A 115343-nucleotide genomic window follows, 5' to 3' on the forward strand; every position below is an offset into this window, starting at 1 on the left:
TTATTTTAGGGTTTATACCTGTTGTCATTGCCGCCTTTTTATATCCATTAGGCAATCGTAAAATGATGGAGATGTGTCAAGGAAGAATCGATACTTTCCAACGTACATTAGGAATGGCCATTAGTAGTTTACCAGTTGCTATTATATTTGGTATTTATGGAACTGTTACAGTTGGATTACCGACCGGCTCACAATTTGGACAAGCACTACTATTAGCTTTATCTTCCGGTGTGATTGCAAGTCTTCTTTTCTTCTTAGCTACAGATATGGCAAAAAACAATATGGGTCTACTTGCAGCTGTTGAATCAACGCAGGCTGGTGCAATGATTTTCACTGTTATAGGTGAAGTGATATTACTAAATGGATCTTTTCCGAAAGGTCTTTCATTGTTCGGCATGATTCTTGTAATAGTCGGAATGGTTGTAAATAGTTTAGCCAATGGCAAACAGAGAAGTATAAGTAAAAGAAAAATAGGATAGTGATTGAATCTCCTCTTCCATTATTTCAGTCTATCTATATTGATGTTTAATAGATTCAGTTATTAATGTTCAAGTTGGGTGCAGTTATTGGAAGAAAATAATACTAGTATTAGCGAGCGACTCTATTTAGAGTTGGTCGCTTTCTTTATGTTATCCATTCCAATCTCATTTGATAATAATGTTTACTTAAATCTAAAATGGGAAACGGAATTGAAATAAGGAACTATCTCACTTTCGAACACGTCCTATTAATTACATGCTCTATGGAAAGATATCTTTGCTTTCCTTTATCTAATTGCTTTACAATAGTTAGGAATAGTAAGACTTTAATATTTTTCGATAATATATGGAAGGAGGAAGGTTTTGCAGATTTGCAATACCATTAAATGAATGAAACTACTAGCAAAATTACTAACAGGTATGATCGTATTTTTCGCAATTATCGGCATAGGGATTTATGTACTAGTGCAGCAATTTGAAAATTCGCGTAACGAAGCCAATACTTCTGAACAAGAATACGTTGAAGAAACAAAAAGTGTCGAAGAGTTTATCGGTTCCATTTCGGAAACTGCTCGGACACTTGCAGCAGAAAATGACCTATACGCTTCTGTAATGATTGCTCAAGCAACTTTAGAGAGCCAGTATGGACAAAGCGGCCTCGGTTCCTCGCCTAACAATAATTTATTTGGCATTAAGGGAAAATATAAAAACGACTCAGTGAAACTTGAAACGTCTGAAGATGATGGCAAAGGTAATATGACAACAGTAATGGCTGATTTCCGCAAATACCCTTCCTACGAAGAATCTTTGGAGGATTATGTACGTTTACTACGTAATGGTCTTTCTTGGAATAAAAAGTTTTACACAGGTGTTTTCAAAAGTAATACAAAATCCTTTAAAGATGCCACAAAGCATTTAACAGGATCTTACGCGACCGATTCAAAATATAACAAAAAACTAAACAAACTCATCGCTGAATATGACCTCACTCAATATGACAAACCAGTAAAAAATAAAACTACCATTAAAGTAGGAGACGGCGACTCACTGAATCATATTGCAGAAACCTATAATGTTAAAGTTACTTCCATAAAGCAATGGAATAAATTAAACACAGAAACTATTGAAGCTGGACAAAAGTTAGAAATTTTCCAATATTAAAAGAAGATGATCCCGAATTATGTGGATCATCTTCTTTTTTCTTTACCCTATAAATTATTTAAGAAGACTTATTTTTAAAAATAACTCCATCTCATTATACTCTCTTGTAGAATTTACAATTATAAGCTCCTCTTCATAAGATTTGATTTCACCTAATTCCTTTAATAAAGCTAAACGCAAACTAATTACACTTTCAATATTCTCTATAGAAACCTTATAAATCTTGTAATCTCGCTTATTAATCAACATTAAATCACTTCATTTTATTTTTTAAAATTATCATATCCTCGTAATAGATGGTATATTCCATATGAGTAGTTACAATAGTTCGGGTAAAAAGATTCATAAACCGAAATAAATTAGGTGAAATTTATATCAATATTCCTTATAATATGTAAAGAGATGTAAGTTAAAAGTATTATAGTCAATTGTTTTCACTAAATACAATAGAAAGTAGTGATATTATTGAAGATAGGGAAAAAAATATTATTAGGATTTACGTTGATGGTTATTCTCATAGGTATCTCCTCGATTTTTACGGTAAAACATACTCGTGAAATTGATAAAAGTTTCGATGAATTGGTAGATAGACGATTTGTTCAAATTAGATTAGTGGATGATATTCAATATGAAATGGCTCTACAAGGGTCTTATTTACGTGGATATTTATTGCAAAAACATAGTAAATCTTTGGAATCATTACGAGATCATCAAGCCATTTTTGATGAAAAATTAGCCGAACTAGAAACAATGGTCCGATCTGATACGATGAAAGAATTAGTTGCAGATTCAATCGCTGCTAAACAAGAGTTTGATCGTTATACAAAAGAAACAATTTATGTACATCAAACCGGTAATGTCACTAAAGCAACCCAATTGATGAATGAACAAATACAGCCTATAAATGACAGAGTTTTAACCAATGCTGAAGATATGCTTACATACCAAAACGAACAATTAGAGAAAATTCAACTTGATGCAAAAGATAAAACAAGTTACGCAACTCTTTCGGCTATTATTAATTTCATAGTAAATCTAGTTGTTGCGACAATCATCTGTATCACTATTACACGAATGATTTCTACCCCTGTTCGTAGGTTAAATGAAGGAGTTAAGCTAATAGCAAAAGGCGATTTATCACAGCCTGAGATCACAATTCGCACTAAGGATGAACTTCGTGAACTAGCAGATTCCTTTAACGAAATGAAGCAGAATTTACGTAATTTAATACTTGCAACGAATAATAGTGCAGAACATTTATCTACTTCTGCAGCAGAATTATCGGCAAGTACAGAAGAAGTATCACAATCTTCAGAGAATGTTTCGACTAGCATTGAAACAACCTCTTTAAATGCTTCTATGTCATCGGCAGCTGCTAAAGAAAGTGTTATTGCTATGGACGAAACAGCTTCTGGAGTTCTACGTATTACTGAATCAACGCAAACTTTACACACAACCGCAATTGATACTCTGACTGTTGCAGAAGAAGGTCAGAATAAACTAATTGATGCAAAAGAACAAATGCAAAATATTTACGATGCAACTGTACTGGTAACAGAATTAACAAAACAACTCGGATTACAAACTGTGGAAATTGAAAATATTACAAAAGTAATAACAGGAATAACTGAGCAAACGAATTTACTAGCTTTAAACGCAGCGATTGAAGCCGCACGTGCTGGAGAACATGGTAAAGGCTTTGCTGTTGTAGCAGATGAGGTTCGAAAACTGGCAGAGGAATCAAAATTATCAGCCAACAAGATCGTTAACTTAACAGCCACTATTCAACGAGATACAAAAAATGTTGAAAATGGTGTCTCACAAGGATTGATGACTGTTGAAGAAGGTGTCAAGATTATTGAGCAAGCTGATGTTTCATTCCGCTCCATCACAGGTGCTGTACGTTCAATGACATCCCAAATTGAAGAAATTTCTGCCGCTTCTGAAGAAATTTCCGCAAGCGCCGAAGAAGTTGCAGCTTCAATATCAGAAATAGCAAACCATTCAGATGGTACTTCAGTTCAAATTGAGGCGGTATCTAGCTCAATCGAAGAGCAAGTAGCTTCAATGCAAGAAGTCCATAGCATTGCACAAGATTTAAATGCAAAATCGATATCACTTCAAAAAGAAATTCAGCAATTTAAGTTGTGATATTAGAGCCCATGGAAATCAAAATTTCCCATGGGCTTTTTTGATATTTGCTAATACTACATTAATAGCTTAAAGCCTTATACTCAAGCCCACTTTATTGTAATTTACATGAATACATACGTCTTAGTAGGCAAATTAAATGGTCCTATAACTCCCCTAATTCTTTAGCATCAATCTTTTCCTTTTACATTTTCTCTCAATCTATTTACACTTAATATAAACTACATATATTGGAGGCGAGTCTGATGGAAAAGATTGAACAGATTAGCGAAGGGTTATTTTGCATCGATACGTATGATTTAGGACGACCAAATCGGACGAGTTCTTATTTGTTAAAGGATAAAAAAATTGCATTAATCGAAACATCTGCAAGTCCTTCTGTACCTTATATCATGCAAGGACTTCAGGCGCTAGGCGTGGCTCCTGAAGATGTAGACTATTTGATATTGACACATATCCATTTAGATCATGCAGGTGGTGCTGGGTTATTTATGGAGAAATGCAAAAATGCAGAACTGATTGTGCATCCAAAAGGAGTACGTCATTTAGTAGATCCTAGTCGCCTCATTGCCAGTGCACAATCTGTTTACGGTGATCAATTTGATACTCTATTTGACCCTATTTTACCTGTAGAAGAAGCACGAATGCGGTCTGTTGAAGATGGAGATCAACTAGTACTCGGTGAAACAACTTTGACTTTCTATCATACAAAAGGTCATGCTAATCACCATATCTCTATCCATGATAGTAAGAGCAAGGGGATTTTTGTTGGAGATACTACTGGAGTATATTATCCGGAACTTTTGGAAGAAGACTTCGACTTAATCCTTCCTTCTACGTCACCAAATCAATTCGACCCTGATGCAATGGAGCAGTCAATTCAGTTATATGAAAAGCTTGCGCCAAGTCAGCTATACTTTGGCCATTATGGTGTTTACTATGAGCCTAATATGGCATATGAACAAGTTCGTTACTGGTTACCGATTTTCTTAGAAGAAGGTAAAAAAGCAATGGCGGCAAAAGAGGAGTTTTATGCGAGATCACGAGATTTAGAAAAACGTTTGAATGCAGTTGTAAATGATTATGTGTTACAACATGGTTTAATGCTTAATCACCCTGTTTTCAAAGTGATACCGCTAGATACGGCAGTTTCTGCTATGGGAATCATTGATTATTTGGTGAAATTAGAGGGATAAGATTATAAAAAGCAGGTTTGCAATTTTAGTTGCAGCCCTGCTTCTTTATTAGTTTATATTTGTTTACTTTTAGGCAGATGTTTTCTAGTATACTAATCTTCATTATTAAATATCTTTTGCTTAAGCTATTCATCTAAAACTCTACTTTATATTTCGCTATTTGTCTGCTTAATTCATCGAACCACTTTTTGTCATTAGTATCTAACGCTAATTCTTGTAGCGCTAGTAAATCTTGTAGTTGCAATTTGTCTTCGTCATTTAGTTTTAAATTTTCGAATTGAACAATGCGATCTTTTTGTTGTACACCATCAAAAAATTTAACAACTGCAGCTTTTCCCTCTGCATCAATAGATAAAATATAACCATCAAGATTTTGAGAAATCACCCATTTACCAATATCCTTTTTCATTAATTCCATCTGCATCATTCCTTTCACTAGCTCGAATTTGTGTAGATTCATTTGCTGGCTTCTAGAAAATACAAAAAAATCCGCTTGCATGTACATGACTTCATATTCAGAATTTTTATCTTCTAAAATGATTTCAATAAGGCTAGCGGATAATTTTAGTTTTTAATATTACTATATTCTATCACTTAATTTCTGAATAGTAAATTAATTAATAGGAAATATAATTTTATATTTATGATGAATAAGAAAGAAATATACCTTTAAATTTTCTAAGAAGTTGTAGCTTTGAAACATAGAAAGAGCATGATTTAAAAAAAGAAGAATCAAAACATACCCTATCCTATTTACTAGGATTGTTCTTTTATAAAAAATATTGATCATTTTGTATTCGCTAATCAACTAATTCACCAGTTTTTGAAAGTTCAAATCAAAAAAACAAACGTTTTAATATTTTCTGTTGTTCAACAAAAGAAGGAGTTCTTCATGTTTATAGAGATTCTCAGTTTCTGAAATAATTTGAGAAAGAAGCATATCAAGTGACTCTGTTAATGAGTTCAGAGTTTGTTGGACAAATCCATCTTCAAATTGATTTAACGGCTCAGGTAACTCATCTTCATCTAAAATAAAATAGTCTCCATTCGGAAGTACCAAAATATCAATAATCAAGTCTTCAAACGATACCAAATTATCTATCATATATGTATTTTTTACGATATTAAAATAGGAACCTATATAATTCCCTTTATTATCTCTCCATATATATAGATTATACGGACGATTTTTCCAGTAATATGCAATTGTATAACTACCTTTAGAAATGGTTAACTTTGTTTGGTTTGCTATCATCGTGAAGGAATTCATTATTTCATGAAAAAGTACAAAATTTTGATTTTGAGCTTTTAACAGGATACAACTATACTCTACAACTGTAGAGTCATACCGTATTTTTCTTTCATTTACTTTATCCCCTCGTTGAATAGGTGACATAATTTTAGTTTTCCCTCTCAATAAATACTCTATTCCGCACCTACAGTTATCGAAATACGTTTAGTATGAACCTCTAATGCTTCGATTTGATCTCTCCCTTTTTCCTTTGCGATATACAAGTTCTGATCTGCTCGTTTCACTGCTTCTTGTAAATTCATACCTTTCTTCAATTCCGCAATACCAATAGAGACCGTTACATATGTTGATAAATCCTCATCAATATAAAATGGGGTAGTACGTATCTCTTTTTGAATTGCCTCAAGGTACTGAACAGCCTGATCAAAATTAGTATGTCCTTGGTATATGATAAATTCTTCGCCACCATATCTCCCAACCTTTACATACTCATTTTCATAGTTTTTAAATATGCTTCCAATCTCACTTAAAATTTGATCACCTACTACATGACCATATGTATCATTTAACTTCTTAAAATAATCAAGATCAACCATCGCTAAATAGTGATTTTCATTTGTTGCTTTTCTCTTTTCTTCTACAATTTCAAAGAACTTATTTCGATTTAATAACTTCGTTAATGAGTCATGCCAAGCTATAAATTCTAGTTGATTATTCAAATTGTATCGTTTTCGTTCCATCAAAACAAAATAATACAAAACAGATGCTGCTCCTAGCAATGAAGTATATCGTAAAAAAAATATGCTTTTAAATATTTCTAGGCCGTTTGGAATAATAAAAATAATAGGAAAATCTGAGATAAACCAACATGACGTAAAAAGAAGAATCTTATCTAAATAACTACTAGAAAATTTGTTGTTTTTATAGACAGCTAATGTTAATAAGGTAGGACCAATCATACCAAATAAGATACCCGGTATAGTACCCACCCCCCCTATCAAAACACGCCAAACACATACAATCAATAAGATGGGAAGTGTCAATCTCCAATTACCAAAATAAGCTAAAAAAATTAACGGAATCATTCTTAAATCTACTCGATACCCCTCAAATTCGATTGGTAAATAAAACATTGTGATAACTGATGCTGAAACTGTCATAACGAGTAAAAAAAGATATAGCATATTCGGTAAGTGTTTTTTGTAATTATTAAGTGCCTGGATGATTAAATGCATTAATAAAATAATCGATAGATTCGATAAAATCGATTGAAGCATATTTACTACCCCTTTTATAAATAACTGCAAAAAAACGAATGCACAAATATTATTTTTAGCTAAATTAGGTGTTTATACGACACCATTATTCATATAAAAAATACTGATTCTTCAATAACAAAGCAATAATTTATTTGCATTTCGTTTCACTTTATTAATTAATTGATTTATTAAATACTCTTTTAAATAATTGATTTAACTTTTCAATCAACATTATTATGATACCATAAACCCCCTTCTAGCACACTATAAAATTAGTACCTTTGAACTATAATTAATTTAAGAACAATTATCACCTTTTTAACTAAAAATAAACTATAAACTTGTCTTCAATCCATAATCGTCGTAAAATTGATTATATAAGCCCATAAGCACTCGAAGTATCAAAAATATTCTTTCGTATAGGAGATATAGATATGATTAACGTTTTATTTGTCTGCCTCGGGAACATTTGCCGCTCACCTATGGCCGAAGCATTATTCCGAGACTTATTAAAGAAAGAAAACTTAGATGACAAAGTGACAGTTGATTCTGCAGCTACAGGATCATGGCATATTGGAGAACCTCCGCACGAAGGTACGCTTGCAATTTTAGAGAAAAATAATATTTCTTCTGCTGGTATGGCTGGTCGTCAATTGAAAAAAGAAGATTTTGAGCAATTTGAATATATAGTAGGTATGGATAATAGTAATATCATGAATATTTACGAAATGACGGGTCAACCTAATCATCCGAAAATCCTGCGTCTACTCGATCTAACAGATCATAAAAAAGATGTCCCTGACCCATATTTTACTGGCGACTTCCAGGAGACATATGACCTTGTTACTGAAGGTTGCCACGCATTACTTGAAAAGATTCGTAGTGAACATAATTTAACTTATTCATAAGAAAATCCCGCCAATATAGTAGTTGGCGGGATTTCATTTTCATTGCAATTTAACGAGAAAGATCATCCAGTATTATTACTGCACAGTACCCATTTTTTAAAAAATAATTGTTATAATAGATTAATATTTTTTCAACTTAGGAGGATTTCATATGGATTTTGTAGCCATTGATATTGAAACAGCCAACCAATGGCGCGATAGTATTTGTTCGATCGGATTAGTAAAAGTGGTGAACGGAGAAATCCAAGACACCCTATATACATATATCAATCCAGAACAACCATTTGATGAGTATCATACACATCAACATGGTTTAACAACTGAAATGGTACAACTTGCGCCGACCTTTAAAGAATTCTATCCAACATTATGTCGTTGGCTAAACAATCAATATGTTGTTGCGCATTATGTCAAATATGATGAAAATGTCATTCAAGAATCATGCGAGAGTATTCAACAACTTCCCCCTTATTGTCAATACGGATGTTCATTCGAATTAGCTCAAAAATCTTTTCCAGATTTACCAAATTATAAATTAACCTCTGTTGCATCTAATTTATCAATCCCATTATCTATGGAGAATGCTGACTTGATTGCTAGCATTGTACTTACAATTAGTAAGATGAAAAATATTCAACATATAAATAGCTTATTCAATCTTTCTATCGAGAATAGTCAAAATGTAACTTCAAGTATAAAGGGGCCTTTTTTCAAAGGAAAAACGGTTGTCTTTACTGGTGGCTTACAAGGCATGACTCGTTCCTCTGCTGCGCAAAAATTACGGCAAGTAGGGGGTATCTTTAGCAATGTAGTATCTAAACAGACCGATTATTTAGTCATTAGTCGCAATAGTATTGAACGCTCTGAGTCCGGTCATAAAAGTAGTAAATTTCTGAAAGCTGAACAACTAATTGCTACAGGACACTCGATTCAGCTTATGCATGAAGAACTTTTTATTGATAAATTGAAATAGAGTTTGGAATAAGCACTACTGTACAAATCCAATCTAACGAACGAGATATATGTTATTTTCCAGACATAAAAGAGCCAACATTAAAATGCTGGCTCTTAGCTTTTTGATTTTGTAAAATATTTCAGAAAAATCTCCAGAAGTAGCAGTATTCCGTTTCCTTATAGATTTCTGCTCCTGATTTTTCTAACACCCTATGCGATGCAATATTGTTTTTATCAGTATCTGCTATAACAAACTTAACCTCAGGCTGATTTAACAACCAACTTTTAATATTATTAACGGCTTCAGTCATATAGCCTTTTCCCTGATATTGAGGAAGAGTGTAATAACCAATAATTACTTCACCATCTTCATTTGGGCGACCTTTTAACATGATACCACCAACTGTACAGTTTTTATCTCTCGATATAATTAGCCAATTGGTGCACCATATATAATCTTGCTGATTCTCCCTTACTTTTGATAGCCTGAATTTCAGAGCTAGTTTAAGCTCTTCATTCAAGAATTCATCTGATGCATTTAAAGATAACTTTATTTCTACTTCTCTTTGATTATGAATTAGTAACTTCAAGTTTTCTAGATTTAATGGTATTAGTTTTAGTCTTTCTGTATTTAATTCAACCATTCTTCCACTCCTATCATAATTTTCATGTCACTTATATTGACTCTAAAGCAAAATTATAAATAGGTATTTATTATTGGCAGCAGCCCCCAGTTAAATTATTTACTGTAGACAAACTCGAAAAAATCTAGATTTATCTATAGCTTTTTTATTTTAAATAAATATAAATATATAAGACCGTTGATTTCCGCTACGGTGGACGCTTTCCGCGGGCGTGCGCCAAGTCGCTTCGTCGCTACGCTCCAATCAACTACTCATGTAATAAAACAAATTATTATTCAAACTAGCTTTTTTGATAGTCTACTCTACTTCAACAGCAATGTGTTTGAAATTTACTACATCAAATAATCCGGTATCTGTTAGTTTTATGTCTGGTATTACAGGTAAGCTAATGAACGATAATGTCAGAAATAGATGAAAGTCTAAATCTGGATTGAGCTGTAATAATGCTTCATGCAATTCGTACAGTTGTTTTTTTGCAATAGGAGCTGGTTGATCTGTCATTAGCCCTGCAACTGGCAAAGGAAGAGCACTTAATATTTGTCCTTCTGCTACAACAACATAGCCCCCTTGCATATTCTGCAATGCTTCAACAGCAAGTAACATGTCCTCGTCATTTGTTCCTAGCACAAGTGCATTGTGAGAATCGTGAGCAACAGTAGTCGCAACAGCTCCCTTTCGAAGTCCAAAGCCATGTGTGATACCAAGACCAATATTCCCAAGTTGATGATGACGTTCAATAACAGCCAATTTCAACATATCATTTTCTACTGAGGGTATGAAAACACCATCTTCAACAGTAACATCAGCTATCAACTTCGTCGTCATAATCTGATTTGGTTGAATTTCAATAACATTCGCTTTTGAGCCTTTTATAAAAGGAATCGCCAGATCGGATTCAGTCAATGCGGGAATATTCACAGATTGCATAATAGCAGTTGGAACATAATTTTCTCTTTGCTTCTTTTGTAGTATCTGACCATGTTCGGCAACCTTTTCGCCATTTTTCCATACAGTTTTTGGCTCACAACTATTGAGATCTTCGAGTAGAATAAAGTCTGCAATAAATCCTTCCGCTAAAGCACCCTTATGTAGTAGTTGATAGCAATTGGCTGCATTAAGTGTGGCTAACTGGATTGCTTGTAGCGGTTCCATTCCCTCTTCAATTGCGAGTGCAATGTCATAATTAATACTCCCCTCTTGCATGAGTTCGTCAAGATGTTTATCATCTGTACAAAATAGGAAGCGATGTGCATTTGTCGGTGTTACTGCAGGTAGTAATGCACGAAGATTTTTGGCTGCAGAACCTTCACGAATGAGTACATACATACCTTGCTTCACACGATTTCTAGCCTCATCTGCCGTTACGCATTCATGATCGGTTTGAATACCAGCGGCACGATATCCTCGTATTTGCTGAGGGGATAATCCCGCACCATGGCCATCGATAATTCTCTTAGTAGATTCAGTTTGTTCAATTTTCGCAAGCATCTTTTCATTAGCTTCTAATACGGCTGGAAAATCCATAACTTCAGCTAAACCAAGTACATCTGGATGAGTTAAGAATGGCGCTAAATTCTTAGCTTCTAACACTGCTCCAGAATTTTCAAATGATGTTGAAGGGACACTCGATGGTAGCATTACATGAATATCCATCGCTGCATTTTCAGCATTATCTAACATGTATTGAATCCCATTTACCCCAGAGACGTTAGCAATTTCATGTGGATCTGTAATCACCGTCGTAATTCCATGTGGTAGTAAAATACGGCTAAATTCTGATGGCGTTAACATCGATGATTCAATATGGATATGACCGTCAATAAGGCCTGGAATAACATATCTTCCTTGCGCATCTTCTTCATACTCTGCTTCAAATTGACCATCAGGATCAATTGCCACAATGTATTCTTCTGAGACAACAACATCAGCCATTCTCCATTGTAAGTTGAATACATCAGCTACCTGAGCATTTCGTAATATAAAATCAGCTTTTACTTTCTTCTGTGAACATAAAATTCTGCGTTGCCTACTAGTTATTTGGGGATTCATCAAGATACCTCCTAATTGTTCTGTAGTAACCTTTTTATATTTATACCATAAATATACTTGCAACAATAATTACTAATGTTAAAAATGGAGTATTTTAGTAATTATTATGAAACTTTCTCTTTCTTCGCTCGTAAACAAATAAAGGGGGTTATCACATGTTCAATCAACCTAAGTTAGTTATTCCCCGTTCTGCTGTGAGAACGACATTTGATATTTTGGCTATCGGAATATTTGTAGTAGCAATTATTTATGGAATTACACAATGGTCTAGTCTACCTTCTGAAGTTCCAACACATTATAATGCATTGGGTGTACCAGATGACTGGGGCCCGAGATGGATGTTCTTTTTACCACCAATTATAGGAGTAGTATTATGGTTATTCTGTCATGTACTGGAGCAAAAACCACATTTGCATAACTATAGTACATTAACAGCTGACAATACCGAAAGGCTTTATAAGAATTCCATGTTACTATTAAATTTTGTAAAAAATGAAATTCTATTGTTTTTCGCCTTTAATATTTGGAATGATGTGCATATAGCTCGTGGTGGTGAAAGTTTACTTGGAGTCTATGAGATGCCACTTTTCCTTGCCATCCTATTTGGTACAATCATTTTTTTTGTCGTACGTTTTTTCAAGCTCAGATAATAAATTAAAAGCTCAAGCCACGCAAACGTGGCTTGAGCTTTTTTGTACATTCTTCACTTTGTATACTTCGCCAATTGGAATTTTTTCTTACCGTTTAGTTTCCACATAACAATACCTTTCCCTGGTGCAATGTAATAATGGGAATACGTATTATAGATATTGTGATCTATTCGAACTTTGACAACTTCATTAATAGAGCCCGCTGCAGTTTTAACTGACATATTTACATCTTGGATTTGAATCTCATCTTGCTCATTTTTCCATTTTTCCCCCTTTGTTAATGGGTAGTTCAGTCGAAAACTTGTATGCCCTGTTGGGGATAAATAGGTGAAATGCTTGCTATTTTCCAAATAAGATGTTTCCACTCCATTTTTAGACTTTGCTTTAACACCTCCTTTTATTTTTACATAAGATTCGGTACTCTTTCCATAATAAATGTCTTCTTCATAATTTTTGTAAGTATAATTCCCTATTTTAGGTAGCAAATTCCCCGTCACTTTTTGTACAGCTTTTTTTGAGTTTAGATAGGTGGAAGAAACATAAGCTGTTCCTTTTTTATATTGAATTTTTGACCAGCCTTTTGATGTGCTAATCACTTTCACTTTCTCATTTTTCTTTAATTGACCCAATTTTTTTGAATTTGTTGTAGCTTTCATACGAATGTTTAATACATCTGCTTGTACATATTGTGTCATTAAACTCGTTTTTGCTTCTATCTTCGGCTGGTTAATGAAACTCACACTACTAATTAAGATTACAATAACAAGTATATATCTATATCGCTTCATTTTGGACACTCCTCCTATTTTAGATCAAAAACCTATTAATTCCATACAAACCATTATATAAAACTAAGTACCCGAAAATATCCAATTTAATCATTTTTTTAAACCTTAAATAAACAGAATTTTCAACCAACTATTAAATTCACTATTTATATTGGTATATTTACTACCTTACTCTCCATATATTAAGTTTAAAGATTTACTAGTTATAGCTATTTAATTGAAAGGAGGAGAAAGGGTGAAAAAGAGTTTACTAGTATTGCTATTGTTGATGAGTATGATTTTAACAGCATGTGGTGGAGGTGAGAGTGATAAGGCTGGTAATGCAGGTGAATCCACAATTGATCGTGTAAAGAAGGCTGGAAAATTGGTTGTTGGTACAGCTACAGGATATGCACCTTTTGAAATGGTCAATTTGAAAGAGGAGTTTGTCGGCTACGATATTGATACCGCGAAAGCAATAGGAAAGGCCTTAGATGTAAAGGTAGAATTTAAAGAATATTCATTTGATGGATTAATAGCTGCCTTGCAAGTTGGTGAAATTGATATGATCGTTTCAGGTATGACAATTACTGGTCCCCGAGCATTGTCTGTTAGTTTCCCTAATCCTTATTATCAAACAAAACAAGTAATGTTATTACCTGATACAGATAAGACGACAAAATCTTGGAAAGAACTGGATCAGAAAGGAAAGAAAATTGCAACTATTATAGGAACAACTGGTCAAATTTTTGCAAAAGCAAACTTTAAAAATGCAGAATTCAAAGATTACAGAGAAATGCCCGCTGCGGCTTTAGCGATGTTATCAGGTCAGTTAGATGCTGTTATCTATGACGAGTCTTCAGTACGTATTTGGCAAAAGCAAAATGGAAAATCTCATATCTTAGATGAGAATATTTCTGCTGAAAATTTGGGTATTGCCGTGGCTCACAATGATTTAGTAACAGTCCAATGGCTAAATTCATTCCTTTATAGTTATTTAGGTGGACCACAGGAATTAGCTTCACGTTCTTACTGGTTTGAAAGTGATGATTGGTACGGAGATATTAATACAAAAGTAGAAGCAGAATGATCAGTTAGGTAGAATACTTTGAAGATCTTATTTTATGGATTGTACGTATAAGGTCTTCAATCATTTTAATGCCCTTATATAAGTCATTTCAATGGAGGAGTTCCTACATTATGAGATATCAACCTGATTGGAGCGTTATCACAAATAATCTCGATATCTTTTTTAAAGGGATGTATTTGACGCTCGAAATTTCAGCATTATCTTTACTATTTGCTATACCGATTGGGATTCTTTTTGGAGTTGGTCGAATATCAAAAAACCCTATCATTCGTTTTATCTCTTCCGTGTATGTTGAAGTTATGCGTGGTGTTCCCCTGCTCGTTATATTGATTTGGATTCATCTCGTTCTTGGTCAGTTTTTAAAGCTTGGTGCTTATTGGGGATCGATTGTTTCTCTGGCTATATTCTCTGGTTCATTTATCGCGGAAATTGTTCGTGGGGGAATCCAATCTGTTCCGAAAGGTCAAATGGAAGCTGCTCGTTCATCTGGCATGTCCAATTTTCAAGCTATGCGTTTGATCATACTGCCTCAAGCTTTTAGAAAAACATTACCTCCTATGGCATCACAATTCATCATTCTTATTAAAGACTCATCACTTGTTTCAACCATTTCAGCTGTAGACTTAACATTAAAGGCGACAAATCTAGCTGCTATCTCTTATCGTTATATTGAAATATGGACATTCGTTGCTCTGTTATATTTTGCAATGACATTTACATTATCACTAATCATACGACAGTTTGAAAAACATTGGTTAAAAAGCGAGTATTAAGAAAGGGCTGATTGCATGATTTCCATTAACAGTGTCAATAAAAGCTTTGGCAACAATCAAGTTTTAGTAGATATCAATTTAGAGGTAGAAAAATCAAATGTAATTGCATTAATCGGACCAAGCGGTGCAGGAAAATCCACGCTCATTCGAGTGATCAATGCACTTGAAGAAATTGATAACGGGGAAATTATAGTAGATGGGACGTCAATTCATGATAAAAAAACGGATATCAATAAAGCCCGTACAAATATCGGTTTCGTATTTCAAAGCTTTAATTTGTACCCATTTCTAACTGCGCTTGAAAATGTCACAATAGCCCCTATTAAAGTAAAAGGAATGACGAAGGCTGAAGCAGAAAAAATGGGTATTGTGTTACTTAGTTCCCTTGGATTAGCTGACAAAATACACGTCCATCCCTCTCATCTTTCAGGTGGACAACAACAACGTGTCGCCATTGCACGAGCTTTGGCGATGGACCCGCAAATCATGCTCTTCGATGAGCCTACTTCTGCACTTGACCCTGAAATGGTTAAAGAAGTATTGGATGCCATTCGGAAGCTTGCAAAAGAAGGGATGACGATGATTGTTGTGACGCATGAAATGGGATTTGCACGCGAAATATGTGACAAAATTGTTTTTATGGCTGAAGGAAAAATTGTTGAAGTCAATTCACCTGATAAGTTTTTCACTGCCCCTGAATCTGAACGTGCAAAGACATTCTTATCAAAAGTTTTAAATCACTAATATCAATAAAAGTAAAAACTTATGTTATTGTATCCATACACAAAGTAAAATTTGTAATTTATACTAGAAGTAAAGAAAGGATAGATAAAGCAAAGAACCTTTATCCATCCTTTTTATAATAAAGCTGACATTATTTGAATCTATAAGTACTGTTTAGACATAAAGTTTCTTACTATTTTCAACAGCCAAATCAAAAAGGAATATTATTTCCTCTCCGTAATCACCCTCAAATCTAAATTTTTGTTCTATGAATCCAGCTTTTATGTATAAATTAATTGCTGCGATATTCGTATGATGAACAGTTAATATAATCTCATTCTTTTCAGGGAAGTGTTGCTTTGTTATTTTCGGCAATAATTTTAACACAGTAAGAGCAAATCCTTTTCTCTGGAACCGTGAGTCAATGGAGAACGATTTGAAAATAATACTATTCTCATTATTTGTATATATATTTTCACTTTTATTCGTATATAGGGCAAAACAGCCCACCAAATTTCCATCATAAATTACAACGAATGGCTGATTATATTGATCCTTCTTAAATGCAGCAATAACGTTAATAGGTAACGAAGTATAAATTGCTTGCTCTTCAGGTAAACAGTATTTACTGATAGCTGTAAAGTCACTTTCTTCAAAAGGCTTTATAACTAATTCACTCACCTATTTATCCTCCTATATTCTATTATTTATTTTCCAAGTATTACTTTTTGTATTTTAACATAGAGATTAGTTTTAATTTTTCGATTTTATATTCATTGAAAGATTTTTAGAGTACAAAAAAGCACACCACAACTAGAATTGTGATGTACTTTCTAAAAAAATCTATACCATATTAAACATGAAAATTAACTATTCAGTTTGTTTTTTCTTTTATTTTTTATCAACAAGAACTAATACAAGGGTAGCTATTGGACCTAAAAATAAAGATAGTAGAAACCAGTTGAATCCTGAACGATTCTTCCCCTGCGCAATACCTGCATTTATGAGCATAAGAGTACCCCAACCGACTACATATTGATTATCCATTATTTATCACGGCTTTCTTTTTTTATTACTATTTATACGGATAAAAAGGATTGTTGGTTTCAGAATAACACCTAACTATATTACTAGAACTTTTTCTACACCATTTTGCTTTAATATTTGCTGTGCCTTGTTGCGTATTGCTTCATTATGAAAACAATCTTCGTAGAATATCATACGACTAGGTTTTTTACTTGCTAAGATATTAATTTGGTCTAGTGATAGGTCCTCTTCAAGACAAATGAATACTGTACCTCCATTGACTGAAAAAACGGTACATCCCCCTAGTATGAATCGTTCAATTGGTAGTGCTATATCTATTCCTTGCTTGAGAAGTATTTCAAATAAAACGTCCTCTTCATTTCTTCCCTGTTTCACAGGTTGAGCTAAATTTAAAGGCATCTGTTCTACATTTGATAGGTATTCTTCCCATATTTTTAAATTCGTCGTATCTAGTTTGAAATTTTTAAAACCTAAATCATGGTGAGTGGAATGTTGTACCTCCCTTTTCATACATACCAAACGCTCTTTTCCAAGTTCTGATAATAACGGCTTTCTACCAACACTTTTTAAATAATCAATTAGTTTCTTTGTATCTTTTTTAGCTTCACTTGATAATTTCTCTTGTATTTGCTCAAGGTTTTCATTAATTTGCACCAGTATATAACGGAGTGATAGATTACTTTCAATATTGTATCGAACAGTCGCTTCGCCAAACGTCCCTGATCCAGCGAAAAAATCCATCACTATATCATCGTCTTTTAAAGCGACCATACTTAATAATCTTTTTATTAATTTTAAAGGTTTTTTACCGTTTCGATAATCCACAAATCCCTCTTTATCTAAACCGGTTGTTTTAATATCTGCCCAGAAATCACATGGATGTACGGTCAAATAATCATCAGCAAAAAGTATTTTAATACGTGGTGAATCCACAGCTGTATTATAGTGATTATTAATAAAATACAGCTTGTTATTTGGCGTGGTCATAACAAATGCTTGATTTCGATTTGTTTTTCTCTTTTCATCAGCAATAGCTTTGACACTAGCCGCTACTGAAACGGTTCTAATTATTCTCCAAGCATTAGAAAACAAGAATCCTTCAAAATCTTTTTTTTCAATGTTGTTCCTTTTTGCAAATTCAAAAACAGGGACTAATTGAATGTTTGCTAAAATGACATCACTTCTTTTAATGTCCTCTATAGTTCGATCTTCATTATCACGAATCTCTTTTAATTCTTCTATTTCTTTTTTATTTATATTTGTGAGAATTGTTTTATATTCATTATCCCATGTACTTTTAGGGATTCTTATTTTTTCAAATGTAGCATCTCTTTTTTTATAGCAAAGTACATATTCCTTTAATTTAGGAATTTTTCTTTTAACATGCGTCATTTTTACACCTGTTGGTTCAGACATCTTGACAACAATGGTCGTGACAAAATTCTCTTCCCCAAATATCTCATTGCAAATACGTTTTAAATTATCCACTTCATTATCGTCGATGGAGATAAAGATTACCCCTTCATCTGACAATAAGTTACGGGCGATTTTCAATCTCGGATACATCATATTTAACCATTCTGTATGAACTCTTCCGCTAGTCACTGCATTCGATTCTAAACTTTCATTCGTATGTTCTTTATAGTTTTTCATCGGGCCACGGAAGTTATCTTTATAAACAAAATTATTTCCAGTATTGTATGGAGGATCAATATAGATAAGCTTTACTCGATTATGATAACTATTTTGAAGTACTCGCAATACTTCTAAGTTATCCCCTTCAATATAAAGGTTTTTCGTTGTTTCCCAATCTAAACTCCCTGCAATATCAGGTCTTAAGGTTCCTGTCGTTTGCTTTTGGGCTGATTGTATCGCCTCTGTTTTACCATTCCATGTAAAATCAAACCGTTCTTTTTCAGTTTCTATCTGTTCACCTAATATCAATTGAAGCTTAGCAAAATCTATTTTGTTTTCTGTACAAATTTCCGGAAAAAGCTCTTTCATTTTTTCAATATTGTGCTGTACCGTATGAAAAGATTGACCAGCTAGTTTATCCATATAAGCGCACTCCTTTATATATGTAAAACTATACCAATTGTAAAAACTTCTTATTTGATAGTATATTCCCATTATCATAATAACTATTCAATCATTGTTCATTTATTATTTTCTCTATTTGTTGCAATTTTTTGGTATTAGCTAACATTTTGTAAACATATAGGTTAAAATAGTTCTTAAGTACCTTTTCTCCTGACCTTTGTTCTATTTTTATAAAGAATTAATATAAAGGTGGTTGTGTAAATGCTGTTAACAATTGACGAATTAAAAAATACAACGCACGCTACTTATTTATCCGGAAACCTCCAAGAGACTATTAAATTTGGGCATGAGCTAGTTGAAAAAGCTATGTTACAACAAGATAGGATTAGTATTCGTTCTGGCTATATGTACCTTGCAATTTCATACCATGCATTAGCTGATTTAAAAAACGCATTCCACTATATCTTTTTATACGATGAGTACTGTCAACAAAACAAAGAGGATTTGAGTGATCAAGAAAAAGAGAACCTTTATCTTCTTCTATTTTTTCTTTATGAATATAATGAAAACTGGGAAAAAGCAAGAGAAACAATAATTTTAAATATGGACCTATCCAAAAAACTTTATGCTACTGATATGATGTGCAATTGTTTTTGTAATTTAAGCAAGGTAGCTATTGCGGAGCAAAAATTTGACGAAGCACATGAATTTGCTTTGCATGGGTTGGATTTAGCATTATCAAAACATGCCGATATTCCCCAGCTTACGTTCCAGGCATTATGTAACCTTGTTGAGGCATCGTTAAAACTTACTCTACTAAATGATGCTACCAAGTATTTAAGTACATTATCAGCTTGTTTGGATGATTCTAACTCTATTAAGTGGCAAATCCTTTATTATCAATATGTCGGAGAGTTGTATTATTTGAAAGGTCAATTCGAAGTAAGTTATAAAGCAGCAACTACTTGCAAAGAACTAACGTCCAAAGCAGGGAATTTAGCTTCTAAAATAAGAATTATCTCACTGCTAATAGAGCTTTGTGAACGGTTAAATCACTTTGAAGACGGTTATTATTATTACAAAGAATATGTTGATATTTTACAAGAACTGAAACAAGCCGCTATCTATAAAACAACCCTCCAGCTAGAAATTCAACATCGTGTGGCAGCTATTCAAGAACGGTCAAACTTAGATGGCTTAACGAATATTTACAATCGTTATCATTTAGAAAATGTAGCAGCAAAGTGGTTATTAGAAGCAGCAAATGAAAAAACGAATGTTACTTGTCTAGTATTTGATATCGATAAATTCAAATCAATTAACGATCAATACGGACATTTAATTGGCGATGATGTCATCAAGCTAGTCGCAAACACTTGCAAAGAATTGTCCAATCTAGAAACAACCTTCGCAGCTCGTTTTGGTGGTGATGAATTTGTTATTTTACTCCGTCACCTAACATCAACTGAGGTAATGAAATTTGCAAATACTCTTAATCATACATTGGCTGCAATGAAGATACCTATAGAAGATACTATACTAACATTTACAGTTAGTATGGGCATGGCAACAAACCTAAAAGGCGAAATAAATTCTTTCCACGAGATCTTCAAAAATGCCGATATCGCTTTATATAATGCAAAAGAAAATGGACGAAATCAGATTAGGCAGTATGAGTGATCTATTATTAAAGGAATCACTACTTTATACCACTTTTCAAAATAAGGTATACTTAAACTTCTAATTCAGTAATGAGTCAGAAGTTTATTTTTTTATAGAAAGTATTATCTTTTTTAAAGGAGTAAAAAGAATTATGGCAGAACTACTAAAAGATGTTTATAATAAAGCGTTTTTTGAACAATTTTGTAAGAAGGTAACAAGCGTCTATCCAGAATTTAACGAACAGCAGTTCATGACTCTATTATTTGATGAAGAATGGGAACAACGTGAGTTAAAACAACGAACTAGACATATTACTCATACACTAAGAGCTACCTTACCCACTTCTTATCCGGATGCCATTGCTGTACTAAGTCAACTTGTTCCTGATTGCAAAGGTTTTGAGTACTTATTTTTCCCTGATTTTATAGAAGCTTATGGCTTATCAGATTGGGAAACTTCTATTGAAGCATTAAAACTCTTTACACTTACATCCAGCTCCGAATTTGCTGTACGCCCATTTATTGAAAAAGATCCGAAGAAAATGATGTCTATTATGGAAAAATGGGCAAGAGATGAAAATGAGCATGTGCGTAGATTGGCGAGTGAAGGGTGTCGACCGCGTCTTCCGTGGGGTCCTGCTTTGAAGATGTTTAAAAAAGACCCTACATCAATTATCCCTATTTTAGAGTTATTAAAAGCAGATGAAAGTGAATATGTCCGTAAAAGTGTGGCAAATAATTTAAATGATATAACAAAGGATCATCCTGAATTAGTGAAGTCCTTAGGTAAGAGTTGGATGGGTCATAACCCTAAAACAGATTGGATTATCAAACATGCTTGTAGAACCCTACTTAGACAAGCAGACCCGACTACACTCACATTGTTTGGATTCCATAACAATCCTATTGTTAAAATAAATGAGTTTGAACTTTCAACAGATCAACTAGCTATTGGTGAATCATTAACATTTCAGTTCACTTTTGCCAACCCCACTATAGATGCAGCAAAACTTCGGATCGAATATGGCATTGATTTTATGAAAGCAAATGGTATAACAAGAAGAAAGCTCTTTAAGATAACAGAAAATACGTATCTACCTGGAGAATATACTTATACTAGAAGTCATTCTTTTAAACAGTTATCTACTAGAAAACACTATCCAGGTGAACATCGAATAGCCATTGTCATTAATGGAGTAGAAATGGCTGGAATCGAGTTTGTATTGACTGAAGAAAAAAACAACGATAAATAAATTCAATGATTTTATGTTTTTTTCAATTCTTTCATATGCTCATTGTAGATTATTAATACGACAAGCCAACTATACTTTAGGCTCATAATACTTCTTTCTAATAAAGCAAAAACAGACTCTCGAATATGAGAATCTGTTTTTTTGCTCATTTATATATTTAAAAAAGCCTTTAATTCATCCATTTGTTTCGCGGCTTGCTGATAGCCCATATCATAATTTGCTCGCATTTGGGTTAAATCTTTTTCGAAACTATTTAAGGGTGCATCTGGTCTGAAGATAAAGACTCTTCCTTCTTTTTCCAATCGTTCGCAATAATCGAGCGAGGCATTGTAATGATCCACACGCTGTTCCATGCTTTTTACTAAATTGGGATATCGTTTACGAAGGAGCTTCATAACTAATTTACTTTGACGATCTTTTACTTTTCTATAGCCTTTAGGTCGGGTTAACACAAGCACATGCTTTTCAAAACCTTCATCTACTAAATGCTGAATAGGAATTGGATCTGCTAATCCCCCATCATAGTATGGTGTATCATTTATTTTAATCTCTGGAAACAATACAGGGATTGCACAGGTAGCGCGCAGTAACGTACATTCCTTATCCATATCAAGTGCGTCCTTATACTCTATATCCCCTGTATACGCATTTGTTACACCAAACTTTACTGTTCCCTCGAATTGTTGGAATCTATCCCAATCAAATTTATCTAGCTCGTTTGGAATTATATTGTAAGCAAAGTTTAATCCAAATAAACTTCTTTCTCGCAAAAAATTACGAACGCCTATATAGCGTTTGTCATGACGATAATTAACAAGGACGCGAAGTGAACGCTCTTTTTGCTCTGACACATAAGAACAGGCATTAATAGCCCCTGCTGAAATACCGACAACATGTGGCATCATAATCTCTTCATCTAAAAAAGCATCGAGGACACCTGACGTAAATAACGTACGGAATGTTCCGCCCTCAAGTACTAAACTTGTATCCTTCACATTGACCTGCATTAAATCACTCTTTCACTATATTTCTATTATTATTTTATCATATCACTTGCATCTAGAAAAAAGCTAAAACAGTATATTAATGCTTGGATTCAAATTTCTTTTCATCCGCTTTTCTTTAGTTTTATCAACATATGTTAAAATTCATTGTTGTTTTTACATAAAAAATAGAGTTGTACCTAATATATTGGCCAACTCCGATATCTATACCTTTTATCGTGATTTGAATGTTTAAATAAACTCGTTCTTTTGTTAAATTAACGAATAAGATCGTACAGCATATTTTATGTTCCAAGAAGGAGAATAAAATAAGTAATTGCGTACATTGGAAGTGCAATTGAAGTAATTATATACATTGTCATTTCGCCTTTAGAAAGTCTTCTTTTCCACTTAGTTAATTTAAGATGCCTACAATAAATTGCGCTAGAAATGAATATTAATAAGAAAGCTAATTCCATAATGTTCTCTAAAATGGTAATCAAATACTCAACTCCTTTTAGGTATTGCACTAAGAGAACTATTCTATAAAATTTTTCAAAAACCTTTATATTTAGGTAATTTAAACTTCTTTCAATCAAAAACATTTTTAGGCTTTGTTCATCTGTATCAAATGCAATTGTATCACTTTAATAATTTCGAAGATATTTCGTTGCGATCAATTTCTCATTATCTATAGAGATCAAGCCAAATAAGCTTTAAGTTGAATATGCTTCTTAATTAGCCAAAAACAACAATCAAGTTAAACAGATTCAATTATAAAGAAATAGGGCTACCCTCAAAGGCCGGTATTCACCGACTTTCTGGACAGCCCCTTTTCATACTACCGTTACTTCACTTTCACGCTAAGTTTGCTACTTTTATTTCCTGCTAGATCCTTCGCATAAATTGATAGTTTAGTATTTGCTTTTTGTTTTTTGATTTTCACACTGAAATTTCCTTTGCTTGATGCTTTAGCTGAGCCAATTTTTTTATGTTTACTATTGTAGATTGTAATTGTTGCTTTTGCTTCAGTTATACCTTTTACTTTTGTAGTTTTCGATGTGATTTTAGATACTGTTGGTTTTTTTGGTGCAATTTTATCTTTTACAATAATTGTTTTTGATACGCCTTTATTACCTACTGTATCTTTCGTTTTTACGACTAATTTTACGTTTGCTTTTTGTTTTGTAATCTTCAGCGTATAGTTACCTTTGCTACTTGCCTTTGTTGATGTAAGTAGTTTAGAGCCTTTATAAATAGAAACTGTTGCTTTAGCTTCTGTAGTCCCTTTTACAGTAGTTGCTTTGTTTGAAATTGTTCCTACTATAAGTTTTGTTGGTCCAATTTTATCTAGTACAGTAATTGTTTTTGTTACACCAGCATTGCCAGTTTCATCTGTAGTCTTTACTACTAATTTCACATTCGCCTTTTGTGCAGGAATCTTTAACGCGAAAGTTCCTTTATTGTTAGCTTTTGTTGATGTTAGAAGTTTAGTTCCATTGTATATTGAGACTGTTGCATATGCTTCTGTTGTTCCTGTTACTGATGTTGTTTTGTTTGAAATTGTTCCCACTGTAAGTTCAGTTGGGCCCTCAGTATCTGGATTTTCCACTGGTGGATTAGTATCTGGTATTTCACCAGCTGCTAATCTCGCAAATGTTGATTTTCCATTCAATGCGTCTGCTAACGCAATGATTACTTGTTCAGTAGCCATTAAGTTTGTTTTAGAATCTTTAATCATCCATTTAAACGAACCATCTTCTAATTGATAATCATCAATCATTTTTTCAAGAATGTTAACTTTTTTACCGTCTTTTTCATAGCTCCATTTGTCAGCTGTTAAATCTTCTCCAGCTGTAGCTAGTCCCATAATAATACTTGCCATTGAGTTTGAATTATCTACAAAACCATCTTTTTGATATTTTGCATGAATACCATCTACTGCTTTTTTAATAGACTCGTTAATTGTTTCATTGGACTTATCAGTATTATTTAATAACGTTAATGCAGTTAAATTCCAACCTGTTACATCTAAGTCATCAGATGAACCAAATCCAGAGAATAATCCTGAATTATTTTGTTTCTTTAAAATTACTTCTAAATGTTTGGCTTTATCATAGTCTGCATTTGCTAAGCCTAGCGCAATTGATGCCCAAGATTCACCGTATGCTGTGAAAAAACTACCATCAGCCTTTTGTTTGTTTTGTAAATCTTCAACAATGTTGCGTTGTCCAAGATTTGTTGGATCTAATCCTAGAATATATGCACCAATAATAGTACCTGCGTCTTCATTTGAAGTGCTTGAAGTAGCCGCTTTTGGTTTCATCCAATAAGATTGTTCACTAGTAACTTCTGAGCCCTCTGCCCACTTGTAGTTTTTAATATCCATGCCTAGTGCATACATTGCTGATAATGACCAGTAGCCACTGTGGGAACTGATTACTCTAGAACTAATAGTTTGGTTGTTTATAATATAATATTGTTTTGCCTTCTCTAAAGAGTTCACTAGTTTTTCTTTGATTACTTGTGGTGATGTTGTTTGAGAAGTATGGTCTTCATTGTTTACTACCATATTATTTTCAGCTTGAGCTGTAAACGGCGATAATAGTGATAGTAGCATAACAAAAGCTAACACCATACTAGATGAACGTTTTAACATTTGAATTCCTCCGATTTTATTTAGATTTGTTGGATTCGGAATTCGGCTTTTTCATGCTAGTCGACTATTTAACTCTTACTCATATATTAAATGTTGGAAATTAAAAGTTCTTAACAATGAAAAAAGCTATTTCTCCATAGAGAAATAGCATAAATACAAAGAAATATAGGACAACAGTATTGTCTAATATAGATTGTTTTGCCGTAATCTCACTTTATTCCGAAGAGTAGATATACGCTATGAATTAGATAGGTCTCCTGGCTTATGCATCAATTTACTTTAAGGACCTTCCCGTATAAAACAGTGGTATTTCCTTATTTCATCAGCATTTACAGTTGCGGATACAGCTTCGGCATTTCACCGAATTCCCTTTTATGTATGTACTACATCTAATTCTGGCATACAATATTCACTTAATATAAACTTATCATAATATTGGAAATTAATCTATCGCATTTTGATTAGTTTTTGATATTTTACTCATAACACATCAAATAATTATACAAATAAAGAAAGAAACGTATGTATATTTATTTCAAAATTGTATTTATCGATGAATCTTTTAATATGTTAATCACATAATTCCTGTTACACATGTTAAAATTGAATTAATATCCTTTTTAAAAGCATGTATGGTTGAAGGAGGGATGAATTGTTTAATGTTGGAGATATGCTAATAATTATTGTCATTGCTTTAATGATATTAGGTACGATTTCTTTTATGCTATTTATTAGAAGAATCATTATAAATACAACTCCTAAGAATGAATCTACCGAACTAAATGAAAAATTGGATAAGATTATCATGTTATTGGAAAAGCAGTCTAAATAATTATTATTCAAAATACAAAACTAGCTGTTGTATCTAATACTAAATTCAACAGTTAGTTTTTAAGTTCATTTAATCCCGCTTTGATAATAATGGACGATTATTGTACCAAATAACTTCTACTGGAATATCGAAAAATGAAGAAAGCTTTTCACTTGTTAGCATATCGATTGTACTTCCAGAAGCAAATACTTGGCCCTTTTTTAATAATAATGTTTTCTGAAAAACCGGTAGAATTTCTTCAATATGATGTGTGACATAGATTATTGTTGGTCCGCTTTCTAAAGCTGCAATTTCACCAATTGTTTTTAACAATTGTTCTCTAGCTATGAAGTCAAACCCAGTAGCAGGCTCGTCTAATATGAGTAACTCTGGATCATCCATTAAGGCACGACCAATCAATATTCTTTGCTTTTCTCCTTGCGATAAAGTTTGATAATCACGATCGGCGTATTCAATACTCCCTAGTTTTTTCAATATACTTATTGCCTTTTCCCGAATAACCGGTGTTGGCTTTTCATATAGACCAATCGAAGCAAAAGCACCTGAAAGAACGATTTCAAATGCACTATCATTGGGATTTAATTTTTGTTGAAGTCCTGATGATACGAGGCCAATCTTCCTTCTAAGCTCTTCTCCTAAAACGGATTTCCCAAATGTTCTTCCTACTACCTTTAAATCACCCTTTGTCGGAAAATAATAAGAACATAGCATATTCAACAAAGCTGATTTGCCGGCTCCATTTAAACCGTACAATACCCAATGCTCCCCTTTTTCTATTTGCCAATTAATATTTTCTAGAATCCATTGCCCTTCTCGTTTCAAACATACCTCTTTCATATGTAATACCATTTCAAAAACCCCTTTATAGATATTCATTTCATTATAACTGAATATTCACTAAACAAGAGGTTGAGAGTGAGAAAATTGTTAAGAAGTTCTCCAAATAGAAAACCCCTCATGTGGTTAGACAAGAGGGGGGGTTATAGCTATTTTGCAAAAATTTGAGTTCCATATGTTGGATATTGAGCGTTTTTACCTGAAACAACAATACCTATTCCAACTTTTTGATAATTAGGTGATAGTATATTTGCTCTGTGACCAGGGGAATTCATCCAACCATTCATAAAGCTTGTTGCAGTAGAATAACCTGCTGCAATATTCTCACCTGATGCATATGTGTTATAACCTGACCCTTTCAGGAGGTTAGACCAGCTTCCATAAGTTGGACTTGTATGACTAAAATAGCGATTTTTCTCCATATCTAATGAACGAATGATCGCTAGCTTTGTAAGCTTAGGATCTTGTTTTAAAGGTTTCAGTTTCTTTTTTGCACGTTCTTTATTTAAAATAGTAACTATTTGATCTTGCATTTTTTTATTTCCTAAATCAATGTAACTGTCGACAAATTTACCAGATTTAATCCAGTATGTCTTGCTACCTTTTTTGACTTTGATCCAACCATTTGTATTTGCAACACTCACTTTATAAATTCCAGCTGCAAGTTTCTTTGCTGATTTCGATCCTTTTTCTTTTTTATAAGTCGTTGTTTTTTTCGATAGATAGATATAATCACCAGTAAAACCGTCTTTTATCCACTTTTTATCTTTTGTTTGCATCCATTTATCTTTAGTTGTTTTTATAATCGTTACTTTCTTTTTTGCAGCTACTGTTGATTTTCTTCCATATCCGCCTTGCTTAGTAAACAATCTACTCTTTTCAGTTAGTGTTACTTTTTTTGTTTTTGGCGTACTTGCTTTAGCATAAATTGGACTTGCTAAACTGCCTAAAAAGATTATCGCCATGAAAAGGACGCTTAGTTTTTTTAGCATTTTCTTCAACTTAATTCCTCCGAATCTAATTTTTAAAACGGTATATTTTCAATGTAAGCAACACTCTCAATAGTTTTTTCGGAGAGTTCCACATTAAATATAGTCGTTTTATTAATATCAATTAAAAAAGAATCGTATAGACTACAATTTTTAATCACTATATCATATTATCAAATATTTATGGTCTCAAAGACCAAAAATAGTTTTATATTATTAATTTTTCAACCTTTCGCAGATACTTAGACCTACTCTTTAAAACTGTTCATATATATTCCATCTGTTGTATACTAGTTTCATATAGCAATAGAAAGAGAGAATGTATGATTTCATTTATATTAACTACAAAACGTCTTTTAAAGGCTTTAATCCGTGCTTTTAAGCAACCGTTATTTATTTCATTGTTTACAACCTTATTTTTTATCCTTTTGTCAGGAACGATGTTTTATACAAAAGTAGAAGGATGGTCTATACTTGATGCCATATACTTTTGTGTTGTCAGTCTGATTCCGAGTGGTGTAGATACTTCGCTCACACCAACTACAAATCTGGGTAAAGTATTTACGATGTTTTATTTAGCAGTTGGTGTTGGAGTTATGTTTCTTACTTTATTGACTCTTGGTAAGACCATGATTAAGTCTACAGATGAACCGACTACTGATTTAAAAAAAAGAAGATAATCAAAATAAAAAGGTTGTCTTAAAAGACGACCTTTTTATTTTTTAATTGCTCAATACTCTATCAGTATTAACACTTACTTATAAAAGGATTTTTTTGTTACACGAATTGAAATTGAGATTTTTTTAGAAGTAGTCTCATTTCTCCCTTTAATTTTTGTCGATACTAAGTATTTTTTCACAATTTCCCCCTTTCGAATAATCGAAATATTTACTCTATATCTAATATACGCTATTATAAATATAGTCAATTTTATCTATACACGAAATAATTGTAGATACAAAGCACTTATATCAGATGACTAGTATATAGAAGAGAGGTTTTTTGTTTGAGTTTATTAGAAGTCTTAAAACAAGCTACACCTTACATACAAATGGCATTCAATAATGAAATCTTTGTGAGTATTGTTGAGCGTGGTCAAAACAAGGTTTACTTTGCGTCTCCAGGAACTAAAGTTGATCTAGGAGTAAAGACTGGTGACACGATGGAAGATACTGAAGAATTACGACAAGCCTTTACGGGGAAAAACGTTAAAAGAGATATACCAGCCGAATTTTACGGAGTCTTACTTCACACTAACATATATCCAATTAAAGAAAATGGTCATGTAATTGGAGCTTTTAGTTTAGTATTTTCAATGGAGAAACAAGAGAAATTACAATCTTATATGGATCATCTACAAAATGCTGTCCTAGGTTTACAGGATAAAGTACATCTTGTTGCCTCTCATTCAGAGGAGCTAGCAGCAACAAGTACTGAAATTACCGAACAATCTCGTCTAGCTCTTGCTGATTCAGAAGCTTCTCATAGCGTTACAGATTTTATCAAATCAATCTCTCAACAAACGAATTTGCTTGGGTTAAACGCCTCAATTGAAGCTGCACGAGCAGGTCAACATGGTGCTGGATTTAATATTGTTGCTCAAGAAGTTCGAAAACTATCTCTAGAAACAAAGTCGGCTACCGAAAAGATTGAAGATTCACTGAAAAATATCACGCAAAATTTACAAGGCTTAATGGGCAGTATGAGTCAGATCAATTCTGCTTCTAATGAACAAGCTGAGCTAGTACAAGACTTCAGCTCAATTATTGAAGAGCTAGGATTACTCAGCAATCAAATGGGGCAATTAATGAAAGAAACATTACGATGAATTTTTTCACTCCATGAGTTTTTAGATAGCAATACGATTTAGCTCATTGAATGCTTTATAATCAATGAGCTAATTATATACCCTCCATTAACTTCTCTATCTTGCTCTAAATTCATTTTTATTTCTTTTCTTCTTAAAAACATTTCAAATTTGTCCGATTTTGTTGTCATATTCCCCTTGAATAAAGGAACGAATGTTCTTATAATGAATATAAGAGGTGAAGCGCATGGAACGACAGTTAAATCCACAAAAATTGACGACTATTGAAACCTATCAACTACAACGTATAGCGACCGAACTACTTAGTACTGCTTCAAAGGAAACAGTATTATCTACTTTATCAATCTACGCATGTTCACAAAAGCAACATTGCTCAACAATAAAAACGAATGTTAATATAACTTAATTTAAGCTTCGCATTAGGTTATTTTTCGTCCGTTACTACTTCTCTTTACACCTAATAAAAATAAGCCCTACACACTCTCAAAAGGTGTGTAGGGCTTATTACTTTCTTACAAAAGGTTTAGGCTATAAATCAAGATTCTAATAATAGGTCTTCAGGGTTTTCAAGTAATTCTTTTACAGTTTTTAAGAATCCTACAGAATCTTTACCATCAATAATACGGTGGTCATAAGATAGTGCAACGTACATCATTGGACGAATTTGTACTTCATCACCAACAGCGATTGGACGTTTTTGGATTGTATGCATACCTAAGATAGCAGCTTGAGTACCATTCATGATTGGTGTAGACATTAATGATCCAAATACACCACCATTAGTGATTGTGAATGAACCACCTTGTAAGTCAGCGATTTGTAATTTTTTGTCGCGTGCTTTTTTAGCAAGACCACCGATTGCATCTTCGATTTCAGCGAAGTTTTTACGGTCGCAATCGCGAACAACTGGTACTACTAATCCATCGTCAGTAGATACAGCAACACCAACATCATAGAAGTTATTAAGGTGGATTTCATTACCTACGATTTGAGCATTAACGTATGGATATTTTTTAAGTGCAGCAACTACTGCTTTTGTAAAGAATGACATGAAACCAAGACGAGTTCCATCATGCTTTTCTTGGAATTGATCTTTTTTACGGCTACGAAGTGCCATAACGTTTGTCATATCGATTTCGTTGAAAGTAGTAAGCATTGCCGTACTTTGTTTTACTTCAAGTAAACGAGTTGCGATTGTTTGACGACGACGAGACATTTTTTCAACTGTCACGCGAGATTCGTCAACTGCAGGAGTAGCAGCTTTCGGTGCTTCAGCTGGTTTTGCAGCAGGAGCAGCTGGCGCTGTACCATGTGCAGCCACATCTTGTACGCGAACTCGACCTTGAGGATCTACTGGAGATACAGATGCTAAGTCGATTCCTTTTTCACGAGCTAATTTGCGAGCAGCTGGGCTAGCAATTACACGCTCAGTTGAAGATGATTCTTCTACAACTACAGGTGCTGGTGCAGCTTTTGGTGCTTCTACAGCTGGTGCCGGTGCAGCCTCTTCAGCTGCTGGTGTTGGTGCTGGAGTTGCTGGAGTTGCAGCAGCATCACCTGCTTCAACGATTGCAATTACAGCACCTACTAATACAGTATCGCCTTCTTCAGCAAGGATTTCTTTCAAAATACCAGCTTCTTCAGAGATAATTTCAGCGTTTACTTTATCAGTTTCAAGTTCAACGATGAACTCACCTTTTTCTACTTTATCACCAGGTTTTTTCACCCACTGTGCGATCGTACCTTCTGTGATAGATTCTGCTAATTCCGGGACAATAATTTCAGCCACAATAATTTCCTCCTTCAAAATATTCGCTATTAGCGAGTTACAGCTTCTTCAATAATACGTGCTTGTTCAGCTTTGTATGAATCTGCATCACCTTCAGCAGGAGATGAACGTACGATACGACCGATGTAACGAACGTCTTTGTCTTCTGCTACTTCACGCATATAAGGATCTGCAAATGTCCATGACCCCATGTTTTGAGGTTCTTCTTGTACCCATGCAAGTTCTTTTGCGTTAGGGAAACGTTTAATAATTGCAGCAATTTTCTCAGATGGGAATGGGTACAGTTGTTCAACGCGTACTAAGTGTACGTGATCGAAATCTTTACCATCTCCAACTTTTTCTGCAATATCAATAGCTACTTTACCTGAAGCAAATAGAATACGCTCTACTTTTTTCGTAGCTGAACCAGTTGTCGGGTGTTCAATAACTGTTTCAAAATGACCAGTTGCTAATTCCTCTACATCTGCAGCTACGATTTGATTACGTAATAGTGATTTTGGTGATACAAGAACTAATGGACGAATTGCTTCTGTACCTAACATCTTAGCTTGACGGCGTAATAAATGGAAGTAGTTTGCAGCGCTTGATAGGTTTGCAACAGTCCAGTTGTTTTCACCAGCTAATTGTAAGAAACGTTCTAAACGAGCACTTGTATGTTCTGAACCTTGACCTTCAGCAGCATGCGGTAATAACATAACAAGACCTGATTTTTGACCCCATTTAGAGCGAGATGCAGAAATGAAGTTATCAAACATTACTTGAGCCATGTTTGCGAAGTCACCGTATTGCGCTTCCCAGATAGTTAGATTTTTCTCATTTTCTAAATTATAGCCATATTCATAGCCTACGATAGCAGCTTCAGATAATGGGCTGTTATACACTACAAATGAAGAGTCTGCACCAGTAATATGGTGTAATGGTGTTAATTCTGCACCTGTTTTTTCGTCATGTAACACAAGGTGACGGTGTGCGAATGTACCACGTTGTGCATCTTGACCTGTTAAACGGATTGAATTACCTTCTTGTGTAATTGTTCCGAAAGCTAACGTTTCAGCATGACCCCAGTCAATTTTACCTTTACCTACGAATGCATCTTCACGACGGCTAAGGATTTTGCCTAGTTTTTTGAAGACATTGAAGTCTTGTGGCCATGTTAATAATTCTTTGTTCATTTTTTCTAGACGTTCGCGCTCAACACCAGTTTCTACGATATCATAACCGTTTTTCACAGCTTCTGGCATTTCGTTTTCAACATGTTGCCCTTCGCCAACTTCTTTCACATGATCATATGCTGCTTGCATTTCTTTTTGTGTATCAGCATCTAAAGTAGCAACTTCTTCTGCTGTTACAATACCTTGACCTGCAAGTGCTTTACCGTACAATGCACGTACTGTATCGTGACCATGAACACCTGTGTACATTGTTGGGTTTGTGATCATTGGTTCGTCCATTTCATTATGACCATATCGGCGGTAACCAACTAAGTCTACTAAAATATCCTTACCAAATTGTTCACGATATTCTACTGCAAAACGAGCCACTTGTACAACTGCTTCTGGATCATCCGCATTAACGTGTAATATTGGAATTTCATAACCTTTTGCAGGGTCTGAAGAATAAACAGTTGAACGTGAATCATAATGCTCAGTAGTAAATCCAATCATATTATTAGCAATAATATGAACTGAACCACCTGTGTTAAATCCTTTTGTGCGTGAGTAGTTCATCGTTTCAGTTACAACACCTTGACCAGCAAACGCTGCGTCACCATGAACTAAAATCGCTAGAGCAGATTTAGCATCTTGAGTTGGAGCACCTGCTTTAGAAGTGTTATCTTGAGCTGCACGAGCTTGACCTGTAACAACCGGACTTACTACTTCTAAATGAGATGGGTTATAGGCTAATTTGATTGTTGCACCTTTTTTGCTGTTATATGTAGCACCCATATGATATTTAACATCGCCAAACCATCCTTTAGTTACTTCTAAAGAACCGTCTTTCGGAATAAATAACTCATTTGGAACGTGCGCAAAATCAGCAAACATCATATCATATGGTTTGTGTAATACATGCGTTAACACATTTAAGCGACCACGGTGAGCCATACCGATCATAACATTTTTTACACCTTTGTCTTCTGAACGGTGAACGATTTCATCCATAAGAACAACTAATGCATCTAAACCTTCGATAGAAAAACGTTTTTGTCCTACAAATGTTTTGTGGATGAATTTCTCAAATCCTTCAACCTTTGTTAGTTGGTTTAAAACTGCTTTTCTCTCATCATTTGAAAGACCTGCGTTTAATACGCCACTTTCAATTTTAGATTGTAGCCACACACTCTCTTCTCTGTTAACAACGTGTGCAATTTCTACAGCAATTTTACTTGTATAAATCGCTTTTAGGTAATTAATTGCATCTAATCCATTGTTAACGCTTGCAGGAATGTCTTTTAATAATAACGAAGCAGGTATTTCGATTAGATCTTGATCAGATAAACCGTAAGTTTTTGCTTCGATTCGAGTAGTGTCACGTGGATGGTCTTTTAAAGGATAAATGTCTGCTCCTAAGTGACCATATACACGAATGGCATCCGCATATTGAACGGCAGCTAAAACTTTTGCAAAGTTACCTGGTTCAACGCTTGTAGCGTTTGATACTTCACTAGTTTGAACTGGTGCTCCGTATTGTTCGAATAATGATACAAGTTCTGGATCAACTTCTTCTGGTGATGTTAAATACAAATCGTACATTTCCATCACATAGCCAAGGTTGGGACCTGAAAAAGCTGCCCATGGTGAGCTTACAGGTGAAACATTGTTTGACATGTAGAATTACCTCCAACTTTTTTGCCAAGTGGCAGTTCCATTAATTAATTTAATTAATAATTTGAAAATCCACTAACTATCTTACCATTCTTCCTGCTTAAGTGAAACAACTGTATTAATAAATCAAGAAGAACATTTTTCCCCTTCAATCTTACTACTCTTCACAAAAAATACAATCGTTTTCAACAAATTTAGCAATTTTTTTCTTGAACGAACTAATAATAGAATAAACTTTGATAAAAACGTCATTTTTCAGCTGGCAATTCTATAGAAAAAGTGCTACCGAAATGGAGTTTACTCTTCACTTTTATCGTTCCACAGTATTTATTTACCAGCATATTTACAATACTCAATCCTAATCCTGTGCCCCCACCATCTCGGGAACGAGATGAGTCGACTCTATAAAATCGGTCAAATATCCGTGCTTGGTCTTCCTCTGCAATACCAATACCTTGATCTGATACTTCAATTTGCACATTTTCATGCTGTTTTGAAAGTCGGATTTTAATCCTTGGACTATTTTCCGAATAACGTATAGCGTTTTGCATAAGATTGCGTAAAATCTGGCCATAAGCATTGTCAGAAATAATTGCCCTGTAACTATTTTCTGAATCAACCTCTAATTCAATCGTTGCATCTGGGGATAGTACTTTTATTTCCTCCATAATATCGGCAGTAATCATAAGAATATCAGCATTGTTTTGTAAATCGTTCTGTTCTCTTCTTGCAAGTTCTAACATCTCTTCTATAAGCTTTTTCATACGTGTAATTTCTAGTAAGGAAGTATTTAATGATTCTTCCAAAACAGCTGGATCGTCTTTCCCCCACCTTTTAATTAACGATAGGTGTCCTTCTACTACTTGAATAGGGGTTCTCAGCTCATGAGAGGCATCAGAAATGAATTGTTGTTGGCTAAGGAATGATTGCTCTAGTTCCCCCATCATCGATCGATATACGGTCAATAAGTCACCAATTTCATCCTTGGCATCGTATTGAAGTTTAATGGGCGCCTTAAATCCCTGTTCTGCCACTTCCGTCATCTCAAGTCTCAGGTCGTCTAGTGGTTTCAATAATGTAGTCGCCAAAATATAGCCTATTCCTGCAGATGCTATGAGGGCCCCTAACCCTAAAATACACATAGCCGTTAAAATATATCGCATAAGTGATAGAAACGAAGTCAAGGGGTGCGTCAATTGTATATAGCCTGAAAAAGGACCAATCTTGATTGTCGATGCAGCCAAAAACGTATCTACATTCTCTACCTTTTCTTTCGAAATAGCATAACCGTGGTTTGGTAAACCTTCTGGTACTGAAGGCATGATTTTCGTTGAATCATTAATACGTAATATTTCTACTTTATCTTGATTCAGTATACGGACTGTTTGATTCTTATCTACAATAGAATTCATAAGCCCCTTATTTGACTGAATATCATGTATGGTTAAGAAATTACCTTGAGATTCAAAGAACACTGTTAAGTCATCCATTGTACGCTTTACTGACTGCTCCTGCTCATTTAACAGCCATGAGTGGATAGCAATGTAAAGGACGGAACAAATGACAGCAAAGCTAACGAAAATGACGACAGCAGATGTAAGTGCCCATTTCCCTTTTAACGACTGGTTTGATAAATAATGTTGGATTTTATTCATTCTCGCATCACATACCCAACTCCACGCACTGTTTCAATGTAGCCACTTTCTAATTTTGGTAGTTTTGAGCGCAGGTGACGGATATATACGTCTACGACATTTGTTTCCACATCAGATTGATAACCCCATACCTGCTCTAAAATTTGATCACGGGTACAAACACGATTCTTATTTTCAATTAATAAGCTGAGTAGATCAAATTCTGTTTTAGTCAAACTAAGTATTTCCTCATTGACATAGGCAGTGTATGCCGGAGAATCAATAGTAATATTTTTAAATACTAATTGTTGTCCTGTTGACTCGATCGAAGTATATCGCCTTAAAATTGAGCGAATTCTTGCTAATAATTCTTCAATAGCAAAAGGTTTTACAATGTAATCATCAGCTCCCGCATCTAGACCAGCTACACGGTCAATTACAGCATCTCGAGCGGTTATTAAAATAATAGGTACATCCGAAATGGCTCTAATGCGTCTACATACTTCAATTCCATTTAATTCTGGAAGCATAACATCGAGTAAAATGACATCGAATTCTTGCTCTAGAGCCGTCTCTAAACCAATACGGCCGTTTGAACAAACTGTCACTCCAAATTGTTCATGCTTCAGTTCTAGTTCAATAAATCGTGCAATGTTTTTTTCATCTTCTACTAATAGAATATGCTTTTGCATTGAAAACACCTTCCATCTTTAACTTGAAAAATGATACGAGTTTTTCCCTTTTGTTTTTTTCGCAATATATAGTGCCTCATCAGCTTTATCTAGCAAGTCTTCTATTGATTGACCATTCTCAGGGAATGAAGCGATCCCAATAGACGATGTAGGTGAAAAGTGTTGTTCGTTAATTGTCCAGCCATCTTTTAGTGTTTGTTGAATACGTTTAATAGTATTTTTCACTTGCTGCTTACGGGTGCATTGGTCTTTTGACATATTAGTTAAAACAACAATAAATTCGTCTCCACCTATTCGACTAACTATGTCTAAATCACGAACACTGGCAACAAGCGCCAGTCCAAAATTACGGATAAAGTCATCCCCTACATCATGACCGAAATCATCGTTCACTTTTTTAAAATCATCCCCATCAATATAGAGCAATGTAATAGCGTAATCTAGAGCAATCGCTTCTTTAACTAACTTAGTAAATTCCATTAATAAGTAGCGTCGATTTGGTAGCAGCGTTAAACTATCATGATAGGCCATAAAGCGCAATTGATCTTCCCTTTTCTTACGATGGGTAATTTCCCTAGCGACACTTACATATTGGAACACTTCATCACGTTCAGCATCCTTAACTGCTGTTAGATAGGTTTCAGTCCAAAAAGTTTCTCCATTTTTCGTTTTAATCTGTAAATCAATCTGTACGTCCCCTTTTTCCAATAGTGTCGATGAAAATTCACCCTTTAACAATTCCTTACTATCATCAGACATCATATCAAAATAGAAACGCCCAAGTAGCTCGTCCTTTTCAAAGCCAAGTTGTTTAATATGGTTTGGGGAAACATAAATGATTATGCCATCATCATTCGTAATGACAATCAAATCATTTGTATTTTCGGTAATAAGTCGGAAAGTTTTTTCAATATTCCGAAGGTTGGTCATCATAATTTTTTTATCAGATACATCGAAACAAACAGAAAGAAAACTCTCAATTTCACCATAATTACTGAATATCGGAACAATTGTAGTATCCATCCAGTATCGGTTCCCATATTTAGAATGGTTGCAAATTTCTCCGCGCCAAATTTGACCATTTAGTAACGTTTTCCACATTTCTTCATAAAATGAAGAAGACTGAGTCCGTGAATTTAATATCTTATTCGATTTTCCGATTAGCTCATCTGCACTATATTGACTTGATTGCGCATAGCGCTCATTTACAAATTTAATGATGCCATTTTTATCTGTAATACAAATATTTGCCGCTGAATTCAGAGCTCCTTTATAACTATTAAGCATATGATTTACTTGACGTAAATCTTCTTTTAATTGAATATTTTTCGTTAATTCTAACCATTGAATATAAATAGCTACAACTTGGTTATTAGTAGTGATTGGCGAAAAACTGACAAGGAATTGGCTATCATTGCCATCCGCTTTTTTATGTGTATACAAAACGGAAGGATTCCCTCTTCCATTTAAAGCGTCTTGGAGATGCTCTGTGAATGATTCATGATCTTCTGGTGAAACAAGATGAAAATCAAAAAACATTCTACCTTTCCAGTCTTCAATCTTGCAGTTAAAGTACTGCTCAAATTTCGGATTACCATCAAAAAAGGTTAAATCATTAGCTAATACAATTGTTGGGTCCATTTTCATGTCAAAAAGTGATTGTAGAAATAAGTTTTTTTCCTCTATCACTTTTTGCTGTGAAATTTCTTTCGTAACGGCAAGTATATATTGCTTTCCACCATAAAAAATTGGCGTAACGGTTGTTTCATTCGTGCGCTCAGTGTCAGAGAACAAATAGAAATCTCGGTATTGAAGAAGTTGCTGTTTCTCGATGGATTCATTGTAATATTTAACTATCATCTCAACGATTTCTGTTTCTAAACAAGCAGAAAGACTTTTGCCTATTGGCGACTCGTCAAAAACATCTTCAGCTACACGATTTATGTATACGTATAGATATTCATTACTGACTTTTTCCATTAAAAAAACAAAATCTAAACAATTTTGATAAAGCGCATCAAACTGCTCTTTAGTAATCAGATTGCCATTCAATATTGCCACCTCTTCAAGAAGTTAAATAAATAGATATGCTGTTTTAGTCTCTGCATAAGTTATTAGAGATTCATAAGCTTTTTGTTCGTCTGTTTCCTTAACAGATTGCCACAACCATTCTTTTTCAGTGCTCAACTCTAATTCAGCTACAAATGTTGCATTACCAATCAGTTTTAAAACATAATTACCTGCATTATGATGCACATGACATTGAACAAAGCCACCAGGGTTATAGACTGTTACTTTACTAGCTGAAACTACTCCCTCTATAGAAGAAACTAATGCAGATGCTGTCATCGCCGTACCACAAGCATTAGTAAAGCCTACTCCACGTTCATATGTACGGACGTAAATTGAGTCCTCATCCATCGGATACACATAGCTCACATTTACACCGTCTTGACAATACTCATTATCACCATTTAATGTGCTAGATAAACTTTCTTGATGATGTGTATTGGCTATTTTATCAGACCGAACAATTCCGATTAAATGTGGATTAGGAACTGATACAGCTGTAAATGAAATGTCATCAGCAAATTCCTCAATTACTTCATTACGAATTTGTTGTTTGTTTTTGTAAAGCATTGGTAAAGAAACAAGGTCAAAAGATACTGGTGCAATTTCAACAGAATATGTTGGAATGCCCTCGAAAATTGATGGTTCTTTTTGTACCATTAAGACGGCTTTCATTGTTTCAATATATGCCTTTGAAACATTGTATTTTTCACAAATATAGCGAGCGACGCAACGTAAACCGTTGCCACACATAGATGCCTCAGATCCGTCAGCATTAATGACACGCATTTTTGCAAGTCCTTTTTTAGATGGTGCAACAAGCAATAGGCCATCTGCTCCCCCAAGATTGTCTTTTTGACAAAGCCAAACGCCAAGTTTAGACCAATCCATACTTTTTTCGTCAGTTGTTTCAAATATGTAAAAGGTATTGCCTGAACCGTGAACTTTATGTAACTGCATTAACATATACATCCCCCCGTATTATCTATATATATCATAATTCTATTTTGTCAAGCATACAACTGTATATGTTCCAATTAAGGCTTGTAAATATTACAAATTTATTTTTTCATGTTTTTTTCTTTGCAAATCAGGTAAAACTTAGTATAGTTAAATTGCAAAATAATTTCATAAAATGATTCCTATTTTTTATAGAGTCAATAGGGAAGGCAAATGGTGCGCCACCAGTAGTCATGCTGGTTCTAGTGGGTTCGATTCCCACCCCGAAATTTTTTATGCAACATTATATGAAAAATTTCGAGGGGGCTAGGACCTGCCATTTATTTGGACGTTCACCCCCGTAAAGGAGGCGTTTCGCTTGATTAAGCGACGTGAATTACACGAATGTAACGATCTTTATGAGTTACTAAAACACCCATCTGTCTTCCCTTTTGTGCGTCAGAAAGCTAATAGTGCCGATGAGTACTGGTTTTTGACTAGCCAACTAATGGAAGACGAGGAGAACGGTAAAGCCGTTTCTCGTACGATAACCGATGACTGGGGACAACCCATCGGCACAATTACCGTCTATGATGTGCAAGACGGCGCTGGCTTTTTAGGCACCTGGATCGGTACCCCACACCAAGGAAAAGGATACAACCAGAAAGCAAAAGAACTCTTCTTACATGAACTGTTCTTTGAACTGGAGTTCCATACCGTTTTCTTACGAATTCGCTCTGAAAACGCCAAATCCCTTCGTGCTGCCGAGAAAATTGGCTATATAATGGATGCTAAAGAAAGCCACCCATCCCTATATGAACAAATCAACCAAGGTGACAAGCACTTTGAACTAATGAAAATCCAAAAAGACTACTTTTATTTATATACAGCTAGTCAGAAAAAAGAAGAAGAAGAACAAGCGATGTAATCTTAAATGCTGAGGGCGCTCGCTCAGACTCGACAGCCGTTGGAGGGCTCGAACACAAGACGCTTTTTGTCTTGTGCCGAGAGACCGAAACGACCCGAGAGTCTAGCGCCTGAAGCTAGGCATTCTACTTTGGGACACTTCCATTCCCTATCGCTCGTTCAACCACATAACGGTATTTTCATTAAAAGAAGCCTTCACAAAAGTGAAAGCTTTTTTTCTCTTGGCTCTGTTAAAATTTAATGTTGATAATTTAATAATATTAAAAGAAACCCATTATATAAGAGTTGCTCATCCTTATTGCAATAACTCTAGCCATTAGTAGAATAAGTAACAACTTCTATTGAGTATTACCTTTTGATATTCATTAGAATTCATCATTGTAATGATCGATATTATTAATTACTATTACAATGATAGATTAGTTGTACAACGCCAGAAGAGAAAGTTTTTGTATTAACCACTTTTAAATTTAACCTCTGTTTTATATCAATAAACATCGGTTTTCCTTCTCCCAAAATAACAGGGTGGATAGATAATCTAAATTCATCAACAAGCCCTAAATTTATAAAAGTTGTAATGAGACTTGCTCCGCCATATAGCCAGATGTCTTTACCAGGCTTATTCTTCAATTTATTTACTTCTTCAAGAATATTTTCATTTATAAATATTGCTCGATTATCTGCCTCTTTTTGTGTTCTGGAAAATACATATTTTTCTTTACTATGAACCAATCCCCAAATTTCTTTTTCGCTATCAGAATCTTTAGTTTTCGGAATATATTGTCCCCATAAATCGTAGCTTTTTCTACCATATAAAATAGTATCAATTTGATTCAAGAAATTAGTGAACCCCATATCAGGTTCCATAATGCACCAATCAACTTCTCCATTTTTCCCTTCAATAAAACCATCTAAAGTAACTGCTAAATCTAAAATTATTCTTCTCTGTTTTACGTTATTAGACATATCTCTTTCTCCTTTTATCATTTCAGATATTGTTTCTTCTGCCCCGATATTCAATAATTCATTATTGATAGCATGTAAAAAATTACTAAAATAATTTGCCCGTTGAATAAGGATTACACAACGAATTTAGATAATCGTCGGCTATTATAAGTATCTGTCATTTCAAATACAACTGAGGATGAAAGTTCAACATACAGTATAAACCATTGATAGGCTTGTTCCTTTTTGGCATGTGGTATCTTGTCGATATACTTTAATAAGTTGCTAAATGCTTTGCTCACCTTAAATAATCGAATACTTGTTCTTATTATGATTTTAACAAGTATTCGGAGAGGTATCAAATATCAACATTTACCTTTAACAGAGCCTTTCCCTTAAAAAGTTCATACGCAATCGAACTTACAAATCCCTCTTATATTTATACCAAAAAGGACATTAACTATATTTAAAGTTAATGTCCTTCATATTAAGCTATCTCAGTTAGAGATACTTTTGTTATTTAGCATAATTTAATATCAACTCTACCATTTCATCTGGTGTTTTAGGAGATTCTGTTTCTCGCATTTGCTTGATCAAACCTTCTTTATGTTGCTCCAAGCTAAGTAGTGCTTCCATAAATGTTTTATTCGTTAAATCATCTTCTTGTAAAACTTCAGCTAAACCTTGTTCAAAAAATAGCTTAGCATTCAAAATTTGATCACCACGTGATTTTTGTAGAGATAACGGAATTAGTAACATTGGTTTTTCTAAAGCTAAAAACTCAAAAATAGAGTTTGAACCCGCTCTAGATACGATTAGATCAGAAGCGTGTAATAGGTCTGGCAATTCTGTCGTTACATATTCAAACTGCTTATAGCCAGGCATATTTACTAAAGCTTCATCTATATGCCCTTTTCCGCAAAGATGAATAACGTTGTGATTTTCTAAAAGTTGCACAATATTAGCGCGTACTGCATCGTTAATAAATTTAGAACCTTGGCTACCACCCATAATCAGGATTACTTCTTTTCTTTCTTTAAATTCACATAATGCTAAGCCTGTTGCTTTTCGTCCTTCAAATAATGCTGGTCGAATAATTGATCCCGTGCAAGACGCCTTTTCTGCTGGTAAATGCTTAAGTGTTTGCTTGAATACTGTGAAAATATGCGAAGCAAATGGTAATGATAATTTATTGGCAAGACCTGGTGTAACATCAGATTCATGCGCAATAACTGGAACTCCAGCCATTTTTGCTGCCATAACAACAGGTACTGATACAAAGCCACCTTTAGAAAAAATCGCTACAGGTTTTAATTTACGAATAATCGTTATTGCTTGTGCAACACCTGCTAAAACTCTGAACGGGTCTGTAAAATTTTTCATTGAAAAATAACGTCTTAATTTACCGCTTGAAATTGCATGATATTGGAGGTCAGGGAATGCCTGGCCTATAATTTCTTTTTCAATGCCCTCTTTTGAGCCGATATAGTGCACCTCATAGCCTTTTTTAAGGAAAGATGGTATTATAGCCTGATTGAGTGAAACATGGCCAGCTGTACCCCCACCAGTTAATATTATTGTTTGGTTCGTCATTATTATTCTCCTATTCTGCTAGAACAATGTATGAACTGCTTTGGATTTATTAGAACAGCTACTTATTTTACTATACGAAATCACAATAGAAAAGATGTCAATTAATACTTGGAGGCGAATTATATGCATGAAACATCTACGATGAGAGCAAAATGGACAGTCATGCTGAAAATTGTGTTTCCGATCTTAATCACCCAAATTGCTTTATATTTAATGTCGTTTTTCGATGTCTTAATGTCAAGTAAATATAGCACTGCTGACTTAGCAGGTGTTTCCATTGGTTCTTCGATTTGGTTGCCTGTTTATACAGGTTTATCAGGAATTCTTTTGTCCATAACACCTATTGTAGCACAATTTGTCGGTGCAAAAAGGCAGAAAGAAGCGACATTTTCAGTTCAACAAGGATTTTATGTCGCAATTGTATTAGCAATTATTATTTTCGGACTATTAATGGCAGGCATTAATCCCTTATTAAATGCGATGACTTTAGAACCTGAAGTACAACGCATTGCACATGATTATTTGATCGCTATGAGTTTTGGCTTAATTCCTTTATTTGTTTATAGTGTTCTACGATGTTTCATCGATGCTCTTGGAAAAACTAGAATATCTATGTTCGTAACTTTACTAGCTACACCGGTCAATATTTTCTTTAACTACTTATTAATTTTCGGTAAATTTGGCTTTCCTGAGCTTGGAGGAGTGGGCTCCGGGGTGGCTTCAGCCATAACTTATTGGATTATTTGTGCTGTGGCTATTGTCATTACTATGAAGGGTCAACCATTTAAAAACTTTAAATTGTATGCAAGTTGGCCAAAAATCCACTTTGCAAAATGGCTAGAAATTTGCAAAATCGGGGTACCTATTGGCTTATCTATTTTTGCAGAAACAAGCATATTCTCAATTGTTGCAATAATGATGAGTAATTACAGTACCGCTGTTATTGGTGCCCATCAAATTGCGATGAACTTTGCAAGTCTTACCTATATGATGCCTTTGAGTATAGCAATGGGTGCAACTATTTTAATAGGCTTTGAAGTTGGTGCTAAACGATTCAAAGATGCACGTATTTATAGCTACATATCAGTCGTGACAGCCGTTATTTTCAGTTTTATTTCTGCAACTATTTTAATCATTTTCAGAGAACAAATAGCCGGTGTGTATTCAACTGATCCACAAGTACTAGCTTTAGCAACCCAGTTTCTAATTTACGCTGCTTTCTTCCAATTGTCGGACGCCATACAAGCACCGGTCCAAGGAGCATTACGCGGGTATAAGGATGTGACTATTACTTTCATAATGGCTATGATATCGTATTGGGTAATTGGATTACCTCTTGGCTATGTTATTGCAAATTATACAGATTTAGGACCTTTCGGTTACTGGATTGGTCTTATTAGTGGTCTTACAGCTGGTGCTGTAACCCTAAGTTTCCGTCTCCTTATTGTTCAGCGGAAAGCGAAAAAAGAGTCACAAGAAAACTCCTCTATTGCTTAATAGAGGAGTTTTTATTCCTCTAAAATTACAACTACTCTAATATCCCAGTTCTTGTAATTGTAATTTTAGGCTTTAATGTTAATGAAGCAAACTTTTCTCCCCATTTTTCATCCCATACTTTTGGATGGAACGCACGTATCTTTCGCCCAATTCCTAATGCATCTGATGGTGCATCTTGAAGTTTAACTAACAATTTTTCAACGTCTTCCTGAACCTTTTTCGTCAAAAACCCTTGCAACTCTCTCCTTATTTTATCTTCATATAATCTATTATGAGGGAACTCCTCAATATTTACATTTAATTTTTAATTTATATGTATGGTTGCTGACGAAACATCCAACTGTTCTTGTACTTCTTTTTTATTGAGTAAGGAACCATAATAGCAAATAACAGCGAATGGCTCACCTGGCCAATCGATTTCGCGAGCTACAAAATCAGCTGAGTTATAATAGGTCTTTTGTAGTTGTGATATAAATGTTTCAATTTGCTGCATTAAGTCTCCCCCTTTTTGGATTAGTATAGGAAAGTTCAAATAAATTTAATCGACCTTTTAAGGTATATAACAAAAAACCAGCTCTCAAAATTGAGAGCTGGTTTACTATATATAGTATTCTTTATTTTGCTTTAATAAATTGTTGTGTCCAGTAGTTACCATTAGCAGCATAACCTACACCAATATGAGTAAATGATGTACTCATAATATTTGCACGGTGACCTGGTGAATTCATCCAACCTTTTACAACTTCTTCTGGTGTTTTTTGACCCATAGCAATATTTTCTCCAGCAGCACTGTATTTAATACCTAGTGCTTTCATACGATCAAATGGTGAACCAAAAGTTGGGCTTGTATGTGAGAAATATTTATTTTTTTGCATATCAAGTGATTTCTCACGTGCTGCACCCATCAAAGCTTTATCTGATTTAAGAGCAGCTAATCCAGCTTTTTGACGTTCAACATTAGTTAACTCAATAACTTTTTGTTCGAATTGATCTACAGTCGATGATGTAGAGTTATTCGAATTTGATGAATTGCTACCTGAATTACCTGTATTGCCATTTGACGAACTGTTGCCTGAGTTACCTGTGTTGCCATTTGACGAATTGTTGCCTGAATTATTTGAGTTACCATTTGATGGTTTGTTCTCTGGTTTTGAAGTATTGCCACCTGAAGGTTTACTTGTATTGCAATTATACTTATAAGTGTATTTATTTGTTTTGCTATTAAACTTATAAGTTACCTTACAAGGCTTAGCCCCTTTATATGTTGTTTGCGTTTGCTTCACCGTGTCGGTTGAGTTTGTAGAAGCTGAAGCTTCCGCCGTTCCCGCCTGTACGCCCATTAGCATAACGAGACTCATTGGTAATAACCATTTTTTCATGTTTTATTCCTCCTTGTCTGCAAATATCGTAACGCGGGATTTTTGTAATAAAGTGTCCAATTATTGCTACTTCGTCCAATTAAGATTAACAACGCCTTGATTTCAATCACGAATAGGCTATGAAATTGTGCAAATTTAGCAATCTATCGTTTTATTACTAGGAGGATTGGGTTGACACCCAAAAAAACGGCTTGTTATGTTACAAAGTACCAACAACCTCGAGTTCATTAACATTTTCACCGATGATAACAATATTAGGAGGCATCTGCATATATTCAGGCATCCATTGAGTTAAACCGTATGCATATTGAAAGAGCATTGGATTTTTCATACCTTTAATAGGAACATACCCTTTCATACGATAAATAGTTGAAGGAATTGTTCGAAGCCACGCTTCAAAAACTTCTTGTTCTACTGGTTCAGTGAATGTTACTAAGCGAGAACTTAAATGCAAATGACTTATTGGGGCTGATTCAATGTTATTTGGGCGAGCTGTTGCATGTAGGCTCTGTAAATACTTTAAAGGTACCCGGCCATTAGTTGTTTGTAATAACTGCGCATGTGGATTTAAAGATTGAATTTCAAACGTTACTTTTGCTCGTTCTTCTTCTGTTAGTAAATCTGATTTATTAGCTAAGATAAGATGCGCATGTCGGATTTGTTCTAAAAACAGTGATCGTACTTGAGGTGATAATTGATTTCGTTCTAGCCAGCGTTTACTATCTGCCACTGTAACGATTCCCTTTATATTCAATTGATCAGCAAAAAGAGGCGAATATACAGCATCTAATGCCTCCACTGGATGCGCTGCCCCTGTTGTCTCAATAATGAGTACATCAAACTCTGATTCTGCTAATAATGTTTGTATTTGCGCTTCTGTTTTTTCTGATCCTGAGCAACATATACAACCATTGAGCATTTCTTTCAAAGGAACATCCTCTTCCACTGCTTGTGAATCGAAATTTAATTTGCCTAGCTCATTCATAATAATTGCTGGTTTAATATTTTGTTCTTTCAATTGACGGATTACATCTGTCATCATAGATGTTTTACCGCTTCCTAAAAATCCACTAAATAGATATACATCAACCATGTAAATCATCCTTTCTTCTATATAAATGCATGAAAAAGCTGACCTCCTAAGACGGTCAGCTCTTCATTCATTTTCTTTTTATCACTAAATGTGATTTTATATTATTTTGAACGGCTCTCTTGTTTCATTAATTGCTTAGCTTTTAATAACTGTGGATCATCTTTTTTGATTTTCAGACGAAGCTCTTCCATTAATGCGTAAGTTGTTTGGCCTTTTAAAACGCCAGTTTCTTTAAGTTTTTGGTCTTTTTGGAATGCCATTACTGCAGCTTTTGTTGAAGCATCAAACAGTCCATCAACTTTTCCTGGTTTGTAACCTACTGCCTTCAACATTTTCTCAGCAGCTTTCACTTGATCTGATAAAGAACCCTCTTTCATGACTTTTTCAGGATCTAGATACGGTAATGAAGCATAAGAAGGATAATCTACTTTAACAGTTGGTTTAATACCTTTTTCATGAATCCAGTTACCTTCAGGTGTTAACCACTTAGCTGTTGTAAATTTCAAGTTTGATCCATCTTTTAAGTTACTAGCAGTTTGAACTGTTCCTTTACCAAATGACTTCTCACCAATTATTGGGATATTAGCAGATTCACTAAGTGCTCCAGCTAAAATTTCAGAAGCAGAGGCACTACCACCATCTATTAATAATGACACTGGTACTGTTACTTTTCGTCCACCTTGAGCTTCAATTACTTCTTTTTTGCCAGTTTTGTCCTCTATTTGCATAACAGGTTCCCCTGTTTTAACAAATAAACTAGCGATATTAACAGCAGAATCAAGTAAACCACCAGGATTTTGACGCACATCAACTACAAGTGATTCCATTCCTTTAGCTTCCATATCATCAAGTGCTGTTAATAGTTCTTTATATGTGTTATCAGAGAAGGTTGTAATTTGAATATGCGCAACTTTTCCGCTTAACATTTCACTATAAACTGTTTCAATCGGAATATCGTCACGGACAATTTTCATCTTAACTTTTTTCTCACTATCACCACGAACAATTTCAAGTGTTACAGATGTTCCTTTTTCACCACGAATTAATAATACAGCTTCAGAAGATGTCATCCCTGAAATACTTTTACCATCAACTGTAGCAATGATATCGTTTGGTAAAATCCCTGCTTTTTCAGCTGGTGAGTTTTTAATAGGTGAAACAACTACGATATTGCCACTTTGCTCTTGGATTTCAGCCCCAATACCTTGGAAGCTAGAAGAGATACTTTCATTGAAATTGGAAGCTTCCTCAACATTCATATAATCTGAATAAGGATCTCCAAGTGCCTCAATCATACCGTTGATCGCACCGTTTACTGCTTCTTCTGTATCAATGTCTTTGTAATAGTTTGCTTTTAATTCATCAAATGCGTTAAATAGTTTTTGGAATTCTGTATGAGTCGGCGTACGAACTTCTACAACTTTTTTCTCTCCAAATGTTAGCGCAAAGATTGTCAAACCAGAAGTAAATAATATTAAAACAATTACCATCATGATTAACGCAAAAGGTTTAATACGTATGTATTTACCAGCAGGCTTTACATCTTCTAAGTTTTCTTGTTCATCGGTAGGTTGTTCGTTTTTTTCTGGTTCCACTTTGTTCTCGTCCATTCATTTCACCACTTTCAATCTTCAAGTGTTTTAAACACTAATACCATAATATAGTACGGTTCTTTCAACGTCAAACAAGCCCTTCCATATAGATAAAAATATCACTATTTGTATTACCTCAATTAACTTATTTGAACGATACTTTGAAATTACATGGTGCATTTGGTGGCTATGGATTAAAAGATTCTAATGGAAATTGGTTAAATGCCTATAATATCCTTCATAGAGGACAGTAAATTACAAAGACCACCTTCAAAAGGTGGTCTGATTACATGCTAATTAATGTTTTTGATAGATTTGATTTCAATATTACCCGAAAGTAATAAGCCTGATAGTACTAGTACCGTTGCAATAATATCATAAAATGTAATAGTTTCATTTAGAAAGATGGCAGACAGTACATAGCCAAAAATCGGAGTCATAAATAACCAATTATTTGCCCTAACTGCATCCTGCTTCAACAAGTAAAACCATAGCAACATCGTAGCGATTGATATTACTAACACTAACCATATTAACGATCCTACTAAATAATAATCCCATTTCAAAAAGTATGTATCCTTTTCTAGTATAAATGTTATTGGAATTAATACCACTCCCCCTATTAGCACTTGCCAAGTATTAATAACAATATTCGGTAGGTTTAAATTAGCTTTTTTAAAATAAACACTCCCAATTGCCATTGATATCATCCCCACCCCTAGAATAAGTAAGCCAACTCCTTTAACTTCACTGTTTGAGATTGATGGCCAAATGGCTATTAATAAACCAACAGCAGCAACAATCATCCCTATCCATTCTTGTAAAGAAACTGTTCTTTTTAGCCAAATGTAGGACAGAAAAGCAACGATAAAAGGATTAGTAGTAACAAACAAATTAAATAAACCTGCAGATACATGATTTAACGCCCAGAAGGATGCACCTAAATAAATTGTAGTATTCAATAGTCCTAAAACAATTAAGGGTTTCCATTCCTGTTTCTTTGGCCAAGGATACTTTTTGCTAATTAAGTAAACAAAAAGAAATAGTATTATGCCTGCGATTAAAAATCGACTGGTAGCTAGTAACATTGGGGTAGTAGAATATAAACCAAATTTTGTAGCAATCGCTGCAGACGACCATAAAAGTGTAAAAAATAAGCCCACTGCCGTTTTCATCTTCTCGCTCCTTAAAACAAATAATCTATGAAATGAACTTAAATTAAGACCATAACTAAGTTTCGCATACATTTGATGAGCGATTTTTTCTGAATATCAGATTATTTTTACCAGATGTCGTATTTTGAGCGTTTTTTATTTTTTTCTACTACATTTTTATTTTTTATCTCTGATTTTTTCGATACTGACTTGGTGTTATTCCTTCATGTTTTTGGAATAATCGCGTAAAGGAAGATTGATGTCCTAAACCAACTTGAATAGCAATATGTAAAATAGGTAACTCTGTATCTCTCAGTAATTCTTTAGCCTTTTTCAAACGTACGTCTTGTATATATGCTGTAGGTAATTTACCAGTTTCTTTTAGAAACCAATCCGAATAATATGAACGGTTGTAATGTTCAAGGGAGGCAAGATCATGTACTGTAATATTTTCATTATAATGTTCATGGATATATGTAATGGATTTAGGTAGTTGTTCTTGGATTAAACACCTAGAAATAAAAGGATACAGTTCTTTAACAGCAGATCCACTCCATGACTGTTGTTCAAGTTCATTTAGTAAAAGATATCGGATCCCTTTCCATTGATTATTCAGCTTATAGGATAATTCCCTATTTTGTAATTGCCTCTCGTTAAGCATAAAATGAGGGATATCTAATACCAAAAACTCATTACGTTCAACTGAATGAAATGTATGATTACATTTAGGTGGAAGAAAGAATATTGTTTCAGGACCAAGTAAAAGACTTTTCGACTCAGTTTGTATAGAAAGTTCTCCTTGAAGAGGGAGGATTAACTGTGCATAACGATGGGAATGCTTTTCTTGAATTGAAGTATAAGTTCTTCGCTCTGCTACAATTTCTCTAATTGGGTCCATTTTCAATTCCTCCGATTTTTCCAGTTTCCTATTATGCAATTAAGTAGATTCTTATAATATGGTCAATCTACGAAAATATTATGATTTAAATAGTGGATTCTACATATTAAACAAAAGACCATCAATTTATCATATGGTCCTACTCCTAAAATTACTTATGTTCAATTTACTGATTTAAATAAAAAAAAGCAAGAGACCTTTTCAATACCTTTTTTTAATGGTCATTTTAAGGTTACTTGCTTTTTTTCTTTATTTCTAATTCCACATTTGTAATAAATAACCATCTAGCCACTTAAATGGGATTCTACTTTGAAAAAGAAACTATATCATCCTAATTGAACGATAAATTAAGCCACTGCCACCTAAATAATAATCGTGCCTACCTCTAATATAATCGCGCTCAAAAGACCAATAACAATACCCATTTTTAGTTTCATCCATCATGCTCCCTTAATCATTTGTTGTAATTTATCGTAACAAGTGATTATGTCCAGCAGATGTTATACAAATTGATTGTCTTCTATTTAATATAAAAACCCCAAAATTGAAATATTTCGGGGTTCAGTTTAGATTTATTTATTTTTCATCAAAAATATAAGCTAATACTTTTACTGCTTGATCAACCGTTTCAACCGTAACATTGGCTTTATTCGACAGCTCTTTTAATGGATGATGCAGATTCTCTGGGCGAATCACGATTAAGGGTTTGTCTAGAGCAACAGCTGCACTTGCATCCATCGCTGTATTCCATTGCTTATACTTCTCTCCAAACAAGGCGATTACGACATCCGATTTTCGTATTAAAATCTGCGTTCTAAAGTTATTAATCTTAGATGCAGCTTCATCTCGATAAATAGCATTCGGCTGTTCACCTAATATTTCTTCTCCAATAAAATCAGAACGATCATGATTTTCCATAGGACCGACGAAGTTTAGAGGAGTACCTAATACTTTCGCTTTTTCCTTTAACTCCTGGCGCCAATTAGAATGAATTTCTCCAGCTAAGTAGACTGTTAATTCCATGTTAAAGCCTCCTCATAATATGAACTAATTTAGATTACTTTTGTTTCTTCTTTTAGCCACGCACACTCTTCTTCATTTAAGTAAGGTGACAGTTTCGCATATACTTCTTCATGGTAATCATTTAACCATTGTTTTTCGCTCTCAACTAACAGTTCTGTGTTAACACCCGCTAAATCGATTGGGCAATATGTGATCGTATCAAATTTCATAAATTGACCGAACTCTGTTTTTTCGTCTTCAACAACGACTAATAAGTTCTCCGTACGAATACCATATTCACCTTCAAGATAAATACCTGGTTCGTTCGTAATAATCATGCCTCTATCTAAACGAACATGATTCGTATTTCGGATGCTATGTGGTCCTTCATGAACATTTAAGAAAAAGCCTACACCATGTCCTGTACCGCATTTATAATCGATACCATGTTGCCATATTGGTTGTCTCGCTAAAACGTCTAGATTAGCACCTGAAGAGCCATGTAGGAACTTCACTGCACTCAATGCAATAAATCCTTTTAATACTAATGTGAAATCTCTTTTTTGTACGTCTGTAAGCTTACCTAAAACAATCGTTCTCGTAATATCAGTTGTTCCATCATAGTACTGGCCACCTGAATCGATTAAGAACAGCCCTTCATTTTCAAGCGTAAACTGTGTTTCTTCAGCCGCTTTATAGTGCATCATCGCTGCATGTTCTTTATAACCTGCAATCGTATCAAAGCTCGGTCCAACAAAGCCCTCTTGCTCACTTCTGAATGCTTCTAGTTTTTCCTCTGCAGCAATTTCTGTTACCTCACCAGTACTAACCGCAGATTTTAACCATTTAATAAATCTAACGATCGCTACACCATCTTTAATTTGAGACCATTTCATGTTCTCGATTTCAATATCATTTTTAATAGATTTTAAATCTGTTGTAATATCTGTACATTCAACTTTTTTAGTAGCGGTGTTAATGGCATAGTAGAGGCTACTATTTGTTTTATTCGCATCTAAAATAATTGTATCTTCGCTTGCAAGTTCACCTAGTACTGCATGGATTTCTTCCGTTGCTTTCACTTGAATTCCTTGCGCCTCAAGTTCTGCTTTAACCTCTGGAGATACTTTGCTCGTTTCAATGAATAAGAAACAATCTTTATCCGTTACAATTACATTCGCAATGGCTACTGGATTGTTTGGGACATCTACGCCTCTTATATTTAACAGCCATGCAATATCATCAAGTGACGATAAGATATAATAGTTTGCATCTTTTTTCGCCATTTCACTTCGAACTTCAGTTAATTTTTCTATTTGAGTTTTACCGGCAAATTTCACATCATGCATGAAAATTGCGCCTTTAGGAATTTCTGGTCTGTCTTCCCATAAGTCTCCTACTAAATCTTGCTTCATTTTTAATTCGATATTTTTCGCTTTAAAATCAGCTTCCATTTTTCTAACCATATTAATAGAGAATACAGTGCCATCAAAGCCTACTGTATTTCCTTTATTTAGAACGTCCGCAAGCCACTCTGAGTACGCTGGTACACCAGGATCAGCCATTCTAAACAATCTGATTCCAGAGTCCGCTAATTGGCTCACAGCTTGAATATAGTATCTACCATCTGTCCATAGACCAGCATCATCTAAAGTAATTACTACCGTACCCGCTGAACCTGTAAAACCAGAAATCCATTCTCTAGATTTCCAATGATCTGCTACATACTCACCTAGATGAGCATCAAAACTCGGGACGATATACGCATCTATTTGATGTTCTAACATTTTTTTTCTTAACAGGGCTACTCGATCTTTAATATTCATTCCTAATACCTCCATCAGTCTAGTTTTGTGTCTTCACGATTATATAACTATGTAGTTCATAAACTATTCAGTAGTTCTATTTTTCAGAATTCACTAAATATAATCATACATCTAAATTAGATCAAAGTCCTAACTTAAATGAGGCCTACCTCGAATTAATAATAATGAAATCTAGATAGAAGCAAAAGAAAACATTGAGTTAACAAAGATTACTTTGTTTTTTAGATACCGATGGCCGCTGTAAGAACGTTATTATAGATTCTGTATGGTTTAAGATTGATTAACCGAGTTTCTATTTTTATTTTCTTCATTCAAAATATAATCTACTATAAAATACCTTCACGATAATACAAATTAATATAATCATTCCTATAAAAATAGTGTTTAATTTTTTTGCAATACTCAAGTTAAATACCTCTTTCTGTAGTCCGTTATGATTTCAGCAAATATCTCAAAAACATAGATTAGACACTTTTTTTAGTTTTTTATTTATAATAAGTAAACGAGTATAAAGAGAGCATATGATGAATGAATACATACACAATATATTTACTATATTCTCCTTCAAAGTAAGTTATAGATAAATAATAGGAAATAGAAGGTTAACAACTGCCAACAAAAATACTTATACTAATGTGGTTTTCTAATGAAAAAGCCTCCATGCTAGGAGTATATACCCTGCATGGAGGCTGTTATGTCATATGCTCGTTTTTATAAACGCGTATTAAATACACTTTCAGTTGTAACACTTACGCATCCATACTTAGATTTAAAGCCACGGTATTTATTTGTTCCATAGTTGCTGTTTGTTCTTTCAAAGAAGGAGCTATCAATTCTAAATTAACTGTATTTGTTTGAAGTTCTTTTGTTACTGAAAGAATAGAATTAACAAATTTTTAAATGAAAATAAATATCCGTCCAGTATTGGTTTAAAACAGCTAGGACAAAAAAATATACGTGAAACTCTTGATACGTATTCCGATATTGATATATCTCAAAAATAACAAGCAACACAATTATTTAATGAATTAAACAAATAAAAAAGTGACCAATCATGACCACCTTTTTTGAAATGGTCACTTTTGGTCACTTATTAAAAATTGTAAATACGCAAACTCTTGATACGACTAGTCTTGAATAGCTGCTTCTAATGCTACAACCATCATGTCATTAAATGTTAATTGACGTTCTTCAGATGTTGTTACTTCACCAGTAATGATATGGTCACTTACTGTTAGGATTGAAAGTGCTTGACGGCCATATTTAGCTGCTAAAGTATAAAGTGCTGCAGATTCCATCTCAATTGCTAAAACACCATAACGAGCTAACTTTTCATTTTGGTTTTCTTCACTATAGAACATATCAGCAGTAAAGATGTTACCCACTTTTAAATTAAGGCCAGCTTCTTTCCCAGCATTATATGCTTTTAAAAGTAAATCAAAATCACCTGTTGGAGCAAAATCTAAACCATTGAAAATGATTTCATTCATTTTAGAATCAGTAGAAGCACTTTGAGCAATAATGACGTCACGAACTTTAACATCTTTTTGGATTGCTCCACAAGTACCTACACGGATTAACTTTTGAACACCGTATTCTTGCATTAATTCGTTTACATAAATAGAAATTGACGGCACACCCATACCTGTACCTTGTACCGATACACGTTTACCTTTATATGTACCTGTAAACCCTAACATATTACGTACTTCATTATAAGGTATAACATCTTCTAAATAAGTTTCTGCAATGTACTTTGCACGAAGTGGATCACCAGGAAGTAGTACAATGTCTGCGATATCGCCTTGTTTTGCATTAATATGAATACTCATTAGTATCACTCTTTTCAATAGTATTGTTATTCATCATATTTCTATAATTTGGCTATGATGCTACAAGCATTGTACCAAGAAAGTCTGACCTCTGACAATTATTATCTTAAATAAGCTATAAAAAACTTACATTTTTCAATATATCCAATTTTTATTAAATTATTACTTATTTTATTTATATTTTAACTCATATAAATACCAAAGCTCATCAAAAACGCGCGCACTCATTTCTTCATCTGCTTTTTCTTCGACATATCTCGAAAGTAGATGAAAATCTGTTGATTGTTTAGGAAAGCTATGATCGTGAAAAGCCGCTTCTGCAAACGTAGATTTCTCATCATATTTTCCACCACCACGAAATGATTGAACATAACTGTAGAACGAATGATTCATAAATATCTCCCTCCTAATAGTTACATAGTAATGATTTATTTTTCGAAAAGTATAGAATATTCTTTCACAAAGAAGTAAAATGAACATTATTCAATAGAAATATGGAAAGTTGGTGACAAATTGGTTAAAAAATCAAAAAGAAGTAGTGAAATTGTTAAGAGAAGTGATAATCAAAGCACTAACAAGTCATCAGTTTCAAAAGCTTCATTTTTCAAAATGAAAAAGAAGAAAAAAAACATTGAAGTTCATGGACCTATTCAATCGAACTTTTTCAAAATGATTCGTGGCCGTATCATTATTAACTTCTTTATACTCATCATTATTCTATCAGCAATGCTTGTTGTTTCCTATTCAAATATGTCTAACCTCCAAAATGAATTAAAGGTGTTCACAGGGAAAAATCTAGTAGAGCAGATGAAAGTAAATAGTTTAGCTGCGGATATTGCGAAACTGTCAAACTCTGAACAAAGTTATATTATTACAGGAAAAGATAATTTCTTAAGACAGTATAGTCAAGATAAAGACCGAATTGAAGCAAATTTATTAGATTTACAAAAAATATTCTCTGATCGTAAAGAAGAGCTAGATCGAATTACTTCCATTGACCAATTTTATGACAATTATATTCAGTATTCGAAGCGACTGATAGATACACGCCAAAATTCAGGCCTTGAAAATGCTCAAAAACTTGTTCTCGCTGGAAATGGCAAGACAGCTATGAGTTATATAGATGTGCATATTGAAATGATTAATGACGTACTAACCAAGAAAAACAACGAGCAAATCAAATCACTTGAACAACAAACAGAAATCGCAATGATAATTTTCTTAATTTTAACAATATCATCTATTATTTTAACTATAATAACTGGTACTATCCTGTTCCGTTCAATTAAACGTAATACAGCTGCAATTAATACATCTATTCTAGATATCGCACAAGCTAATGGTGACTTGACAAAACGGGTTAAAGTCAAGACAAAAGATGAATTTGCAGAAATCGCAAATAGTACAAATGTGTTAATCACATCCATTTCGGCATTAGTAAAACGTGTGAGTACACTAGCGGAGAACGTCTCAGCCAGTGGCCAACAATTAATGGCTTCAGCAGATGAAAATTCGAATATTATTCAATCAATTGCTGATTCAACAGGCGAAATCGCTGAAGGTAGCGAACAAACAATGCTACGGATGAATAACGCAGTTCAAAAGATGAATTTATTAGAAGAGGCGGCTCGTTATTTAAGTACAGATGCAGAACATGTGAAAACAGCAACAGATCAGATGAAAGTCGCTGCTGAGCTTGGTGGAAAAACTGTCGAACAGTCATCAAATGTTATGATGTTAATAGAAGAAACTATGGCCAATACGACAGAAACCGTTGAAGCACTTGGTAAGAAATCATCCGAAATTACTTCCATTATTCGTACAATTACTGAAATCTCGGAACAAACAAACTTACTTGCCCTTAATGCAGCCATTGAAGCTGCCAGAGCTGGTGAGCATGGTAAAGGATTCGCTGTCGTTGCAAATGAGGTTCGAAAGTTAGCAGAGCAATCTCAAAAAGCAGCACGTGAAGTAACCGGGATTGTTTCGTCAATTCAATCAGAAGTACAAGCTATTGTCTCACAAAACCATGATGGTGTACAAAACGTCATACGCGGTGTTGAAGTGACAAATGAAACAAATGCTTCCTTAGATAAAATTATTAAACAAACAAACGAAACTGTAGCCATTATTAACAAAATGGTAGTTCAAATTGAGCAAACTTTAAGCTATAGCCAAGAAGTGGCTGTATCCTTTATAGAAGTAAATCAAATTGCTGAAAATACAGCTATGAGTACAGAGCGTTCAGCAGCTTCTGCAGAAGAAGGCTCTGCTTCAATGCAAGAAATTACAGCATCAGCGATTGAACTATCTCATCAGGCAGATGAGTTACGAAAAGTGGTTGGGGAATTCAAAGTATAACTTTTCCACTAAATGACTTGCAAACTCTAATGAGATTGCAAGTTTTTTTATTTCCCACTATTGATTTCGCTTTATAAAAATTTACTAAGTTCATACTATATCCCTCCTACCCTACACCTTTTCAAGACAACCTTTTATAGTAATATTAATGAATACACTTCAGTTATAGGCTCTATATAAACAAAAATGGCCAGAGATATTATCATTTCTCTCGGCCACTTACATATTTACATATTCATCATACGTTTTATTACCATGTACTTTGCATCCGTAAAGATAACATTGAGAAACATAATATGGCTCGAAGAAAATTTTAGGACGGTAGCCATTCAAAATACGACCAATCAGTGTATTATATTTTTCATTTGTATGTTGCAAGTCCATAATGGTTTCTTCAATATTCCCCTCTATGAATTCTCCATCCATCGCCCTTACTTTGCTTTCTACAATTTCATCAGTCGTTTCTGTCTTCATCTGGTCTATAATATCTGCGGTTTCTTCTACTCTACCTAATTGAATGAGTGAGTAGACATAATGTTCTACCCATTCATATGATCTAACTATTTCTCTCCATCCCATTTCAAATAACGGGATTGCTTCATCAAAATAGTTGATTTGAGCAAAAAGTTCAGCCACGTTTACTCCACCCATATAATTTTCATCATTTTCATTAACTTTTCTCAGTGTTTTAAGTACAGAATCGTGATCATCTAACTGTAAGTATGAAACCATTTCCGCATATTTCAAAAAATCGCCATCAGTTGCGGACTTTTTATAATGTTCTGCTGCCTTTTCAAAATTGTTCATATTAAAATATGCTGCTGCTAAGTTCGCATGGACTACTTCAGTATCTTTCATTTTTAATGCATATTCTAAAATCCTGATGGCTGAAATGTATTTTTCCATTCGCAAATAAATTTCACCTAGTAAAGCAAAAGGAAAATAATGCTTTGGCTGTTTTTCAATTGCTTCAGCTAAAAGGGGTAAAGTTTTATAATATTCTTCTGTGTCTCTTATATAAAAACATGCTAAGTTATGGAGCGATTGTATATCTCTCTTTTCCATTACTGCTTGCTCTAGCATCATTTGAGCTTCTTCAAATTTAAATTCTAGTAATAACTGATTAACAGCTATGTCATTTAAATTCATCTTGTCACCTTCCAATTCAACTATGCAATAATAGCATATTCATATAAAAATTGTACCACTTATAGAAATTTATAAACTTTTCAAATTAGATTTGCTTCATAATAAGGTTGATATTATCATATTCACATGGTAAAATTTCATTATTATTAACTTTCAAACAATTGAATATATTTACTTATCAAGAGAGATGGAGGGACTTGGCCCGTCGATATCTCAGCAACCACCCTAAATGCGGCAAGGTGCTAATTCCAGTAGACGTAGTCTTGTAGATAAGGAGATTGACTTCATATTTTGAAGGCCCTCTTCCTTAGAGGGCCTTTTACTTTTTTATAAAGGATGATGACATGATGACAAACAAAAACATTGCGACACAATTAGTTCAGCTGGGAAATCATACCGATTCCAAAACAGGTGCTGTGAACACACCAATCTATCTTTCTACCGCCTATACTCATGATGGGCTTGGCCAATCAACTGGTTATGACTATACACGTACAAAAAATCCAACACGTACCGTTTTAGAAGAAGGTTTTGCTAAATTAGAATCTGGAGACGCTGGCTTCGCCTGTAGTAGCGGGATGGCAGCTGTTCAATTAGTTCTATCCCTATTTAAATCGGGTGACGAAATTATTTTACCTGAGGATATCTACGGTGGTACATACCGTTTACTCGGTCAATACCAAGAACAATATGCAATCAAATCTCATTATGCAAAATTCTCTTCTGTATCAGAGGTTGAAGGTTTAATAAATGAAAATACACGTGCTATTTTCATTGAAACACCAACCAATCCATTAATGCAGGAGTTTGATATTGAACTTTATGCTAAGCTTGCAAGAAAGCATAGTTTATTATTAATTGTTGATAATACTTTCTTAACACCTTACTATCAACGCCCAATCGAGCTAGGTGCGGATATTGTTATACATAGTGCAACTAAATACATCGGTGGTCATAATGATGTTCTAGCGGGTCTTGTTGTAAGTAAGGGTAAAGAGCTTAGCGAAAAACTATTCACAAACCATAATGCTGCAGGTGCAACGCTTGCTCCAATTGACTCATGGTTACTGCTACGTGGATTAAAAACATTACACCTTCGCATGAAACAACATACTGAAAATGCTAAGCACATCGCGGCTTATTTAGAACAAGAACCTTTAGTAAAAGACGTTCTGTTTGCTGGTAAAGGTGGAATGATTTCCTTCCGTTTACAAAAAGGTGAATGGGTTGGTAAGTTTTTAGAAAACTTGAAGTTAATCGTCTTCGCTGAAAGCCTGGGTGGTGTTGAAAGCTTTATCACATATCCTACTACACAAACACATGCGGATATTCCTGAAGCAGAACGAATTGCTCGCGGTGTTGATGACTCCTTACTTCGTTTCTCAGTTGGTATTGAGGAAGCAGAAGATTTAATCGCGGATTTACAACAAGTTTTTTCTATCTTAGAAAAAGAGGTGTCATCATATGAGTTCAATTAATGAAAACATTGAAACAAGTTTAATCACTGCTTCTACTCGCGGTGATTACGAGCAAAAAACAGGTGCAGTTAATGTTCCAATATATTTATCATCTACTTTTGATCAAGAGCATTTCGATTCGTTTGGTCCATATGATTATAGTCGCTCTGGTAATCCAACTCGTGATGCATTAGAGAAAACGATTGCTGAACTTGAAGGAGGGGCACGCGGATTTGCATTCTCTTCCGGTATTGCGGCCATCGCGTCTGCATTTATGATATTAGAAGCTGGCGACCATATTGTTGTGACATCTGAAGTGTACGGTGGAACATACCGTTTTGTGACACAAGTGTTAACGAAATTTGGCGTTGAGCATACATTTGCTGACTTCTCTGATTTAACATCAGTAGAAGCGGCTATACGTCCAAATACAAAGGTGTTATATATAGAAACTCCAGCTAACCCGCTTCTAGGTATTACAGATATTGAAGGGGTTGTAGCTATTGCAAAGGCAAATGGTGCTCTAACATTTTTAGATAACACATTTATGACACCTTTATACCAACGTCCATTAGACCTTGGTGTAGATGTAGTGTTACACAGTGCCACTAAGTTTTTAGGAGGACATAGCGATATTATTGCAGGGCTTGCGGTAACAAAGGACGTAGAGCTTGGTAACCGAATCTACTTCATGCAAAACTCATTCGGTGCCATTTTAGGCGCACAAGACTCCTTCTCATTAATTCAAGGTATTAAAACGTTAAATGCACGTTTAACACAATCGACAGCATCCGCATCAAAACTTGCAAATTATTTAGAAGCTCACGAATTAGTAGAAGAAGTTCATTTCCCTGGCTTGAAATCGCATCCAGGTCATGACATCCATGCAAAACAGGCAAAAAGTGCTGGAGCTGTATTATCATTTAAATTACCTAATCGCGAAATCACTAAAGCGTTTGTTGAACATGTTCAAATTCCGATTTTCGCAGTTAGTCTTGGTGGCGTAGAATCAATTCTCTCATATCCAGCCACAATGAGTCACGCAGCTATTCCTAAAGAGGAACGCGAAAAACGTGGTATTACAGACGGTCTTTTACGCTTCTCTGTAGGCCTTGAAAATATCGACGATTTAATTGCTGATTTTGAGCAAGCATTTGTAAAAGCGAAAGAACTTACTGTTGTAGGCAATAAATAGATGATTGTATGAGTCGCTCCACTAACTTGGTGGAGCGTTTTTTTCTATTTAAATGCAGTTTATTCATTACAGTAATTCCAAAATTCAGCTATAGTTTCATCAGAAAAAGCTTCCTATTGAAAAACTTAGATCGTCTGCAATGGTACTCAGCAGTTAAATCGAAAATATTTCTGAAACAGAATAAATGAAAATTGTGAGGTAAAGCTATAATTATTCATGCGACTTTTCTTTTACAAAAAAAGAAAACGAATTTTCATATTGGGAAAACAGGACATCTTTGATAAGGAGATAAACCAAATGGGAAATAAAACGAAAAACTTACTCGCTTTATCACCTAATTCATTGATTATGGGCATGATATTAGCTTTAGTTGGAGGATTTTTAGATGCTTATACGTATATTACGAGGGACGCAGTGTTTGCGACGGCACAAACAGGGAATATGGTATTATTTGCGGTGAGAGCTGCAAGTACGGAATATAACGGTGCCATTCTTAATATACCGCCCTTTTTGGCTTTTATAGCTGGAGTCTTGGTAGCAGAATATATAAAAGATAAACATACTAGCCACAAACGAGCTGTTTTACTTTTGGAATTCGCGATTTTATTTATAGTCGGATGGTTACCTACTAGTGTGCCAAATATGCTTATCACCATGTGCATTGCGTTTGTGTCTTCCTTACAAATTGCCACCTTCAACAAACTGGAAAAATGGAGTTACAATTCAACCATAACAACAGGGAATCTAAGAACCGCAGCTCAAGCTTCTTATGCTGCATTCGTGAAACATGATTCAGAATCGATGCGGAAATTTAATGGTTTTACTGCTATTATTCTTTCCTTTATAAGTGGTGCTTTAATTGGGACCTTCTTTAGTACGTATCTAGGAAAAACTTCCATCTGGATAGCAGCTGGAATTATACTGATCACCGTAATCTTATATCATAAAAGCAATGAAAATTCAAAAGAACCTCTAGAGAACTATTGACGCACGAATAAATACTTAATAAATTTACATCCCGATCTTCCAATGAGCATAACAACCATAATATTGTTTGTCGCTCTCTTTATATTTAATTCAGTAGTAAACTACACTTTGTAGTCTATTCTCTGAGTTCTACACAAAAAAAGGCAACCCACAAAATGTGGATTGCCTTTTTCATTTTCAATCAAAATATTTTAAATATTCACCATAGCCTTCTTCTTGTAATTTATCTTTAGGTATAAATTTCAAGGCAGCAGAGTTAATACAATAACGTAACCCTGTTGGCTGAGGACCATCTGGGAAAACATGTCCTAAATGTGAATCAGCTTCTCCACTACGCACTTCAGTGCGACGCATACCAAAGCTTGTATCGAAGTTTTCTTGTATACTAGCACCTTCCACCGGCTTGCTAAAGCTTGGCCATCCGCAACCTGCATTGAATTTGTCTTTTGAGTGAAATAAGGGTTCCCCAGATACGATATCAACGTATAGACCTTCTTCAAAATGACTATCATATTCGTTTTGGAATGGTGGCTCTGTCCCATGCTCTTGCGTGACATGATATTGCATCGGTGTTAATGTTTTCAACTTTTCTTCTTTGTTCATGATTTTGTCCCCCAATGCTGTTGTTGGAATGTAACTCGTCCTGAGCCAATTGAATAGCGCTCGTAATGTGCTGGATTCTTTTTGTAATAATGTTGATGATAAGTTTCTGCTGGGTAAAACGTTGTTGCTGGTAGAATTTGTACAGCGATTGGAGCTTTAAATTTACCTGATTCTTGTAATGCCTTTTTTGATGCTTCAGCTTTGTTACGCTGATCTTCATCATGGTAGAAAATGGCTGTCATATAAGACTGTCCACGGTCATAAAATTGACCACCAGCATCTGTTGGATCGATTAAAGTCCAGTAAAGATCAACTAACTTTTCATAAGAATAAATCGCTGGGTCAAAAGTAATTTGTACAGCTTCAAAATGTCCCGTTGTTTCACTACAAACTTCCTCATAAGTCGGATTTTCTGTATGTCCCCCAGTGTAACCAGATATGACGGACTCAATGCCCTCTTGCTGATCGAATGGTTTTACCATACACCAAAAGCATCCACCTGCAAATGTTGCTAATGCCATGTGCTACTCCTCCTATTCTTGAACGGGTACTGTTACTTCCAGTATAATCTTACCTTCTTTTAAATTAAATTCTTTTGCTTGCATGCGAGAACCTGAAAGTACTTCTATTTCTGTTAAACCCATATATACTTCCTCTTTGTTTGGACGAATAACCATCCAAGAAGGTAAATCTACTGAGTCATTTAATAATTTCAATGCCGTGCTTGGAGGGATATTCAACATTCCAACTTCTACATTTGTTTGTTTTAATATAAGATTGCCTTCTTCATCAATTGTTGGATCAAATTTCATCGTAATAGGCAGCTCCATACCAAAAACACTAAGCTCACTTACTAAAGACACTTCTTCATTGATGTACATATGTACAGGGATGGATTTAGCTTTCATCGCGTCCTGAATGTACTTGTTTGCAATGGCTTCAAAATCCGCTGGTGTTGTTTGAACTGATAGTTTACTACCTTCAGGCATTGCTGTTGTTTCTGGTATTGGCGCATCAGTTGCCGGTTTCGTAATGAACACAAACAATCCAATCATTACTGATAACATTAATGCAGTTAAAAAGAAAAAAGCTATTTTCCACTTATTCACCGTCACATCACTCCTTGAAGTCCATTTCCCCGTTGGTTAATTTTTTTAAACCGCATGACTTGATTGACCCTATTATGCGATCCGTCATTTCATCGTAGCCTCTTGCATTAGGATGGAAAAAGTCCGTATGATAAACCATATTCTCGTTCGAATCGAATAAATCCTCTACATTTACAAAACATGCATTTTTATCTGCCTCTGCAAAATCTTGAATATCTGTATTCCATTCATACAAAATCGTATTTAGGTCCGATTTTTCCTTCGTAAAGATAGAAAGAGGATTATAAACGCTTATTAAAATTATGGGCGCAGATTTATTTTTTTTTCGAATTAACTCCATAATTTTACCATAACGTTTTTGAAATTCGATGCGTTCCGAATCAAATGCTTCTTTATTTAAATTCATCAAATCACGTCTGACAATTTTCATCAAGTCATTTCCACCCATAGTGAGCGATATAAAATCAGCTTTTTTTAATTGTTCGTCAATTTTACCGCTCTCAAGCTGTGCTACGAGTTGATCACTTCGTCGACCTTTTTTTGCTGTATTTTCAACTTCGACGTATTTAACGCCTTCCCAGCCAAGCATCTGATCCGATAATCTACCGACATAACCTTGCTGATTTAACTCATCGCCAACACCTTCTGTTAAAGAATCACCTAAAGCAACGTAAATAATGTCTTTAGGGATGACTTCTTCAATAACTGGCATTTTTATTTCTTTGCTGCAAGCACTTAATAAAAGAAGTGCAAGCATGAAAATTATTAATTTCTTCACGTTCCATTTCTTCCTTTCGTTAAGTACGTCTAATGAAAGAAAGCAGGGAATGAAATCATCCCCTGCTCATCATATTAATCGGTATAGTACATAAAGCCAATTGCACCTGGGCCTGTATGTGTACTAATAATTGGTGAAGTATAGGCAAATTTCGTATCCATATAACCTGATTCTTCAAGTTGTTTTTTAAGTGGCTCTGCCATTGCTAACCCTTCAGCATGCGAAAGACCCACTCCTTTTATAACTTTCCCTTGTGTATCTTCTTTAAACTGATTAAATAAATATTTAACTACTTGTTTATGGCTTCGTACTTTTGCCACTGGGTTGTATGCTCCACCTTCAAGTGAAGCAATTGGTTTAATATTAAGTAAAGAACCAATCATACCTTTCCCTTTACCAATACGGCCACCTTTAATTAAATTATCTAAAACGTCAACAACGACGTATAAATTTGTATTTTCACGAACTATATTTAATCTTTCAACGATTTCTTCAACTGATTTACCTTGGTCAGCTAATTGGCAAGCTTCAAGTACTTGGAACCCTAAGCCAAATGAAGTAAAACGTGAATCAATAACGGTTACTTTTGAATCCGTCATACTTGCAGCAGCTTCTGCTGATTTTACAGTACCACTCATACCGCCAGTCATCATGATTGCAATAATCTCGTCGCCATCTTTTCCTAGTTCATCAAATAATTCTTTAAATACACCTGCAGCAGGTTGAGAACTTTTTGGTAATTCCTTCGCTTTACTCATTTGATCAAGGAATTCGATTGGAGTAATATCGACACCATCAGTATATGTTTGACCTTCAATATGAATTGATAGTGGAACGATATGTATTTCGTGTTTTTCAATTTCTTCTTTTGTTAAATCCGCTGTTGAATCCGTTACTATATGAATTCGTCTCACATTGACACATCCTTTATTTCATTGTTCTTATTATAAATTTAAAGCAAGGTCATTGTAAACCGTTAGCTATTTATTCTATTTTACTAGCTTTTGTCACACGATACACGTGACATTTGTCAGTTCAAATGCATTAAAATCAGTCGCATAATAGAAATATACAAAAAAACTTTCCGCAACAAGGAGGCAATTCATATGCAACAGGCTTTTGATTATAAAAACACGAAAGAAGAAATATGGAATGCCATAACACATGGCATCGCTTTCTTATTATGTATTCCAGCGCTTGTCTTACTCATTATGAAAGCAGTTGATAAAGGCTCTACACTATATGTTGTTAGCTTCATCGTTTTTGGCGTTTCAATGTTAATTCTATTTTTAGCTTCAACTTTACTTCACAGCATGCCTGAAAAATATAAAAAAATCTTTGCTATATTAGACCACTCATCTATCTACATTTTAATTGCAGGTACATATACACCTTTTCTGTTGATTGCATTAAACGGAGCACTAGGATGGACTTTATTTGGTATCATTTGGGCGTTAGCGTTACTTGGTATTCTTTTTAAATGTTTCTTTATCCACCGTTTTGAATTTGTTTCAGTGATCTTCTACATTCTAATGGGATGGCTTATTATTATCGCTATTAAGCCATTATATGCACATATTACTGGTGCAGGCTTCTCTCTACTTTTAAGTGGCGGGATTTTATATACGATAGGTGCTTTTTTCTACGCTTATCGAAAAATACCTTATAATCATGCGATCTGGCACTTATTTGTCATTGCAGGTAGTGCCATGATGTACTCATGTATATTGTTTTATGTATAATTGACTTTCTTATTTCCATTATTAGTTTGTCACTTATTTAACTATAATATAGTCAATTCAAATAAAAGGTTGCCACTAGTTACTTACCAGTGGCAACCTTTTCATTTACTTATTTACGCTCATATACCAAATACGTAAACTTCAAACCATCGTCTGTTTCATTCACTTCAGACTGGGAAACAACTTGCCATTCTTCATCATATGATGGGAAAAATGTATCGCCTTCGTATTGTTTTTCAATCTTCGTAACGTAAAGACGATCTGCCATTGGCAATGTAATACGGAAAATTTGCTCGCCACCAATAATCATTATTTCCTCTGATTCTTTTTTAGCTTGGGCTAATGCTTCTTCTAGTGAATGCACTATAACAATACCTTCTCTTACATACTTTTCATCACGTGTAATAACGATATTCGTACGACCTGGTAGAGGCTTACCGATAGACTCGAACGTTTTGCGCCCCATAATCATCGGTTTTCCCATCGTTGTACGTTTAAAATAAGCTAAGTCCCCTGGTAAATGCCATGGCATTGCATTATTTAAGCCAATAACGTTATTTTCATCATGAGCAACGATTAATGAAATCATTTACAAACCCCCTTATACAGCAATTGGCGCTTTAATGCGTGGATAAGGATCATATCCATCAATTGCTAAATCCTCTATTTCATACTCAAAAATGGATTCTTTTTCAGTTTTAATAATAAGCTGTGGCAATTCACGTGGTGATCGTGATAGCTGCTCTTTTACTTGATCAAAGTGGTTACTATATAGATGTGCATCACCTAAAGTATGGACAAAATCCCCCACTTCTAAGCCACATTCTTTCGCGATAAGATGCGTTAATAACGCATATGAAGCGATATTGAATGGTACACCTAGGAATACATCTGCACTACGCTGATAAAGCTGGCAAGAGAGTTTCCCATCTGCTACATAAAATTGGAATAGTGTATGGCATGGTGGCAAAGCCATATCATCTACTTCTGCAGGATTCCAAGCACTGACAATATGGCGACGTGAATTAGGATTGTTTTTAATTGATTCAATGACATTTTTCACTTGATCAATTGTTTCCCCATTATCTGCTGGCCATGAACGCCATTGTTTACCGTATACTGGTCCAAGATCGCCAAATGCTTGAGCAAAATCTTCATCATTTAATACTTTCTCTTGGAAAATAGTCATTTGCTCTTCGTATTGAACTTTAAATTCAGGATCCTCATTGGCACGCAAACCGAAATTCGTCATATCAGGTCCTTCATATTGGTCGCTTTTTACCCATTTTTCAAAAGCCCATTCATCCCAAATATGATTATTCTGTGCAATAAGTGTACGTACATTTGTATCGCCTTTTAAAAACCACAGTAATTCAGTCGCAATAAGACGGAAAGCAGTTCTTTTTGTTGTTAATAAAGGAAAACCCTTTTGTAAGTCAAATCTCATTTGATAACCAAACACACTGCGCGTACCTGTTCCTGTACGATCCCCTTTATCATTTCCTTCGTCTAAAATATGTTGGCAAAGTTGTAAATATTGTAGCACGGAACTGCCTCCTAGAAATTTATATAGTTTTAACTATATCATATTATTCCCCTTTATTATCTTAATAGCTTACGGAAAATAGTTAAGATGAAAGAAATAATTACAATTACGCCCATAAATATCTGAATATTTCCTGGGTAATATTCAGCTATTTCATGTTGTAGGGAATAATAGATAATGTCTATGTTAATGCATCTCCTTCCAACAACCTACAGTCTACAAACATATCCTCAAATATTCTTGCACTATCTCATTAAATATTTCCTGAAAATAAATAAAAGACTCCCCCGCACTTTTCTAAGCGGAAGAGTCTACTTTATCAGTTGTTTGAAATTTTTAATTTGCTTATCCAACTAATTTGATCAGTCCTTTTAGGTAAACTAAAATCAAGACAACCATTTAGGGGGAGTATTTTTAGACCAGTAGATTTCACCTAGGTCATAATGAGCTGTGAATTGATCTTCATACGTGTGGTAATGGAAATTGTAGTAATAGCCATCAAATGGCCGATTTTCAGTACGTACATGGAAGCGTATGACATCTTGTTTAGTTCCTGTGTTATATACATGGAAAATCTTCTCTGCATAATCACCACTTGGATTTTCAGTAATTGCCAATGACTTTGTTGTTTCGTTATCAAGACGATTTACTGTCATTTCAATTGCTTCTTGCATTTTAGGTAAAATGACATCATCAAATTCATCACTAATCTGTGGACCTACTCGTGAGCCAAATTTTAAATAGGCTTGTTCCTTTGCTGCTACAAAGGCATACTCTTCAAAAGTCTGTTCCTCTTCTGTTGAAATAACTGACTCATTCTGCGTTTCTATGTATTTCGTTAGTTGACTAGTAGTATCTCCTGAAAATTGTGCTTTAACATTGGAACTGTGATCTAGTAAACCTTCCCATATTGCATGACTCGGCGTAATTAAACCTAATGTGATTACCGCTACGGATGCAACAAGGAATTTTTGAATCCATTTTTGCATAATCATTACCTACTTTCGAACATTTTTAAATCTTTTAATATCTATATTATATATACGAATCTCACTAGTAAAAGTTTCAACATTCATAGTTTAATTGTACAAAAACTACAATAATAAAGATACTATTAGGAATATATAAACTATTACAATTAAATCCAATTCATAGCTAACTGATTTATTTTATAGTTCACACTATTACTTTACACTATAGGTATTGAACTAAAACATTATTACTGAAGTATCTTCAGAAAATCTATGTTTATTGTAAGTACATTTAGACACATAATTAAGACACTCCACAGATTTTATGTCTCACTAGTATATTGATATGCTTGAAATAAACTATCATCATTTACAGCAGATATATGTACGTATTTGTAAAAATTTGTTCACAAATCCTTGATGTATAAGGAATTGTATAGATTTTTTACTTTATTCATTGTACAATAATAATGAATAAACATGTTCGCTTTTTGTAATAAAGGAGGGACAAAAATTATGTCTTCAATTGCTATTGGTATTGGATTTTTATGTTTATTAGGATACTTATGCTCTCTATGTTTCACGGACTAATATTTACTAAGCCGCCTTGTTCTATTTGAACAAGGCGGTTTTTCATTACAAAATCTATAAATTTTTTAATGATATTCTTCCTTGTATGCAAAAAACACAAGTACAATAAGTACTCGTGTTTTTTGTTAATTACATATTGGTATTAAACGCTGTCCTAAATAAAACGTCATTCCTTCTGTTTCAATAGGACGAGCAATGTGGGGGGCATTCATTAATATGCGGATGATTGAGACATTTTCATTTCTCAGTCTACATTCCGCTTTCATATTAAGTTTTTCAGTGAACATCTCATTTTTAAAGCGTCTAATATTATTAGCCGTGATTAAGAAAAATGATGATGCAAAAAGGCTATTAGAAACTTTTGCCTCTTTTATATTTAAATAATGGACAGACTGATCCACAGCAGGATAAACTTTTTCATGACTTTGAACTAAATTCCACGTCGGGAGCCCAGATTCTGTTACGCCATCTACTGCACAGCCATTCAATACCTGTAAAACCGGGTCACGACTTGCACCATAAGAATACGATGCACTTTTACATTCATTGAATGAATGTGAAGCTAGTTGTTTAGCATTTTTCTCCTTTTTAGCTTGCTTAAATAACTGTAAAGGGAAAATACCAACATTTGTTTCAGTGGTAATGACTTCTTTATTATTAGAAAATGGAGATTTCTCTAACGCATGAACAATTGCCATCGTACCATCAATTCCTGCATTCACTTCTCTAATTGGCGTAAAGTACCGAAGTCTTATATCAGCTAACTTAGACTTAACGATAAAAATTGTTTGCGTGAATCCAGTTTTCATTGCCACTTCTTGCATTTCAGAAGCTGTAAGTGAATTCCCGTCAAAAACAACCCCGATATTTGACTTACCCGTATGGCCACTTTTTCTCACTTCAAACATATAAACTTTGACCATGTCCTTGCTCACTTCCTTCAAGTAATATATAAGAGACCGCCTTATTGATTGAACAATAAGGCGTGGTTTAATATTAGAAACTGTTTAAAAATGCTGTGATGAAGTGTAGACGTCCTGGTTCAGCCATTGAGAAAGTAGTAATAGAAGCCCCCACAAATGATAATAATGATAAAAGACTTATTACAGCGATTTTAGTTTTTTTCATAGTTAATTCTCCCCTACATATTTTTTTAAGCATTCAGTGCAAAGTAATTGCATTTCAAATGCTTTTTTATATTTTTTATTCTTTGCTAAATAGGTTGCGTAATGCTCAGAAGCTAGCTTTAATTCTTTTAAATCAATATGTTCTTTAAATATTTCGATACTTTGTTGAATAAATTCTTCATATTTTACAAAGTTACCTTTTTCATATTCTACCTTTGCTACTAAAAAATAATATCCAGCTCTCTGTTTATTTGTTAAGATACTATCTTCTAAAATATCCATCTCACATTCAAGAGTTTCTAACTGATTTAGTTTCAATAATATTTCTAACCTTAGTCTATTAGAAACAAATTTGTCAGCATAGCTAACTGTTTTTTTATATTTGATAGCAAAATCTATTTGTGATAAAGCTTCATCTAATTGATTTGTCTGAAATAAGATAAATGCATAATTATGATGCAATAATGCCTTTAAATTATGAAATTCCGGACGACAGATATTAAGCCCTCTTTCGATAAACTCTATTGCTTGTTTAAATTCATTTTTCTCTATTAATAAAATTGAAATTAAATTATAACTGTCTCCAGCCTTCATCCATTCATGTAACTTTAAATATAAATCCTTAGCTTCTATAGCATAAGATAGTGCATATTCAAATTGGCATTGATGATAATGTGACATTGCAATATTATATGAGATACGAGCTTTTAGTAATTGATCTTCACTAGTCAAAAGAAGCCTCTTGAACATTTCTCCACTTATCTTATAATCTCCAACATAGTAATGATATACCGCGGTGACATAAAGATATTGATACCTTGTAGAAACAAATAATTGAGATTCATCAATTTCTACTTTTGCAATTTCATTTTCATATAATTCAATTGCCAGATTATCTTGTTCCATCTTTACTAATGCTAAAAACTTAAGAAGCATAAAGTAATATTCTTGTCGAACGGAAGGTATATATTGAAATTGAACTTGATGTAAGTCCAAAAATTGCCGGACCTCTTCAACACTCTCCTTTTCAATTTTAGTTTCCAGGGTGGATAAGATATTTTGCATTTCAGTTGTATCTTCATAAATATTATGAAAATATCTTTCCGGCACTTCAAGTCTACCGGCTAGTAACTTGAGTGTATCAATAGAAGGGGTATATCTGCAATTCTCAATATTGCTGTAATGGGTTGGCGAGATGATTCCGTGACAAATATCTGCCTGTTTTAACCCCTTTAAAAGTCTGATTCGTTTAATTCTATTGCCAAGCTTCAAATCTTTCTCCCCCACTTCACAAAGAGCTAGTCATTTCTAAGAAAATATTGTTTTTTGATTTTAATTGAAATAAATACCAAAAAAGTATATTTCGGTGATTTTTTAGTGCCATTCCCTATTTACATTTTATTATTTAATAGGCATTTAGTATATAAAAAATAACATTTCTCTTTAAATAAATCATGATTAATAGGTAATTATTAGACATATTTTATTATAAAAAAACTGCTATTCACCGATTTTGATACCGTGAATAACAGTTTTTTTTTATGTTACTTCCTTAATTCCATAGTGAAATTTTGACGACAGACGGGTATCTCGAACAAAGCCATATTGCTCAAATAAATCAGAGCGGAAGTGCGCTTTTAATACTACTCTTTTCTTAGCAACACGTTCTGCTTGTACCATCCATTCATCCGATAACCCTTCATGAAGGCCTGCTTTTCGAAGTGGTTGAAAGCTAGTAGACTCTTCAATCGTTTCTTCGAACATTGGGTCCATATAGACTACTTCAAAACTATTGTCAGGTTGTAATTTCAAATAATCTAATGCTACTGAATGAACGACTTCAATCTGTTCCATACAAGAAAGAAGTGGTAAATCCGTTATATCGTAGCGCTTCATCCCTTCGCTTACGATGAATGCAACATTGGCATTACCCTCACAGCCAATTACTTTACCTGATTCACCGACCGCAAAAGCCGCCATCATACTATCTGTTGCCATACCTAATGTACAATCAAGAAAGGTATCGCCCTCATTCAACTGGCATGCAGCTAAAAAGGTATCTATTTCCCCCCTAGCTGCACGTTTCAAACGGAATGCTGCAGAACTTGGGTGGAAGAAGAAAGGAGCATCTGCCCCTAACGCATGATATTCATAGCGGTTTTTTCCCGCAACAATTACATTTGCATTATAAAATGTTGCCATTTTCGCAATACCACGCTTTTTTCGCTCAACAAAACGTACATTTAACGTGCTACATGCTCGTTCGGCAAGTTGCTTTGATAATGCATCTGGTCTTGCTGCAGTGGTAACAATCGTTGTTATTTCGCACATACTTGATCTAACACACCTGCTAAATGATCACGTACTTGCTCCATCGCGAATCCCTCGATTTGTTCACGTGGGATGAAATAAGCTAACTGACCATCTTTTAATAGTGCAATAGAAGGAGAGCTTGGTAACACTTCCTCAAAATAACTACGCATTTGTGCAGTTGCTTCCTTATCTTGTCCAGCAAATACTGTCACTAAATGATCTGGTTTATGTTCAGCAGCCTCAAGAGCTGCAGCAACAGCCGGTCTTGCTAAACCTGCAGCACAACCACAAACTGAGTTAATCACTACAAGTGAAGTACCTTTAGATTCTTGAACATGATCAGCAACATCATCTGGAGTTAATAGCTCTGTAAATCCAACATTAACTAGCTCCTCGCGCATTGGTTTAACAATACCTAACATATATTCTTCGTAAGCATTCATATTTTCATCCTCTTTCGTATCTATTTATATTCCTTGATTTATAAGGGTTTTTACCTTCTTATTGTATATGTACTTTCGTATAATTTCACCCTTTTTCACTTCTTATGTGATTTTTTTGTGATTTTTTCGAAAAAGATCACAATACAAATTCGTGCATAATATGCAACGAAAAACGATAAAGAGCGACTGCCAATTGGCTATCGCTCTTTATCATGTTCTAACAAGTACCTAATCTTACTAGAAGGCTTATATTCCCCCTTCATATTGGATAATACGTTATTTGCAATAAAAGGTGAATGATAGTTTATGATGTTTTTTCAATTTTTATTTTTCTAACAATCCTTTTAATTGTTTAAGTACAGTTGTAAATTCTTTATCATTTTCACTTTCCCTAAAATTGCGGAAAGGATTCCCTACTTTATTGATACGTTCTAAAACAGCAGAGATAGTAAACATACTCGGATTTAAAGTCTCGTTTACTTCATCCCAGAATAACGGCGTCGCAATGAATCCTTTTTCATTTCCCCTCGGTGAATATGGGGCAATTATTGTCTTCCCCTCACGATGTTGTACATAATCCAGGTACAATTTATTATTTCTATTTTTCTTTAAGCGTTCAGTCGTAAACCATTGTGGATTTTGTTCAATTAAAAAGTCACAAACAAACTTAGTGAATATACCAGTCTCTTCATATGAAAATTTATCTAAAGGTAATGGAATATATATCTGCATTCCCTTTCCTCCAGAGGTCTTTACAAAAGAAATTAATTCGAATTGATCAAAGATAGCTTTCATATGCAATGCAGCTTCGACTGCTAAATGAAATTCATTTACAGATGGTGGATCCAAGTCAAATACAATTTCAGTTGGTCTATTTGTGTGAATAGGTTGAAATGGTATATGAAACTCTATAGCGAGTTGGTTTCCTAACCACAATAAGCTTTCGATGTTATTACAAATAATGAAGTTTGTATCTCCTACTTGTGTCGTTGTAACAAAATCAGGTACATTATCTGGACTACTTTTCTGATAAAAGCTTTCTCCTGGTACCCCGTGGGGATAACGAATAAGCGTTAAATTTCGGTCACGTAAAAACGGTAGCATATAAGGAGACACATTTTGTAGATACAATAAGTAATCATCCTTTAAAATATTGCTTGGAGGCCATATAGGCTTATCCGGATTTGTAACCTGAACTGATTCAGGAATTGGATGAAGTTGACGTTGCATTTGCTGCCAATGACATTCATCAGGACTCATCTCCAACTTAAAGGAATTGAATCTTGGTTCTCTTAATGTTTCTCCCATAAAATCAATGCACGCTATTTCTACACATATAGATGGTTCCAGTTCCCAAATGCTTTCTGAAATTTTTACCCCATTTGATTGAAATAGTGCAATTAAAGTATTGGTCTCTTCTTCTTTAAGACCGTGTTTAAACGTTACTACTTCCACAAGATGCTTATCTTGATAAATAGCACCATGAAAAAAGCCATTACTTTTATTGTATTTCGTAAGAATGGTAGTAACATATCTCCAATTTTTTATTTTTAACCAGTTAGTCGTTCTCTTTTCGCTAATCCATTTACTAGTCTTTCGTTTTGCAATAATCCCCTCTCCATTACTGACTAAGATTTTCTTCCACAATTCATTACTATCACTAAAAACGTCTATTGCTTGTAATCGATTAATGTCTTCATAATTTATTGTAGGTGGAAGTCTGAGCGTTTCAAATAATTTTTGTAAGACCTCTTTCCGCTTAATAAAATATGAGTTTGTCTGGCACTTCCCTTTATTTTCTAAACAGTCAAACACGACAAAATGACATGAGAATTTTTCTACATGCTTCTTTATAGTATTTTGACTACGCATTCGACCTCTTGTTTGTACTACAGAAAAATTACTATGAAAATTATTTGTTAAAAAAACAATTTCACCATCTAAAGTTAATGGTATAAACGATTTAATCTGTTCTTTAATTTCAAGGCAAAAATCAATTATCTCAGGGAAATTATGATTAAGTATATTCCCATTTCTACTTATAAGTGTAGGTTCTTCATCCCAAATAAGCATACATCTGAATCCGTCATACTTTGCTTCATACAACCAATCTTCTCCTATTGGAATTTCAGTTGAAGCCGTTAAGAGCATTGGTTTCAATTTCTCTCCTACTTTCGAATGGAATACATTTAGTTTTCGATTATTTCTGCTATTGATACATAAAAAAGGCGAATAATTGCATAGTAAGAAGAAAACGAGGTGAAAGTAATGCACACAGTTTGGAAAGGTAGCATTAGTTTTGGATTGGTTAACATACCAGTTAAACTCCATACTGCAACTGAAAATAAAGATATTAAGCTGAGACAACTACACAAGGAATGTAATACACCAATCAGTTATAAAAAGGTATGTGAGGGTTGTAATAAAGAAGTTAAAGACGAGGATATTGTGAAAGCATATGAATATGCAAAAAATAAGTTTGTAGTATTAGATGCTGATGAACTTGAAAATTTAAGAAAAGAAAATGAAGATAAGGCAGTAGAAATAATAGATTTTGTAAGGATAGAAGAAATTGATCCCATCTATTTTGACCGTTCTTATTTTTTATCTCCAGATACCACAGGCAGTAAAGCATATTCTCTTTTAAGAAAAACCTTAGAAGAATCCGGTAAGATAGGTGTTGCTAAAATCATTATAAGATCTAAAGAACAATTGGCAATAGTACGTGTATATAAGGATTCGTTAGTTATGGAAACCATTCATTTCCCTGATGAAGTTAGGAGTGTTGCTGATGTACCTAATATTCCGAGTGAACAAATAGTAGTTCAGAAGGAGCTTGATACAGCTCTACTGTTAGTGGATCAACTAACAACTGTATTTGAACCGACAAAATACACTGACGAGTATAGAACGGCATTGATGGAATTAATTGAAGAAAAGAAAACTAGCAGTACTGTAACTGCAAGCGATAAACAGCCAGTACCCAATAATGTTACTGATTTAATGACGGCACTTCAAGCTTCGTTAGATAAGACTAAGACTACTAAGAAAAAAACAACTACGAGAAAGAAAGTTACAAAAAAGACTTCTTAAACAGTTTTTAGGAAATGAACAATCCTTAACAATACATGTTTCACTTTCAGTTAAAAGGGAAAAAAATATCAATTTTATAGGAGGTATAAATATGTTTAGTTTTCTTTGGTTTCTTATTATAGGTGGTATTCTAGGTTGGTTAGCGAGCTTAATTATAGGTAAGGATATCCCAGGCGGAATTATTGGTAATATTATTGCAGGTATTATTGGCGCTTGGATAGGAGGAAGTTTGTTTGGACAATGGGGACCAGCCTTAAGTGATTTTTATATCTTCCCTGCTTTACTTGGTTCTATTATATTAATTTTAATAGTAAGCTTTATTATGTCATTAATGCGTAAAGCCGCTTGATGATGGGTGAATTGATAATATCAACCACTGTTATGTAAAAATGGTAGAACCAGCAGAAAAGTAATTAATTTCCCGTCCTTATTATGTTTAGGGACGGGATTTTTTTATTAACTTATTGCACTAATTTGTACCAGTTTAATTAATCAAACCTGACTTCGCTCCCCTTTTATTCATTACATGCATTAGTTGGCTCATCACCGAATACTTTAGCGAATGTGTTAGATATCTTTTGTGTTTGTAAGCACATTTTATATTCTTTTTCATCTGATAATCCAAAGTTCAATACTAAACTTGCCATGATAGTTACTGAAAATACTACACCTAACCCAATAATCATTTTCTTTTTCATTTTGATTTCCCCTTTCAATTTGAAAATATTACCTATTACAAGCGTATCAAAGATTTAATAGCCCGTATATACAGTAGCAGACTGACAAAATTCTAAGACTCTAGTCTTAGAATTTCTAACTCGTAATTCGATATGTTTGGTTCCATCTTCTAGCTTCCACTCAGTTGTTTGTACTACACTTTTTAAGGTGACGAACCTACAGAAAAATAATTATTTTCCTTTCCTTATTAGATTTAAGTACGGAATTTTTTTGTACAAATAAAAAAGCCCTATCCAATCTATTAGCTACAGTTCTTTCAGATACTTTAAATTTTGAGTAACTATTGTATATGTACTTTCGTATAATTTCACCATATTTCACTTCTTATGCGATTTTTTCGAAAAAACCATATTATAATTTGTCCTTTATAAGTAAATAAAAAGACATAAACTAAACCCCGAATTGGATCACTTTTCAAGTGTCCAATATTCGGGGTTCAGTTCACATAGAAACAATATATTTCTTCAGAAGGCATCTAATGCTTTTCTAATTATTCTGCAAAGCTTTCTGCCATTTTATTTTCTTTCCAAATGAATGTAAAACCAAGGCCGATGACCAAAATGACAGCTGCAAAAAGATATGGATAGTTTATATTTACGTCAAATAGTATTCCGGCCATAGCTGGTCCTACAATATTACCTAAGCTCGTATAGGTTGAGTTCATTCCAGCAACAAATCCTTGCTCTTTTCCGCCTGCTTTTGATAAAAATGTCGTCAATGCTGGGCGAAGCAAGTCAAATGCTAAGAAGATAAAGCAAGTAACCGTCAATACTGCCAAATAGCTAGAGATCATGGTAGAACCCACCGCCAGTATTGCACCTACAATTAGACATAATTGGATTAGTTTCTTTTCACCAAGAATATCTACTAATTTTCCGAACATAAATACTTGTACAACAACTCCGAAGATTGAGCTTATAGTAATAATAGCTGCAATGTCCTTCGGCGTGAAGCCAAATTTATGATCAGAAAAAAGGCTAAAAACTGTTTCATATGCTGATAAACCGAACGCCAGCACAAATACAATGATAAATGCAATAAAGAAAACCGGATTAAGTGATTTTTTTAAATCGCCTATAAAGTTTGTTTGCTTATTATTAGCGAAGTTTTCAGCAAGTTGTTCTTTTGTTAACGGCTCTTTCAAAATAAACATTGATGAAATGCATGCTAAAAAAGCAATGCCGGCCGCAAAGAAGAATGGCAAGCGTATACCATATTCAGCGATGAAACCACCAATACCAGGTCCTATAATAAAACCAGTACTAATGGCAGCAGAGATATAGCCCATTGCTTTTGGTCGTTCCTGAACTGATGTAATATCTGCAACATATGCAGTAACACCTGGCATAATAAAGGCGGCACTAATACCCCCTAGGATCCTTGATAAATAAAGTACCGATACGTGAGTACCTACACCAAAGATAAGTTCTGAAATACCAAAAAGGAATAAACCGAGTGTAATGATTTTCTTTCTGCCATAACGGTCAACCCAACGCCCTGCAAATGGTGACATAATCAGTTGTGCTACCGCAAATACAGCAATAAGATAGCCCATCGTACTTCCTGATAAATGCATGATATTCATAAAGGACGGCATAACCGGGATGATAAGCCCTATTCCTAGAAATGGAATGAATATATTGCTAAGCAGAATTAATAATACTGCTTTTTGATCTTTTATTGGTTTCTTCATGTATTAACACCTCTTTCTGTATGATTCAATGATGTGATACTCCCCTCCAAAATACTGTCCAAGAGGCTTCTAATTTATCCTTTAGCCGTTTTTCATCATTGCCGTAAACAAGTTCCAGCAAAATGGAATCGACAACTCCTAAGAAAGCATAAGTCGGCGTTACAGCTGACTCTCCAACGATTAATTTATCATTGATCCAATCCTGAAATTTTCTTTCCAGTATCGTCTGCACCTTTCCCTCAATATCTATGACTTCTTGTTCGATTACTTTTTCAAGATGGGCTGGTGGAAAAAAAGACATACGAAGCCAAAACTTTAACTGCTCATTTTTTTGGAAAAGATCTATGATCAATTGTAGAAATCCGTACAATACTTTTTCAGGATTTTTTTTATCAACTTTACTGAAATATTGGAGTTTTGAAGATAGCTCTGTCTCTTTCGCATCATGTAAAACTTGCAGAAAAAGATCATCTTTCCCTTTAAAATGGGAATAAATGGATTGTTTTTTCATACCAACTTCTTCAGCTATTAGAGAAAGGGAAGCTCCTTCATAACCATGAATTGTGAAATATTTTAGAGCTGCATCCTTAATTTCATCACTTTTCAATAATGTCACCTCAATTAATTACCTAACGAACGGTCGTTAGTTATACTAGCAAATTAAATAAAGAAAAGCAAGTGGAAAATACTCTACACTTGTGAAGTTTTGGTGTGAGTATTATAAGGTTGCAGAATAGTAAAGTAGCTGGAGGAAAATGGTTCAAAAGATAATATTTTATGTATCTGTGGAGAATGCGAAAAGATGTTTCAAGATGAGAAATAGTCGCATATGGCCTATCTATGAATTTAACAATGAATATTGCAAATCGAACAATTGATAAACTTGTAGATGCTTTGTAAGGACACAAGCATTAATACACTCAGATCAAAAATCCTCCCCTCCCCATACAGAAAGCAGAGTTAATTCTGAAACTTATTTTACTATTACAATTTATGTTTCATATTTATTTTATCGGGAATAAGTACAGCATGATTATAGGGAGGTTTACATATGTTTAGTTTTATTTGGTATCTTATTATTGGTGGGATTTTAGGTTGGTTAGCAGGTTTAATTCTTGGTAAGGATATTCCAGGAGGAGTTATAGGTAATATTATCGCAGGTATTATTGGTGCCTGGATAGGAGGAACATTATTAGGACAATGGGGTCCAACATTAAGTGACTTCTATATTATCCCAGCTTTAATTGGGTCTATCATATTAATTTTCTTCGTAAGTTTCATCATTAGATTAATGAATAAATAAAAATAAAGACCTGGGCTCATTGCTCAGGTTTTTATTCTCTCCCGAATATTCATGTCTATAAGAAAAGCACCATAATCAAGCCTTGACTACTTTTTACGTTTAGATGGTTAGTTTATACCGTTTTCGCTTTTCTTTTCTTATTAATATAGAAAGAAAAAAGATATCCAGCAGTCCAACCAAACACCATTAAAATAAACAATTCAAAATTGAATTTACCATAATAAAGCGATTGAACAATTAATACTACCGTTATAAAAATAAGAGATATGAAATAGTTTTTTATTCGAGGCAATTAAAACTACCTCCTTTTAAATTTTATTTAACAATGTACTTTTTAATGACACCAAACTAAATCATACATTGAAAAGACACTTGATGTATGTAATAAAAAAATGATATCCGTAACAACGTGAAATTTTATTAATCAAATAATCAATTAAAAGTGAACTATAGCAGCTCAGAAGATTCATCCAAATCTATTGTAATCTTTTCCACTTCCTTTACAGTATAGTATTTGTGAGCTAATCATAAACTATTTCAATAATCTTTATATTATTATCTCATATAATACTCCCTATATTTTCATCAAAAGTAAGTCTCTCACTCAAACAAAGAATTATATTTTTTTAAAAAAAAAATAAATAATTTCTTTATTTTTAGTCATATTTTCCCTTTGTCTCGAATATATGAATCATATGGTGGTTTTTGAATCATCCTTGCTATGGATAAAGACTGTAGAAAATGAAGCACTTAGGAGGAGTTAAGATGAAAGCAACGATTGAGAAACGTTTAGGTTTGAAGGAATTAGCGGACAAAGTTGTTTCTGCCGAAGAAGCTGCAGCACTAATTTCAGATGGAGATGTAGTTGGGATGAGTGGATTTACTCGTGCAGGAGACGCGAAAGTTGTGCCATTAGCACTAGTAGAACGTGCCAAAAACGAAAAATTCCAAATCGATGTTTATACAGGTGCTTCTCTTGGCCCTGAAGTAGACCGTTATTTAGCTGAAGCTGGCGTTATTCGTAAGCGTGGACCATATCAAGGTGAACCTGCATTACGAAATCTCATTAATAAGGGTGAAGTTCTATATGTAGACGGTCACCTTTCTCATGTTGCTGAATTAGTCCGACAAAATATTTATGGACCTATTAAATTCGCTATCATTGAGGCATGCGCTATTACGAAAGATGGTTATTTAATTCCTACAAATTCGGTTGGAAACTCACCAATCCTTGCAGATTTTGCAGAAAATATTATTGTTGAACTAAACATTTCATGCTCAGAATCTTTCATTGGTATTCATGATATTTATGTGCCTGAAAAGCAAGGTGATCGTGGTCCAATCCCAGTAGTAAGCGCTACTGATCGTATTGGAGAAATTGGCATTAAAATTGATCCTAAAAAAATCAAAGCTATTGTCATTTCAGAAAACACGGATGCCCCTTCTTTAATTGTGCCTCCTGATGAGGAAACAGATATTATGGCCAATAATCTACTTAATTTCTTACGAGATGAAATTAAGGCAGGTAGATTAACTTCTAAACTTGCTCCAATTCAATCTGGTGTTGGCTCAGTAGCAAATGCTGTCTTACAAGGATTCCAAGATTCAGAATTTGAAGATTTAGAAATTTATTCTGAAGTTCTACAAGATGCTGTCTTCCATCTAATTGATGCTGGAAAAGTAACATTTGCATCTGCTACTTCGATTACATTATCTGAGGAATTAGGTAAAGAAGTATTTGAAAATATGGACAAGTACGCTGATAAACTGTGCTTACGACCACAAGAAATAACTAACCAACCTGAAATAATTCGTCGTTTAGGTTTAATCTCAGTCAATGCAGCACTAGAGGCTGATATTTATGGGAATGTCAATTCAACACATGTTTCTGGTACACGAATGATGAATGGAATTGGCGGATCCGGTGACTTTGCCAGAAATGCAAGATTAGGTATTTTCGTAACAAAGTCTTATGCTAAAGGTGGCACTATCTCATCAATTGTTCCCATGGTCTCACACGTAGATCATACCGAACATGATGTAGATGTTTTGATTACTGAGCAAGGTGTAGCTGATCTACGCGGTTTAGCTCCGAAAGAACGCGTGCCTTTAATCATTGAAAACTGTGCACATCCCGATTACAAAGAACAACTATGGGCGTATTATAATGATGCTGTAAAAAAAACAGGTAATAGCCAAACACCTCATAATTTAGAAAAAGTATTTTCTTGGTACGTCAACTACGCTAAAAATGGAACAATGGTTGAGTAATTGTTCCGCTTGGTACACATTTAAACCAATCCTTTAAATAAAGAAAGAGCGCCTTTCCTGTAACAGAATAGTTGTCTTACTTCAACGCCCTTCACGTTAAATCATGAAAAGCTATATATCAATGATGAATGATATTTTCTGTATGGCTATCTCTTTCATTACCGCTCATTGCTAGTGGGGGACTTGGGGGACTATTTGGGGGACCCATAAAATTATAAGGGGTTGGTAAATACAAAGCTGGCAGGCGCGTATACAACTCTAAAAATATATTTAAAAAGAGCGATGGCCTCTAGGCTATCGCTCTTTATTATATTCTAACCCTAGTCGCATTTTTACTTCCTCATTCACTTTATTAAGTAAAGCCACTTTAGAGTAACGCAATTCTTTATCGTTTCCTCGAATTTCAACAGTGTAAGCAACAAAATCAAAACTTACTTTTGGTGTATTAGCATCGCCGGCAATTTGTGGTTCATATTAATTTCCACCAAAACTCAATAATCTATAACTATCTTTACTACTATTATGCATAAGAGCATATTTGCCTTTAGGATTTCTTTGAGTTACTTTTTTAGAAGGAAGAACTTTTTTCCCTTTAGAATTGCCACCTTTTGTGACCGTTAATTTATAATTCTTGGAACTTTTTTTCAGCTTTTTTACTTTTGAATGAAAAGCTTTCGCTTTATTTAAATAATCTTCAATGTTTACTGCTTGTACATACTTATCTTTACCATGTTTTTTATTATGAAACTCGATAGAAGCTGGTGTAGAAACGAATGTTCCTTTATTCCAGTTAGAATATTTATTTTTTTTAACATGATAATACCCTGTTGAACTACCTTTGTTTAAATCACCCTTTTTAGTTCTTGCTGTAATTTCAAATTTATATTTTGTATTTAAAGATCGTACAGGTAAATCAACAAAGGCAATTTGTTTATTTGTCCAAGGTTGAACATTATAAAATGTTTTCACTTTCTTCGTTATCCCTTGATATGAAACTTTCCCGGTTTTTGAATCAATACTTCCGTTAGTTCCATAAGCGGTAATTTTTACAGTCACTTGTTGCATAGCGGAACCTTTTGTTGAAACTCCTATTGAAATCCCTCCAGCCAAGGGATAACTATCTACTGTCAATAAATATGCTTTTGAAGACGAAGTCTTCAATAATTTTGCTTCATCACCATTATGTACTTTTATGTTTATATCCTTTTCTTCTACTAATTCTTTTGCAGATACACCTAAATTATTCGGAATAAGATAAAATAATAAGAACATAGTGAATACAACAAAAAACTTACAAAAAGTATTAATTTTACTTTTATTCAATAATTCCACCTCCAAAGCTTTATATTACTATTTATATAATAAAAAAGCGTTAAAAATAGTGAAATTAGAACATTTTACATAATCCACACACTTATCAGTAAATTCTTATACCTATAAACCTATGAAAAATAAAAGGTATTTACCTGTTTTTAGTTTTTCAATACACTCTAATCCTTTTTGTAAATTAAACAAAATCTCTTGTTTATCATTTATTTCTCCCCATTTATCAAAACGAATGGGTTCCTCTTCCTTTTCAATTGATTGTCGCCATTTTTCCAATGTATCATTTAACAAAGGCACAGACTCTTTCACAAAAATATTAACACCAGCACAAAAATAATGTGTATCCGCCTCTAAAGTATCACTAGGATAACTCGCTGCTGGTACCCTAGCTAATAAATGTTCACCATAATAATCAACTAGTTCATCTGCAATTTTAAAATAATTCATCGAGCCCTCTAAAACCCCACTATGTAAAACTTCTAATGTTTCATTTAATACTTCTTCAGGGTCTTTTTCTATTGGAAAAAGAACAAAATCATAATAATCCATAATCATAATTCCTCTCTTCTATCTTTTCGTTGTAAATCATTTGTTATTGGATATTACAATTTTACTTCAATAATTGTTTTCCCACAAAGTAAATATACAATGATTATATAACCTCTCTTTTATCACTTTAGCTGTATTCTGTTTATGAGGTTGTAAGGAAAGATAATGGATATTAACAATTATATGACTCCAACTGAAGCTGCTTATCGTTGGGGCATATCTTATAACACCTTACAAGAACGATTTAAAGATAGGACGAAATGAAGAAGAAATACAGGCATTTATTAATGAAGGTCTATTAAAGTATTTCGTTAAACCTGAAGGAAAACGTGGCGAATGGATAATTTCAACCACAGCTATGGAGAAGTGGTATGGTGAGGAACTCTTTTTAGGATAATTAATTTAAGGCTTTACGAGTCTGTGCAATTTCGAACTGTTTACTATGCAATTCTAAAGAGTTTAGGGATTAATTCGTTCTTGAACTTATGAAGATATTATGTTGTACATGATTTAATTTTGGCTGAAAGCTATCTTATCAACATATTGTTATAGATGGTTCATGATATAACACAAAAAAGGACAAACCTCAATTTGGTTTGTCTTTTTCTCTAAAAATTTTGTGACCCCATCGAACGACTTGTTAAGCCTGTCGGAATTTGATTGTGTTTGATAGCCTTGATATCAAAGGCATTCGCCAAAACAGCATTGCATTAATTGGTCAACCCGGTGTTGGTAAAACGCATTTGTTGATGGCAGTGGCTAACAACTCGATGAAAGCGTCTATGGTATCAATAGTTACCCAAACTTTTTTTAACTCTTATTTTTTCTATTAGCGAATAAGAAAGCATATCCCTCGATTTGTAATGGTTCTTATTTAGATAGTAACGGATAAAATTGTTCGAAAAATGTATTATCTACCGTTCGAATATACGCCGTACTTCCGATGACGCCCATTTGATTCCGCATTTCTGCATATTTATTATCATATAAAATAAACGTCATGATTTCATCGTTTTCATCACTTCTGAAGACAAGTTTGTAATGTTTTTCCGTTTCCTTTATGTCTAGCACAGCAGCTCTAACTTCCATTTGTAATAATTGTTCTAAAAATTGCTGTACTTGCTGTTTATCCCTTGTTTCAAATAAATCCAATGTTGGATACTCCACTAGTAACATGTAATCTAGCGATTGTTCGTCTATAATTCCAGTGTTGAATGTTGAATCTGTGACTTCATACAATGACTTGGTTAGGAATGTGGCATATAATTCACGACTAATATACGCTATGAGCAATACTAAACCAAGACCAACGATTATTTTTTTCACACGAATTCCTCTTTCTGCTTTTTTCTTAACTAAGAGCAAGCGGTTCTTCTTTTATCACAGAAAATTATTAAACAAACTCTATCAATAGTATTTTTGGTTATAGATAGTCAAATATCAACAATGTCATTAAATGGAGCCAATAAAAAAAGAAGAAATGTAATTGAAATAAGACAACAATCTTTGAAGTTATATTACTCTATTACTCATAATGATTAACTCACCATGGCTTCCCATGATTCTATCCCCTTCATCAACAAATCCACATTTTAGATATAAGCTTTGAGCGGCAATATTCTTTACATTTACAGCCAAAACAACCTCTGTTATTTCCGGAAAATTCATTTTCACAAACCTTGGTAGTTCTAATAATGACTGTTTCGCATAGCCTCTTCCTTGGTAGCGATAATCTGTAGAAAATGTTCTAAGTAATATAGCTTTTTGATTATTAGAATAAGGCGTGACCCCTTCATTCATATGTAGAACAAAGTACGACACTATTTCTTCATCATCTAAAACTAAAATCGGATAACGATCCTCATCACTTTTTGCTACGAAGATAGATTCTACTGGTGATCCTGTAAATTGTAATTGTTCATCAGTTAATTGATAACACTCAATTTGTGACATATATCTATCGCTATATCTTTCTAAATAAACGCTCATCTCTACCCCTCCCAATCAAATAGTAACAATAATTGGTATATATTTCTATAAACAAAATCTCTATCTTTGTATGACTATTTTCTTTTTTACTAGTTCATAACAAAAAAAGACCTTTCATATTATCGATTAATCGATAATTGAAAGGTCTTTTTCTACTAATGAAACTTCCCTGTAACTCTAAAGCCGATTTCAGCAACTAAAGTAGCTAATAAGAATGTTCCAGTATAAACAACTAAAGAAATAACAACGATTCTCCAACCAAGCTGTTTAAACTCTTTCAAGTCTTTACCGAAAGACAAACCAGCATAAGCTAGGATTGGTGTTGCTAATGCCATGAAATTAATTTGACTTGTTGCTTTTACAATTGTTTCATTTCCCGGAAAAATTGGTGAAGTCACTAACAAGGCAAGAAATGAAACCCAAATAACTACTGGCAATTTAATTGGTAATATTTTTTCAATTGCAAAACCACAAACCGTAATTGCAACAATAATAAGCATACCAGGTAAGGCATCAATAGGTGATACATCATAGCCTACCCAGTTTCCTATAATTGCAATTGCACCGATGATAATAAATGTATATATTTTATCTAACATGAATGTCCGTTCCCCCACTTCTAAAGAACTTAAGCTTTGTTTTCAGCTTTTCTAGATCTTCTACCCAAAATTGGTTCCAATTTTCTGTATAGGTAATTAGTAACCGGTAGTGAAAAGAAGATACATACATAAGTTCCAACAATTGTTGTAATTAAGTTTGCAGCACCAGCAAATAGCGCAATATCATTAGCGGATTCTGGGAATATAATAGCAAGTGCACCAGTCATTGCAGCCATCATACTTCCTGAACCTACACCGGCACCCATTGCTAGTGAAATTGGATGGAACCAGCCAGAATTAGCTAGAACACTAGCTAAAATCGTTAAATAAATGGCACCAAATAATGTACCACACACATAAACACCTAATGCTCCACGACCTTCAGGAGAATCAGCACCATATTTTTCAGCAATAATTGCAAGGTTTGGTTCACGGTCAATTGAGAAGGTAGCACCTACCGCTTCACGTTTCATCCCCATTAACAATGCAATTGGTAAACCAAACACGATTGTCCCAAAGAAATGCCCTACTTCTTGTAGAGTTAACGACAATCCAGCATCCATTAGTTGTGGCAATGAAGGTCCCATCAAAGTTCCAAGTTTAGCCACGAATAACATAAATGAAATACCTAAAATGTTAGCTGCGATATTCATATCTTTTTCGCTTAACAACTTCAATTTAGGTAAACTAATAACTGCACCGATTATTAATGCATAAAGCATAGGGAAAAGTGCAACTACTCCAATACCAATGTCAAAGTTCTTAATCCCAATAAATTCAGCTACAACTACAAGTGCTAATACGATTAACTGTATTTTCCAACTTAATAATTTTTTCAAGTTATCCACCTCTATTTCTCTTTTATCACCTTTGAATCTCCACTACTGATAGCCACCGATGCTAATTCTTTCAATGTTTGACAAGCAGCTGTTGCATCTAGATTTCTTTTTACTGTTGTTTTAGCAGATTCATTTATTTGAAAGCCGATAGATCCAATAAACGATAGTACTCCTAAAATAGTGTTTTTCTTGTAGTTAACCAGTTATACTTGTGTATTGGTCAAAAACAAATAAAACATTATAATATTTGTTGTTCAAATATCTCCCTGGAATATTTAATACACGGTTAGCTGTGCCTATTATTAACACTTTCGCTACTTTTCCTTGTTCGACTCAAACTGTTTAGTAATAATCTAAGCTTCTACTAAACTATCTTCCTCCGAAGGATTCTCCATATTAAGACAAATTTCGCAATTTACCCATAACTGTTTTCACCTATGTAAAAATTTCTTCACCTAACACTTCTAATATTGAACGAATTTTCTCTCATTTTTGAATATTATCACCTAACATAATAGTAAGTGTACCGTTATCTGCACCAGCAGTTTCGCCAATAGTCTGACAATAATAAACCTAATTCATCAGCTGGTATTGCCAAATCGATTGCAGTTTCTGCATCTGTTGTACTCATATCAATAATAATGGAACCTTTTTTCCAAATTTTAAAAACTCCATTTTCCCCTATGTATGATTGACGTACAATATCAGTCGTAGATACTGAAGATACCACAATATTCACTATTTCGGCAATGCTTTTTAAAGTTTCAGAGAGAAAAAAACCTATTTTATGTATTAAAAGAACACTTGATTGTTCGGTTAGTAGACCAAATCACTTTAGCCTACTTTTACAACTTTTTTTGGATACTCCCTTTCTCGTTGTGCTTCAGCGTGAAGTGTAGCTACTTCGTTTTTCAAATCAATAATATTCCTCAATTTTATTTTATCGGTATATAGTTATAGCAGTACCTCTCTGAATACTCTCATTCATTTGAACATATATTTAAATTCGGTTCTTAATTACTTCATGAATGATAGAACTAGTACCTGCCAAAAATAAGTAACATTGGCTTATAAAGATTGTAAATAATGTGTTTTCTACTACCACATCAATTATATTAATTTCCTCAACAATATACCTCCCTTCATCAAAAGATAAAAGGAGGTTTTCACTTCACTAATCAACCGTTATCTTTTTACGATTAACAAATAACGACACTAACCCATATATTGTACCTATCAGAGAAATCCCTGAGATCACTAGATAGTAATGTTGACCTGTTAGAGAGTTATATAGGAAGCCACCTGCATATGATGAGACGATACTTGATATTCCGAAGAATAATAGTGCCAAAACCGTTTGCCCTGTCGCTCTCCACTCTACCGGTACAATACGATATAAATACTGAATCGCTGCTGTATAAAAAATTGGGAAAGTAAGCATTTGTAGTAATTGTACAAGTGCTAACATTTGCGGGTCTGTAATCCACGCTGATACAAAGAATCGTACAAAAAAGAAAAATGCTGCTATCGTTATTATTAGTAGTTCTTTTCCACTACGAAGCCACCAAAAGCTAAGAGCAAAGATGATAATTTCACTTGCCGCAGAGATGAAAAATGCTTGTCCAACTAGTTTTGTACTTCCACCTAATGACAGAATATGTACGCCTAAAAACGTTTCATTCATACGAGCAGGTACCGAACAGATAAATACTAATAATAAAAACGATAATGTTTGTTTATTACTTAAAAAACTCTTCAAACCTGCAATGGTAACTGGTTTAGAAGAAGTTGGAGCATCGGGCATTTTCCATATAATAAGGAATCCAATAATCCCTAATATAACAAAAAGGATACCGACACTGTTATTGCCAAAGTAAGACATAATATATCCGGTAACAAGTGCTAATACCGCATAACCTAATGCTCCATATGTACGAATTGAACCGTAACTAATTTTTGCTGCTTCTGCTACTGTAAAATTCAAACTTTCCATTAACGGGTCGATCGGCATTAAGAAGAAGTAGACGAACATCGCAAATACGACTAATAGCAAGAATCCATCAACGCTAAACAAGAAATAGCCAAATAAACTAGCTAAAAATAATAACAATAATAATATTTTTCTAATCGTCTTCGTCTTATCACTGATGAATCCCCATAATGGCTGCGTAAATATTGTTACAAATCCACCCGTACCTACCACAAGCCCTATCTCACTTGGCGATAAACCTCTCTCACCTAGATAAACTGGTAAAAACGGAACAAATAGCGCAAGCATTCCAAAGAACAAAAAGTTAAATACTTTTAGTCTATGATGTAATTGCATATTTAACATCCTTTCAAATTAAATCTTTGTTTTACTAGGTATTTGAGGCTTATCACTATCGTTCAAAAGATAGGTTCCTTTTACCGAGAAAAGCTATCATATCATATTTATAGTCACGAAGTTATACCTTTTTAAACATTTTTATACAAAAATAGAAAAACTCCTAATCTACAAATTAGGAGTCACAACTTATTTTCAACTTTATAAAGATAATGCACCATATCGCCATTGTAATATTGCTTAATAAACTCTTCTTCAATGTGCATGCCAATTCTCATAGCTACTTTTTGAGAAGCAATATTATCATCTTTTATTATTGAATATACTTCTGGAGCTTTTAAAATATTAAAAGCATATTTTCTACAAGCATCTGCCATTTCAGTTGCATACCCTTTATTCCAAAAATCATGTTTAAATAAATAACCAATTTCTAACACTTCTCTATTTCCAACTTGTTGCATAGTTAATCCAGCTTGTCCAATCACTGTATCTGTTCCTTTTAATAAAATCGCCCATAATCCAAATCCATTTTCTTGATATCTTGATTGCTGTCTAACCAGCCAATTTTGAGTATCTTGATCATTAAATGTATGTTCATATGCATACATGACTCTCTCATCTTGTAAAATATCCGCTAAATCTTGAAAATCATTTTGTACTAGTTCCCTCGCATATAATCTTTCGGTTTCAAGAATAAAAGCATTATTTTCCATTCGATTTCTCCTTAATTTCATTCATGTGCTAAGCGTTTTTTTATTACAGTATAGTCTCAAATTGCATACTCTTATTGCAATGCCAGTTTGACTGACTCAATAGCATGAATTTTAGTAGTATCAAACAAAGGTATCTTAGTATCCTGTTGTTTGATGATTAGACCTACTTCTGTACAGCCCAGAATAATGCCTTTTGCTCCTCTTTCGACCAGTCGATCGATGATATCTAAATACTTTTTCTTAGAGGTTTCTTTTATAATCCCCAAACATAATTCATCATATATAATTTGATGGATAATAGCCCGTTCTTCTTCTGCTGGTACTATGATCTGAATATTATATTGCTCCACACGTGACTTATAAAAATCCTGTTCCATCGTGAATTTGGTACCAAGTAGACCAACTTTTTGAATACTATTTGCTTTAATCTGAATTGCAGTTGTATCTGCAATATGTAAAATTGGTATTTGTATCTTTTCTTCTATCAAATCAATGACTTTATGCATTGTATTCGTACATATAACAATAAAGTCAGCTCCTACCTTCTCTAAAGAGATTGCTGCATTTGCTAAAACAAGCCCCGCACTTTTCCAATCCCCTATTGATTGATACCTCTCTATTTCCTCAAAATCAACACTAAATAATATACATTTCGCTGAATGTAAACCACCTAATTGATTCTTTACTTCTTCATTAATGAGCCTATAATATTCTGCTGACGATTCCCAACTCATGCCGCCTATTAATCCAATGATTTTCATATATTACCTCTCCCTCTTTAAGCTATTATTAATCAAGAAATAAAATAAAAGAAGATTGCTCTGCTAAGCATCTACTTTAAATTTTATTACTTTTTTTATCAAAATTACGATAGATCTTCATTTGCATACTTGACCAGTCTTTCATTAAATCTGCTTCCTTCTTGATTTTCCAAGCATTGAAAATGGTTTGTCCTTGTTTATTGAAAAATAGGTTATTGCCAACATAGTACGATGCATGTTGGATTACTTCATCTATATCGACCCATGCGACTACATCACCCGCAATTAGCGTTTCATCCTGTTCATACACCGTATAGCCAAGCTGCCCCAATCCATTTAAAAAGGCTTGCTGGTGGACCCATTCTTGCAATAACCATTCACTTTCTTTATCACTTACTGCATATAATGCAGCCGCTAAACAATTGGCACCTGCAGTTGTCGCATATGTATTAGCATAAGGCATTAAATGCGGCGGTAGATCTTCTGGCACTTCTTCGCAAGCACCATCCTCCCACCACTCAGCAACTTTTTTAATTATCATTTTCTTATTGCTTTGAGACATGCCTTCCCACATACTACGTTGTAAAACAACTAAGTCATCTATTATGTAAGCTTCAGGCACTACCGTTAAATCTGCAATAAAGGTTTTTGGCAGCACCATACCTCGTTCTATTTTAACTTGACACTGTAACAAGAACGTCCTAATTTCTTCAGCCACCCCAACAATCCAGTCTGGTTGTGCCACAATCACGAGTGATGCATTTTTTATGTTCCAATATTCATAGCTATTCATTAATTCAATTTGTGTATATGACGTATGATTGAAAAATTCTGTTGATGGCATAATAAGTACATTTCGCAAATGTCCTAGGAGTTTCTCAGTATCACCTTCTGCTATAAAGAATAAGTCTTTTTTAGGTACATAATCTTCAACCCACTGCTGTAAAATTTCATTTGAAGGTACAATAATCAATTTTTTCTCTCCTTTTTTGACCTTTTAATTAAGAGCTGCAATTTAATACATTTACAAGTATCTGTTCTTCAAAGTTGCTTTTTAAAGTTAGTATCAATGATAAACGTTCATATACCTTTATTTCTCCAATTTTAGAGAATTTTTTTTCATAGAAATTTACGGTTGGGAAATTTTTAGAACCCGTTGTCACGATTATTGTTTTGATACCTTCTATATTGCATTCAATGAAATCCAATAACATCTTGGCAATGCCTTTTCTAAAATATTTAGGGTGTACTATTAATCGATGAATATCCATTTAAGTCATCTATTATGCATGTATTAGGTACTACCGTTAAATCTGCAATAAAGATTTTTGGCAACACCATACGAGAAAAGCGCCCTTTAAACAGGGCGCTTCATTTTTATCTAATGACTAATATTAGCAGTTGGGTATAACGTTGTTCCTCCAATTGAAACCTTTATTTCATTTGTTAATGGAACGTTTTGTTCATTAATAATTGTTCTCCACCATTCCCATGCAAGACCAGTACATTCTCTCGCTACGACTTTTACATTTTTTGAATTCGGTGGAAGCGGTATAACGGTAGAGTAATGAGCCGTTTTGTCTTTGCCGCTTCCATCCCATGTTTTATGTGTTAGTACTTCTTTCCCATTTTCATCATATGAGAATTCATCCCAAGATACATCAAATTGAGCAACATATGCACCGTAATGATCAAGCGTCATTTTAGCACTTGAATATTCTGTAGTTGTAGTCTCAATATAATCTGTATTGTTATGAACAGCAGCCGTTGCATTATCTTTTAAGAAAGTGCTTGTATATGAAATTGGGTATGCTGGATTTTTAAGACTTAATTCTGCATTATCTTTAATGATATTTCGTATTTCATTAAAATCTTTTGTAACAACCTTGTTATGCTCTTTTGAATCTCCGCCTAATACTACAGCAGTAAAGGTAATGTCTTCAAAAATATCTTTATACTGTCCACTCGTTTCGACGCTATTATTCTTAAGTAAAGCTTTAAAGGCAGCTTGTACATCTTTGCTCTTAGATGTTGTTTCTAATTTCACATAAATTGTTCTACCATACGCTACATTTGACACCATAACAGGCGGGGCCACATTACTTACCCCTTTACGAGTTAACTCATCAAAAGTAACACTATTATCAAAAAGATCGGATGGATTGTTAGGTAGTTCAGCACTTACGGTATAAAATATTTGCTTATATGCCGCAACCATCACTTTTTTCTCTCCATTTGCAACCGCATTAAAATCAATGTTCAGCCCATTATCAAGATATTTAGCGTTAACATTAAGAGCACTTGCGATTTGTGATTTACTATACACCATAGATTCTGTATACTGCATTCTTGCAGGTAACGAATGTGTTGATGCATACTTTTCATTCCAAGTAGATACTAAATCATCTACTGCTCCAGCCACATTGCCGTATGTCGGATTTTGGACAGTTACTGTATTTTCTTTTCTCATGCCAGGTAAGTCTATACTAATAATCAAAGGTTTTCTCTTAGCCACTAATAAACTAGGCTGATTATCTGCAAAAGCTTTATTTGCAAGTTGTACGGCTCCTGGATAAGTGCGATTAGCCACAGAATCAATAATCGAAATATCGACTGGTGAAGTTGTAAGTGATTTTTTCTCACGTTCAACAACTACAAATTTACCATTTGAATTGATACTTTCTTTCGGAACAAAACTCTCTACTTTATCACCATTTACTGCTAAAACCTCTTGATTATTGTACTTTAGATTTGCTATTCCAGTATCAATACCACTAGGATTTTTTGTTGCATCAGCTGAATTATCTGTTAGTGTTTCCGCGGAGGAAATAAATGAATAATTAATAGTGCATAAACTAACTAATAAACATGCTAGTAATTTTATTCCTTTAGCATTTTTTATTATTCCCAAAAAAACCAACTCCTTCCTTAAAAATTATATCATCATATTTAGATTTTTGTATATTGATGAATTTTTTTCACGTACTCAAATTAGATAGTTTTTAAGCTACTTTCATGCACCCGGTCTTTTTTACTTCTTAACATTTTTATGCCTATATCATCATTTTGGGGGCTTCATCCCCCCTGGTCTATCATAGTAGTCAATAATTTCAGCCTCTACCTTGTACGAAGGGATTTGAATGTTCACGCAATTTTCAGATTAGTAATATCAATCTTTTTTATCATTACATTACCTCGTTTTATTATTTCTCTAATTCATGCTTTTCTCACAATCGTCTCGCATTTTATCCATATAATCTAAATTACATGGATACAATTATAAGTCCTACCATTAAAACACCAATTCGATATAACATATAATACCATTTGTGCAAATTTCAATAAAAATGACTTACTATTCTCATTGAGAAATATATAGCCCATCAAAATCTAAAGTAGATGCTATGCCGTTTAGATAATAAGTCATATGTTGATCTGCTTCTTCAAAAGACATCCATTTAATTTGTTGTATCTCATCTGGAAAATTCACCACTATCTCCCCGCTATATGCTTTTACTTTAAACGTAAATAACAATGCATGATGATTCCGATCTTCAAAAAACTTTTCTCTTACATCGATGAGTGTACCCATTTCAACCTGTAGATTCGTTTCTTCATTTACTTCACGAATTAGTGCCTGCTCAAGTGTTTCGTTTTGTTCAACTGCACCACCTGGTAATGTCCATATCATATTTTCATTTTGTACCATTAATATTTCATCGGTTTCCTCTTTACAGATTGCGGCATATACAACATCTACTCTTTTCATTGATATTCCCCCTTATTCATCCTCAATTACTGTATTCACTTCAGTTTTCTTATAAATACGTCGATAATCTAATAATCTAGCTTCCCTTGAGCATCCATATGGATATTTGTAAATGGACTATCATCAGAAACGTACAGCCAATGCTTTCGATGAGTCAAAAACTTCAATACATTTTCCCTTTTTAATATCGCTTCTATTTGGAAATATAAATTTAGTTGAGATTCTTCATTTGACTGTACCTTAATATCATTCATTATTCTTGAGTCAAAATCGGATTTATTAGACAGCCCCTTTATTTTTTGGTTGTTTTACAAGTGAATAATTTATAATTTATTTCGCCGTTATCTATCAATCATTCTTATACAACTCATATCAAAAATTATGCCTCAATTTCTTTCGCTAAAGCCGTCAACTTGTTCATCGTTTTCCAATTACGTATTGTTACTGGAACACCAAGCTTTTGCACATTGATCGCCAGCTTGGAATTACGAATGCTTTTTCTTAATAAGAGATACACTTCACGGCCTTCAACTTGAAAGTCTTCATATTCGGTTCTAAAGGCACTCAGCCTTTCAATTTTTTCCTGTGAAGGAACTTCGAGTAGTAAAGCAACATAAAGACTCTCCCCTTCTGACGATGCTTCTGCAGCCATAATCGCTTCTTTCGAAAAAGGACATTCCTCAGTAATCCGTTCCAACTCGCTGAAAGTCCTTAAAACAACACTAATTGCAAACCCAAAAACCGCCTTAATTTCATGCTCAATGTGCTCGTGTATAAATTGTTCTTTCTCATCCGATTCGAAAAGGACATTGCCACTTTGTATATACGTTTTTACTCGTTTGAATCCCATTTTCTCAAACATTTGCTTTAGTTCCGCCATTTTAATCTTATTGTGGCCACCTACATTAATACCTCTTAAAAAAGCAATATAAATTGTCATCCCTATCCCCTTCTATCTTGCTTCAAAGTATAATTTGAACCATTCATTACTAATTAGTATATTCGCTAAATTAACTTGAAATAAATAATCTCAGGATCCCCATCATCTAAATTTTCAACGTAGCCACTACGTACAAATCCATTAAATTCAAACACCTTTTGCATATTGGTATTTGATTGGTTTGTTGAGGAAAATATTTTTTGAGTTGGTGCAATGTTTTCAAAAGAGCTGATTAAAGCTGTTGCATATCCCTTTCTTCTTGCCGACTTAGAAACAATGATTAACGATATAAAACTACATTCAAAAAAATTTGTATCAAATAGTAAAAACGCTTGAACTTCGTCTTCCTCTTTAATAATTAAGCAACGGCCTTCTCCTACGATTTTTTCGATATGTTTCCTTCTACTCATATTGCCTATGATTTCGCAATCGAGCTTTACTATTCCCTCTATATTTTCTAAATTTGCTGTGGTAACAGAGTTCAAGTAATCACTCCTTTTTGACAAGGTACATGACTGCAATGTTGCTTCTTATCACATTTATTTAAAAACTCATCAATTTGTTGAAAGTGATGTAAATCATGTACTATCAGACCTTTAAAATATGCAGTAACAGTTAATATACTTGTGCCTATATTCAATTCTTTATTAATTTCACTTGCAGGAATCTTTATTATCTCATTTACTAATTTTAATCTTGTCAGTATACATTTTTTAATACCTTCATCTTTAGATATATTCAGACTCTCTAACGCTGCAATTTGATTCATCTCTAGAACATTTGGGCTTTCTAATTCTTGTTTTAGATTTAGCAAGTAAGGTAATCTTTTTTCCATTACGAACTTGTCCCATGGCACTAAATGCCCTACAATTTCACAAACTGACCATTTACTTTCTGCAATAGGTTTAAGCCAACAATCATCAGTTAACCTTGTTAATTTCGCAATATACTGGATTGAATTTTCATAGTGGTTCAAAATCAATTTTTTTGATTCTATTGCACTCATCTCCATAAAAAATATTTCCATCTAAGTATTGCTGGAGCTCACAAAATGAATTGCCTCACCCAATATCATCGTAGCCAATTCATGATCATCAATGATATAAGGAATTTCAGATGGCTCTACCCATATACGTGCAATACCTTCATTTTCACGTAAAAATGGATAGCATTCTTTAACATTCATTCTGTAAAAAGATTGATAGCCTATCATTGGGTATTTACCACCCGGGACAAATGATTGGTTCTCGTCATGATTGACTTCAATTGCACCTAGGTATGTAATATCACCTTTAACATAAGCTTCTTCATACACTTCACGATGTATCGCTTCTTCAGTAGATTCGCCACTTTCAATATGACCACCTGGATAGCTAAATCCTCTGTCTTTAATTTTAGAAAGTAGCACTTTGTTATCTTGGAAACAGATTGCATGGACACTAGTTACGATGCACAACTCATCTAGTTGAAAATTTGGTTTCCATGTGAGTTTCACTCTATGACCGTTCCAATAAACTATAACTGTCTTCATAGGAGCCTCCTATATTATTGAGATACTATAACTCCTTAAAGTTTACCTAGGAATTCGGTTGGCAATTGTTTCTCTACAACTTTATTTTCAAGTATGACTTGATACGCTTTTGCTTTAGGTCTTGAGCTAACAATTTTAGCTATTTCGTCATCAATGTAATGTATCGCCACACCGTCATCAGCTGCTATGCCTGCTTTGATGAGTTGTGATTTAATAAAATGATGGTAAGATGGTCTTCTATCTTTTTCTCCATCATAATGTGGGCAATGACTTCCATTTAAAAATCCTAAACATTGAATTGGTTCAAGGCCATCTCCATACGAATCTGTAATGCTTTCTTCAAACCAGCAAATAGCTCCTGCACTAATACCAGCAAGAACAATACCCTTTTCCCATGCTTTTTTTAAGATTTTATCTAGACCCCATTCTCTCCATAGAACCAATAGGTTTTTTGTATTTCCTCCACCTACGTAAATAATATCTTGCTTTAATATGAAGTCTTCTAAATCTCTAGTTGGTGGATTAAACAAAGATAAATGAGTTGGTTTGCAATTTTGAGTTTTAAAAAAATCATAAAACCTTGCTATGTAATTGTCAGCATCACCACTTGCTGTAGGTATAAAGCAAATTTTCGGATTATCCTCTTTCGACTGACTAAGAATATAAGAATCTAATAATGGGTTTTCAGGCTCCATTGAAAATCCGCCGCCCCCAAGTGCAATTATCTGTTTCATAGTTTTCATCCTCCATTCAACTATTGTTAGTAACCTCTAGGGGTAGCAAATTTCATCCTGCACATTGAGAAACTTAAAGTCGAATGTAGAATTTCATCATGAAGTTCCCACAGACTTTCTGCCGTTTTTAGTTCTACATTTCGTTTAGAAAGCGCTTCAATCAAATCGGTTATTTCCATACAGTTAATCGGAACTTGTTTCTTTTCGCTAACATAATATCCTGCATTTTCATCAAGTAAGTTAAATTCCATTGAATCAAATTCATATAAATATAGCTTTGTATCTCTCATTTTTTGTAGCCATTTGTTTTCAACAACTACTACATGATTGCTGGAGCTAGATGAAAGATATCGAGTTTTATCTTCTTTTGTTGTTTCTGCATTAATATGAAAACAAACACGGGGGCAATTCCTTGGCGTCAAGAAATTTGGTAGACATTTTTCATTAATTGCCCAAACGAGCCCTTTTGTCTGATCTAAATCCTGACGGGAAGGTATTCTAGGCTCAAAAACTCCGATACTTCTTTCTTCACTTACATGAAAAAGTCTCATATTAACCTCCATTAAATTTTAGTAAAAATATTCTATTTAGCCCTATTATTAGAATATCATAATATGGGGGTGAATGAGTTGGGATATGATGCCCAGTCGAAAAAAGTAAAAATTTCTACAGATCGCGAGATTAGAATTCCTGAAGAGTTTTATGAAGAATTTTCATTAATTGATGAGGTTCAAATTTCTAAGGTGAATGGTGCACTAATAATTACGCCCATTATTGATCCTGTTTTCGAGAAATATAAAACGCTCATTATGGAGCAACTGACAAAAGCAGGTTATACCGGTCAAGAGTTAACGGATAAGTTCAACGAGTTACGAAAGCAAGTACAAGTGAATGATGGATTTACTCTTTTTATGAACGTTAAGCCAGACTTTAAAAAGCAAGAATAAGTAAAATCAGGTAGCTTTATTCATACAAGTTCCATTTTATCGCTTATTTCATCAAAAAAACGTAGCAAGATAGGTATGTTTTCTATCCTATCTTGCTACGTTTTTACTTGGTTTTGTTAGTACCTACCCTCGATTTCATACGACTAAAGTATTACAAACAGGTTGCTACTAATTAAAAAAATATCAACTGAATGCAAATAGTAAAGACTAAACCATTTTGGCTTAGTCTTTTTCATTATCTACTATTAACTTTTTAGTAAAATGTATTAATAATTATATTTCCTCACATTTCATATACCCAGGAAACGGAGGTAGAACAGAGGATAACAACTTTTTAGAAACAGGATTTGCTAATTGTTCAAGCTGCTCCATATCATCTAGCCTTTCAACAATCTCGCCTTGATGCATCACAACTAAACAGTCAGCTATGTAATTGACCGCCTGTAAATCATGAGAAATAAAAAGATATGAAAGTTGAAATTCTTCCTTTAATTGTGCCAAAAGATTTAATATCTGTATTTGAACGAGGGCATCTAATGCACTTACAGCCTCATCAAGTATGATTAACTTTGGTTTAAGGGCAATTGCTCTAGCAATATTGATTCTTTGTAGCTGCCCTCCGCTGAACTGAGAAGGGTATTTATGTATGTCTTCCCGCCTTAACCCGACCTTCTTCAAAAGCTCCAGCACTTGCTTTTCCTCTTCTGCCGACGAGAGCCTTTTGTAATTTCTTAATGGCTCAGCAATACTTTCACCTATAGTAAGTCTTGGATTAACCGCACTATAACAATCCTGAAAGACCACTTGGAGATTTTGGCGTAACTCTTTTAATTCTTTTGAGTTCAAATTATGTAGATTCTTCCCTAAAAAACAGGCTTCTCCCTGATCCGGCTTTTCAAGTCCTAAAATAATCTTTCCTAATGTACTTTTGCCTGACCCGCTTTCTCCGACAATTCCTAAGCAAACTCCCTGTTCCAAAGTAAGTGAGATATCCTTAACCGCTTCTATCGATCTACGTTTCTCAAAAACCGAGTTCTTGAGAAAGAATGATTTTTTTATATTTTTCAATACTAGTAAACTCATTCTTCAATTACCTACACTTTCATGTATCTTTACACAGCGTACAAAATGATCTTTTTCATACTCTCTATACTCAAGATTGTAACTTATACACGAATGATTTGCTTCTTCACACCTATCTAGAAATGGACATTTTTTATCGTTATTTTTTGAATATGTACTTAAAGGGCTAACACTTTGTATCTTTTTTCGTGTTAATCCAAGCCTTGACTCTAACAAGACTCGAGTATATGGGTGCATTGGTTGATTGAATAACTTCAACACTGGTGCCTTCTCAACGATATAGCCACCATACATCACAGCTACTTCATCGGCCAATTGAGCAATCACCCCTAAATCGTGGGTTACTAATAAAATACCTGTATTATATTCTTTCTTTAACTTATCCAATTGTTTCAAAACTTGAAGTTGATTTGTCGCATCTAAGGCAGTAGTCGGTTCATCTGCAATGAGGATAGATGGTTTTAAAGACATGGTAATCGCAATCATTACTCGTTGCAGCATTCCACCACTTAACTGAAATGGATATTGCTTTAATACTGCCTTTGGATTAGGAAGGTCCGTTTTTTCAAGATATTCTACAGCTACTTTTCTCGCTAGTCGCTTTGTAATAGGTAAATGCGTTCTAATTGTTTCAATAAAATGACTTTCAATTGTTCTTACAGGATTAAAGGCGATCATAGGATTTTGCATGATCATAGCAATATCATTTCCCCGTACTTTCCTAATGTCTTCTGCTGAACATTCTAAAAGGTTTTGATTTCTATAATTAATACTTCCAAACTCAACTTTTACATTTTCAGGTAAAAGTCTTAATAAAGACATACACGTTAACGTTTTCCCTGATCCACTTTCTCCAACAATACCTAACACTTTCCCGGACTGGAGCGCAAAATTAACATCACGTACCGGATGAACCACTTCAAGAGGTGTTGAAACAGATATATTCAAATTATTTACAGTCAAAATCGGTTGATGCCTCATTCTACGCCCCCTCCAGCCCTTTTCATGTCTAAAGCATCTTTCAAAGCTTCACCAAACAAATTAAAGGCAATAACTACAATGAAGATCATTATCCCAGGGTACAACATCAAGGAAGGATAATTTCTAAAAAATGACTTACTATCATTAATCATCATGCCCCACTCTGCCTCTGGTGGTTGAATTCCAAGACCTAAAAATGAAAGACTAGAAATAGCTAAAATAACTCCTCCAATGTCCATAAAAACTAAAACAACAACTTGAGAAATGATAGCGGGTAAAATATGTTTCATTATAATAACAAACTTTGGTGTACCGCATATTTTGGCTGCTACTATATAGTTTTGTTCCCTAACACTGAGTACCATTCCTCGAATGACACGAGCATAAAAAACCCATTGAACAAGAACCATTGCTAAGATCAAATTAAAAAGACCTGGTCCCAAAATCCCTACTAATGCCAATGAAAGCAGAAAACTTGGGAATGCCATTAGAATGTCACAGATTCTCATAAATAGATAATCTACCTTACCACCTATAAAGCCCGCAATTATGCCAAGTGGAACACTAATAATCATCATGAATCCCATAACAAGGATAGCTGTACCCAGAGAGGTCTGAGTTCCAAAGATTAATCGCGATAATATACATCTCCCTAGATGATCCGTTCCTAAGGGAAACTGAGATGAAGGACCTTGTAGTTTTTGAGCGATATCAACAAGGTTTGGGTCATTAGGAGCCAAAAAAGAAGCAAAGAGTGCAACCCCAATCATACCTAAAATAATGATACTACTAATTATCATGAGCTTATGATTTAGTAGCGTTCGTTGCATCTTTATATTTAATTTCATTTCCCTTCCTCCAATCGTATACGTGGATCCAGGAAGGAATAAGTAACATCCACAAGGAGATTACAGAACACGAAAATTACACTCATAAACAATACACAGCCCTGAATCATAGGATAATCCTGATTTAAAATAGAGGAGACGAACAATTGTCCCATGCCTGGCCAAGCGAAAATCGTTTCAACAATTACTGCTCCGCCTAACATATTCCCAAAACTCATACCAAGTGCGGTTACTACAGGTAGGATGGATTTTTTTAAAACATGCCTACTAATAATTTGCCTTTGCCGCAAACCTCTCGCTCTAGCATATACAACAAACGGCTCATTCAAATTTTCTAGCACACTAGCTCGAAGTAATCGTATATACGTGCCGATATAGCCAAAAGCAAGTGTTAAGGAAGGAAGGACTAAATGCGCTAGTGTCCCCCTACCCAAAACAGGGAAAAAGTCTAACTTTACGGATAAAAAATAAATCAAGAGAAAACCAAACCAAAATGTAGGCATTGAAACACTAACAAAAGCTATTATTCTACTAAATTGATCTATCCATTTTCCTTTGTAGATAGCCGAAAGCACTCCAATTGGTAAGCTAATAACTACAATAAAGAAAAGCGCAGTAATTGTTAGCTGAATTGTAGGTACTAGATGCAACAAAATTTCGTCCGAGACTGCATTTTTGGACAGATAAGAGATCCCCAAATCCAGTTGAATCACCTTCACCAACCAATCAAAATACTGAATATATAAAGGGTTATCTAATCCGAGTTCGAGTCGCAAGTCAGTCACAGCCACGTCGGTTGGGGGAATATTCGACAATCTTAAATAAGCTACTGCTGGGTCTCCAGGAATTAAGTGCAATAAAATAAAAGTAATAATGGAGATTCCTAATAATATTGGAATTAGACTTGAGAGACGTTTAACTAAAAACCAACTCATGTAGCACTCCTTAAGTTATTATTAATAATTCTTGCTTCATTTAACATCAATTGTAGTTAAAGGTACCTCAGCTTCTTGAGGTAAAAAATCTAATCCGCTAATATTCTTGTGATATACAGCTACATTTGATTGGTAAGATATCGGTAAGTATACTGCTTGATCATGTAATGTTGATAAAATATCTGTATACATCATTTTTCTTTCTTTTTCATCTGTAGTTAAAAGTACTTTTTTAATTTTCTCGTCTATTTCCTTCTTTTCTGGTAATCCCAATAATGCAGTATAATCTGGACCACCATTTTCCGAATCTGTAGTAATTGAGGCTAAATAAGAATGCGGGTCAAAAGGTACGGCCCATGTTGATGTAAATAATATATCGTAATTACCTTGGAATGCAGTTGTCCAGAAAGTATTCGTTTCCTGACTAGTTAACTTAATATCAATTCCTAGTTTTCTAAAATCACCTTGTACAAATTCAGCAATCGACTTTTGGATGTTATCAGTACTATTAAATAAGAATTCCAGTTGCAGCTCTTTTCCATCTTTTTCTCTAAACGCTTTACCCTCTACTTTTTTCCAGCCTGCTTCATCTAATAACTGTTCTGCTTTCGCAATATCATAGTCATATGGATTTATATCAATCTTTGTGTAATCCAATACAGGTGGGAACAGTGTATCTGCCTTTTTTTCCATACCATAAAAAATATTATCGATTGCTGCCTGTTTATTGAAAGCATAATTGAGTGCTAAACGCACTTTATGATCTTTAGTTGCTTCTTTGTTTGTGTTAAATAGTAACGTTCTTGTAGCAGTAGGCTCTGATAATTTAGTTTCATATTTCCCTGAATCCTTTAAAAACTGGAAAGAATCCTGACTAATGACCCCATTACCAAAAATAAAATCAAGTTCGTTTTTCTCAAAAGCTAATACTCTAGATTCTCCGTCTGTAATGACTTTGACAACTACCTTTTCTACTTTAGGTTTAGTACCCCAATACTTTTCATTTCTTTTAAAAACCGCATACTCATTCTTCTTATATTCGCTAAGTACCCACGGACCTGTACCAATCTGAGATTTAAGTCCATCTTTAAATGTGTCTTGGCTGTCAGGAAAAGCAGCTTCTCCAACAAACCTCAAAGGCCTTATGTAAGTTAATTCTTGAAGCGTTGGATAATAAGAATTGTTCAATGTAAGTTTAAAAGTATATTCATCCAATGCTTCTGTATTTTTGATTTGGTTGATTAACTCTACCCATTCATGTTGTTTGCGATTATCTAAAATTGTATCGAAGTTTTTCTTTACAATTGCTGCATTAAACTTCGAACCATCAGAAAACTCAACATCTTTTCTCAGATGGAATACATATTCTTTGCCATCTTTCGAAATATTCCAGCTTTCTGCTAACCAAGGTTGAATTTCCCCTCCCTTCCCGTAGTAAACAAGTGACTCATATACCATAGCTTGGGAGAAAAACTCATTTGGAAAATATGTATGTGGATTTAAGTCGCCTATATCTCCAGTCATGGAAAATGTAACAACTTTTGATTGATCTTTAACAGACGCATTATCTTGTTCTTTTGCTTTGTTACTACACCCAGTAATAAAACTCGCGAGAATTACTAGTAGAACAAGAAAATTCCGTAGTATCTTACTTTGTTTAATAAACATGTTTAATCACCTTCATTTTTAGAATTTAAACTATTAAAAATACTGAAATACAAAAAAGCATTCCTAACCCAATTAAAAAGGTTAGAAATGCTCATAGTTTTAGATCAAATTTATCTCCTAGCACTCCAACACCTCCCTATCTCCCGTAGGTTAACAGCATTTTTAGAACAGGCAGGTCTTCTGACTTAGGTTCATCGCTCCAATGCGTCTTCCCGGATATTCCAGTGACTTATTTGCATGAGGCTCACCCTTACAGCGGCGGGACCATGTCGGATTTTCACCGACTTCCCTATTAAGTATTCGCTATTAAACGAACACACCTATTCCAATACTATATGTAATTTTTTTGTGGAAATAAAAAAAGTTTTCCTAATATAAAGTATATTCGTTATTACTACTTAAAGCTATATCAATTTAAAGACTTAATTTTATACAAAAGTTTTACCACAAAAATTGCGCGTTTTTTTTTGCAGTTACACATATCGTTGCTGGTTGTAAACGTTACATTGCCTTACACCTAAAGTGGAAAATTCCACATTTATGCTTAACAAGAAAAAATAACCTGATTATAAATAACTGGTTCGCTTTTAGAGTACTAAAACTAATTAGAGTATCAATTTTGGATTCAAAAGTGACACGATAACGTAAAGCGAATAAACGAAGTGCCGATTTCTATTAAAGTGAAATTAGCACTTCGTTTATTTTATCATTTCAATTCAAATAAAATTGAAAAATTAAGTAACTCAAATTTAAAGATAGAGATTGTCCAAAATGCAAATCATTCCTTGGATATTGAAGAATTCGATACAACAAATTCAATATTAGCTTTATCAAGGGTAGTGGAAAAACTTCAGGAAGCATTAAAGACAATTCAGTGCAATAATGAGATTATCAAAAGATAACCAATTTAGGTCTAATTTAATCCCTAAAATAGATGATAAAGAGGTGCTAATTGCACCCCTTTTTTAATGGTTATTTACATTTTTGCTCCTCAATTCCGAACCCGTTAATAACCCAACAGACCGTTTACATTTGAATCGTTTGAAGTTTCTTTTTATCAATTTTCCCTACATGTGTTTTTGGTAGTTCAGGGATAAAATAAATATTCCGAGGGATTTTATAACTACCTAGATGACTTCTACAAAGGTCTTGAATTTCTTTAACATTATTAAATGCATCATCAGATACGATAAAAGCCGTAACGATTTCACCCCAGTGACAATCAGCAATTCCTATAACTGCGACCTCTTTCACCTTTGGATGAGTAATAATACATTGTTCCACCTCTTGAGGATAGACATTTTCCCCCCCTGAAATAATCATTTCTTTTACTCGTCCTACGATATAAATATCTCCGTCCAGATCCATCTTCGCTAAATCACCAGTACGAAGCCATCCATTAATAATAGTTTTAGCTGTCTCTTGTGGATTCTTCCAATATTCGCTGAACATATGCTTTCCTTTAATATATAGTTCTCCTACTTCATCACGTCCGCATTCTCTACCATTCGGAGCTTGAATTTTAACTTCATTAAATTGCATACACTTTCCAACAGATCCTAGTTTTATTGCGGCCTCCTCTGGTTGAATAACAAAATTATTGGGACCAGCTTCGGTTAATCCATAACCCTCTTTAAATGGTACTCCCTTTTGTAAGAAGGTTTTATGCACAGTGATGGGACATGGAGCTCCACCTGATAAAAATACTTTTATACTAGGAAAACTTGTTTTCTTGAATTCTTCTGTATCAATCATAGATTGATACATTGTCGGGACAAATAACGAAATTGTTGTGCTGTAAGTATTCAATGACTGGATTGCTTCTTGAGGATTGAATTTATTTCCTATTACAACTGTACCTCCAGCCATTAATATCGGAATTGATAATGCATTCAAGCCTCCCGTATGAAATAATGGCATATAATTTAATGTGCAATCATCACTACTAATATTCCAACTAATAATAGTATTGAAGGCATTCCAATTTACCGCATCATATGATAAGATTACACCCTTTGGCTTTCCAGTTGTCCCACCAGTATATATCATTAACCATGCGTCTTTCGAATTCCAATTATTTGTTGGTACATCGAAGTGCTCTGCTAAAATCTCTATTGTAATTGGGTATGCTTTCATATGTGGGTTATTAGCAATAAGCTTCATAAATTGATCTTCATATAGTATTAAGGCTGGTGTACAATCGTCAAGAATATAGTCAAGTTCTGAATGACTTAATCTCCAGTTTAAGGGAACATAGATGTAACCACCGATGGCACATGCAAAAAGAACGGCAAATAGATCAATTCTATTTTCCGCAATCACGGCGACCCGATCACCTTTTTGTAGACTGCAGTTTTTTAGAAACATAACCCACTTTTTCACTTCATAGCCCAATTGTTTATAGGACCAGCTTCTGTTAGTAGCAATATCAATCAACGATGTTTTTTTGGGGGTAATGGCAGCTCTTTTTAATATCCATGATTGCTCACTATGCATAACTTCTCCCCCTTACATCATAATTCCACCATCAACCTGTAATACATGGCCTGTAATATAGCTTGCTTCTTCTGAAGCTAAAAATAGGTAAGCATTGGCAATATCTTTTGGAGCCGCTAAACGTTGTAAAGAAACGATGGATTCCATTTTCTCTAATACTTTAGATGGCATTTTTTCAACCATTGGTGTTCTAGTAAAACCTGGTGCAACTGCATTGACATTAATTCCTTTTCTACCTAGTTCTTTTGCCCAAGTTTTAGTCATCCCAACAATAGCTGCTTTTGTAGCTGCATAATTTGTTTGACCAACATTGCCGTAGACACCGCTGACCGATGATGTGTTAATAATTTTCCCATAGCCTTGTGCTACCATAGATGGCGTAACTGCTTGAGTACAATTGAAAACACCTTTTAAATTTACATCGATTACTTGATCAAACTGTTCTTCCGTCATTTTTGAAAGCATTGCATCATTTGTAATACCCGCATTATTTACTAAAATATCAATCTTATTATATTTGTTAATCACTTTTGCAATTACATTATTGACACTCTCACGTTTAGTTACATTGATAGGATAGAAAGCTACATCATAGTCATTTTCAAGGTATTTGGCTTCAACTTTATATCCGGCTTCTTCGTTGTAATCCGCAATAATAACTATTGCTCCTTCTTCTGCAAATCGTTTTACTGCTGCTAAACCAATTCCACTAGCTCCACCCGTAATCATTGCCACTTTATTTTGTAATCTCATTCCAATTCCTCCATTATATAAATAGTTCAATCTGATTAACTAGTTGTGTTAAATCATCTATTAATGGTGAATGACCACTGTCGTTCAGTTTTACTACTTTTGCACGTCCCTCAAAATCTTCTATTATCTCTTTTGTCATAGTCTCAGGTACTACGTAATCACGATCACCATAAATAATTAGTGTAGGTATTTGGATTTTCGCTACTTCGTTTTGTCCATGACTTACTTCATTCTTCTTAGAACTAATATTGAACGTATTTAACACATGATATACATCTGCAAGATTACGCTGTGTCAACATATCATCTATATAGGCTTCATACTGCAGTTCTGATGGTTGCTTATGCGTATAAATAAGCGCATTCCAAACTGCTTTTAATCCCTCACGATTCCCACTATCATATAAATTTTGCATAGGTACAGTTTTTACAGAATCTTTTTCAACTTCTTCTAGAGTAAGTAATCTCTTTAATAGATTAGGTGAACCATCCGGATTCGACGCATAAAATGCATAACCTCTTGTTGAAGCGGAAGCAAGTAGGACTAATTTATTACATAATCCGAGATAATCTGCACAAAATTGCATTGCAACAGCCCCCCCAGTAGACCAACCTACTAAAGTAAAATCTTTTAACCCGAGAGCATCTACCCATAGATTTAAGTCTTCGCTAAAGTCACGAATATGTGACACTCGTTTATTATAAGATGATTGACCGAATCCTCTTAAATCTGGTGATAGAATTGTAAATCGTCCATCAAGTTCTTCCATTAGTACATCCCAATGTTTTGAAGATGTCATATTGCCGTGAACAAGAATTATAAGCTCATCTCCACCAGCTCTTTCACGATAAGCTATCGTTTCTCCGTTAGATAACAGCACTTTTTTTAATACGTCTTGTTGCAATGTCATACAATCTCCTCCTCATGAGTTCCCCATTGAATTGTTACTGCCCCCCATGCATAACCAATACCTGCGCTAACAAGCGTGATAATATCTCCGTTTTTTATTATCCCTTTTTCTAAAGCTAACTCTAATGATAAAATTTGATCAATCTGACCAATATGTCCGTAATGTGATAAATAAATTGACTGTGATTCGTCTAGCCCTAGTGAATGAAGTACATAATCATGTGCTGACTTTTTCATATGAAGCATAGCAATATAATCCAATTGAGATTCGTCATATCCACTCTTCGATAAAGATTGGCGGATTACCTTTAAAAAGTTACTCAATGACTTTTGCTCAAGACGTGTCTTCATGCCTTCAGGATCTAGCACATCTAATTTATATGCACCTGCTTGTAGTAATTCAGGGGTCAATGGTTTTTTTGTTCCACCAACCGGTACAACTACATCTTCTGAAAAAGATCCGTCCGTTATCAAATCACTTTCAAGAACGATATTTTCTTTCACATCTTTTTGTAGAATCATAGCTCCTCCACCAGCGCCTAAGTTATACATGAACCGTGTTCGATCATTTGTATAATCGATGAAATCATGATTTCTATATCCTCCTGCAAGTAAGATAGTACGAACATCTTCATTAGCTAGCATTAAGCTTTTTGCAACTTTCATCGCCATTATCGTCGTTCCACATCGAAGCTGTACATCAAATGACCATGCATTTAAAGCACCAATTTCTTCTTGGATTTTAATAGCTGCTGTCCACAGTGGATATTCTTTATGCTCCTCACCGATATAAATAATGACATCAATATCTCGAGGGGATAAATTTGTCTTTTCTAAGGCTCTTTTGGCAGCCCAAACTGCCATTTGCACTGTATGATCTTCGTGTCCAGCAATCGTCTTTTCAATAATCCCCAATTTTGTTTTAACAATATCAACTGGAATATTCGATTTTTGACTAATCTCTTCAAAGGTCATACGATTTTTAGGTAAATAGATTCCGGTACTTACAATCCCTATATTCATTCAAATCGCTCCTTATCCTTGACCAAAGGTACAGATTGCGTAGGCAGTTGGGGTTTGGCTTTCTTCGATTTCCAAGTCAAATATTTCACATATACAGTACCAACAATGCCTTTTGGGAAGAAGATGACTGCTAAAATATAGAGCATCCCAAAGAAGATAATCCAGCGTTCAAAAATTGGGTAGTCATTAGCTAAACCTGATAGATAATGTTGAGCAGTTTCAATCACTAGACTGCCAACAATTGGCCCGATAAGTGTGCCAACACCACCAATTATCGTCATTAACAATGCATCTAATGTTATATCCATTGACATTACACTTGTATTGACGAAGCGGAGAGATATTGCATAGAGTGATCCTGACAGACTAGCAAGAACACCAGCTACAACTGAAGCCGTTACCTTATAGTGTAATGTTCTAAATCCTAGTGATCGTGTCCTTTGTTCGTTTTCACGAACTGCAATTAGTACTTTTCCTAATGGAGAATTTACAAATCGTCTAAGTACAAGGAATACGACAACAAGACAGACTAAGACGAAGAAATAAAAGATAACACGATCTCTGAATACATCCGGAGCTCTGAAAGTAAAGCCGTCATTCCCTTTTGTAACAGTACGCCATTTCTCCGCTACAACTAAAAACAAACCTGAAATCGCCAATGTCAACATGGCAAAGAAATGGCTCTTTAAACGCAGTGTCAGGAGCCCAACTAGGAAACTAACAATACCAGCAAAAATCATACCTACAATAATCGAAATGAGGAAAATCATCATAGTATTGTTATAAGTACTAAGTAAAATGGCCGTTGTATATGCGCCTATTCCAAAAAACATAGCATGCCCAAACGACACAATTCCTGTATAACCGAGTAAAATATCATAACTCATGGCTAATATACTGAAAATAAATATTTGGGTCATTAGTATCGTTAACGTTCTAGAATCTGCAACATAGGGAAAGAAAATGAGTGCTATTATAATTATCAAAAATGTCAAATTTTTAAGAGAAAAGTATTTTTCATGTCTCATTTTTAGCCCTCCTTCGCATTTGTGAATAAGCCTTGTGGACGGAAGATTAATACAATAGCCATCAAAATCATATTGACCGCTAATGATAAATATGGAACATAGTACGCCATGAAACTACCCGCAAGCCCCACTAAAATTGCTGCCATTAATGAACCAGAGAAACTTCCCATCCCACCTATTACTACTACGATAAATCCTAAAATGGCATATTCCATTCCCATCTCTGCGTATATTACGCCCGAGTACGGAGCCATAAGCATTCCGCCGAATGCTGCCATTGCTGAACCGGTCATGAAAACGAATAAAAAAACACGTTTAATATTAATACCCAATACTTGCACCATTTCTTTATCCATCACACCAGCACGTACGATTAAACCGATTTTTGTTTTCTTTAATACATATTGAAATATTCCGAAAATAATAAGCCCAATAACGATAATAAAAATACGATATTTAATCACAATTACTTCACCGATTTCCCAGCTACCTGCTAAATATGAAGGTACATCTACAGGAATACTATTAGGTCCAAAAACAACCTTAATACATTCTGATAGTACTAACATAAATCCAAGCGTTATTAAAATTTGTTGTACATGATTGCCATATACGGGTGTGATGATTAATTTTTCCGTGATCCACCCTAGGACAAACCCTGTTACAATCGCACCTAGTATTCCGACTATAAAACTGCCTGACCATGTATAAACGAAGATTCCAGAATAAGCTCCCCAAACAAAAAGTCCCCCATGGGCAAAGTTCAAGACGTCCATTAATCCGAAAATAAGTGTCAATCCAGCCGCTAATAAAAAAATCAACATACCTGTGGCTAAACCATTTATAAATAAACTGATAAATAAATCCATACTCGATTCCCCCTAACCAATTCCTAAGTATTTCCGTTTCAATTCTTCATCTCCAATCAATTCAGCCATAGATCCTGAATGAACAGTTTTTCCATCATCTATTAATGTATAGGTATCACCAATCCGACTGGCCATAATAAAATTTTGTTCAACAAGAATAATCGTTGTTTTCTTTTTCATTTCTGTAATAGCTTCCATTACTTTTTCTACAACGATTGGAGCTAATCCCTTTGAAGGCTCATCTATCAATAAGAGTTTACTGTCATTTACAAATGCTCTTGCCATAGACAGCATTTGCTTCTGCCCCCCAGATAAATGCCCCCCAGCCTTTTTCCAAAACTTTTTCAAATCGGGAAATAACTCTAATATATATGCCTGTTTTTCATATACTTCATCTGTCTCTTTACGGATTGCAACTTTCATATTTTCTTCCACTGTTAAGTCCTTAAAAATACCTTGATCTTCTGGAACATAACCAATACCTAGATTGGCAATATCATAAGGCTTTCGTTTTGTAATGTCTTGCCCATCATAAATAACTTTTCCGTGGGAAGCAGGTGTCAAACCCATTATGGTTTTTAAAGTAGTTGTTTTACCCGCTCCATTTCTACCAAGCAATACCGATACTTTCCCTTCTATTGCTTCAAATTGAATCCCTTGTAAAATATGATATTGTCCAATATGTGTTTGAAGCTGATCAAGGTTTAATAAGCTGTTCATCATATAGCCCTCCTAAATACGCGTTTTGTACAGTTTCATTGTCCATAATTTCTGAAGGCGTTCCATCTGCTAAAAGCTTCCCATTAAAGAGCACCATGATTGAATCTGAAAGATCTAAAATCATATCCATCTTATGCTCAATGAGCAGTATGGTTTTGTCTCCTTGTTCTTTTATTGAACGTATTACCTCTAAGATAGCCGGTACTTCTTCTAAAGACATACCAGCAGTTGGTTCATCCAATAGTAAAATTTCAGTATTTAGAGCTAGTAACATTGCAATTTCTAGTTTACGTTTTTCACCATGAGATAGTTGACTTGCAACTGCATTCACTTTGTTATCAAGCAATACTTGACCCAATATTTCTACTGCTTCGTTGGTAATCGATTTATACTGCAAATAGTGTTTATAAAAATTAAACCTTACCTTTTCACGAGATTGCACTGCAAGTCTAACATTCTCCAAGACTGTAAGATTTGGAAAGACATTTGTGATTTGAAAAGAGCGACCAAGTCCTTTTCGTGTACGTTCGATAGACGAATCATCTGCTAACGATTCCCCTTTCAAAAAAATTTCTCCCTCTGTTGGTTTCAATTCACCACTTAGTAGGTTGAAAAAAGTAGTCTTTCCTGCACCATTTGGACCAATAATTGATTTGAAATGCTTTGCCTGCATTTGAAAATTCACGCCATCAACTGCACGATGCCCCCCAAATTGAATACTTAAATTTTCTGTCCTAATGATAGGTTCCATCCTCATTCCTCCTAAGTCTAGCTCTCTTAAAAACTTCTTATGTAAAAAGTTTTTAAGAGAGCCAGGCCAAATTTATGGTCTGAACTCTCGTATATTTATTTTTTATTTTGAATTGGCGGAGCTGTTTCGTCAGGTGTTAGTTCACGAATTAATACCGGAACAGGGTAGTCAACACCTTTTTGTTCTTCAAGTTTAATAGAATACATAGGCTGTAATGCTTGGTGATCCTCTTTACGGAACGTCATTTTTCCTTTCGGTGTCTCAAAAGACATACCTTCCATTAATGGAATAAGCGTATTACCATCTGCATTACCATCTGATTTTTTTAACGCCTCAACAATAGATACAGCAGATGAAAATCCACCTGGTGTAAATAAGTCTGGCACTTCATTGTTAAAACGTTTTTTATGCTCTTCTACTAACCAATCATTCACTTTGTTTTTTGGTAATGTATGATAATATACTGAGAATCCTTCCATGCCTACAAGGGGCTTCATCAATTGAAGAGCGGTAATGTCAGGTGCACCTGTCGAAATTTTTATACCTTTTTCTGTTAACTTAAGATCTGCAATTTGATTCCAAGGTGAATTTGTACCAGCCCATACAACAAATAGATATTCAGGTTTTGCCTTCACAACTTTCTGTAAGTTAGATGTGAAATCTGTTGCAGCTGGATCAGCATATTCTTCTAAAACAACTTCTGCTCCTAACTTTTCTGCTGCTGCTTTAAAAGCCTTAACTCCATCCCAACCGAAAGAATAATCCGGTGCAAATGTTGCAATTTTTGTTCCTTTTTTAGCAATCGCCGCTGCTGCTGCATAAGCGTCTTGAGAAGAATTTCTTGCTGTACGGAAGATAAATGGGTTGAACTCAGCGCCAGTAATACTATCTGCAACAGCTGGTTCTACAATCAT

113 protein-coding genes, 4 pseudogenes and 3 riboswitches (2 of these 120 running past the window's edge) are annotated in these 115343 nt (G+C 34.3%); of the genes and pseudogenes, 31 read left to right on the forward strand and 86 right to left on the reverse strand.

Annotated elements, in window-relative coordinates; genetic code table 11:
• From MHH98_RS14165 to MHH98_RS14180, 4 genes are all read left to right on the forward strand, one after another.
• Positions 1 to 479: the final stretch of a DMT family transporter gene (locus MHH98_RS14165; protein WP_038189782.1), read on the forward strand. 487 nt of this gene lie to the left of the window's left edge; 479 of the gene's 966 nt are visible here — the last part of the coding sequence; its start codon lies off the left edge, out of view; the stop codon is at positions 477 to 479.
• A 390-nt stretch (positions 480 to 869) separates the two neighbouring features.
• Positions 870 to 1640, forward strand: a complete 771-nt coding sequence (locus MHH98_RS14170; RefSeq protein ID WP_038189784.1) for a glucosaminidase domain-containing protein — start codon at positions 870 to 872, stop codon at positions 1638 to 1640.
• Positions 1641 to 2096: 456 nt separating this feature from the next.
• On the forward strand, positions 2097 to 3791 hold the full coding sequence (locus tag MHH98_RS14175; RefSeq protein ID WP_268746472.1) for a methyl-accepting chemotaxis protein: 1695 nt from the start codon (positions 2097 to 2099) through the stop codon (positions 3789 to 3791).
• Between the two features lie 245 nt (positions 3792 to 4036).
• Positions 4037 to 4987 carry an MBL fold metallo-hydrolase gene (locus tag MHH98_RS14180; RefSeq protein WP_038189792.1) on the forward strand — a complete coding sequence of 317 codons (951 nt, stop codon included), beginning with the start codon at positions 4037 to 4039 and terminating at the stop codon, positions 4985 to 4987.
• A 133-nt stretch (positions 4988 to 5120) separates the two neighbouring features.
• Here the strand turns inward: MHH98_RS14180 and MHH98_RS14185 are convergent, their stop codons facing one another.
• The 3 genes from MHH98_RS14185 to MHH98_RS14195 all read right to left on the reverse strand — a co-directional run bounded on the left by MHH98_RS14185 (position 5121) and on the right by MHH98_RS14195 (position 7516).
• On the reverse strand, positions 5121 to 5447 hold the full coding sequence (locus tag MHH98_RS14185; RefSeq protein WP_143690965.1) for a hypothetical protein: 327 nt from the start codon (positions 5445 to 5447) through the stop codon (positions 5121 to 5123).
• Between the two features lie 393 nt (positions 5448 to 5840).
• Positions 5841 to 6383, reverse strand: coding sequence for a DUF402 domain-containing protein (locus MHH98_RS14190; protein WP_340713114.1), 543 nt, complete (start codon positions 6381 to 6383; stop codon positions 5841 to 5843).
• 29 nt (positions 6384 to 6412) lie between these two features.
• Positions 6413 to 7516, reverse strand: coding sequence for a diguanylate cyclase (locus MHH98_RS14195; RefSeq protein ID WP_340713116.1), 1104 nt, complete (start codon positions 7514 to 7516; stop codon positions 6413 to 6415).
• 416 nt (positions 7517 to 7932) lie between these two features.
• Here MHH98_RS14195 and MHH98_RS14200 point away from each other — a divergent pair, with 416 nt between their 5' ends.
• Together MHH98_RS14200 and MHH98_RS14205 are read left to right on the forward strand one after the other, a co-directional pair.
• Entirely contained in the window at positions 7933 to 8406 is a 474-nt protein-coding gene (locus MHH98_RS14200) for a low molecular weight protein-tyrosine-phosphatase (RefSeq protein ID WP_076035425.1), read from the forward strand.
• 151 nt (positions 8407 to 8557) lie between these two features.
• Entirely contained in the window at positions 8558 to 9379 is an 822-nt protein-coding gene (locus MHH98_RS14205; RefSeq protein WP_038189799.1) for an exonuclease domain-containing protein, read from the forward strand.
• A 121-nt stretch (positions 9380 to 9500) separates the two neighbouring features.
• Here MHH98_RS14205 and MHH98_RS14210 read toward each other — a convergent pair whose 3' ends face one another.
• Both MHH98_RS14210 and ade read right to left on the reverse strand, forming a co-directional pair.
• On the reverse strand, positions 9501 to 10004 hold the full coding sequence (locus tag MHH98_RS14210; protein WP_076065960.1) for a GNAT family N-acetyltransferase: 504 nt from the start codon (positions 10002 to 10004) through the stop codon (positions 9501 to 9503).
• Between the two features lie 297 nt (positions 10005 to 10301).
• Positions 10302 to 12053 (reverse strand): adenine deaminase, encoded by a 1752-nt coding sequence (gene ade, locus MHH98_RS14215; RefSeq protein WP_076035423.1) that lies wholly within the window; start codon positions 12051 to 12053, stop codon positions 10302 to 10304.
• 155 nt (positions 12054 to 12208) lie between these two features.
• Here ade and MHH98_RS14220 point away from each other — a divergent pair, with 155 nt between their 5' ends.
• Positions 12209 to 12703 carry a DUF1648 domain-containing protein gene (locus tag MHH98_RS14220; RefSeq protein ID WP_076065958.1) on the forward strand — a complete coding sequence of 165 codons (495 nt, stop codon included), beginning with the start codon at positions 12209 to 12211 and terminating at the stop codon, positions 12701 to 12703.
• Between the two features lie 53 nt (positions 12704 to 12756).
• On the opposite strand, the gene MHH98_RS14225 is transcribed toward MHH98_RS14220, so the two are convergent.
• Positions 12757 to 13491, reverse strand: coding sequence for an SH3 domain-containing protein (locus MHH98_RS14225; RefSeq protein ID WP_340713117.1), 735 nt, complete (start codon positions 13489 to 13491; stop codon positions 12757 to 12759).
• A 235-nt stretch (positions 13492 to 13726) separates the two neighbouring features.
• Here MHH98_RS14225 and MHH98_RS14230 point away from each other — a divergent pair, with 235 nt between their 5' ends.
• The 3 genes from MHH98_RS14230 (at position 13727) to MHH98_RS14240 (ending at position 16077) form a co-directional block, all read left to right on the forward strand.
• Positions 13727 to 14560, forward strand: coding sequence for a transporter substrate-binding domain-containing protein (locus tag MHH98_RS14230; RefSeq protein WP_038189807.1), 834 nt, complete (start codon positions 13727 to 13729; stop codon positions 14558 to 14560).
• A gap of 110 nt (positions 14561 to 14670) precedes the next feature.
• Positions 14671 to 15333 (forward strand): amino acid ABC transporter permease, encoded by a 663-nt coding sequence (locus tag MHH98_RS14235; protein WP_038189810.1) that lies wholly within the window; start codon positions 14671 to 14673, stop codon positions 15331 to 15333.
• A 15-nt stretch (positions 15334 to 15348) separates the two neighbouring features.
• On the forward strand, positions 15349 to 16077 hold the full coding sequence (locus MHH98_RS14240) for an amino acid ABC transporter ATP-binding protein (protein ID WP_038189811.1): 729 nt from the start codon (positions 15349 to 15351) through the stop codon (positions 16075 to 16077).
• Between the two features lie 153 nt (positions 16078 to 16230).
• On the opposite strand, the gene MHH98_RS14245 is transcribed toward MHH98_RS14240, so the two are convergent.
• From MHH98_RS14245 to MHH98_RS14255, 3 genes are all read right to left on the reverse strand, one after another.
• A complete protein-coding gene (locus MHH98_RS14245) occupies positions 16231 to 16737 on the reverse strand; it encodes a GNAT family N-acetyltransferase (RefSeq protein WP_340709179.1) in 507 nt (168 codons plus the stop codon).
• A 210-nt stretch (positions 16738 to 16947) separates the two neighbouring features.
• Entirely contained in the window at positions 16948 to 17103 is a 156-nt protein-coding gene (locus tag MHH98_RS14250; protein ID WP_168170736.1) for a hypothetical protein, read from the reverse strand.
• Between the two features lie 75 nt (positions 17104 to 17178).
• Positions 17179 to 19239, reverse strand: coding sequence for a DNA methyltransferase (locus MHH98_RS14255; protein ID WP_143691546.1), 2061 nt, complete (start codon positions 19237 to 19239; stop codon positions 17179 to 17181).
• 165 nt (positions 19240 to 19404) lie between these two features.
• Between MHH98_RS14255 and MHH98_RS14260 the strand changes: the two genes are divergently transcribed.
• Both MHH98_RS14260 and MHH98_RS14265 read left to right on the forward strand, forming a co-directional pair.
• On the forward strand, positions 19405 to 20823 hold the full coding sequence (locus MHH98_RS14260; RefSeq protein WP_076035418.1) for a GGDEF domain-containing protein: 1419 nt from the start codon (positions 19405 to 19407) through the stop codon (positions 20821 to 20823).
• A 133-nt stretch (positions 20824 to 20956) separates the two neighbouring features.
• On the forward strand, positions 20957 to 22057 hold the full coding sequence (locus MHH98_RS14265) for a DNA alkylation repair protein (protein ID WP_340713122.1): 1101 nt from the start codon (positions 20957 to 20959) through the stop codon (positions 22055 to 22057).
• 149 nt (positions 22058 to 22206) lie between these two features.
• Here the strand turns inward: MHH98_RS14265 and MHH98_RS14270 are convergent, their stop codons facing one another.
• Together MHH98_RS14270 and MHH98_RS14275 are read right to left on the reverse strand one after the other, a co-directional pair.
• Entirely contained in the window at positions 22207 to 23064 is an 858-nt protein-coding gene (locus MHH98_RS14270; RefSeq protein WP_038189825.1) for a patatin-like phospholipase family protein, read from the reverse strand.
• Between the two features lie 823 nt (positions 23065 to 23887).
• Positions 23888 to 25699 carry an Ig-like domain-containing protein gene (locus tag MHH98_RS14275; protein WP_076035415.1) on the reverse strand — a complete coding sequence of 604 codons (1812 nt, stop codon included), beginning with the start codon at positions 25697 to 25699 and terminating at the stop codon, positions 23888 to 23890.
• Positions 25700 to 25928: 229 nt separating this feature from the next.
• Positions 25929 to 26107: riboswitch (cobalamin riboswitch) on the reverse strand.
• A gap of 244 nt (positions 26108 to 26351) precedes the next feature.
• On the opposite strand from MHH98_RS14275, the gene MHH98_RS14280 reads away from it, so the two are divergent.
• Positions 26352 to 26531, forward strand: a complete 180-nt coding sequence (locus MHH98_RS14280; RefSeq protein ID WP_051448834.1) for a DUF4083 family protein — start codon at positions 26352 to 26354, stop codon at positions 26529 to 26531.
• A gap of 69 nt (positions 26532 to 26600) precedes the next feature.
• Here the strand turns inward: MHH98_RS14280 and MHH98_RS14285 are convergent, their stop codons facing one another.
• Entirely contained in the window at positions 26601 to 27380 is a 780-nt protein-coding gene (locus MHH98_RS14285) for an ABC transporter ATP-binding protein (protein WP_076035414.1), read from the reverse strand.
• Between the two features lie 137 nt (positions 27381 to 27517).
• Entirely contained in the window at positions 27518 to 28360 is an 843-nt protein-coding gene (locus MHH98_RS14290) for a CAP domain-containing protein (RefSeq protein WP_235175781.1), read from the reverse strand.
• Positions 28361 to 28680: 320 nt separating this feature from the next.
• Here MHH98_RS14290 and MHH98_RS14295 point away from each other — a divergent pair, with 320 nt between their 5' ends.
• The 3 genes from MHH98_RS14295 to MHH98_RS14305 all read left to right on the forward strand — a co-directional run bounded on the left by MHH98_RS14295 (position 28681) and on the right by MHH98_RS14305 (position 30591).
• Positions 28681 to 29037, forward strand: coding sequence for a potassium channel family protein (locus tag MHH98_RS14295; protein ID WP_076035413.1), 357 nt, complete (start codon positions 28681 to 28683; stop codon positions 29035 to 29037).
• A gap of 326 nt (positions 29038 to 29363) precedes the next feature.
• Positions 29364 to 30185 carry a methyl-accepting chemotaxis protein gene (locus tag MHH98_RS14300; protein ID WP_076065954.1) on the forward strand — a complete coding sequence of 274 codons (822 nt, stop codon included), beginning with the start codon at positions 29364 to 29366 and terminating at the stop codon, positions 30183 to 30185.
• 226 nt (positions 30186 to 30411) lie between these two features.
• Positions 30412 to 30591 carry a hypothetical protein gene (locus tag MHH98_RS14305; RefSeq protein ID WP_038189843.1) on the forward strand — a complete coding sequence of 60 codons (180 nt, stop codon included), beginning with the start codon at positions 30412 to 30414 and terminating at the stop codon, positions 30589 to 30591.
• 129 nt (positions 30592 to 30720) lie between these two features.
• Here the strand turns inward: MHH98_RS14305 and odhB are convergent, their stop codons facing one another.
• The 6 genes from odhB to dapF form a co-directional block, all read right to left on the reverse strand.
• Positions 30721 to 31974, reverse strand: a complete 1254-nt coding sequence (gene odhB, locus MHH98_RS14310; protein ID WP_076065953.1) for a 2-oxoglutarate dehydrogenase complex dihydrolipoyllysine-residue succinyltransferase — start codon at positions 31972 to 31974, stop codon at positions 30721 to 30723.
• 29 nt (positions 31975 to 32003) lie between these two features.
• Positions 32004 to 34802 carry a 2-oxoglutarate dehydrogenase E1 component gene (locus tag MHH98_RS14315; protein WP_038189864.1) on the reverse strand — a complete coding sequence of 933 codons (2799 nt, stop codon included), beginning with the start codon at positions 34800 to 34802 and terminating at the stop codon, positions 32004 to 32006.
• Positions 34803 to 35047: 245 nt separating this feature from the next.
• Positions 35048 to 36454: a HAMP domain-containing sensor histidine kinase gene (locus tag MHH98_RS14320; protein ID WP_340713124.1), complete on the reverse strand. Its 1407-nt coding sequence runs from the start codon at positions 36452 to 36454 to the stop codon at positions 35048 to 35050.
• Positions 36451 to 37125 (reverse strand): response regulator transcription factor, encoded by a 675-nt coding sequence (locus tag MHH98_RS14325; protein WP_038189869.1) that lies wholly within the window; start codon positions 37123 to 37125, stop codon positions 36451 to 36453. Before MHH98_RS14325 ends, MHH98_RS14320 begins: the two co-directional genes overlap by 4 nt.
• 18 nt (positions 37126 to 37143) lie before the next feature.
• Positions 37144 to 39177, reverse strand: a complete 2034-nt coding sequence (locus MHH98_RS14330; protein ID WP_038189872.1) for a sensor domain-containing diguanylate cyclase — start codon at positions 39175 to 39177, stop codon at positions 37144 to 37146.
• Between the two features lie 21 nt (positions 39178 to 39198).
• Positions 39199 to 40161 (reverse strand): diaminopimelate epimerase, encoded by a 963-nt coding sequence (gene dapF / locus MHH98_RS14335; RefSeq protein WP_340711419.1) that lies wholly within the window; start codon positions 40159 to 40161, stop codon positions 39199 to 39201.
• A 352-nt stretch (positions 40162 to 40513) separates the two neighbouring features.
• Between dapF and MHH98_RS14340 the strand changes: the two genes are divergently transcribed.
• Entirely contained in the window at positions 40514 to 41062 is a 549-nt protein-coding gene (locus tag MHH98_RS14340; protein ID WP_038189878.1) for a GNAT family N-acetyltransferase, read from the forward strand.
• Positions 41063 to 41457: 395 nt separating this feature from the next.
• Here MHH98_RS14340 and MHH98_RS14345 read toward each other — a convergent pair whose 3' ends face one another.
• The 3 genes and pseudogenes from MHH98_RS14345 to MHH98_RS14355 form a co-directional block, all read right to left on the reverse strand.
• A complete protein-coding gene (locus MHH98_RS14345; protein WP_038189882.1) occupies positions 41458 to 42027 on the reverse strand; it encodes a dihydrofolate reductase family protein in 570 nt (189 codons plus the stop codon).
• A 170-nt stretch (positions 42028 to 42197) separates the two neighbouring features.
• A pseudogene (locus tag MHH98_RS14350) lies at positions 42198 to 42308 on the reverse strand (IS1595 family transposase); the annotation flags it as partial.
• Between the two features lie 214 nt (positions 42309 to 42522).
• Complete coding sequence (locus MHH98_RS14355) at positions 42523 to 43599, reverse strand: undecaprenyldiphospho-muramoylpentapeptide beta-N-acetylglucosaminyltransferase (RefSeq protein WP_038189886.1); 1077 nt, start codon at positions 43597 to 43599, stop codon at positions 42523 to 42525.
• 123 nt (positions 43600 to 43722) lie between these two features.
• Here MHH98_RS14355 and MHH98_RS14360 point away from each other — a divergent pair, with 123 nt between their 5' ends.
• The gene (locus MHH98_RS14360; RefSeq protein WP_076033910.1) at positions 43723 to 45096 is read left to right on the forward strand and encodes an MATE family efflux transporter; all 1374 of its coding nucleotides are present in this window, start codon (positions 43723 to 43725) and stop codon (positions 45094 to 45096) included.
• 31 nt (positions 45097 to 45127) lie between these two features.
• Here the strand turns inward: MHH98_RS14360 and MHH98_RS14365 are convergent.
• From MHH98_RS14365 to MHH98_RS14415, 11 genes and pseudogenes are all read right to left on the reverse strand, one after another.
• Positions 45128 to 45388, reverse strand: a pseudogene (locus MHH98_RS14365) (Ger(x)C family spore germination C-terminal domain-containing protein); the annotation flags it as partial.
• Between the two features lie 12 nt (positions 45389 to 45400).
• Positions 45401 to 45589, reverse strand: coding sequence for a hypothetical protein (locus MHH98_RS14370; protein ID WP_076033912.1), 189 nt, complete (start codon positions 45587 to 45589; stop codon positions 45401 to 45403).
• A gap of 121 nt (positions 45590 to 45710) precedes the next feature.
• Entirely contained in the window at positions 45711 to 46475 is a 765-nt protein-coding gene (locus tag MHH98_RS14375) for a CAP domain-containing protein (RefSeq protein ID WP_038189897.1), read from the reverse strand.
• Between the two features lie 199 nt (positions 46476 to 46674).
• Complete coding sequence (locus MHH98_RS14380) at positions 46675 to 47568, reverse strand: CobW family GTP-binding protein (RefSeq protein WP_038191078.1); 894 nt, start codon at positions 47566 to 47568, stop codon at positions 46675 to 46677.
• Positions 47569 to 47669: 101 nt separating this feature from the next.
• Positions 47670 to 49178 (reverse strand): lmo1851 family serine protease, encoded by a 1509-nt coding sequence (locus MHH98_RS14385; RefSeq protein WP_340713127.1) that lies wholly within the window; start codon positions 49176 to 49178, stop codon positions 47670 to 47672.
• Positions 49179 to 49453: 275 nt separating this feature from the next.
• Positions 49454 to 50335: a DMT family transporter gene (locus tag MHH98_RS14390; RefSeq protein ID WP_038189902.1), complete on the reverse strand. Its 882-nt coding sequence runs from the start codon at positions 50333 to 50335 to the stop codon at positions 49454 to 49456.
• A 163-nt stretch (positions 50336 to 50498) separates the two neighbouring features.
• On the reverse strand, positions 50499 to 51212 hold the full coding sequence (locus MHH98_RS14395) for an AraC family transcriptional regulator (RefSeq protein WP_038189904.1): 714 nt from the start codon (positions 51210 to 51212) through the stop codon (positions 50499 to 50501).
• A 576-nt stretch (positions 51213 to 51788) separates the two neighbouring features.
• Positions 51789 to 52235: a YtoQ family protein gene (locus MHH98_RS14400; protein ID WP_038189907.1), complete on the reverse strand. Its 447-nt coding sequence runs from the start codon at positions 52233 to 52235 to the stop codon at positions 51789 to 51791.
• Between the two features lie 29 nt (positions 52236 to 52264).
• Positions 52265 to 54040 carry an aminopeptidase P family protein gene (locus tag MHH98_RS14405; protein WP_076033914.1) on the reverse strand — a complete coding sequence of 592 codons (1776 nt, stop codon included), beginning with the start codon at positions 54038 to 54040 and terminating at the stop codon, positions 52265 to 52267.
• Between the two features lie 1127 nt (positions 54041 to 55167).
• Positions 55168 to 55872, reverse strand: a complete 705-nt coding sequence (deoD, locus tag MHH98_RS14410) for a purine-nucleoside phosphorylase (RefSeq protein WP_038189912.1) — start codon at positions 55870 to 55872, stop codon at positions 55168 to 55170.
• Positions 55873 to 56043: 171 nt separating this feature from the next.
• Positions 56044 to 56265: a YozE family protein gene (locus MHH98_RS14415; protein WP_038189915.1), complete on the reverse strand. Its 222-nt coding sequence runs from the start codon at positions 56263 to 56265 to the stop codon at positions 56044 to 56046.
• A 120-nt stretch (positions 56266 to 56385) separates the two neighbouring features.
• Here MHH98_RS14415 and MHH98_RS14420 point away from each other — a divergent pair, with 120 nt between their 5' ends.
• Entirely contained in the window at positions 56386 to 58233 is a 1848-nt protein-coding gene (locus MHH98_RS14420; RefSeq protein ID WP_038189931.1) for a methyl-accepting chemotaxis protein, read from the forward strand.
• Positions 58234 to 58452: 219 nt separating this feature from the next.
• Here MHH98_RS14420 and MHH98_RS14425 read toward each other — a convergent pair whose 3' ends face one another.
• A complete protein-coding gene (locus MHH98_RS14425; protein ID WP_038189935.1) occupies positions 58453 to 59382 on the reverse strand; it encodes a tetratricopeptide repeat protein in 930 nt (309 codons plus the stop codon).
• 172 nt (positions 59383 to 59554) lie between these two features.
• Positions 59555 to 59658: riboswitch (SAM riboswitch) on the forward strand.
• A 71-nt stretch (positions 59659 to 59729) separates the two neighbouring features.
• Between MHH98_RS14425 and MHH98_RS14430 the strand changes: the two genes are divergently transcribed.
• The 3 genes from MHH98_RS14430 to MHH98_RS14440 all read left to right on the forward strand — a co-directional run bounded on the left by MHH98_RS14430 (position 59730) and on the right by MHH98_RS14440 (position 63021).
• A complete protein-coding gene (locus tag MHH98_RS14430) occupies positions 59730 to 60860 on the forward strand; it encodes a methionine biosynthesis PLP-dependent protein (RefSeq protein WP_038189938.1) in 1131 nt (376 codons plus the stop codon).
• Positions 60856 to 62034, forward strand: coding sequence for an aminotransferase class I/II-fold pyridoxal phosphate-dependent enzyme (locus MHH98_RS14435; protein WP_038191081.1), 1179 nt, complete (start codon positions 60856 to 60858; stop codon positions 62032 to 62034). The genes MHH98_RS14430 and MHH98_RS14435 overlap by 5 nt, the downstream gene beginning before the upstream one ends.
• A gap of 297 nt (positions 62035 to 62331) precedes the next feature.
• Positions 62332 to 63021: a YoaK family protein gene (locus MHH98_RS14440; protein ID WP_038189940.1), complete on the forward strand. Its 690-nt coding sequence runs from the start codon at positions 62332 to 62334 to the stop codon at positions 63019 to 63021.
• Positions 63022 to 63198: 177 nt separating this feature from the next.
• On the opposite strand, the gene msrB is transcribed toward MHH98_RS14440, so the two are convergent.
• The 5 genes from msrB to MHH98_RS14465 all read right to left on the reverse strand — a co-directional run bounded on the left by msrB (position 63199) and on the right by MHH98_RS14465 (position 66425).
• The gene (gene msrB, locus MHH98_RS14445; RefSeq protein WP_038189943.1) at positions 63199 to 63624 is read right to left on the reverse strand and encodes a peptide-methionine (R)-S-oxide reductase MsrB; all 426 of its coding nucleotides are present in this window, start codon (positions 63622 to 63624) and stop codon (positions 63199 to 63201) included.
• Positions 63621 to 64145, reverse strand: coding sequence for a peptide-methionine (S)-S-oxide reductase MsrA (gene msrA / locus MHH98_RS14450; RefSeq protein WP_038189947.1), 525 nt, complete (start codon positions 64143 to 64145; stop codon positions 63621 to 63623). The genes msrB and msrA overlap by 4 nt, the downstream gene beginning before the upstream one ends.
• A 12-nt stretch (positions 64146 to 64157) precedes the next feature.
• On the reverse strand, positions 64158 to 64733 hold the full coding sequence (locus MHH98_RS14455) for a YpmS family protein (RefSeq protein ID WP_038189965.1): 576 nt from the start codon (positions 64731 to 64733) through the stop codon (positions 64158 to 64160).
• A gap of 7 nt (positions 64734 to 64740) precedes the next feature.
• The gene (locus tag MHH98_RS14460; protein WP_038189986.1) at positions 64741 to 65511 is read right to left on the reverse strand and encodes a GDSL-type esterase/lipase family protein; all 771 of its coding nucleotides are present in this window, start codon (positions 65509 to 65511) and stop codon (positions 64741 to 64743) included.
• A 74-nt stretch (positions 65512 to 65585) separates the two neighbouring features.
• A complete protein-coding gene (locus tag MHH98_RS14465; protein WP_038189996.1) occupies positions 65586 to 66425 on the reverse strand; it encodes a DegV family protein in 840 nt (279 codons plus the stop codon).
• Between the two features lie 192 nt (positions 66426 to 66617).
• On the opposite strand from MHH98_RS14465, the gene trhA reads away from it, so the two are divergent.
• The gene (trhA, locus tag MHH98_RS14470) at positions 66618 to 67253 is read left to right on the forward strand and encodes a PAQR family membrane homeostasis protein TrhA (protein WP_038189997.1); all 636 of its coding nucleotides are present in this window, start codon (positions 66618 to 66620) and stop codon (positions 67251 to 67253) included.
• Positions 67254 to 67362: 109 nt separating this feature from the next.
• On the opposite strand, the gene MHH98_RS14475 is transcribed toward trhA, so the two are convergent.
• From MHH98_RS14475 to MHH98_RS14515, 9 genes are all read right to left on the reverse strand, one after another.
• A complete protein-coding gene (locus tag MHH98_RS14475; protein ID WP_076033915.1) occupies positions 67363 to 67842 on the reverse strand; it encodes a dihydrofolate reductase in 480 nt (159 codons plus the stop codon).
• 12 nt (positions 67843 to 67854) lie between these two features.
• Positions 67855 to 68799 (reverse strand): thymidylate synthase, encoded by a 945-nt coding sequence (locus MHH98_RS14480; RefSeq protein WP_038190000.1) that lies wholly within the window; start codon positions 68797 to 68799, stop codon positions 67855 to 67857.
• A 386-nt stretch (positions 68800 to 69185) separates the two neighbouring features.
• Positions 69186 to 69788 (reverse strand): YpjP family protein, encoded by a 603-nt coding sequence (locus MHH98_RS14485; RefSeq protein WP_038190003.1) that lies wholly within the window; start codon positions 69786 to 69788, stop codon positions 69186 to 69188.
• Positions 69789 to 70486: 698 nt separating this feature from the next.
• On the reverse strand, positions 70487 to 71284 hold the full coding sequence (locus MHH98_RS14490) for a PhzF family phenazine biosynthesis protein (protein ID WP_051448836.1): 798 nt from the start codon (positions 71282 to 71284) through the stop codon (positions 70487 to 70489).
• A gap of 73 nt (positions 71285 to 71357) precedes the next feature.
• Positions 71358 to 71489 (reverse strand): hypothetical protein, encoded by a 132-nt coding sequence (locus MHH98_RS14495; protein WP_268746473.1) that lies wholly within the window; start codon positions 71487 to 71489, stop codon positions 71358 to 71360.
• Between the two features lie 2 nt (positions 71490 to 71491).
• Positions 71492 to 72760: a helix-turn-helix domain-containing protein gene (locus tag MHH98_RS14500; protein ID WP_038190005.1), complete on the reverse strand. Its 1269-nt coding sequence runs from the start codon at positions 72758 to 72760 to the stop codon at positions 71492 to 71494.
• A gap of 267 nt (positions 72761 to 73027) precedes the next feature.
• A complete protein-coding gene (locus MHH98_RS14505; protein WP_038190007.1) occupies positions 73028 to 73819 on the reverse strand; it encodes a class I SAM-dependent methyltransferase in 792 nt (263 codons plus the stop codon).
• Positions 73807 to 74244 carry a BrxA/BrxB family bacilliredoxin gene (locus MHH98_RS14510; RefSeq protein ID WP_038190012.1) on the reverse strand — a complete coding sequence of 146 codons (438 nt, stop codon included), beginning with the start codon at positions 74242 to 74244 and terminating at the stop codon, positions 73807 to 73809. Before MHH98_RS14510 ends, MHH98_RS14505 begins: the two co-directional genes overlap by 13 nt.
• Before the next feature lie 324 nt (positions 74245 to 74568).
• Positions 74569 to 76404 carry a DNA ligase D gene (locus MHH98_RS14515; RefSeq protein WP_076065122.1) on the reverse strand — a complete coding sequence of 612 codons (1836 nt, stop codon included), beginning with the start codon at positions 76402 to 76404 and terminating at the stop codon, positions 74569 to 74571.
• Positions 76405 to 76512: 108 nt separating this feature from the next.
• Here MHH98_RS14515 and ku point away from each other — a divergent pair, with 108 nt between their 5' ends.
• Positions 76513 to 77337, forward strand: a complete 825-nt coding sequence (ku, locus tag MHH98_RS14520) for a non-homologous end joining protein Ku (protein WP_038190018.1) — start codon at positions 76513 to 76515, stop codon at positions 77335 to 77337.
• Between the two features lie 91 nt (positions 77338 to 77428).
• Positions 77429 to 77686 (forward strand): GlsB/YeaQ/YmgE family stress response membrane protein, encoded by a 258-nt coding sequence (locus MHH98_RS14525; RefSeq protein WP_076033919.1) that lies wholly within the window; start codon positions 77429 to 77431, stop codon positions 77684 to 77686.
• 166 nt (positions 77687 to 77852) lie between these two features.
• On the opposite strand, the gene MHH98_RS14530 is transcribed toward MHH98_RS14525, so the two are convergent.
• From MHH98_RS14530 to MHH98_RS14540, 3 genes are all read right to left on the reverse strand, one after another.
• A complete protein-coding gene (locus MHH98_RS14530) occupies positions 77853 to 78035 on the reverse strand; it encodes a hypothetical protein (protein WP_038190024.1) in 183 nt (60 codons plus the stop codon).
• Positions 78036 to 78565: 530 nt separating this feature from the next.
• A complete protein-coding gene (locus MHH98_RS14535) occupies positions 78566 to 79768 on the reverse strand; it encodes an MFS transporter (RefSeq protein WP_038190027.1) in 1203 nt (400 codons plus the stop codon).
• Positions 79769 to 79793: 25 nt separating this feature from the next.
• On the reverse strand, positions 79794 to 80375 hold the full coding sequence (locus MHH98_RS14540) for a TetR/AcrR family transcriptional regulator (protein WP_038190038.1): 582 nt from the start codon (positions 80373 to 80375) through the stop codon (positions 79794 to 79796).
• A 444-nt stretch (positions 80376 to 80819) separates the two neighbouring features.
• Between MHH98_RS14540 and MHH98_RS14545 the strand changes: the two genes are divergently transcribed.
• On the forward strand, positions 80820 to 81071 hold the full coding sequence (locus MHH98_RS14545) for a GlsB/YeaQ/YmgE family stress response membrane protein (protein WP_038190041.1): 252 nt from the start codon (positions 80820 to 80822) through the stop codon (positions 81069 to 81071).
• A 112-nt stretch (positions 81072 to 81183) separates the two neighbouring features.
• Here MHH98_RS14545 and MHH98_RS14550 read toward each other — a convergent pair whose 3' ends face one another.
• Positions 81184 to 81363, reverse strand: a complete 180-nt coding sequence (locus tag MHH98_RS14550; protein WP_038190043.1) for a hypothetical protein — start codon at positions 81361 to 81363, stop codon at positions 81184 to 81186.
• Between the two features lie 473 nt (positions 81364 to 81836).
• Between MHH98_RS14550 and MHH98_RS14555 the strand changes: the two genes are divergently transcribed.
• Positions 81837 to 83342: a succinate CoA transferase gene (locus MHH98_RS14555; RefSeq protein ID WP_038190047.1), complete on the forward strand. Its 1506-nt coding sequence runs from the start codon at positions 81837 to 81839 to the stop codon at positions 83340 to 83342.
• 474 nt (positions 83343 to 83816) lie between these two features.
• Here the strand turns inward: MHH98_RS14555 and MHH98_RS14560 are convergent, their stop codons facing one another.
• Both MHH98_RS14560 and MHH98_RS14565 read right to left on the reverse strand, forming a co-directional pair.
• Positions 83817 to 84665, reverse strand: a complete 849-nt coding sequence (locus MHH98_RS14560; RefSeq protein ID WP_076033923.1) for a hypothetical protein — start codon at positions 84663 to 84665, stop codon at positions 83817 to 83819.
• A 111-nt stretch (positions 84666 to 84776) separates the two neighbouring features.
• The gene (locus MHH98_RS14565; RefSeq protein ID WP_143690968.1) at positions 84777 to 85217 is read right to left on the reverse strand and encodes a hypothetical protein; all 441 of its coding nucleotides are present in this window, start codon (positions 85215 to 85217) and stop codon (positions 84777 to 84779) included.
• A gap of 165 nt (positions 85218 to 85382) precedes the next feature.
• On the opposite strand from MHH98_RS14565, the pseudogene MHH98_RS22130 reads away from it, so the two are divergent.
• Both MHH98_RS22130 and MHH98_RS14570 read left to right on the forward strand, forming a co-directional pair.
• Positions 85383 to 85614, forward strand: a pseudogene (locus MHH98_RS22130) (helix-turn-helix domain-containing protein).
• A 265-nt stretch (positions 85615 to 85879) separates the two neighbouring features.
• Positions 85880 to 86050, forward strand: a complete 171-nt coding sequence (locus MHH98_RS14570) for an AAA family ATPase (RefSeq protein ID WP_412104701.1) — start codon at positions 85880 to 85882, stop codon at positions 86048 to 86050.
• A gap of 37 nt (positions 86051 to 86087) precedes the next feature.
• On the opposite strand, the gene MHH98_RS14575 is transcribed toward MHH98_RS14570, so the two are convergent.
• The 18 genes from MHH98_RS14575 to MHH98_RS14660 all read right to left on the reverse strand — a co-directional run bounded on the left by MHH98_RS14575 (position 86088) and on the right by MHH98_RS14660 (position 99969).
• On the reverse strand, positions 86088 to 86543 hold the full coding sequence (locus MHH98_RS14575; RefSeq protein ID WP_076065123.1) for a hypothetical protein: 456 nt from the start codon (positions 86541 to 86543) through the stop codon (positions 86088 to 86090).
• Between the two features lie 186 nt (positions 86544 to 86729).
• Positions 86730 to 87206 (reverse strand): GNAT family N-acetyltransferase, encoded by a 477-nt coding sequence (locus MHH98_RS14580; RefSeq protein WP_038190061.1) that lies wholly within the window; start codon positions 87204 to 87206, stop codon positions 86730 to 86732.
• A 155-nt stretch (positions 87207 to 87361) separates the two neighbouring features.
• On the reverse strand, positions 87362 to 87805 hold the full coding sequence (locus MHH98_RS14585; protein WP_038191098.1) for a hypothetical protein: 444 nt from the start codon (positions 87803 to 87805) through the stop codon (positions 87362 to 87364).
• Between the two features lie 29 nt (positions 87806 to 87834).
• On the reverse strand, positions 87835 to 88644 hold the full coding sequence (locus MHH98_RS14590; protein WP_038190064.1) for a DUF3100 domain-containing protein: 810 nt from the start codon (positions 88642 to 88644) through the stop codon (positions 87835 to 87837).
• A gap of 529 nt (positions 88645 to 89173) precedes the next feature.
• Positions 89174 to 89437: an NAD(P)-binding domain-containing protein gene (locus MHH98_RS14595; protein ID WP_081730147.1), complete on the reverse strand. Its 264-nt coding sequence runs from the start codon at positions 89435 to 89437 to the stop codon at positions 89174 to 89176.
• 381 nt (positions 89438 to 89818) lie between these two features.
• Positions 89819 to 90970: an MFS transporter gene (locus MHH98_RS14600; RefSeq protein WP_038190083.1), complete on the reverse strand. Its 1152-nt coding sequence runs from the start codon at positions 90968 to 90970 to the stop codon at positions 89819 to 89821.
• 182 nt (positions 90971 to 91152) lie between these two features.
• Positions 91153 to 91683: a GNAT family N-acetyltransferase gene (locus MHH98_RS14605; RefSeq protein ID WP_076033926.1), complete on the reverse strand. Its 531-nt coding sequence runs from the start codon at positions 91681 to 91683 to the stop codon at positions 91153 to 91155.
• Positions 91684 to 91754: 71 nt separating this feature from the next.
• Positions 91755 to 92444, reverse strand: coding sequence for an aspartate/glutamate racemase family protein (locus MHH98_RS14610; protein WP_076033927.1), 690 nt, complete (start codon positions 92442 to 92444; stop codon positions 91755 to 91757).
• Between the two features lie 76 nt (positions 92445 to 92520).
• A complete protein-coding gene (locus tag MHH98_RS14615; protein ID WP_076033928.1) occupies positions 92521 to 93417 on the reverse strand; it encodes a hypothetical protein in 897 nt (298 codons plus the stop codon).
• 28 nt (positions 93418 to 93445) lie between these two features.
• Positions 93446 to 93715 carry a GNAT family N-acetyltransferase gene (locus tag MHH98_RS14620; protein ID WP_340713132.1) on the reverse strand — a complete coding sequence of 90 codons (270 nt, stop codon included), beginning with the start codon at positions 93713 to 93715 and terminating at the stop codon, positions 93446 to 93448.
• A 110-nt stretch (positions 93716 to 93825) separates the two neighbouring features.
• Positions 93826 to 95364, reverse strand: coding sequence for a thiol-activated cytolysin family protein (locus MHH98_RS14625; RefSeq protein ID WP_340713133.1), 1539 nt, complete (start codon positions 95362 to 95364; stop codon positions 93826 to 93828).
• 441 nt (positions 95365 to 95805) lie between these two features.
• Complete coding sequence (locus MHH98_RS14630; protein WP_053417053.1) at positions 95806 to 96213, reverse strand: NUDIX hydrolase; 408 nt, start codon at positions 96211 to 96213, stop codon at positions 95806 to 95808.
• 379 nt (positions 96214 to 96592) lie between these two features.
• Positions 96593 to 97153 (reverse strand): DUF1697 domain-containing protein, encoded by a 561-nt coding sequence (locus MHH98_RS14635; RefSeq protein WP_038190114.1) that lies wholly within the window; start codon positions 97151 to 97153, stop codon positions 96593 to 96595.
• Between the two features lie 65 nt (positions 97154 to 97218).
• Positions 97219 to 97638, reverse strand: coding sequence for a GNAT family N-acetyltransferase (locus MHH98_RS14640; protein WP_038190117.1), 420 nt, complete (start codon positions 97636 to 97638; stop codon positions 97219 to 97221).
• A complete protein-coding gene (locus MHH98_RS14645) occupies positions 97635 to 98165 on the reverse strand; it encodes a DinB family protein (protein WP_340713134.1) in 531 nt (176 codons plus the stop codon). The genes MHH98_RS14640 and MHH98_RS14645 overlap by 4 nt, the downstream gene beginning before the upstream one ends.
• 15 nt (positions 98166 to 98180) lie before the next feature.
• Positions 98181 to 98684 carry an NUDIX domain-containing protein gene (locus MHH98_RS14650; protein WP_038190120.1) on the reverse strand — a complete coding sequence of 168 codons (504 nt, stop codon included), beginning with the start codon at positions 98682 to 98684 and terminating at the stop codon, positions 98181 to 98183.
• Positions 98685 to 98719: 35 nt separating this feature from the next.
• Positions 98720 to 99418 carry a Type 1 glutamine amidotransferase-like domain-containing protein gene (locus MHH98_RS14655; protein ID WP_340713135.1) on the reverse strand — a complete coding sequence of 233 codons (699 nt, stop codon included), beginning with the start codon at positions 99416 to 99418 and terminating at the stop codon, positions 98720 to 98722.
• A gap of 26 nt (positions 99419 to 99444) precedes the next feature.
• Positions 99445 to 99969 (reverse strand): DUF6886 family protein, encoded by a 525-nt coding sequence (locus tag MHH98_RS14660; RefSeq protein ID WP_038190126.1) that lies wholly within the window; start codon positions 99967 to 99969, stop codon positions 99445 to 99447.
• Positions 99970 to 100047: 78 nt separating this feature from the next.
• On the opposite strand from MHH98_RS14660, the gene MHH98_RS14665 reads away from it, so the two are divergent.
• A complete protein-coding gene (locus MHH98_RS14665; protein WP_038190129.1) occupies positions 100048 to 100365 on the forward strand; it encodes a hypothetical protein in 318 nt (105 codons plus the stop codon).
• Positions 100366 to 100638: 273 nt separating this feature from the next.
• Here MHH98_RS14665 and MHH98_RS14670 read toward each other — a convergent pair whose 3' ends face one another.
• Genes MHH98_RS14670 through nikA form a run of 5 tightly spaced genes read right to left on the reverse strand, consistent with a single transcriptional unit; the run spans position 100639 to position 105880 of the window.
• Positions 100639 to 101448: an ABC transporter ATP-binding protein gene (locus MHH98_RS14670; protein ID WP_340713137.1), complete on the reverse strand. Its 810-nt coding sequence runs from the start codon at positions 101446 to 101448 to the stop codon at positions 100639 to 100641.
• A 3-nt stretch (positions 101449 to 101451) separates the two neighbouring features.
• Entirely contained in the window at positions 101452 to 102429 is a 978-nt protein-coding gene (locus MHH98_RS14675; RefSeq protein ID WP_340713139.1) for an ABC transporter ATP-binding protein, read from the reverse strand.
• A complete protein-coding gene (nikC, locus tag MHH98_RS14680) occupies positions 102426 to 103277 on the reverse strand; it encodes a nickel transporter permease (protein ID WP_340713141.1) in 852 nt (283 codons plus the stop codon). The genes MHH98_RS14675 and nikC overlap by 4 nt, the downstream gene beginning before the upstream one ends.
• Positions 103274 to 104212, reverse strand: coding sequence for a nickel ABC transporter permease (nikB, locus tag MHH98_RS14685; protein WP_340713142.1), 939 nt, complete (start codon positions 104210 to 104212; stop codon positions 103274 to 103276). The genes nikC and nikB overlap by 4 nt, the downstream gene beginning before the upstream one ends.
• A 36-nt stretch (positions 104213 to 104248) precedes the next feature.
• Entirely contained in the window at positions 104249 to 105880 is a 1632-nt protein-coding gene (gene nikA / locus MHH98_RS14690) for a nickel ABC transporter substrate-binding protein (RefSeq protein WP_340713144.1), read from the reverse strand.
• 153 nt (positions 105881 to 106033) lie between these two features.
• Positions 106034 to 106219: riboswitch (cobalamin riboswitch) on the reverse strand.
• Positions 106220 to 106584: 365 nt separating this feature from the next.
• On the opposite strand from nikA, the pseudogene MHH98_RS14695 reads away from it, so the two are divergent.
• A pseudogene (locus MHH98_RS14695) lies at positions 106585 to 106782 on the forward strand (hypothetical protein); the annotation flags it as partial.
• Between the two features lie 124 nt (positions 106783 to 106906).
• Here MHH98_RS14695 and MHH98_RS14700 read toward each other — a convergent pair.
• The 9 genes from MHH98_RS14700 to MHH98_RS14740 form a co-directional block, all read right to left on the reverse strand.
• Positions 106907 to 108376 (reverse strand): class I adenylate-forming enzyme family protein, encoded by a 1470-nt coding sequence (locus MHH98_RS14700; protein WP_340713145.1) that lies wholly within the window; start codon positions 108374 to 108376, stop codon positions 106907 to 106909.
• A 12-nt stretch (positions 108377 to 108388) separates the two neighbouring features.
• Positions 108389 to 109129: a 3-oxoacyl-ACP reductase FabG gene (gene fabG, locus MHH98_RS14705; protein ID WP_340713146.1), complete on the reverse strand. Its 741-nt coding sequence runs from the start codon at positions 109127 to 109129 to the stop codon at positions 108389 to 108391.
• A gap of 13 nt (positions 109130 to 109142) precedes the next feature.
• Entirely contained in the window at positions 109143 to 110039 is an 897-nt protein-coding gene (phaZ, locus tag MHH98_RS14710) for an intracellular short-chain-length polyhydroxyalkanoate depolymerase (protein WP_076065128.1), read from the reverse strand.
• Positions 110036 to 111061 (reverse strand): 3-oxoacyl-ACP synthase, encoded by a 1026-nt coding sequence (locus MHH98_RS14715; RefSeq protein WP_053417072.1) that lies wholly within the window; start codon positions 111059 to 111061, stop codon positions 110036 to 110038. The genes phaZ and MHH98_RS14715 overlap by 4 nt, the downstream gene beginning before the upstream one ends.
• Positions 111058 to 112089: a branched-chain amino acid ABC transporter permease gene (locus MHH98_RS14720; protein WP_340713149.1), complete on the reverse strand. Its 1032-nt coding sequence runs from the start codon at positions 112087 to 112089 to the stop codon at positions 111058 to 111060. The genes MHH98_RS14715 and MHH98_RS14720 overlap by 4 nt, the downstream gene beginning before the upstream one ends.
• Positions 112090 to 112091: 2 nt before the next feature.
• Positions 112092 to 112958 carry a branched-chain amino acid ABC transporter permease gene (locus tag MHH98_RS14725; RefSeq protein ID WP_038190178.1) on the reverse strand — a complete coding sequence of 289 codons (867 nt, stop codon included), beginning with the start codon at positions 112956 to 112958 and terminating at the stop codon, positions 112092 to 112094.
• A 12-nt stretch (positions 112959 to 112970) separates the two neighbouring features.
• A complete protein-coding gene (locus MHH98_RS14730) occupies positions 112971 to 113678 on the reverse strand; it encodes an ABC transporter ATP-binding protein (protein WP_076065130.1) in 708 nt (235 codons plus the stop codon).
• Positions 113656 to 114429 carry an ABC transporter ATP-binding protein gene (locus MHH98_RS14735; RefSeq protein ID WP_038190185.1) on the reverse strand — a complete coding sequence of 258 codons (774 nt, stop codon included), beginning with the start codon at positions 114427 to 114429 and terminating at the stop codon, positions 113656 to 113658. Before MHH98_RS14735 ends, MHH98_RS14730 begins: the two co-directional genes overlap by 23 nt.
• A gap of 95 nt (positions 114430 to 114524) precedes the next feature.
• A protein-coding gene (locus MHH98_RS14740; protein ID WP_076065131.1) for a substrate-binding domain-containing protein crosses the window boundary here: on the reverse strand, positions 114525 to 115343 show its 3' portion. 402 nt of this gene lie beyond the right edge of the window; 819 of the gene's 1221 nt are visible here — the last part of the coding sequence; its start codon lies beyond the right edge, outside the window; the stop codon is at positions 114525 to 114527.

The organism is Viridibacillus sp. FSL H8-0110 (assembly GCF_038003565.1).
Lineage (GTDB): Bacteria > Bacillota > Bacilli > Bacillales_A > Planococcaceae > Viridibacillus > Viridibacillus arenosi.

Coding starts and splice junctions, on each gene's coding strand:
- MHH98_RS14170 (WP_038189784.1), top strand. CDS start 870: ATGAAACTACTAGCAAAATTACTAACAGGTATGATCGTATTTTTCGCA.
- MHH98_RS14180 (WP_038189792.1), top strand. CDS start 4,037: ATGGAAAAGATTGAACAGATTAGCGAAGGGTTATTTTGCATCGATACG.
- MHH98_RS14185 (WP_143690965.1), bottom strand. CDS start 5,447: ATGAATCTACACAAATTCGAGCTAGTGAAAGGAATGATGCAGATGGAA.
- MHH98_RS14190 (WP_340713114.1), bottom strand. CDS start 6,383: ATGTCACCTATTCAACGAGGGGATAAAGTAAATGAAAGAAAAATACGG.
- MHH98_RS14195 (WP_340713116.1), bottom strand. CDS start 7,516: ATGCTTCAATCGATTTTATCGAATCTATCGATTATTTTATTAATGCAT.
- MHH98_RS14200 (WP_076035425.1), top strand. CDS start 7,933: ATGATTAACGTTTTATTTGTCTGCCTCGGGAACATTTGCCGCTCACCT.
- MHH98_RS14205 (WP_038189799.1), top strand. CDS start 8,558: ATGGATTTTGTAGCCATTGATATTGAAACAGCCAACCAATGGCGCGAT.
- MHH98_RS14210 (WP_076065960.1), bottom strand. CDS start 10,004: ATGGTTGAATTAAATACAGAAAGACTAAAACTAATACCATTAAATCTA.
- ade (WP_076035423.1), bottom strand. CDS start 12,053: ATGAATCCCCAAATAACTAGTAGGCAACGCAGAATTTTATGTTCACAG.
- MHH98_RS14220 (WP_076065958.1), top strand. CDS start 12,209: ATGTTCAATCAACCTAAGTTAGTTATTCCCCGTTCTGCTGTGAGAACG.
- MHH98_RS14225 (WP_340713117.1), bottom strand. CDS start 13,491: ATGAAGCGATATAGATATATACTTGTTATTGTAATCTTAATTAGTAGT.
- MHH98_RS14235 (WP_038189810.1), top strand. CDS start 14,671: ATGAGATATCAACCTGATTGGAGCGTTATCACAAATAATCTCGATATC.
- MHH98_RS14240 (WP_038189811.1), top strand. CDS start 15,349: ATGATTTCCATTAACAGTGTCAATAAAAGCTTTGGCAACAATCAAGTT.
- MHH98_RS14250 (WP_168170736.1), bottom strand. CDS start 17,103: ATGGATAATCAATATGTAGTCGGTTGGGGTACTCTTATGCTCATAAAT.
- MHH98_RS14255 (WP_143691546.1), bottom strand. CDS start 19,239: ATGATAATGGGAATATACTATCAAATAAGAAGTTTTTACAATTGGTAT.
- MHH98_RS14260 (WP_076035418.1), top strand. CDS start 19,405: ATGCTGTTAACAATTGACGAATTAAAAAATACAACGCACGCTACTTAT.
- MHH98_RS14265 (WP_340713122.1), top strand. CDS start 20,957: ATGGCAGAACTACTAAAAGATGTTTATAATAAAGCGTTTTTTGAACAA.
- MHH98_RS14270 (WP_038189825.1), bottom strand. CDS start 23,064: ATGCAGGTCAATGTGAAGGATACAAGTTTAGTACTTGAGGGCGGAACA.
- MHH98_RS14275 (WP_076035415.1), bottom strand. CDS start 25,699: ATGTTAAAACGTTCATCTAGTATGGTGTTAGCTTTTGTTATGCTACTA.
- MHH98_RS14285 (WP_076035414.1), bottom strand. CDS start 27,380: ATGGTATTACATATGAAAGAGGTATGTTTGAAACGAGAAGGGCAATGG.
- MHH98_RS14290 (WP_235175781.1), bottom strand. CDS start 28,360: ATGCTAAAAAAACTAAGCGTCCTTTTCATGGCGATAATCTTTTTAGGC.
- MHH98_RS14295 (WP_076035413.1), top strand. CDS start 28,681: ATGATTTCATTTATATTAACTACAAAACGTCTTTTAAAGGCTTTAATC.
- MHH98_RS14305 (WP_038189843.1), top strand. CDS start 30,412: ATGGAACGACAGTTAAATCCACAAAAATTGACGACTATTGAAACCTAT.
- MHH98_RS14315 (WP_038189864.1), bottom strand. CDS start 34,802: ATGTCAAACAATGTTTCACCTGTAAGCTCACCATGGGCAGCTTTTTCA.
- MHH98_RS14320 (WP_340713124.1), bottom strand. CDS start 36,454: ATGAATAAAATCCAACATTATTTATCAAACCAGTCGTTAAAAGGGAAA.
- MHH98_RS14325 (WP_038189869.1), bottom strand. CDS start 37,125: ATGCAAAAGCATATTCTATTAGTAGAAGATGAAAAAAACATTGCACGA.
- dapF (WP_340711419.1), bottom strand. CDS start 40,161: ATGTTAATGCAGTTACATAAAGTTCACGGTTCAGGCAATACCTTTTAC.
- MHH98_RS14345 (WP_038189882.1), bottom strand. CDS start 42,027: ATGTCTAATAACGTAAAACAGAGAAGAATAATTTTAGATTTAGCAGTT.
- MHH98_RS14355 (WP_038189886.1), bottom strand. CDS start 43,599: ATGACGAACCAAACAATAATATTAACTGGTGGGGGTACAGCTGGCCAT.
- MHH98_RS14360 (WP_076033910.1), top strand. CDS start 43,723: ATGCATGAAACATCTACGATGAGAGCAAAATGGACAGTCATGCTGAAA.
- MHH98_RS14370 (WP_076033912.1), bottom strand. CDS start 45,589: ATGCAGCAAATTGAAACATTTATATCACAACTACAAAAGACCTATTAT.
- MHH98_RS14375 (WP_038189897.1), bottom strand. CDS start 46,475: ATGAAAAAATGGTTATTACCAATGAGTCTCGTTATGCTAATGGGCGTA.
- MHH98_RS14380 (WP_038191078.1), bottom strand. CDS start 47,568: ATGGTTGATGTATATCTATTTAGTGGATTTTTAGGAAGCGGTAAAACA.
- MHH98_RS14385 (WP_340713127.1), bottom strand. CDS start 49,178: ATGGACGAGAACAAAGTGGAACCAGAAAAAAACGAACAACCTACCGAT.
- MHH98_RS14390 (WP_038189902.1), bottom strand. CDS start 50,335: ATGAAAACGGCAGTGGGCTTATTTTTTACACTTTTATGGTCGTCTGCA.
- MHH98_RS14395 (WP_038189904.1), bottom strand. CDS start 51,212: ATGGACCCAATTAGAGAAATTGTAGCAGAGCGAAGAACTTATACTTCA.
- MHH98_RS14400 (WP_038189907.1), bottom strand. CDS start 52,235: ATGGAATTAACAGTCTACTTAGCTGGAGAAATTCATTCTAATTGGCGC.
- MHH98_RS14405 (WP_076033914.1), bottom strand. CDS start 54,040: ATGAATATTAAAGATCGAGTAGCCCTGTTAAGAAAAAAAATGTTAGAA.
- deoD (WP_038189912.1), bottom strand. CDS start 55,872: ATGAGTATTCATATTAATGCAAAACAAGGCGATATCGCAGACATTGTA.
- MHH98_RS14415 (WP_038189915.1), bottom strand. CDS start 56,265: ATGAATCATTCGTTCTACAGTTATGTTCAATCATTTCGTGGTGGTGGA.
- MHH98_RS14425 (WP_038189935.1), bottom strand. CDS start 59,382: ATGAATTTAAATGACATAGCTGTTAATCAGTTATTACTAGAATTTAAA.
- MHH98_RS14430 (WP_038189938.1), top strand. CDS start 59,730: ATGACAAACAAAAACATTGCGACACAATTAGTTCAGCTGGGAAATCAT.
- MHH98_RS14440 (WP_038189940.1), top strand. CDS start 62,332: ATGGGAAATAAAACGAAAAACTTACTCGCTTTATCACCTAATTCATTG.
- msrB (WP_038189943.1), bottom strand. CDS start 63,624: ATGAACAAAGAAGAAAAGTTGAAAACATTAACACCGATGCAATATCAT.
- msrA (WP_038189947.1), bottom strand. CDS start 64,145: ATGGCATTAGCAACATTTGCAGGTGGATGCTTTTGGTGTATGGTAAAA.
- trhA (WP_038189997.1), top strand. CDS start 66,618: ATGCAACAGGCTTTTGATTATAAAAACACGAAAGAAGAAATATGGAAT.
- MHH98_RS14475 (WP_076033915.1), bottom strand. CDS start 67,842: ATGATTTCATTAATCGTTGCTCATGATGAAAATAACGTTATTGGCTTA.
- MHH98_RS14485 (WP_038190003.1), bottom strand. CDS start 69,788: ATGCAAAAATGGATTCAAAAATTCCTTGTTGCATCCGTAGCGGTAATC.
- MHH98_RS14490 (WP_051448836.1), bottom strand. CDS start 71,284: ATGGTCAAAGTTTATATGTTTGAAGTGAGAAAAAGTGGCCATACGGGT.
- MHH98_RS14495 (WP_268746473.1), bottom strand. CDS start 71,489: ATGAAAAAAACTAAAATCGCTGTAATAAGTCTTTTATCATTATTATCA.
- MHH98_RS14505 (WP_038190007.1), bottom strand. CDS start 73,819: ATGTGCGAAATAACAACGATTGTTACCACTGCAGCAAGACCAGATGCA.
- MHH98_RS14510 (WP_038190012.1), bottom strand. CDS start 74,244: ATGAATGCTTACGAAGAATATATGTTAGGTATTGTTAAACCAATGCGC.
- ku (WP_038190018.1), top strand. CDS start 76,513: ATGCACACAGTTTGGAAAGGTAGCATTAGTTTTGGATTGGTTAACATA.
- MHH98_RS14525 (WP_076033919.1), top strand. CDS start 77,429: ATGTTTAGTTTTCTTTGGTTTCTTATTATAGGTGGTATTCTAGGTTGG.
- MHH98_RS14530 (WP_038190024.1), bottom strand. CDS start 78,035: ATGAAAAAGAAAATGATTATTGGGTTAGGTGTAGTATTTTCAGTAACT.
- MHH98_RS14535 (WP_038190027.1), bottom strand. CDS start 79,768: ATGAAGAAACCAATAAAAGATCAAAAAGCAGTATTATTAATTCTGCTT.
- MHH98_RS14545 (WP_038190041.1), top strand. CDS start 80,820: ATGTTTAGTTTTATTTGGTATCTTATTATTGGTGGGATTTTAGGTTGG.
- MHH98_RS14555 (WP_038190047.1), top strand. CDS start 81,837: ATGAAAGCAACGATTGAGAAACGTTTAGGTTTGAAGGAATTAGCGGAC.
- MHH98_RS14565 (WP_143690968.1), bottom strand. CDS start 85,217: ATGGATTATTATGATTTTGTTCTTTTTCCAATAGAAAAAGACCCTGAA.
- MHH98_RS14580 (WP_038190061.1), bottom strand. CDS start 87,206: ATGAGCGTTTATTTAGAAAGATATAGCGATAGATATATGTCACAAATT.
- MHH98_RS14585 (WP_038191098.1), bottom strand. CDS start 87,805: ATGTTAGATAAAATATATACATTTATTATCATCGGTGCAATTGCAATT.
- MHH98_RS14600 (WP_038190083.1), bottom strand. CDS start 90,970: ATGCAATTACATCATAGACTAAAAGTATTTAACTTTTTGTTCTTTGGA.
- MHH98_RS14605 (WP_076033926.1), bottom strand. CDS start 91,683: ATGGAAAATAATGCTTTTATTCTTGAAACCGAAAGATTATATGCGAGG.
- MHH98_RS14610 (WP_076033927.1), bottom strand. CDS start 92,444: ATGAAAATCATTGGATTAATAGGCGGCATGAGTTGGGAATCGTCAGCA.
- MHH98_RS14620 (WP_340713132.1), bottom strand. CDS start 93,715: ATGGATATTCATCGATTAATAGTACACCCTAAATATTTTAGAAAAGGC.
- MHH98_RS14630 (WP_053417053.1), bottom strand. CDS start 96,213: ATGAAAAGAGTAGATGTTGTATATGCCGCAATCTGTAAAGAGGAAACC.
- MHH98_RS14635 (WP_038190114.1), bottom strand. CDS start 97,153: ATGACAATTTATATTGCTTTTTTAAGAGGTATTAATGTAGGTGGCCAC.
- MHH98_RS14645 (WP_340713134.1), bottom strand. CDS start 98,165: ATGGAGATGAGTGCAATAGAATCAAAAAAATTGATTTTGAACCACTAT.
- MHH98_RS14650 (WP_038190120.1), bottom strand. CDS start 98,684: ATGAAGACAGTTATAGTTTATTGGAACGGTCATAGAGTGAAACTCACA.
- MHH98_RS14655 (WP_340713135.1), bottom strand. CDS start 99,418: ATGAAACAGATAATTGCACTTGGGGGCGGCGGATTTTCAATGGAGCCT.
- MHH98_RS14660 (WP_038190126.1), bottom strand. CDS start 99,969: ATGAGACTTTTTCATGTAAGTGAAGAAAGAAGTATCGGAGTTTTTGAG.
- MHH98_RS14670 (WP_340713137.1), bottom strand. CDS start 101,448: ATGAGTTTACTAGTATTGAAAAATATAAAAAAATCATTCTTTCTCAAG.
- MHH98_RS14675 (WP_340713139.1), bottom strand. CDS start 102,429: ATGAGGCATCAACCGATTTTGACTGTAAATAATTTGAATATATCTGTT.
- nikC (WP_340713141.1), bottom strand. CDS start 103,277: ATGAAATTAAATATAAAGATGCAACGAACGCTACTAAATCATAAGCTC.
- nikB (WP_340713142.1), bottom strand. CDS start 104,212: ATGAGTTGGTTTTTAGTTAAACGTCTCTCAAGTCTAATTCCAATATTA.
- nikA (WP_340713144.1), bottom strand. CDS start 105,880: ATGTTTATTAAACAAAGTAAGATACTACGGAATTTTCTTGTTCTACTA.
- MHH98_RS14700 (WP_340713145.1), bottom strand. CDS start 108,376: ATGCATAGTGAGCAATCATGGATATTAAAAAGAGCTGCCATTACCCCC.
- fabG (WP_340713146.1), bottom strand. CDS start 109,129: ATGAGATTACAAAATAAAGTGGCAATGATTACGGGTGGAGCTAGTGGA.
- phaZ (WP_076065128.1), bottom strand. CDS start 110,039: ATGACATTGCAACAAGACGTATTAAAAAAAGTGCTGTTATCTAACGGA.
- MHH98_RS14715 (WP_053417072.1), bottom strand. CDS start 111,061: ATGAATATAGGGATTGTAAGTACCGGAATCTATTTACCTAAAAATCGT.
- MHH98_RS14720 (WP_340713149.1), bottom strand. CDS start 112,089: ATGAGACATGAAAAATACTTTTCTCTTAAAAATTTGACATTTTTGATA.
- MHH98_RS14725 (WP_038190178.1), bottom strand. CDS start 112,958: ATGGATTTATTTATCAGTTTATTTATAAATGGTTTAGCCACAGGTATG.
- MHH98_RS14730 (WP_076065130.1), bottom strand. CDS start 113,678: ATGAACAGCTTATTAAACCTTGATCAGCTTCAAACACATATTGGACAA.
- MHH98_RS14735 (WP_038190185.1), bottom strand. CDS start 114,429: ATGGAACCTATCATTAGGACAGAAAATTTAAGTATTCAATTTGGGGGG.